The organism is Sphingobium sp. B2 (assembly GCF_007693735.1).
Lineage (GTDB): Bacteria > Pseudomonadota > Alphaproteobacteria > Sphingomonadales > Sphingomonadaceae > Sphingobium > Sphingobium xenophagum.
Genome location: NZ_VDBZ01000001.1, coordinates 2162194 through 2273690, shown reverse-complemented (window position 1 = coordinate 2273690; position 111497 = coordinate 2162194). Strand labels below are relative to the sequence as shown.

Genomic DNA, 111497 nt, shown 5'->3' with positions numbered 1-111497 from the left:
GAAATGGACATCCGCCAATCCTTCGCCAAGGCGTGCCACGATCGCCTGCGCCGTGTCCAACATGAGGCGATCGTCCAGGCAGATGCCCTTCGGCTCACCGGTCGAACCAGACGTGTAGCTGATCTTGGCCGTGCCCGCCGGGATGGCGGCGACAGGGTGGTCGAACAGCACCATGCCCGTGCCCGTAATAGACCCCGCCGCTCCCGCATCGGCAAGCGCTGCTGCACGCTGCGCCGGCATGAAAAAGGGCGGCAACGGAATATTCGGCCGTCCAAGTGACAGCAATGCGAGATCGGCGATCACCCAATCGATGCCATTGTCGCGTTCGATCGCGACTGGACCGGGTCCAGGGATCGCGTCGCCGATCATCACGGCCATCGCCGCGACGGCGCAGGGCAAATCCCTATAGAGAAGCCTGCGCGATCCATCATCGAGCGCGACCCGATCAGCATCCTGATCGGCTCTGGCGAAGATCGCCTCGAGCAGGGCGCTCATGGGCGTTCTCCCGTCACAAAGGCTTTCAGGGCGGCGGACCCCGCCGCGATGTCGCCGGCGCAGACGAAAGGCTGGGTCTCGTAATAGCGGCCCCAATCATGCCGTGCGGCACCTCGCAGAAGGGCAGGATCAGCTTTGGCCAGTTCGACGAACGGCAAGCCCACGCGCGCGAACATCCTTCGCAGCGGCAGGGTGAGTGTGGCCACCGCGACGCGATGCTGATCGGACAGGCTGACCGCGGCCTCGCCCCACAATCTCAGCATTGCCGGGGTCGGGGCCGCAGCGAGGCAGCCAATCTCTACGATGTCTCCCCGCACGACCTGGCGGCCAAATGCCATGGAGACCGCTGCTTCTATTGGCAACTCCAGATAGGTCTCCAGAAACAGCGTTTCGTCCGCGGCGCGACGCACCGCCAGCGCCGCCATCGGCTGTTCGGACCGGGCGTGGACGACATGCCATTGCCCATAATCCATACAGGGCTTGGCCCCATGCTGCGCCGCATATCGATCCGCTACAAAGGTCCGGACAGCTTCACTCATCGCCACACTCACCTGGTTTCGTCGGAGCGACGGCGCTGCGTGGCGAGCACCACAGTAGGCTCAGAAAATATTTTACTCGCTGGAGGGTCGCCTCACGGCGGACAGGATATCGAAGACGGGGATGGCGGTACTGGTGCGCTCAAGCCCAAGCATCGCAAGATCGATTTTGTGATGCGCGGTCCGCTGATTTCTCGCAGATTTCCAGCGCCGCCAAAGTCGGCCTGTTTGCCGTGACGCAGGCCTTCACGCCGACAAACTTGGATTAGGTCGATCTCAACGCCCCTCTCTTTCGCTAATCCGAACGTGAGGCCAGATTTTGGCCGGAACGGCGCTTAGTCAGGGCCAGCATGAGGCAATAATGCTCCAATTTTCCGAAAGGTTGGCTCCTCGCCTGAAGACGAGGAGCTTATACCTTCAGATTTCGGTGTTCTCCGCTAACGCAAGCGCGTCTTCCACGTCGATCCCGAGATAGCGTACCATATTCTCGATCTTGCTATGGCCAAGAAGAATCTGGACGGCGCGCAGGTTGCCGGTTGCCCTATAGGTGATTGACGCCTTGGTTCGCCGAAGCGAGTGGGTGCCATACTCGCTTTGCATCAAGCCGACCCCGGTGACCCATTCATCAACCAGCCGGGCGTACTGACGGGTGCCAAGATGCCCGTTATGGTCAACCCGACTGGGAAAGACGTAGCCGTCCACCGAGCCGCCACGCCGCTCAAGCCAGGCCAGCAGACTGGCGCGCGCATCTGGGAGCAGTTCGAATTGAACAGGTCGACCTGTTTTTTGTTGCACTACGATTGCGCGCGTTCGGATCTGCCCGCCGCTGACGATGTCGCCGATCTTCATCTGCACCAGGTCACAGCCCCGAACTTTGCTGTCGATCGCCAGGTCAAATAGCGCCCGATCTCGCAAGCGGCGGCGCTGGTTCAGATAGAATCGGATTTCCCATATTTGCTTCGGTTTCAAAGCACGCTTCGCGCCGACGGTCCTTCCGGCATTCCAGACCTGGCGTTTAGTGGCGGTGATTTCATTTGCAGGCACGTCCATGATCATTCTCCGATGGACAGATTGGCCGTTTGAAGAACGTCTTGAGTCTGAAGAGAACGTATACCGAAGCCAGTCAACGGATCTAGCCCATTGGGAGCTACCGTCTGGCCGAATGTCCGCTCCTGCCGCAAGCCGTCGTGCCAGTCACTTTCAGTAACGGCGGTTATGTCCCAGCCCTCCCCTTTCCTGCTGCTGACCAGATCACGACGTTCGTATGTGCGGCGCGACCGTCCATGTCGGACAAAAGCGACCAGTCGTATTCGACCAAACTGACTGACGGCACGCGCTAACAAAGCCGACATTCGCAGCTTAGGATTCTCTTGCCAAAAGCTGCGCTTGGTCCAGGGGAGAGGCGGCGACGGGAATCGGGCCAGAAGCGGCCTGTCACCTTTGAGTAGCGGCGCTGTAGACGCGGAGGTTCCGGCTGATCCGTTGAAACAACGAAACAATGCGGTGATTGGTTACGGATGGCACAGTGAAACAGCGAGCCAAGGAGAATCTTCGCTTTCGCCCAAATGTACGCACGGCCCTATCCGCGCCTGTGAAGATTGAACTATTTAAGTCCTGGCTGCGTGGCTTGCATCTCTTGCCTGCTCAACGGCGCGCAGTATGCGGCAATAGTTCTGGCCGATGACCTTGCGGATCGTCGCAGGCGGACACTTCTGCTTGCGAAGTTCGCCGACAACGGCATGAAGGAATCCATTATGCTGTCCGGGCCAGCGGTGATTGGCGTTATATATCGCGCCCGCGATCCCGGTGTCGCTTCCGATCCCTACATGGTCCTCGCCCACAGTGTTCACGAGATCGAGGATTGCCGCCGCATAGGCGCTGACGGTCGGGAAGATGTGCCAGACCCCGATGACGCCGCCCGCAGCGGCAATGGCCTGCGCCTCATCCGGGCGTAGCAGACGCATCGGGAGTCGGCTGTCCGCCCAGATGGGAACCGCGCCGAGGCCTACGGGCGAAAGCAGGGCCGTGTGCGAAAAGATGATCGGAACCGAAGACACCTCAAGCGCATCTTTCAGCGTCTTGCCGCTCGAATGCGCAAGGTCGGTCACGATGCCGAGCCGATTGCATTCCGCAATGACGGACCGACCGAACGATGTCAGTCCATCGAACTGCGGGGTCAATGTCTGGAGGTCGCCCGTTGGTGAAATGGGATCCTGCACGGAATGGGCAAGCTGGAGGTGGCGAAGCCCGCCAGCATACGCCGGGGCCAATCGTTCCAGGCGGCCCTCCAGAAAATGCGCGCCTTCCGTTGCTTGCAGGACGCCTGGAATGCGATCTCGATGGCAGGATTTAAGGTCGGCGAGGCTCTTGATTTCCCGGATGCCTGAGTCTTTTGCCAGCTTCTTCAGTTGCTGCACCCAGTCGAGATACACTTTGTACCAATCCCCTTCCGCCTGGCGCGGAACGACATCGACGGGGAAGCTGGCGCAAATCGCATCCAGCCCTGCCTGTTTCATTCCAGCCTTGATCGGGAAGGCGGCCACAGTTGCGTCGGGTGGAATGTGGCTGTGCATGTCGATCGTGATAGTGGAGGTGATCAACTCGTGCGTGGTGTCGCTCGCTGCAATCTTGCCAAGGGCCGGGCTAGCGACGAATGATGCTCCGGCTGCGAGGCAGGCCTGCAATGCGCTCCGCCGGTTCATTTCGCTTCTCCCGGCATGGACTTGTGCATGACCGTCCAGCCGGTGGCCCTGCACAATCCACACGCTTTTCCCGTGAAGAGCCTGCCTGCGCGCCGGGAACGCTGGAGTTGCCAATCGAGCCAGGCGACCGCAATGCGCGCACCTTCCCCGCCGTTCGGTTGCCGGAAGGAACCGCCATGGCCGACGTCCTGGCTCGCCAAAAAGACCGGCTGTGATTCGATAGCCGCAAAATCATCCAGGGCGTTTTGATAAGCGATGTCCGTCTTTCCGCCCATTATGTAAATCACCGGTGTGTGCAGGTCATTCAGCAAGGTGCGACTGCCTTCGACACCGCCGACCATAAGCTTGTTGTCGACAGGAAAGGTGCCGCTGTTATGCACCACCACGGCGCGCACACGAGGGTCGGCAGCCGCGCGTAGGGCCAGCAGGCCCCCGCAGCTTCGCCCCGAAGCTGCTATCCGTTGCGGATCGATATGCTGGAAATACGGGCTGTCGCGGCGGCCGTTCTGGGCCAGCGCCCAGTCAATGCCAGCCACAAGATCGGGCGCGGTTACGGCCGCATCGGGGAGCGTGCCATCGGCGGCGGGTTGGGCCACGGCTTCGCGCATATTTGGCGCGCCGGGCCCGCTCAATATCCGGCCAGCCGCGATGACGAGGTATCCGTGAGAGGCAATCTCAAGCAGGTGCAGGCGGGATCCCGCCGCGTCGGCGCTGCATCCGCCATTGCCCCAAACGACAATCGGCAGCTTGCGTTCACGAAGCCGGGAAAGATCCGCAGGCCGGTAAATGACATGCCCCGGCAACGACGGATCGACTTCCATGATCGCGGGATAGTCGCCTGTGCCGGGCCCGTTTGGCATGGCAGCGTAAGCATCCAGCTCGGCGTCGGCAGCGCGCTGCGGCGCGGTGGCCGGCGCGTGGCCAAGCGAACTGCAAGCCGTGAGAAGCGCACTGGCAACAAGCGGCAGTCCAATCGGCGCACAGACGCGCCTGACCGCCAGCGGCATCATTAACACCCGCATTATAACTTCTCCGTCAACAAGCTGCCAACCAGTTGGGAAAGGCGGCGGTTGGTTTCCTATGGCTGCATCCCGCAGCGATAACCGTTCGCGCCGTTCGCCAGGGCAATTTGCGGATAGGGACAAAGAGGCATTTCACGTCCCGGCCAGGGCGCTTCCTTGCCTGGGAAGGCCGGAATCGACGCTGGCGCCTTCCCATCGATGACCCATCGTTCAAGTGCGGACAGCGAATCAAAATGGTCGGTCGCGGGGCCGCCACCGCAATGCGTCATGCCTGGAACAGGAAACACCCTGACAAAATTGTCCGCCACCCCTGCATTGGCCGCATTCACGCCGTTCCACCAATTGATCGTATCGAGCACTGAAAAGACGGGGTCGCTACCGCCATGTGGCACGATCAGCTTTCCGCCGTGATCGCGAAAGGCTGACAGATCGGTCGAACGCATGCCTACGTCCTGCCACGCACTGGTGGCGAAAGGCGGCTCTGCCGCGTAAATTTTACCAGCCCCTGCCTTGAAATCGAAGGCCAGTTGCCACGCAAGCAAGCGTTCGGGGTCAGGCTGAACCGGTGTTGGCGGTGTGGTGAAGATGGAAGCAAGGGCGTTGCCCCCCAGCACGACGTTCAGCGATGGCGGGCCGCCCACCAGGCCGGTTTTCCAGACCTGCCAGCCCGGTGACCCAACACCGCTGTCCCACGCCCAATTGGCGTACAGCGCCTTGCCTGCAGCGTCATGAGGACCGTCCATGATTTTGACCAGCGCATCTATCTGCGCCTTATCAAGGCAGTCATTTTTACGTTGAGCGGAACATTGACGCGCGCGCAGTTCCGGTTCGACGACTGCGGTGGTGCATTGCCCGATGGCCGCCACGACTCCATCCTGCGTCCCATCGAGGCGATCGCAGGCTGCCAGTGTGGCCTTGTTCACCAGATCGAATTGCTGGCGCGAGAACAGGGTTCGAAAGCCTTCGACCGTCGGTTTTTCCCCTCGCGCCTTGAAAATTTCTGCCAGCGCCTGCGTGTCCCACGCCTGGGCAAGCGCGGCGCGTGGCAACGACATGCCTGGTGCCATGGCCACGATCCCGTCAAAGGCTTTCGGGTAACGCTGTGCGAACGCCATTCCTTCCTGCCCGCCCTTGGAACAGCCCCAGAAGATGTTGGTGCTGCTCTCGCGCCCGTAGAATGAGGTCACAATATACTGGCCAAGATCGTAGGTCGGCTTCAGGGTCGCGTCCGTCAATGTGGTGTAAATTCGGGTGTGGCCCTGTCTCTTATACACATCGATGTGTATAAGAGACAGGCCCACGAGGGCCTCAAGGCGGCGATCACCCGCGTGCTCAGCGCCACCTGGCAGCGCTGCCGCTGTCTCTTATACACATCGATGTGTATAAGAGACAGGCCCACGAGGGCCTCAAGGCGGCGATCACCCGCGTGCTCAGCGCCACCTGGCAGCGCTGCCGCTGTCTCTTATACACATCGATGTGTATAAGAGACAGGCCCACGAGGGCCTCAAGGCGGCGATCACCCGCGTGCTCAGCGCCACCTGGCAGCGCTGCCGCTGTCTCTTATACACATCGATGTGTATAAGAGACAGGCCCACGAGGGCCTCAAGGCGGCGATCACCCGCGTGCTCAGCGCCACCTGGCAGCGCTGCCGCTGTCTCTTATACACATCGATGTGTATAAGAGACAGGCCCACGAGGGCCTCAAGGCGGCGATCACCCGCGTGCTCAGCGCCACCTGGCAGCGCTGCCGCTGTCTCTTATACACATCGATGTGTATAAGAGACAGGCCCACGAGGGCCTCAAGGCGGCGATCACCCGCGTGCTCAGCGCCACCTGGCAGCGCTGCCGCTGTCTCTTATACACATCGATGTGTATAAGAGACAGGCCCACGAGGGCCTCAAGGCGGCGATCACCCGCGTGCTCAGCGCCACCTGGCAGCGCTGCCGCTGTCTCTTATACACATCGATGTGTATAAGAGACAGGCCCACGAGGGCCTCAAGGCGGCGATCACCCGCGTGCTCAGCGCCACCTGGCAGCGCTGCCGCTGTCTCTTATACACATCGATGTGTATAAGAGACAGGCCCACGAGGGCCTCAAGGCGGCGATCACCCGCGTGCTCAGCGCCACCTGGCAGCGCTGCCGCTGTCTCTTATACACATCGATGTGTATAAGAGACAGGGCATGCCCCACCCCATGCGCCAACCTCAATCTACACCGGAAATTACACCACGAGCGCGGACGCTAACGGCTTCAGGCTGGCGTGGCCATAATCGGCCCGGGCCTGGGGATCATGACCGAAAACCATCTGCCCGCCATAGGCCGGCACATTGTTGCTATCATTATCATGCCCACTGTCCTGGGCGATCACGGCATATCCCCGTTCCAGTGCCGAAGGGTTTCCAGCGCCATTGAGCCCGGTCGCGTCGCGGATCATGCCATTGGACCCGCCGCCGCCCTCGAAAAAGAAGCGCCCGTTCCAGTCGAGCGGCAGCCGCATACGAAATCCGGTCCGGTAGGGACCACCAACACGGCCCTGATGTTCGCCGTAATAGCCTTCAACGAGGCAGTGGGAGGGAAGCGGTGCTTGCGCATCCGCGCCCGCCTGCTTCGCCGCGCCTCCTTCTTTCCATTCGCTGGTCGAGACGACGAGCGTGTTGACGGGCGCGCCTGTCATCAGTTTCGCACTGAGCGCGGTACACCGATCGGAAAGGGAGAGGGGGCTTTCACCGGCACTTGGAGAGGCCGGGCCAATTGCGGCGCAGGCGCCGAGCAAGGCTAGCAGGCCTGTCGGCGCAATGGCTTTCGAATGGAACATCATTATTCCTTTTGCGACCCCGCGGCGCATCGACTGGTTACGGTAGCGATGATCTCGTCACGACGGGCCTTCATCTGATCGGGCGAATGGGCGTCAAGTTCGAAAACATGGCCAAAAGTGTGGGCATTGGCGATGTAGTGGAAACACAGGGCGCTTACACTGAGATGTATCTGCAGCGGGTCCAGTCCACTTCGAAGCGTGCGGTCCGCAGCTCCACGATCCAGTATCCGCCGCATCGTATCCAGAGCGAGTTCACGCTGTTCGAAGCTGTCGATCGAGCGGATCTGTTGGCCGAAATTGATGTTCTCAGCCATGATGATGCGGACGATCTGCGGATTGCAGGCATGCACGTCGAACGTCGCGCCCACCAGCGCAGAAAGTGCGTCGAGCGCCGGCAGATCGTCATAGTCGATCGATCCTTCGGCGACGCGGAATTCCTCATAGGCTTGTTCCAGCACAGCGCGATAAAGACCATCCTTGCTGCCGAAATGGTAATAGATCATGTGCTTGCTGGTCGCGGTGCGCGAGGCGATCTCTTCAACTCTCGCGCCAGCCAAGCCCTTCTCGGCAAATTCTTCAGTCGCGACTGATATGAGTTCGGCGCGCGTCGCTGAAGAATTGCGTTTGCGCCGCTCCTGTATCGCCAATTCCGCCACTACCCATCCTCACCCTGTTCGACCTTTCAACGACCAATAGCCAATAATCCCGCCGCGAAGCAATAACATTCCAACCAGTATGTTTGTTGTTGACCGGACCAAACGGTCCGTTTATTGAGGCTGCACCCGACCTCCTGCGAGGATAAGGGGTCAGAGAGGACGTCATGATCGCATCCCGCACCTTCTGCGCGGCTTTTGCCGAACTCCGGATCGCCGGATGAGCGCGACGGGCACTTTTCCCGATGCCGTTGAAACTGGCGGGTGGCAGCCGCTACAGGTCGTTGCTGTCGGCCTCTGTTTCCTGCTCAACATGCTTGACGGGGCGGACCTGTTGGTCATGTCCTTTGTTGCGCCTGTCCTTTCTCACGAATGGGCGATTGCTCCGGCAAATCTTGGCGTGATTTTCAGTGCCAGCCTTGCCGGCATGGCAGGTGGATGCCTCCTGATCGCTCCGCTGGCCGATCGCTTTGGTCGCCGCCCGCTCATCATCGGCGCGCTTGCCGTTGTCGCGGTGGCAATGGTGCTTTCCTCCCGGGTGCATTCGGTCGAAGCGATGGTTCTTGTGCGCTTTGTGGTGGGCCTTGGGGTAGGCACCATCGGCGTCACCATGACAGCCATGGCATCGGAGTTTGCGCCTTCGCGTTACCAGGATTTTGCGGTCGGCTTCGTCCAGGCGGGCTGGCCCTTCGGATCGATCATAACCGCATTCCTGACGGTGACGCTGCTGCCCGAATATGGTTGGCGCACGGTGCTTTTGGCGATCGGCATTCTCAGCCTGGGGCTATTGCTCGTCGCGCTGGTGCTGATGCCTGAATCGATCAATTTCCTGTTGCGCAGCCAGCCAGCCAACGCGCTGGAGCGAGCGAACAAGCTTGGCGCCCGACTGGGGCGCAAGCATCTTGTCGCATTGCCGACCAAGCCGGAGGCCGCGACCAGGATCGGCTTGCTGCACCTGTTCGACGATGGCCGTCTGCGTTCGGGGCTGATACTCTGGGCTGCCGTCGCGCTTGGCTACTTCGTCCTCTATTTCGCGATCAACTGGATCCCGGAGTTGACCACGCGGGCGGGCCTTCCGGTTGACCAGGCAATTTATGCCGGGGCGACCTATAATCTTGGTGCTTTTCTCGGCACGAGTGTGATGGGCTGGTTGGCGGTGCGCTTTGCCCTGCCGCGCGTCATCGCGCTGTTTTTCTTCGGCTCCGCAGCGGCAATGCTGGTTTTTGGCAACGTGCCGATGCCTCTGGCGCTGACGCTGTTTTCGGCCTTGGTCGTCGGCGTAACCGTGCAGGGCGGCTTTAACGGCTTCTGGGCCCTTTCCGCACGCTTCTATCCCACCGACATCCGCAGCACAGGTATCGGCTGGTCGATGGGGGTCGGCCGGATCGGCGCCGTGCTCGGCCCGCTTTTTGGCGGCTATCTGGTCGAGGCCGACCTTCGCGTCGGAACAATATTCGCCATCTATGCGGTGCCGGCCGTAATCGCCGGATTGCTGGTGCTGTTTGTCGTCGTTCCGGAGCAGCGCGCATGATGCCTTCCACCTCCCCGATAAAGGTCGGTTTGCTGGGGCGCGGAATTACCGCATCGGCTTCCCCGGCGATCCACGAAACCGAAGCTGGCTGTCTTGGCCTTACGCTCACCTATGAGTTGTTCGATTTCGACGTGCTTGGATTGGCCGACGATGCTCTGGCTGACATGGTTTCGCAACTGATCGGGCGCGGCTTTAGCGGAGTCAATATCACGCATCCATTCAAACAGGCGGTGATCCCGCTGCTGGATGCGGTGGACCCCACCGCAGCATCGCTCGGCGCGGTCAACTGCGTGACGTTCCATGAAGGGCGCACAAGCGGCAGCAACACCGACTGGATAGGCTTTCAGTTCATGCTCGACGTGGCATTGCCGCAGGAAAAGCGTGAGATAGTCGCCCAGATAGGATCGGGCGGTGCCGGTTCGGCCACAGCATTTGCGCTGCTCCATTCAGGTACGCGCGAACTGCGCATTCATGACACTTCTTCCGTCCGGATCGAAGCACTGTCCAATCGCCTTCAATCAGCCTTTCCGGACGCGCGCCTGATCGCATGCGCCACGCCAGCCGCTGCAATTGATGGGGCTTGCGGCGTTGTCCAATCCACTCCCGTCGGCATGGCGCGGCACCCGGGCATGCCATTCGATCCGGCGTTGCTCACGGCCGACCAATGGCTTGCAGACGTCATCTATTTTCCACGCGAGACCGAACTGCTGAAGGCGGCGCGTCGGCGCGGATTGGCAACCGCCGACGGCGCGCCGATGGTCGTGGGCCAGGCTGCCGAGGCGTTTCTTCGCTTTACCGGCGTGGAACCTGACCGCGACCGCATGCTGACCGCGCTCAACGCCGGCCATGGGCAGGATCAGCGAGGTGCAGTGTGAAGACATCGATCGCCTCCGTCTGCCTGAGCGGCCCACTTGTCGATAAACTGCAAGCCGCAGCGAACGCTGGCTTTGGCGGTATGGAAATATTCGAGAATGACCTGATCGGGGCGCCACAGGATGCGCGCACGATCGGGAAGATGATGCGCGACTTGGACTTGAACTGCACGATTTTCCAGCCGTTTCGCGACCTTGAAGGCATGCCCGAACCGCAGCGCAGCGCCGCCTTTGCGCGTATGGAGCGCAAGTTCGACATCATGGACGCGCTCGACACTGATCTGGTTTTGCTATGTTCGAATTGCTCGCCTGCTGCCCTGCCGGAACGGCAGCGGATGCTCGATGATCTGCACGAACTTGGCGAGCTGGCGGCCCGGCATGGCAAGCGGATCGGCTATGAAGCGCTGGCCTGGGGACGCCAGGTAAAAGACCATCGCGATGCGTGGTCGCTCGTTCGCGACGTCGACCACCCTTCGATTGGCCTCGTGCTGGATTCCTTCCACTCGCTCTCGCGCGACGTTCCCAGCAGCAGCATAGGCGACATTCGCGCGGAAAAACTGTTCTTCGTGCAATTGGCCGATGCACCACGCCTGTCGATGGATACGCTCAGCTGGAGCCGCCACTTCCGTGTGTTGCCGGGGCAGGGCGACTGGCCGATGGCTGATTATGTCGCCGCCATTCAGCGCATAGGCTATGATGGGTGGTTCAGTCTCGAGATTTTTAACGATCAGTTCCGCGCGGGTGCCGCGGCGCAACTGGCGGTGGACGGCCATCGTTCGCTGCGCTTCCTTGAAGATGAAGCAGCGCGTGCGCTTGGCCGTACTCCGGCGCTGCCAGACCGCGTCACCGCGATCCGCACCGAATTTATCGAATTTGCGGCGAGCCACGAGGAAGCGGAGGAGTTTGCCCGCTATTTCCGCGCACTTGGTTTCACGCCGGTGGCCAGACATCGCAATAAGGATGTCACGCGGTGGAAGCAGGGCGAAATCAACCTCGTCCTCAATTGCGAACCTGATGGCCATGCTCACAGTTACGAGGTCGTGCACGGCGGATCGGTTTGCGCGATCGGACTCAGCGTCACCGATAAGGATGCTGCGCTCGCCCGCGCAGAGGCACTTGGCATCGAGCGGTTCGAGCAGGCCGTGGCGCCGGACGAATGGAACATAGCCAGCCTGCGCGGCCTGGGTGGCAGCCTGCTCTACCTTGTCGATGCGACACGAAGCGAGGCTATGTGGGCGGATGAATTTCCTCACCGGCAGGAGCAGGAAGGCGCGCCGTCCATTTTGACGCGCATAGATCATGTCGCGCAGACGATGCAGCAGGGAGAGTTTCTGAGCTGCGTGCTCTTCTATGTTTCGCTGTTCGACATGGATAGGACGGCGCAGCTGGAGATCGCCGATCCCATGGGCCTGATCTACAGCCAGGCCGTGCAGAACGCCGATCGCAGCGTGCGCTTTACCCTCAACGGATCACTGGCGCACCAGTCGTTGAGTTCACGCTTTATCCGCAACTATTTCGGTGCGGGGGTACAGCATATCGCCCTGGCCACCGATGATATTTTCCAGGCGGCAGAAGCAGCAAGCGCGGCCGGTCTGCCGCTCCTGGAGATCGGGCCCAACTATTACGACGATATCGAAGCGCGCTTCGGACTTGAACCGGACATGCTGAAGGGACTGCGGGCAGCGAATATTCTCTACGATCGCGATGAACAGGGGGAATATTTCCAGTTCTACAGCCGAGCGGTCGCCAAGCGGGTGTTCTTCGAAGTCGTCGAGCGCCGTGATTATGACGCTTTTGGCGCAGCCAACGCCGCTATCCGCCTGAGCGCCCAGGCAAGCCACCGGGGGCCGGAGTGGATGTAGGCCACATGGCCCATTTCAACAGACAAAATTTTTGGAGGGGAGATGATTATCATGGAGAGGTTCAAGTCTGCCGCCGACGTCTCGTCCGGCGCGATGAACGCCGTAAGCTTTTCGAATTTCATGAAAAAATATGCCGGCGAAGTGCTGGTTGGTGAGGGGATGAATGACATGCGCAAAACTCTATGGTCAAACCTTGGTGCCATGCTGGCGGGAGGCTCTCTGATCGCTCTGTGCCTGCCGGTCGCGGCGCTGGCGCAGGATGCCGGCAGCCAGGCCGAAGACAAGGAGCAGGTCGAAGCGATCATCGTAACCGGTAGCCGCATCCGCGGTATCGAACCGACAGGATCGCCGGTGATCGGTCTGGGCCGGACTGATATTGAGCAGAGCGTTGCGACGACGACGACGGAGTTGCTCTCACAACTGCCGCAAGTATTCAATTTCGGCGCGACCGACGCATCTTTTACCTCCGCCAATAACCAGAATGCCAACCGCACGTTCGGCACGGGTATCAACCTGCGCGGACTGGGGACAGAATCGACCCTGACCTTGCTCGACGGCAGGCGCCTGCCTGCAGCAGGGACGCAGAGCCAGTTTTTCGATCCGTCGGTCATTCCGACCATGGCGATTGAACGACTGGAAGTACTGGCCGACGGCAGTTCCGGTATCTACGGCTCCGACGCCGTGGGCGGGGTCGTGAATCTTCTGCTTCGCAAAAACTTCAACGGCGCCGAAGTGATGGGCCGCACCAAGTTCGCCGACGGTTTTGACGAGTATCAGGCTGGCGCGGCGCTAGGCAAGACCTGGAGCGGCGGCTCCATCATGGTGGCGGGCGAGTATAATAAGCGCGGCGCTTTGCTCGCGTCGAAGCGCTACTTCTATACCGATGATTTCACGCGCTTTGGCGGACCGGACCTTCGCTCTCCGAATTCTGCGCCCGGCAATGTGACGGTTCGCGGCGTGACCTACGCTATTCCGGCCGGTGATGGCACAAACCTGACGGCGGGCAATTTCACCGCTGGCACGCGCAATCTTCAGAGCGCCTTTCTGGGCGCGGGGGTCCTTCCCGAGCAGGAACGCTACAGCGTCGCGGCGACGTTCGAGCAGGAGATCACGGACGCCATCAAATTCTACGCCCAGGGCTTTTATGCAAAACGTGACGGCACGTTGGATGGGACCGCGCTCACCGCGCAATTCAACGTGCCGACGACAAATCCCTTCTATGTCAATCCGGGCACACCGGGGAGTCCTGTGACGGTAGCCTATTCCTTCAAGAACGAATTGGGTTTTGAGCGGAGCCCGTCCTCTCAGGAAGCCTATCACATCACGGGCGGACTGAATGTGAAACTGGGGTCGGACTGGTCGGGGAACGTCTTTTACGCTTACGGCCACGACGGCGAGCGCTCCCTGACCCGGCAGATCAACGCTGCCGCGCTGAATGCGGCGCTGGCCGATCCCAATCGGGCCACGGCTTTCAATCCGTTCAGTTCCACCGGAAACAACAATCCTGCCACCATGGCAAAGCTGGTCGGCGGCTTCCGCGTCGATACCGATTACGGAATCCAGGAATATGGTCTGTCGGCGGACGGACCGGTGTTCGAACTGCCCGCCGGCGACGTGCGGGTCGCTCTCGGCGCGGCGCGCCAGCAGATCAACTGGCAGGATCTTGCGCCTTTCCAGACCAATAGCGACCGCACCATCAACTCTGTTTTTGGCGAAGTGTTTGTGCCGATCATCGGTGGTGGCGGGCCGGAGCTTAACCTGTCGGCCGCTGCGCGATATGACGACTATAATGACGTTGGCGATACGGTGAATCCGAAATTCGGCGTGACCTTCCGCCCGGTGGAGTCGCTGACCCTGCGCGGCAGCTATGGCACCTCTTTCCGCGCGCCGACGCTGTCTGACAAGGGTTCGCCCTTCAACCAGTATCGACAACTGGTTGACGGAAACGGCGCTCTGCGCAACGTCCTGTTCCTGCGCGGGGGCAATCCCGGTCTGCAGCCGGAAAAAGCCACTACATGGTCCATGGGCGCTGACTGGAAGCCGGTCTCGCTTCCGGGCCTCAGCTTGTCCGTCACCTATTATAATGTTGATTATACCAACCGGATCGCCACGCCGGGCAATGACCTGCTGGCGTTGCAGAAGGCAGAGCTGGCATCGATCGTAACCTACAATCCGCCGCTTGCGCTGGTGAACCAGATCCTGGCTGGCGGCCTGTTCAGTGCTCCCCCGGCATCGCCGGGAGACGTCCAAGCCATCGTCGATGGCCGCAAGGTGAACCTGGGTGCGAACAAGACGGACGGGCTGGAGTTTATCGGCAGCTACGAAGCTACTGCGGGCTGGGGATCCTGGCGCGCAGGTGTGAACGCGACCAAAATCTTGTCCTTCGATCGTTCAATCATATCGGGCACTCCGCTGCGCGATGTGTTGAACACCATCAATAATCCGGCATCGTTTATCGCCCGCGCCTATGTCGGAGCGGAAGTCGGCGGCCTGTCGGGCACTGTATTCGTCAATCACTATGGCAGCTACAAAAACGACGCAGTCACCCCGGTTCAGGACGTGCCTTCGCAAACGGAGTTCGACCTGTCCTTGCGGTATAAGCTGAACCAGCCATTCTCCTTTGCCAAAGACGTGACCTTCACACTGGATGTGCAGGACATCTTCGACAACGATCCGCCTTATGTGCCCAACGGCAACCTGGCCTTCGACCCCAATGCGCATAATCCGATCGGACGCACGATCGCCATTGGCGTGCGCGCCGGGTTCTGAACGATGCGGCCGGCAAGCGTGGCATGCCGGCCGCTTTTTGTTTGCCTATGGAGAGAAACGTGACAATTGCCCACCTGCTGCGCCCCGCTGTTCTTGCCATGTCGGCTGTACTAATGGGCTGCATGCCTGCGGGGCAGGCAGCGATGCAGACGGGGCAGGCGGCAGCGCATCGGCCCGCAGACGGTGCCTTGGCTTTGGTGCCGGATTCGCCGGGAAGCGGTCCATATCCTGCCATGCGCGATGTCATGACGGACCTTCCCGATCATATACTCTATCGTCCGCGTGATCTGGGCAAGGTGGCGGATCGGCAGCTTGGCGTTGTGCTGTGGGGAAATGGCGGATGCTCCGCCGATGCAGCTTCGGCCCGTTTTCACCTGCTGGAAATTGCGTCATATGGCTATGTCGTGATCGCGCCCGGCAAGGCTTATAGTGGCCCCGGCGCGCTGCCCGCGCCGCCGCGCGCCGCGCCGCCAAGAGAAGGTGCCTTCCCGCCGGTTGCGACAAAGCCTGCCGACCTTCTGGCTGGATTGGACTGGATCCTGGCCGAAAACAAACGCGCCGCAAGCCCCTTCTATGGGCTGGTTGATCCGAAAAAGGTTGCCGTTGCCGGGCACAGCTGCGGCGGCTTGCAGGCCATCAGCGTCTCCGCCGATCCGCGCATCGCCACCACCATCGTGCATAACAGTGGCGTGCTGGATCCTAGCGCGTTCAATCCCATTACCGGCTTCTCCGTCGCCAAGGAAGAACTGGGTCGGATCCATTCGCCGCTTCTCTACATTCTCGGCGGTAAGAGCGACATCGCCTATCCCAACGGCATGGATGATTTCCAGCGTATCGACCAAGTGCCGGTCGCCGTGGCCAGTCTGGACGTCGGACATGGCGGCACCTTTCGCGAACCGAATGGTGGAAGGGTTGCCAGAATCGCGGTGCAGTGGCTGGAATGGCAATTGCGCGGCGACCAGGCGGCATCACGCTGGTTCATCGGTAAGAATTGCGGCCTGTGCCAGGATGCGGACTGGACCTACCAGTCGAAAGGGCTCTGACATGATGTACCGCAAAGCCATTTTGTCTGGTCTGGCCGCAGTCTGTCTGGGTTTCTCATGTGCTGGCCCGGCACTGGCTCAGCAGTATAGACTCAACCTCTATGAAGGCCCAGCCGTCGGTTCGAAGGACTGGCGTGAGCCCTTGGTCGTACACCCCAAGGATGGCGGGGAGGACCGTTACAACACTACCCAGCCGCGCTTGCAGGTCTTTTTGCCAGAACCCGGCAAGGCCGATGGCGCGGCCATCGTCCTTTTGCCGGGTGGCGGGCTTCGCGTCCTGAGCATGGGTGCGGACATGCACAAGACCATCGCGTTGCTGAACGCGAAAGGCGTAGCGGTGATCGTGCTGGAATACCGTACGCTGCAACGTACGCCGGCGCAGATTGCACAATCAACGGTGCCGCGCCCGCCCGTAGCCAGACCTGCCGAATTCCCCAAGATGGAAATCCGCAACGCCAATGCGAATCCTGCACCGGACGACCCGGCGCTGAACAAGGTTTTGCATCTGGCAGTAACAGATGGACAGGCGGCGCTTCGCCTGGTGCGGAGCAAGGCTGCACAGTGGCATATAGACCCCGATCGTGTCGGCATGTTCGGCACGTCTGCAGGTGGCGGCGTTGCGTTTGGCACGATGATGGCGGGCGAAGAGGGCGCGATGCCTGATTTCATCATCTCCAATTTTGGCCCCGCCCTTCAGGATATCACGGTGCCCCAGCATGCCCCGCCGCTATTTTTGATGACGGAGGCCTGGCATGGGCCAGTAACGGACGGGCTTGTGGACCTGTTCCAGATGTGGATCGAGCAGCGCAAGCCTGCCGAACTGCATGTTTTCGACGTTCCCAATTTCTCGATGACGCCGGATTTGTGGGGCCAGCGCCTGATCAACTGGATGGTTGAGCGCGGGCTCCTGCGACGCACGCCGGAATGAGAAATGGACCATCTGCAAGGGGGTTGCCGAACTGCCTGCAGCGCTCGCCTGTGGCGCTTGTCGCGTCGCTGGCCCCGCTCTTGGCGGCAGGCGTCTGGAAGGCGGGCAGAACGCAGAAAAGGATGAGGCAGGACGTGCGAGCCTCGCTCCTCAAATTCCCGAAGAGAGACGGACTGTGAGCAGCTTTTCATTTCGCCCCATGTCGGGCGTCCTGCTGGTCAGCGCATCCTTGGTGTTCAGCGCTGCCGCAATGAGCCGGAGCGCTGCTTATGATGTCAGTCAGTGGTGGGGACCGGGCGAGGAGCATGTCATTGGCGAGGCGATCGAGTTCGTCAATGCGGACGGACGCCTTCGCCTCATTAACGCTGGCGATCCAATCAATACGGCGGACCACCCCTTCTTCAAACCCCTCGGCAAAAACGGCCGCGCCTGCGTCACATGCCACCAGCCATCCGACGCGATGAGCCTGTCGGTGAAAACCATCCGCGCGCGTTGGGATGCGACCGGCGGCCAGGATCCGCTGTTTGCCGCGATTGACGGGGCCAACTGCCCCAGCCTGCCGCAAAGGGAGGAAGCGTCCCATTCCTTGCTGCTGAACAAGGGGCTTTTCCGTATCGCACGCCCATGGCCTCCCAGGGCGGCGGACGGCAGCGTGATAGAGCCCGAATTCGATCTTCAGGTGATCAGCGACCCGACGGGTTGCAATCTCGATCCCAAATACGGCTTGTCTGGCAAGGATGCTGCGGTTTCCGTCTATCGCCGACCACGGCCGGTGGCGAACATGAAATATATGCTCAGCCTTCCCCACGGTGTGACACCACACGAATATTTCATGTACAACGATAAAAGCCTGCTCCCGACCGATCCCGACACTGGCGAGTTCGTCTCTGTTCAGTTGATGTCGGACGGCAGGCTGCCGACCTTACGTGGCCAGGCGACCGATGCCGGGTCAACGCATCTGGAGATGATTGCCAAACTGACCAAGGAAGAACTCCGGGTCGCGTCCGTCAATGTGGTGTAAATTCGGGTGTGGCCAGCGGGCTGCATTTTCAGGCGGCCTTGGGTGTAATCTGTAGCGGCTGAACCTCCTCGATTGTTGGTGTGGTAAGGGCGGCCATGCCCTCGATTTGCATGTAGCGGTGCTGGAGCTGGTATTCGTCGTTCTGCTCAAGGAGGACGGCGCCGACGAGGCGGATGATGCTGTCCTCGTTGGGGAAGATGCCGACGACGTCGGCGCGGCGCTTCACTTCCTTGTTCAGCCTTTCCAGCGGATTGGTGCTGTGGAGTTTGACCCGGTGCTGCTCGGGGAAGGTCATGTATGCGAGGACGTCATGCTCGGCATCGTCCATGCACGCGCCCAGCTTTGGCCAGCGGGCGCGCAACTGATCAGCGACCTGACGCCAGACTTGCGTTGCGGCGGCATGGTCGGGCTGGAGGAAGACCTGACGGATGGCGGCCGCGACGACAGTGTTCTGGCCCTTGGGTACATAGGCCAGGGCGTTGCGCATGAAGTGGACACGGCAGCGCTGCCAGGTGGCGCTGAGCACGCGGGTGATCGCCGCCTTGAGGCCCTCGTGGGCATCGGAGATGACCAGCTTCACGCCGGTCAGCCCGCGCCGGGCTAGATCCTTGAGGAAGCTCGACCAGAACGGCTCGGCTTCGGAAGGGCCAATGTGCAAGCCGATGATCTCTCGCTTGCCCTCGGTGTTGACGGCGACAGCGATTATCGCCGCGACGCTGACGATCCGCCCGCCCTCGCGCACCTTGAGGTAGGTGGCATCGAGCCAGAGGTAGGGCCATTCGCCGGCGAGCGGCCGCTTGAGGAAGGCATGGACGCGCTCGTCAATGTCCTTGCACAGCTTCGACACCGAGGACTTGGAGATGCCGGTCATGCCCATCGCTTGGACCAGCTCGTCGACGCGCCGGGTGCTGACGCCGGCGATCCATGCCTCCTGGATGACCGCGACCAACGCCTTCTCGACGGTCTTCCTGGGCTCCAGAAAGCCGGGAAAGTAGGCGCCGGTCCTCAACTTGGGGATCTTCAGGTTAAGCGTGCCGAGCCGGGTATCAAGGCTGCGGTCACGGTAGCCATTGCGCCAGGTCGTGCGCTCGCCGGAGCGTTCGTGCCGGCCAGCGCCAACGAGACCGTCGACATCGGCCTCCATAATGATCTGCAGCACGCTCTCGGCGATCGTGCGCAGGAAATCTCCATCTCCGGTCTTCGCCATCAGTTCAGCAAGCGGTAGTCTGTCGTCGGTCATCGGGATCAACTCCTCGGTGGGCGTGTGAAGTGTGGTAACTCCACCTTACCGATGAGCCCGGTGGCCACCGAGATCGAAATCGCATGGGGTGGGGCATGCCCCACCCCATGCGACAACCTCAATCTACACCGGAAATTACACCACGAGCGCGGACGCTAACGAACTCCGCCAGATCGAAGCATTTGAGGGCGCGATCTATGTCGCACAGAGCTTCAGCAATCAGGCAGGAGAACTGCACGGCCCCAGCACGCCGCCAGGACTTGGCCCAGAAGCGCTGCGTGATGGGCCCCCTGGCGAACTGGGTAACAATCCGGTCAACCGGGTATTTGGCATATTCGAAATGTGGCTCAATCCACGCAACAATGGCGCGGCATTGCATTCTCCCCAGGAGGCATTCCGAGCATCCATCGCACGAGGCGCAAACGTCTTTTTCGACAAGCGCTTTTTCATTAAGGACGTAGGCGTTTACAATGACAAGGGGCTTGGCAATCCGTTCAAGCGCAGCTGTGCGTCGGGTTGTCACAACACCGTCCTGACAGGCATGGATCTGGCACCCGGCTTCATGGATTTGGGGCTGAACAATTGGCCCTGGAACCGGCGGGAGGATCTTCCTCTGTTCAAGGCAACCTGCCACGCGGATGCGGTGCCGCAATCCTATCTCGGCAGGGTGATCTACACGCACGATCCGGGTCGCGCGCTGGTAACCGGCAAATGCCGGGATATCGGTGCGAGCATGACGCAGCAGATGCGCGGGCTGGCCGCGCGCGCCCCCTATTTCATGGGAGGGGCGGCCGACACGTTGCGAGAGATGGTGGACTTCTACGATCGTCGTTTCAACATCGGATATACCGAGCAGGAAAAGCAGGATTTAGTCAATTTCATGAGCGTGCTGTGAAAATGCGTTTCGGCTCTCTCGGTTCATCGCTGGCGCTTGCTTCGCTGGCAGTCGCGGCACCGGTATCGGCGCAGCAACATCTGAACTTCGTCGCCTGTCCGGTGGCGCAGGACACAGGAGAACGTAGCGACCTGTGCTTCTTCGTGATGCATGGCGGTGTGCGTTACGGTGTGTCGCTTCCGATCGATTGGGGCAACCCGCAGCTTGGGCACAAGCTGCTGGTAGAGGGCGTGGTGAGCAAAGGGTCGCAGGAATGCGGTGGTCTGCGCATCGAAGGTCGCGCGTCGGTTCTGCCTGAACTCTCGCTGGAATGTAACGAAATCGCGCCCGCCAGGCCGGAGATTCTCGCACTCAAATTGGGGCGCAGGCCAGGGATCAGCGACGAACAGCGCGCAATGATCCTTGCGAACCCATCCAGTTCGTTGCAAATCATGCGCTTGCCAGCGCTGCCGGTGCCCAAAGTAGCGCTGGGCAGTACAGAGACTATCTATTTTCCGTTCGAGCGTGACCGCGCCTCCGGCCCGGATGCAATGGTGATGCTGGAACTTGCGCGGCTCGCGAACGCGACGCCTGGTGCGAAAGTTTCGGTTAGCGCATTTCGCGGCGCGACCTTGCTGGACAATGGAGAAATTGTCACGGAGCGCAAAGACATGGCGCGCCTGAGAGGTGAAAAGATCGCCGCCATCCTCACCGGATTGGGTGTGCTGGAAGATTCGATCGACCTTAAAGTCGTTGGCACCGTCGCAAAACCAAGCGGCAACGCCGACTGGCAAAGCCGCCGGGCCGAACTGCGCGTGTCGGTTCCTCGCTGAAGCTCGCCGCGCAAGAACGCTTTCGGGCCAGGGGCGGGTGGAGCTATCGCAATCGCCGTGAGGCAAATGGAGCGTCCAGGTTTTTTACTGCGAGTTGGAGAATGACGGCGTTTGGGCGCGAAGTTGCCATGCTGGTTCAGCGTCTGGAACTTCCGCTATCTCGTTTGCCCGCCTCAAAGGAGACTTTCCGGAACGTCGAACTTTTCCGACGCCGAGTGCTCCGCGCGCAGCTGAAAATCATGTCCGTTTTCGGGCAGTCGGACAACGGCTTTGAGCGGCAGGGATTGGTCGACATCGGAAGGCAAAGGCCTGGGACATTTGTGCCATACAGCGCCACTACTGCGAACGTCTTGCTATGCCGGTATTTGCCATTCGACGGATCACTCGCCTGCGCGGTCCTATGACGCACAGGCGAGTGCCCTTTGCCGTTTCGGTACGCTGATTTAGATCGCCGGGAAGTCGACCTCCGTGGCGGCCACGTTGTTGACGAGGTTGGTGAAGAAGTTCTCCGCCACGACCGCCACGATCTCGACGATCTGGGCCTCGCTGAACCCGGAGGCGCGGACCGCCTCGACATCTTCTTGCGAGACCTTGCCGCGGGCTTCCGCAACCCGGCGGGCAAAGGCGGCTGCGGCAGCGGCACGCGGTTCTGCCGACTTGCCCTGCCGGGCGAGGTCGATCTCTTCGCGGCTGAGCTTTGCAAGGTTGAAGCCGGTATAGGTGTGAGCGGCATCACAGTATTCGCAGCCGTTCACCGCCGCGACCGCCAGGGCGATCCGTTCGCGGGTCTTGACGTCGAGCGCCTTGCCGAGCGTCTGGCTGAGCGCGCCATGGGCACCCAGCGCGGCCGGGCTGTTGGACAGGACACGGAAGAAGTTGGGGACGCTGCCAAGCTTTGCGGCGATGGCGGACAGGGTGGCCTGCGAAGCTTCGGGGACAGCTTTAGGGGCGGGCGTGGCGATGCGGGACATGATGGGTTCCTTTCGGGATCTTGAGGGGTCTGGAAGGTTGGGGGCCGGCTCAGGCACCGACCGGGATGGGGTTTTCGACCAGACTCTGGTTGAAGGCTTCGAACAGGGCGTGTTCGTTCGCGCCGGGGTTGTCGCGCATCGGGCGGATCGCTTCGACGATCACTTCGGGCGCGTCCGTGGCAAGGGCAACCAGCGTCTGTTCGATGAAGTCGGCCAACGGCATCGCGCGCGGGTCGCCGCTCTTGTAGATGAGGTCGGTGTCCACCCACGGCGGGGCGATTTCCTGCACCCGGACGCTGGTGTCGCGCAGCTGGAACCGCTGCGACAGGGCAAAGGAGTGGAGTGCCGCCTTGGTCGCGGAATAGATCGCGTTGGTGGCGATCGGCACATAGGCGAGGACGCTGCTGGTATAGAGCACGGTTGCGTCGGGTTGCTGCTTAAGGTGTTCGATCAGGGCAGACGTCACGCGGATCGGGCCAAGCAGATTGGTGGCGATCAGCTCTTGCGCCAGGGCATCGTCGACCACGCCGGACACGTCATCGAACGGCATGAAGCCCGCATTGTTGAAGACCACGTTGAGATCGGGATAGCTGGCGATCAGCTCGCGGGCGGCGGCCTGGATGCTGTCCACGCTATTCACGTCAAGTTCGATCGCGGCCATTCCGGGGTTGGCCTCGGTGACTTCCTTGAGCAGCGCCGTGCGGCGGCCCGAGATGATCACCTTGTTGCCAAGACGGTGGAGCGCTTCGGCGAGGCCACGGCCGATGCCGCTGGTGCCGCCGGTGATGAAGATCGTGTTGCCGGTTAGTTTCATGGGGAAATATCCTTTTGCTTGGAGAAGGTTGAGAGAGACAGGCAGGCGAAGGGTTCAGGCCGCGACGTGAAAGCGCGGGGCCGAGCGGGTGGCGGACAGCTGCGGGCCAAGGGCGGCTCGAGCGGCTTCGAACTCCGTCCAGAGGTGCGCGTCACGCAGGGCCGGGATCGTGCTGGTTTCGCCCTGGTCCAGCCCGGCCAGCGCGGCATCGACCATGTCGGCGGCGTCCATGACGATTTCTTCCGGCAGGTGTTCGACCGGCAGGCCGCCATTGGCCCAGAAGTCGGTGCGGGTGGCGCCGGGCAGCACGGCCTGGGCCCGCACGCCCTTGTCCGCCAGTTCGTGGTTGAGCGAGGTGGTGAAGGCCTGCACGAAGGCCTTGGTGCCGCCATAGACGCCGTTGAGCAGTTCGGGCGCCACGGCGACGATGGAGGCAATGTTGATCACCGTGCCGCCGCCGCGGGCGACAAAGCCGGGCACCGCCGCATAGGTGAGCCGCATCAGGGCGGTAACGTTGAGCTGGACCATCGCATCCATCCGCTCGACATCGCTTTCAAGCAGCGTGGTGTGCGTGCCGACCCCGGCATTGTTGACCAGCGCGGTGATCGAGGCATCTTCACGCAGTACCTGTTCCACTCGGGCTACATCGGCGGCGTCGGCGAGGTCGGCGGCAAGCACTTCGACCGAGCGGCCGGTCTTGTCGGAAATCTGCGCGGCAAGGGTCTGGAGCTTGTCCTTGTTGCGGGCCACGAGGATCAGATCGTAGCCGCGGGCGGCGAGGCGGTCGGCGTAGATTGCGCCGATCCCGGTCGATGCGCCGGTGATGAGAGCGGTGCCGAGGTTGGATGCGGTGGTGGTCATGGGTCAGGTCCTTTCGTTGCGGTGAGAGCGCCTTCGCTCTCGACAAGGACCTTATGGACGGAACGGTGTTTGGCTGATATGACGTAGAAACTACGTTTTTCTGACAAATGCTTTCGGGAGTCCGAAATGCCGCACGTTGCAATGGTCCTGACCCCCGGATTCCAGTTTCTTGCACTGGGGGTGCAGGCCGCTTTCGAACTGGCCAACGCCGTTAAGGGGGAGCCATTCTACACCCTGTCCATCGCCTCGGTTGAGGGCGGACCGGTCATGTCATCAAGCGGCTTCGCCGTGCCGACCACGCCGCTGGCCGATGTCGGGCCGGTGGATACGTTGCTGCTGCTGGCCGGCCTTGTCCCGCCGCCGCAGCAGGATGAAGAGACTCTGGACAGGCTGCGCGCCATGGCCCGAGAGTCGCGAAGGGTGGCGGGTTTGTGCACCGGGGCCTTCCTGCTGGGGCAAATGGGCTTGCTGGAGGGACGGCGGGCCACCACGCACTGGGCCTATGCCCGGCAGATGCGCGAGACCTTTCCCGATGTGCGGGTGGAGGACGACCGGATCTTCATCAACGAGGGGCCGGTCTGGACCTCGGCCGGGCTGACCGCCGGGCTGGACCTTGCCGTCGCGCTTATCGAGAAGGACATGGGCCGTGACATGGCGGGAGCGATTGCCCGGAGGCTGGTCATGCATCATCGCCGCGCTGGCGGGCAGTCGCAACATTCCGAGTTGCTGGAACTCGCGCCGAGCAGCGACCGCATCCAGAAGGCGCTTATCTTTGCCAAGGCCAACCTTGCCAACGCGCTGACGGTGGACGAACTGGCCGAGGTTGCCGCGCTATCCCCGCGCCAGTTCGCCCGCGCCTTTCGCGCGGAGACCGGGCAGACCCCGGCCAAGGCCGTGGAGCAGATGCGGCTGGAGGCTGCGCGACTGATGCTGGAAGAAACGCGCCACCCGTTGGACCAGATCGCGCGGGAAAGCGGCTTCGTCGACATGCGCCGCATGCGCGAGGCTTTCATGCGCCAATACGGCCAGCCCCCTCAGGCACTCCGCAGGCTGGCAAGGGCCGCGTGATTTTGGACGAACTGGAATCCCTTTTGTGCCTTGGGACGGTCAAGCCAAAGCACCACAGGCATGTTCACCGCAGCCCTTGGATCTTGGCCGAATTGGACAGTCTCCCATGCCCATTCCACCGACCAACTTTGATGTCCTGCAGTGGGATGCGGAACGCCGAATCGTAGAACGCTTGGGTCTGGACGGTCAGATATTTGCCAATGTCAGATTACGGCGTGTCCGGACATTGAAGCGCCTACTGCTGAACGGCATGGTCTGGTCGCGTGCTGTCGAAAGGGGAAGCAAGGGCATGCTCCCCCTCTTACGATCCTAGGGCTTCGCGGCGACCGGCAGGCGAAATGGCGCGCCGAGGCGATTGAACGCGTTCATTGCCGCGATCACTAGCGTGAGATCGACCAAGTCCTTTTCAGCAAAAACGGCCGCGGTAGCGGCATAGGCTTCGTCCGAAGCATGGGTCGTGCTAACATTGGTCACTTCCTCCGCCCATGCCAACGCTGCTCGATACTGGTCGGAGAACAGATGCGGCACCTCCGCCCAGACGGGGACCAGCGAGACCTTGTCGATCGCCATGGTCTTGAGCAGATCACGGGTGTGCATATCGATGCAATGGGCGCAGCCGTTGATTTGCGACACTCTTAGAAAGATCAGATGGATCAGTTCTTCAGGAAGCTCCGTCTTCCTTGTCACATAATGATGGATCCCGAACAGAGCCTTGGCGCCCTCGGGTGCGATTTCCGACCAGTTCAAACGCTTCATCTCGGTCATACTGCTTTCCTCGTCATTGGCGCCGAGCATCGGCGCTCGCGGACTTGACGAGGTGCGCCGGTGTAACGTGACATCATGGCTCAGATATTTTTCGTTCGAGCGGTCGTCCCATGTCACACCGGAGGCGGCCATCTCGTCATGCAGGCAGACGCTTGCATCGGAGACATGGACATGAAGATCGTTATTATCGGCGGCACCGGACTGATAGGTCGACCCCTGGTCGGATTGCTGCGCGCCAAGGGTCATGAGGTTGTCGCCGCTTCACCAAGCACCGGCATCAACGCGCTGACCGGCGCCGGCCTGGCACAAGCGCTGAATGATGCCGCCGTCGTGGTCGATGTCAGCAATGCCCCGTCCTTCGAGGACGACGCTGCTCTCGCCTTCTTTCGTGGCACGACAACCAACTTGCTGAAAGCAGCGCGCGATACGGGAGTGCGTCACGTCATCGCACTTTCGGTCGTGGGGACTGATCGCCTTCAGGCATCGGGTTATTTTCGCGCCAAGCTGGCACAGGAGCATCTGATTGCCGGCAGCGGCATGCCGTACACGATCGTGCGCGCCACGCAGTTCTTCGAGTTCCTATCCACCATCGCGGATGGCTACACACGGGACAATATAGTGTACCTGCCGGGCATCGCGCTCCAGCCGGTCGCCGCAGCGGATGTCTCGGCCCTTCTTGCCGAGATCGCCACAGCCGCCCCGGTCGGTGGCATCATCGAAGTGGCAGGACCGGAGCGCGCGCCGCTGGCCGAGTTTACCGCCAGCTGGCTCGGGGCACGCGACGATCCGCGCCGGATCAGCGTCACCGCCGATCATGACTATTTCGGCGTGGCCGCCGACGACCGCTCGCTGGTTCCGGACGAAAATCCAAGGATCGCGCCCACGCGCTTCGATGAGTGGCTTGCCGCCGAAACGCAGGAGAGCGCAGTATGAGTCGGCACCTTCCGCTGACACTTGCCGCAGTCCTTGGTCTCGCATCCGCTGTAAACGGCGCGTTTATGCTGATCTCACCAGCAAACTGGTATTTCGCCGTGCCCGGGGTCACCACCACCGGTCCGTTCAACCAGCATTTCGTGCGCGACATAGGCCTGATCTTCTTGCTCGTCGCAATCGCGATGCTCACAGGTGTCTTCCGGCCCGTGGCACGCGTTTCTCTGTGGTCCGCCGCCGCGCTCTGGCTTGCGGGACATGCGCTGTTCCATTTCTGGGAAGTGGCGGTCGGCATCTGCGGTCCTAATGCATTGGCCCAGGATTTTCCTGCGGTGACATTACCGGCTATATTGACGACCGTCCTTGCCCTCTGGGCGTGGCGCGACGCCAAGCGCAGTCACCGAACACATTCGGCGGGGAACAGTCTTGCTGCACAGTGATGAACGTCTCGCCGATTTTGAAGCTGAGCGGCCAAGGCTGTTGCGTCTTGGCTATCGGATGCTTGGTTCACTCAGCGAGGCGGAAGATATCTTGCAGGACGCGTGGCTGCGTTGGGCGGCGACGACGCAGAGCGTTGACACGCCGGCAGCCTATCTGACCCGCATCGTCACTCGGCTTTGCCTCGATCAGCTCAAGTCCGCCCGCGTGCGTCGGGAGACATATGTAGGTGCGTGGCTACCGGAACCGTTGATGGGCACAACTGAGGATGAGGAGACTATCGCCGATGACGTGACGCTCACACTGATGCTCGCGATGGAGCGTCTGTCCCCTCTGGAGCGTGCTGCGTTCCTGCTCCACGACGTGTTCGATATGGCGCTCACCGATGTCGCGACCACATTGGACCGCGAGCCAGCCGCCGTCCGGCAGCTTGCCTCGCGCGCACGCAAGCACGTTCAGCATGCGCGACCGCGTTTCGCGGTTAAGGCAACTGAGGCCGATCGGATCGCGCGCGCCTTCTTCGCTGCTGCCCGCGACGGTGACACAGTCGCATTGTCTGCGATGCTGGCGCGCGAAGTTGAAATTCATTCCGATGGCGGCGGTAAGGTGATTGCCTTCCGCAATGTGGTGCGTGGCATCGAGCGAGCGCTTCGCCTCTTCGCCGGGCTGCGTCGGAAGTACACGTCAGCGCCTACGCTCCTGCGGACAGCGACGATCAACGGCTTGCCCGGCTACATCAGTATCGATCGTGGCGACGTGCTGCAGACCACCGCGCTCGACGTGCGCGATGGCCGGATCGCAGCGATCTATATAGTTCGTAATCCCGACAAGCTCCGTCATCTGATGGCAGCTTTCGGCACAGACGGTCCTCCACAGCACAGCAACTGAAGGTCGTGAACTGGACGTTCCGTACCATCAAGCGGATCCTGGCAGGGCCGCATAACGGCATTGCGAAATTCGTGATCATGCACTCATTCGCGCAAACTGGCCCGGTGGACATCCCAAGCGCTTGCGAAAAGCGGTGCTGAATGCGCTGGCCGACTCGTAGCCAATATCAGCAGCAATGCGATCGAGCGTTTTGACCCCGCTTACCAACGCTTCTTTGGCGATCGCCATTCTCCAGCGCGCCAGATATTCGATCGGCGCGCATCCGATCGTTTCGCCAAACCTGGCTGAGAATGCCGACCGCGACATGCCGGCGATGCTGGCGAGGCCGGCAACCGTCCAACTGGCACGGACATCAGAATGCATCGCCTGGATCGCCCGCACGAGGGAGGGATCCTTCATGCCATTGAGCAATCCTGCAGTGACTCCTTGGCCTTCAATGCTTTGCCAGCGGAGCGCCTCTACGAGGAGTACCTCCAGCATGCGCTGGATGATCAGTTCCTTCCCCGGATAGTCTGTCGCGCACTCCTCCGCCAGCAGTTCAATCAAGCGACCAAATCGGGTCGCACGTCCCGCCGACGCGGGAATGTAGATTTGCCTGGGCAGCAAACTGAGCAACAGCGGCGCGTTGACGCGCTCAAACGTGAAACTGCCCCCCATAGCAACAAAGTCTGGCTCGCCCTCTTGTTCGCCATGCCGCACCGCTTCATTGCGCGGTGCAACCGGAGCGCAAGACATCCGCTTCTCACTGCTAAGAGAGAAGGGCGGCGTCGTCGGAAGTAGCAGAAAATCACCCCGACCCAACTGCAGTGGCTCATGGCCATGCAAGGTCAACCACGCTTCGCCAGCGAGGATGATCGAGAAGCCAGGGGCGTCATGCGCCGCGTACTCTACGCCCCACCGCCCCTTACCTGAGATGGGCTTGGATAGGGCTGCACTTGGGCGAAGCAGGGCGATGACGTCACTCAAAGGGTCCATTTGGACGATCCATAATTAAAACTGGATATCTGATTATATATCGTCGTTTCGCTCTAGTCTATCAATTCGTCATCGACCACGCGGAGACAGGCTATGACCAGAACAATTCTCATCACCGGCACCTCTTCCGGGTACGGCAAGGCCATCGCAGAGCATTTCCTGTCCAATGGCTGGAATGTTATCGCCACGATGCGGCGCCCCGACACCGCGTCTTTCAATGGCGATCCCGCTCGACTCCGGGTGTTGCCGCTGGACGTCACCAGCGACACAAGTATCGCAGCATTGATCGAAGTGGCTGGCTCGATCGACGTGCTCGTCAACAATGCCGGCGTCGGCGCCGTGGGTGCGTTTGAGGTGACGCCAATGTCGCTGGTGCGGCAGCTTATCGAGACCAACACGATCGGCGTAATGGCCATGTGCCAGGCGGTCATACCACAGATGCGCGAGCGCCGTTCGGGCACGATTGTCAACGTCACGTCGAGCGTCACGCTTGGGGCGTTCCCCTTGGCGGCTGCCTACACGGCCAGCAAGCAGGCGATCGAAGGCTTCACGGGCTCGCTTGCACATGAGCTCGCACATTTTGGTATCCGCACGAAGCTGGTCGAACCCGGTTACGCGCCGACCACGAATTTCGGCGCCAATGCGATCATTCCTTTCGATCAGCTCATCCCCGCCGACTACGCCGACTTCGCCGGCCCCATCATCGAGGCGTTCGGAAAACCCGCGCTGACAACCAAAGAAAGTGACGTAGCTGAGGGCGTCTGGAACGCCGTCCACGATACTGGAAGCCAACTCCACTTCCCCGCTGGTTCGGACGCCGTCACTCTCTCCCAGGCGTGTTGATGGTTGTCCCGTGCCGGCGATCCAAGACCGGCGCGGGACAACGTCAGCATGACTTGCGCGCCTTCGCTCCGGGGGTGCAGAAGCGTCCATTCCTGATTTCGGCTGCAGTTATATTTAGGGATGGTTCCCATGTCGGTTCACGAGAAATCCCAAGGCTACCATTCGGGTGCCCAAGACTATGTCGCCGGCCGGCCGGGATATCCGCCGGAAGCGATCGAATGGTTGCGCGACGTCCTGGGGGCCGCTCCGGGCAAGAAGATCGTAGAGATCGGCGCTGGAACCGGCAAGTTCATCCCTACGCTGCAAGAAGCGGGCGGGACCATCATTGCGGTCGAACCGATCACCGAGATGCGGGAGCTGCTGGTCCGGTCCTTTCCAGATGTGACTGCTGTGGCCGGTTCGGCTGACGCCATCCCTCTGCCGGACGCCTCGGTAGATGTAGTCGTCTGTGCGCAAGCATTTCACTGGTTTGCGACCGTCGAAGCGGTCGCGGAAATGCGTCGCGTGCTGGTGCCAGGCGGGACGCTAGGCCTCATCTGGAATGGGCGCGACGAGAGTGTCCCATGGGTCGCTGCGCTCTCCCTGATCACCGATCGCCGCGAAGGCGACACGCCGCGATACCGAACCGGCGCTTGGCGGAAGGCGTTCCCCGCTCCGGGTTTCGAGTTCATCGGTGATCGGCACGTGCGCAACTACCATATTGGTTCGCCTGAACAGGTCGTTCTCAAACGCACAATGTCGGTGAGCTTCATCGCCGGTCTGCCCGCGATCGAACGGCATGCGGTCGAGCGGGAAGTGCAGGACTTGATTGACGGAACTGCGGAACTGGCCGGAGGCCGGGAGGTCGCCTTCCCGTATGAGACCAGCATGTTCGCTTACCGAGCAATCTGACCGCCGAGCGGCGGCTTTCGTCCAATCTGGACGTCTGCTGCAACGCCGTTGAACGAAGTGCTTTGGACGTCTGCCACCGCACGTGTTTGCCGGATCATTGGGAATTTCGGTTTTTCACGTCGCCGCCCCGAACACGCCTTGGTTAAGGGGCGTTCATGATGAGTAAAATCCAACGCCCAGCTTTCAGCTCCGATTGGATCGAGCCACGCGCCGCATGCGCAGCTGCTCCAGATAGTCACGGAGTAACGGCACCCGACGCGGACGAAAGCTCGTGCCGTTCGGACGGATTTCGATCATGCGATCGGTCCGGAACATTCGGAAGTCCTCGCGCAGGCAGCACCAACTGAGAGCGGTCACGCACGTCTCGGTGTAGAACAGCGCAAGCGGGAGGATCGCCCTGTCGCTCGTGGCGCCATCGCCATCTGTGCAACGACAAATTCGGTAGCCGGGTGACGACAAACGAGATGGCCGGATTTCATGGTTCGAAACGAAAGCGATAGCTGCCTTTTGAATGCCTGATGGCTTTGGCGATGGCCTTATTGTTGACGTCGAGGTTGAAGCGTTCGGGGTTGAAGGTCCTTCCAGCCCATCGACGCATATCTTTATGGTCTTGGTGGCGGGTGTCGTGCCAAGCTTCGAGAAAATCGAAGTAGCCAGAGGGGCCTCCGACGTCCTCGGGCGGCGCGCGGCGCGATCCGGCGACACAGCGCGGATATTTGACGCCTGGTTCTTTTGCTTTGCGGGTGAGTTCGATGACATGCATCCAGCTGTCGCCGAAATCATATTCGTAGAAGATGATGAGCGGCGCTGGACCATAGGTTGCAAAGTCACACAGGCGGACGTCGCTTGCTTCGAAGGTGCGACGATCAGACCAGTCTCCTTCGTCGAACTCGGGAGCACCATAAGTCAGGCCGCCGATATCGAACTGATGAAGGTGGCTGTCGGTCCATTCGAACGAGGCCTGTATCACCTCATGGAGCTGAGCCAGGTTGAGGTTGCCGGGAAGCTCGAACCGGCGGCTGATGACAGGCTGGATATCGACAATATGGATATCGGCCTGGATGATGATGTCGTCGGGTGCGAACATGGCAATAGCATGACGCGATGCTGGCGCGACGACAACTGTCGACGACAATTACCCTGCGACACAGTCCGCGACACTTACGGTGTGAGCTGGGCATTTTTGGCGGCCGTCCGGCGGCGATAGCTCTCGGCGTTGAACTCGAGGATGGTGGCATGATGGACGAGGCGGTCGACGGCAGCGATCGTCATGGCGGCGTTTGGAAAAATCTGCCCCCATTCTGAGAAAGGCTGGTTGCAGGTGACGATGAGCGATCGGCGTTCATAGCGTTCGGCGATGAGCTCGAACAGGACACTGGTCTCGGCCTGATCCTTGCTGGCATAGCCAAGATCATCGAGGATCAAGCAGTCGAACCGATCGAACTTGGCGATCATGGCCGGCAGCGACAGGTCGCGCCGCGCAGCCTGGAGCTTCTGGACCATGTCGGTGGTACGAATGAACAGAACCCGGCGGCCACCCTCGACGAGCGCATGCCCGATTGCGGCTGCCGCGTGGCTCTTGCCGGTGCCCGAGGGACCAAAACACAGGATATTGGCGCCTTGGTCGAGCCAGGCGTCGCCATCGGCGAGCGCCATGACATGGGCTTTGCGAATGGTAGGGACAGCGGCAAAATCAAAGGTCGAGAAAGTCTTGCCTCGTGGCAAGCCCGCCTCTGCCAGGTGTCGGGCGATACGACGGGCATCACGATCGGCGATCTCATGTTCGCATAATGCTGCCAGATACCGGGCAGCGCCCCAGTCTTCGCGGTCTGCGCGTGCGGCAAAGCCCTGCCAGTGCTGACCAAAGCTTGGCAGCCGTAGGCTCGACAACATCACTGGAAGGCGGGCGGCGTCGATCATAATGTCATTAGAAGGCTTGGACATCGGGGGTCTCCTGATGCTGGAAGAGAGAATCATAGATGGTCAGGTCAGTCTGCTTGATGCTGACATCAGGCGATGCGCTTGGCGGTGGCGCCACAGCGGCTCGCGCGACCTCGACATCGGGCAAGTCACCTGCCGCCAGTACGGCCTCGAGATGATCGGCAAGCAGCGCTTCGCAGGCATGCGTCGCTGCCAGATGCAACAGGCCGACATAGACGCGACAGGCGCGCCGAGGCTCCAGCGTTGCATCAAGGATATCCCAGGTGCGGCGAAAGACCTCGCGCGGGAACATGCCATCGCGCAGCACCGAGCGGCGAAATGCCTGCGGCTTTTTGACGAGTGACCCAATGATGTGGCGATAATCGACCACATGGGTTGGCCCCTGCGCGTTACGCCGGCGTCGCGGCAGTGTCAGCACTTGTGTGTTGCCCAGATAGCAAACGAGCCGACCGTCATAGATATGAACCCGCAGCCGGGAGCCAATCAAGCGAGAGGGCACCGTATAGAGGACATCGCGTACAGCGATCGTCGACGTTCGCGTCACGGTCACGGTTGCCAGGCTGAAGTCTGTCGTCTTGAAGCTGGGCAGCGGCTTCATCTGCGCCAACTCGAGCGCAACCTCTCCACGACGGCGCGCATTGCGCCGAGCCACATGCTCGCTGATGAAGGCCTGATAGGCAGCGACATCGGCAAAATCACGCGATCCGCGCAAGGCCAGCCCTTCGCGCAGTGACCGCTTGAGATGGCCATGCGCGGCCTCGACCGAACCGTTCTCATGGCTGACGCCGGCATTGTTGCGGGTCGGCTCGATGCCGTAATGGTCACAAAATGCCTGGTACCCGGCTGCAGCGTCATCGTGCGGGGAAAGGTTGCGGTACGCTGCCGACAAGCGATCGGTGCGGTTGGTCGCTGGCGTGCCGCCCAACTGCCAAAGCGCCTCCTGCATCCCTTCGGTAAGCGCGGTAAAGCTCTCGCCGCCTTCGATCACCTTGACATACTGCCAGCCTGAAAAGGCCAGCCAGAAATGGAAAAGCAGATGATCAAACGGCAAGCCGTCGATAGTTACGTCGAAATCTGCCGGCTCGGTAAAATCACATAGCGACTGATAACCAGGCGGATGCTCCTGCCGGAAGATGACTTCGCGTTCAGGACCTTCGCTCGCGCGCCAGGTCGCAATCCGTCGCTGCAAGGTGCGTAGATGACGCTCATGCAGCCGACCAGGATGTTCACGATCCAGCTCCTCCATCACGCTCGTTGCACGAAGCATTGGCACCTGGCGCAGCATCGGCACGACAATCTCGTCCCACACATCCGCAAGCGGGTCTAGCCGCGTCCGTCCACGCGCTTTGCGACACTGGCTTGGTAATGATGCTGCCGCGCTGATCCGGCGCGCGCTGCGTTCACTAATCCCTGCCCGGCTCGCCGCCAGGACCTGCGTGTCACCCTGCTGTTTACGTTCCATATACCGCCTGTACTGGCGGTCCGTGATCCACTCACCTGGCATCAGCTTTGCCCCCTGCGATCGCAGGGGGCAAAGCTGACACAAATGTATCACGATCCGGCCATCTCGTTTGTCGTCAGGCGGCCAACATAACTGTCGTCACACAGCCATCGACATAGCGGATATCGACCCCGTGCTCCTTCCAGCACGCAGCCCGCAAGGGGGCAAGATCGAGGGTTGGGACGTAATGCGGCTCTGGGCGAAATACCTGCGTAATCGCATGGAGCAACTGCCGTTCCCGTTCGTCGGGCAGGGTCGCGCCGATTTTGGCGAGGACGGAATCCGCAGCATGCGCCAGCGCCGGATCGCCCCAGGCACGGACCTCGGCCAGACCGAGTGCAAGCACCTCGATTTCATCCTGATCGAGCATCTGCGGCGGCAACGCCGGATCTTCCAGAAGGCGATAGCCATAACCGCGCTCGCCCTCGATCCGCGCACCGGCGCTGCGAAGCGCATCGATATCGCGGTAGAGCGATCGCGGCGAGACGCCCATCTCTTCCGCCAGACGCGCCGCAGTGATCGGTGCTGCCAAGATACGCATCGCGTGAAGCAGCCGAAGGAGACGAGCAGAGCGCGACATAGGCCTACTGACGGAAATTGGCAGTTGGGGGCCGCTATGCGGGATTCGGACGGCAAAATCGAGCGCCGCCGAACAACCAGGAGTTGAAACATGCCCTTTGCTGTCACGACGCATCTTAATTTTCGTGGTCAGGCCCGCGCGGCCTTGGATTTCTACAAACAGGTATTCGGTGGCGAACAGATGCTGATGACCTACGGCGCAATGGGGCAGCCACAGCTTGCTGATTCTCCGGACCACGTCATCTGGGGCCAGGTCATCAGCGATGACGGTTTCCAGATCATGGCGTTCGACGTGCGGGCGGGGCAAGACTATGACGCAGGCGCGAACGCCTTCTACGTTTCGCTACGGGGATCATCGATCGACGAGATCCACCAGCGCTGGAACGCACTGGCCATGGGGGCGACGATCCTGCAGCCGATTGGACCGTCTGCCTGGTCGCCGCTCTACGGTATGCTGACCGACCGCTTCGGTGTCACATGGATCGTCGAGGTCGATCCACGCGCCTGAGTGGGATGCGCCGGCGTTGCCGTCCTGCCGTCCCGCCAACCATGTGCTGCGTCGCCAGCGTCGATCGCCCCACGGGCTTACGGCCCCGCGACTGACAAAGCGTAACAGGCAACGGCGCGAACGGCAGCTCCTGTCCGGATCGGTCGTTCCTCAGCCGGCTCTGGTCGGCCACAGCCGGAATAGCCGACGGTCTGCACCTAGGAAGTCAAAATCGACCGCTGCGCGTTCAGGAAGGGTCTGTTCCCGCCAAAACGGCGGCACGGGGAACGACTGATTTCAGGATCGCAAAGAAGATACCGAAAGGTTCGCAACTAGGTGGGAAGCAAACGCCTCGCGCCGGTGAAGCGGCGCGACCGCGCTCTACGGCTCGAAGCCAGGCTTCTCGCCGCCGAGCCCCGTCGCCGGGTCTCGGCCTCGCGGTAACGATCGGCTGGCGCGGGTCAGCGTCCGCTGACCTGATGGAGTGGGGCTGAGGACGCACACTGCCGGACGGCTGCGCCGCCGGACAGGGTGCGGCGCCCGGTGGCGGCCCCGCAGGCACTCCGTCCTCTCGGTCGGGCGGTGCGCCCGGTTTCGCAAGGCTGGCGACAAGTGCCGCCTTGGCCTGCGGATCCCGACCCTGCACCGCTGACCCGACCGCGCCGGCCGGGGGCCATTCTTTCGTTGGCAGCGGCTCCGCCGTCGGGAAGCGCTGCAGTCGCCGCTTGCGCGGCGGCGCTGTTGGAGGCCTCTCCCGGTGGCGCGGGAGTGGGCGGCGCTCCCCGCTATGCCCACTCGCGTCCCCGGCAAGCCGTGCTGCGCCCGGCTCCTCCACTGACGTTCCGGCCCTCTGGGTGCCGGCGCCGCTCAAGCGGTCCTCTTCGGTTCGCATCTTGCCGCCCACCCCCGCTTCCGGGGGAGGCCATGGTGGTTTTGGGGCGGTGCAGGAGGTGAATGATGCGTGCTCCCACGACTGCCCGCGCGCGGCAAGGGCCGGAGACTCAAGGCGTCGAGCGATGGAACTGCCACCCCGGTAGAAGGCCGGATGGACGCCGACCCTTCGCGCGTCAACCTCTATGACGAGGTGACCGCCAAGATCATTGCCGAGCTTGAGGCGGGCCGCGTTCCGTGGGTTCAGCCTTGGGGGCATCCCGATGGTGATGGCAGCGCGATCAGTCCCGGCCTGCCGCGCAACGCCCTTACCGCGCGCCGTTACTCTGGCGTGAACGTCCTTATCCTGTGGGGCGCAGTCATTGAGTAGGGCTATCCCTCGCAGGGTTGGCTTACCTTCAAACAGGCGCTTGAGGCAGGCGGCTGCGCCCGCAAGGGCGAGCGCGGCACCGCCGCCGTCTATGCCGACCGCTTCACTCCCGAGGCCGAAAAGGTCCGCGCCGTCGAAACCGGCGGCGACGCCAAGTCCATTCCCTTCCTGAAACGCTTCACCGTGTTCAACGTCGCGCAGTGCGAGGGACTGCGCCCCGGCCTCGCGTCCGATCCGGCCCCCTTGCCCGAACGCCAGATCGTGCCGGTCGCCGAGGAGGTGACCGCGGCCAGCGGCATCGACTTCCGTGTCGGCGGCAATCGCGCCTTCTATGCGCCCGCACAGGACTATGTGCTTGTGCCGCCGCATCCCTGGCGGCGCGCGCCTAGGCCAGCGTAATCTCGGGATACGCCCCTATCGACAGTTTCCGCTCCACGCCGTCGAAACGGTATTTGATTCGCCACAGCTTGCTGCCGCTTGGATTGACGAGCGAATACAAGTCTGGGGAGTCAGTAACCTTGTAAGGCTTACCTGCAGGCTTGGCATTACGGATAGCGGTATCGGTTAGCGCCATTGGGGGCCTCGATTGCAGGCAAGCAAGGGCATCCACTGACAATCAGCGAATGCTTATAAGCTACCGGAAATCAGGGATTTTTCAACTGTTGGCAGACGTCGCCAGATAGGATTTTGGAGGCCCGAGCCGGAATCGAACCGGCGTGCAAGGATTTGCAGTCCTCTGCGTAACCACTCCGCCATCGGGCCATCCGTCGCGGTGGACGCCGCAAATGTGCGGCTTTGGTTGCAAAGTCAAGCGGCGGATCGGGCAGTGGGCGCAAGATTCTGGTCCTTTGCCGTGCAAAGCCGCTTGGCGTGGCCTGCGCGCTGATTTAGAGGTCCGTTGATCCCCTTGCTGTATTGCATTACCAATACAGTTGTGCCAAGTCCAATCGACCAAGCGAGAATGATCGTGACCGAGCAGAATTTTTCTTCGATGCGGACCGCCATGGTCGAAAGCCAGTTGCGTACCAGCGACGTGGACGATCCGCGCGTGATCGCCGCGATGGCGAGCGTGCCGCGTGAGGATTATGTCCCGGCCGAACGCCGCGCCATGACCTATGTCGATCGCCCGATCCCGCTGAGCGGCGGCCGTGCGCTGAACCCGCCGCTGGTGACGGGGCGCCTGCTGACCGAGGCGAAGGTTGCGCCCGGCGACAAGGTGCTGCTGATCGGCGCGGCGACCGGCTACAGCGCCGCCTTGCTGGCCGCATTGGGCGCGCAGGTGACGGCGATCGAGGAAGAGGGCGGGCCGGACATTGCCGGCGTGAGCGTGGTGCGTGGTCCGCTCAATGCCGGATCGCCCGCTGGTGCGCCTTATGATCTGCTGTTTATCGACGGCGCGGTGGCGGAAGTGCCCGCCGCGCTCGTTGGGCAGCTTGGCGATGGGGCGCGGGTCGTCACGGGCCTGATCGAACGCGGCGTCACCCGGCTGGCGAGTGGCCGGGTCGTCGCGGGCGTGCTGGGCCTGGCCAGCGTCGCGGATATTGAGATGGTGGTGCTGCCGGGCTTTGCCGCACCGGAGCGATTCGTTTTTTGAGACGGGGATCATGACAGCAAAGCGACCTAATTTCCGGCGGACCACCGCTACAGCCTTGCTGTTGCTATCCTCTTGCCTGGCCGGTCCGGCCATGGCCGAAACGCTGCAGGGGGCGCTGGCGAAGGCTTATGCGTCCAACCCGACGCTGACTGGCGCGCGCGCGGGGCAGCGTGCAACGGACGAGAATGTGCCGCTCCAGAAGGCGAACGGGCGTCCCGCGGCCGACGTGAGCGGCAGCTATAGCGAAAGCATCCTGAAGCCCACGATCAGCTTCACCGCGCCGCAGCGCACCGTGAATGCGCAGGCGCAATTGAATGTGCCGATCTATTCCGGCGGGACCGTTCGCAATGGCGTGAAGGCCGCCAAGACCCGCGTCGCCGCCGGTCAGGCTAACCTGCGCGGCACCGAAGCAAGCGTGTTTTCGCAGACGGTCGCGGCCTATATGGACGTGATCCGCGACAGCGCCATCGTGGCGCTCAACCAGGCCAATGTGAAGGTGCTGGACGTCAACCTGCAGGCGACGAACGACCGGTTCGAGGTGGGCGACCTGACCCGCACCGACGTTGCCCAGTCCGAATCGCGGCTGGCGCTGGCCCGGTCCGACCTCCAGATCGCCCAGTCCAACCTGATCACCAGCCGGGAAAATTACATTGCGCTGGTCGGCGAGGCGCCCGACAATCTGGAACCGCCGCCGCAATTGCCGGGTCTGCCCGCCAACCCGGAGACCGCCGTGCAGGTGGCCCTGCGCGACAATGCGGACATATTGGCGGCGCAGAAGCAGCGCGAGGCGCGCCATTATGACGCGAAGGCGGCGAAGGGCGGCGTGCTGCCGCGCGTGTCGGCCTTCACCCAGGCGGGCTACACCAATTATCTCCATTCGCTCGACAGCACCGCGCTCGACGCCAATGGCAATGCGGTCGAAGGGCCGCAGATCAACAAGCAGGCCGTCGCGGGCGTGCAGCTGACCATCCCGCTATATCAAGGCGGTCGTCCGGCCGCGCAGGTGCGCCAGACCCAGGCACTCGAATCGCAGGCGATCGAACAGGAGATCGAGATCGAGCGCGGTGTGATCGCACAGACGCGCGCCGCCTATGCCAGCTGGCAGGCGTCGCTCCAGACGATCGATTCGAACCAGAAGGCGGTCGAGGCGGCATCGCTGTCGCTGGAAGGCGTGCGGGCCGAAAATTCGGTCGGCAGCCGCACCATTCTCGACATTCTCAATGCCGAGCAGGAAGCGCTCAACGCCCGCGTCCAGCTGGTGTCGGCGCGGCGCAACGCCTATGTCGCCGGCTTCAGCCTGCTCGCCGCGATGGGCCATGCCGAAGCGGACGATTTGGGGCTGGCCAGCGGCACGCTCTACGATCCGATGGTCAATTATGACCGGGTGAAGGGCAAATGGTTCGACTGGGACTATGGTGCAGCGCCCATGCCGGTCGCCACGCGCACCGTTGACACGCTGCCACAAAACGCCAATGTGAGTCCCGAAACGGCACAACAGCCATAAGGGGCTGTGATTGCGGGGCCGATAGTCAGGGGACGGCATGGGCGACATGACAAAGGAACCGTCGATGGAAGAGATACTCTCGTCCATCAAGCGGATCATCGCCGAGGAAGGCGAGGAGGCAGTACAGGCGGCGCCGCGTCGCGGGCGGGCTGACGCCGCGCCCAAGCCCGTGATCGAAACTGGCACGCCTGACGAACCGGCCCCCGTATCCTTCGCGCCGCTGGTCGACGAGGTGCTGGAACTGACCGATGAGGTCGTGGTGGAGGATGTGATGCCCGCTCCCAAAGCTGCCGCGAAGGCGACGCCCGCGGCCAAGCCCGCAGCCCCGGCGGATGAGTCGATCCTGTCGGTCGAAAGCGAAGTCGCCGCGCGCCACTCGCTGTCCGCCTTGTCCTCCATGCTGATCGCCGCGCCCGAGGGTGCCGACAATACGCTCGACGGGCTGGTCCGGTCGATGCTGAAGCCGATGCTGAAGGAATGGCTGGACGCCCGCCTGCCGGCCTTGGTCGAGGATATGGTGGCCAAGGAAATCGCCCGCATCACCGCGCGCTGATTTTTCCTTTGTTCGACGACTGACGCGATTGTTCCAATCATGATATGCTGCCCCTGGCTTGGCATGGCTGGGGGCATGGCGATATGATGCTGTTGATCGCGGCGACGGCGTTTGTCGGAACGCATTTCCTGATGTCGCATCCGCTGCGCGCGCCGCTGGTGTCGCGTCTGGGGGAAAAAGGCTTTCTGGGCCTCTATTCGCTGGTAGCGGCGGCGACGCTGATCTGGATGATCCTGGCCTATCGTGCCGCGCCGGTCACGCCCATGCTGTGGCCGGTGGGGGACGGCCTGTGGGCGCTGGTGACGGTCATCATGCTGATCGCGTCGATCCTGCTGCTGGGGTCGCTGGTCGGCAACCCCGCCTTGCCCGCGCCTGATGGCAGCGCCATGGTGCCCGCCGAAGCCAGGGGCGTGTTTGCCATCACCCGCCACCCCATGATGTGGGCCATCGCGCTGTGGGGCGTGGCGCATATTCTGGTCTATCCCGTCATCGCCAACATCATCCTGTCCGTGGCGATCATCATCCTGTCGCTGGTGGGCGCTGCTCTGCAGGACAGCAAGAAAGCGGCATTGACCCCTGATTCGTGGCCGCTGTGGGAATCGCGGACCAGCTATTGGCCGTTCGCCGCCATCCTGGCTGGACGGGCGCGTTTCGGGCATTTCGGTCTGCATGCGCTGGCAGGGGGAACGGTCCTTTGGTTGGTTGCGACCTGGGCGCATATACCGCTGACTGGCTGGCCTGCGGGCATTTGGCGCTGGCTGGGCTGATCTTTCGGCTGGAATGGAACGGGAAGGGCCATTAAGGGCGCTTCCATGACCGATCTGCCCAAGACATTCGACCCCGCCGATATCGAAGCCCGCTGGTACAAGCATTGGGAGACGAACGGCCTGTTCCGCCCCGAACGGCCGGACGCGCAGCCCTATACGATCGTCAATCCGCCGCCAAACGTGACCGGCAGCCTGCATATCGGCCATGCGCTCGACAATACGTTGCAGGACATCATGATCCGTTACGAGCGGCTGCGCGGCAAGGATGCGCTGTGGGTGGTCGGCACCGACCATGCGGGCATCGCGACCCAGATGGTGGTCGAGCGGCAGATGAATGCGCGCGGCGAGAAGCGCACCGATTACACGCGGGACGAATTCATCGCCAAAGTGTGGGAATGGAAGCAGGAAAGCGGCGGCACGATCACCGGCCAGCTGCGGCGGCTGGGCTGTTCGATGGACTGGAGCCGTGAACAATTCACCATGGACCCGCATTTCAGCAAGGCCGTGGTCAAGGTGTTCGTGGAACTGCACCAGCGCGGCCTGCTCTATCGCGACAAAAGGCTGGTCAACTGGGACCCGCATTTCCGTTCGGCCATTTCCGATCTTGAGGTGGAGACGAAGGAGACGCAGGGCGGCTTCTGGCGCTTCAAATATCCGCTGGCCGATGGCGTGACACTGGCGGACGGGAGCGATCATATCGTGGTCGCGACGACGCGGCCCGAAACGATGCTGGCGGATATGGCGGTCGCGGTCCATCCCGACGATGCGCGCTATCGCAGCGTGATCGGCAAGGAGATATTGCAGCCGATCACCGGACGGCGCTTGCGGATCGTTGGCGACGATTATGCCGACCCCGAACTGGGATCGGGCGCGGTCAAGATCACGCCGGGGCATGATTTCAACGATTTCGAGGTCGGCAAGCGCGCCGGGATCGCCGCTGGCGCGATGCTCAACATGTTCGATGCGGATGCCAATGTCGTGCAGACGGTGGACGGTCTGGTGCCCGACGCCTATCTGGGCCTGCACCGCTTCAAGCGCGATGGCGTGGACGGCGCGCGTGAGGCGGTAGTGGCCGAGATGAAGGCGCTGGGCTTCCTGGTGCCGCATGTCACGAAGAACAAGGAAGGCGAGGATGTCGCCGCGGACTTTGAGCCGCGCGTCATCCAGACGCCGTTTGGCGACCGCTCCGGCGTGGTGATCGAACCCTGGCTGACCGACCAATGGTATGTCGACGCCGCCAAGCTGGCCGTCGCGCCGATGCAGGCGGTGCGCGACGGGCGGATCGAGATCGTCCCCAAGACGTGGGAAAAGACCTTCTTCAACTGGATGGAGAATATCCAGCCCTGGTGTGTGTCCCGGCAGTTGTGGTGGGGCCATCAGATTCCAGCGTGGTTCGACGAGGATGGCGCATCCTATGTGGCAGAGACCGAAGCCGAAGCGCAGGCTATGGCTGGCAACAGGAAGCTGACCCGCGATTCCGACGTCCTCGACACCTGGTTCTCCTCGGCGCTGTGGCCATTTGGGACGCTGGGCTGGCCGGATGGTGCACAGGAAAAGGGGAGTCAATCGCTCGTCTCCCGCCATTACCCCAATGATCTGCTGATTTCCGGCTTCGACATCCTGTTCTTCTGGGACGCGCGGATGGCGATGCAGGGGATGGAGTTCATGGGGGACGTGCCATGGCGCAAACTCTATCTCCACGGCCTTGTTCGTGCGGCGGACGGGCAGAAAATGTCCAAGTCCAAGGGCAATGTCGTCGATCCACTGGGCCTGATCGACACATATGGCGCGGACGCCCTGCGCTTCTTCATGAGCGCGATGGAGAGCCAGGGCCGCGACGTGAAGATGGACGAGAAGCGGGTCGAGGGGTATCGCAACTTCGCGACCAAGCTGTGGAACGCCGCGCGCTTCCTTCAGTCGAACGGTGTCACGGCGTCGACCAGCATCGATGCGCCCGCCGCCACCCTGCCGGTCAATCGCTGGATCATCGCGGAGACGGTGGCCACCGTGCAGGCGATCGACACGGCGCTCGCCGACCTGCGTTTCGATGCGGCGGCCAACGCCATCTATCATTTCGTCTGGGACCAGTTTTGCGACTGGTATATCGAACTGACCAAGGGCGCGATGGATGACGAAACGCGCGCCGTCGCCGGATGGGCGTTCGACCAGATTTTGGTGATGCTGCACCCGTTCATGCCATTCATCACCGAAGAGTTATGGCACCTGACCGGCGACCGCGCGAGCGCGCTGATCGTCGCGCAATGGCCTAGGGCGCTGGCGGCGGTGGATACGGAGGCTCAGGCGGAGATTGACTGGCTGATCCGGCTGGTCAGCGCGATCCGCACCGGGCGCACCGAACTGAATGTGCCGCCCGGCGCGAAGCTGCCCATGGTGGTGCGCGACGGATCGGAAGAGACGCATCGTCGCCTCGACCGGCAGGGCGCGGCGCTGGCGCGGCTGGGGCGGATCGAAAGCCTGACCTTTGGCGAGCCACCCGCAGGCGGCGCGGCGCAGATCGTGGTGGATGAGGCGACCTTCATCCTGCCGCTGGAAGGCGTGATCGACATCGCGGCGGAAAAAGCGCGGCTCGCCAAGGCGCTGGCCGCCGCGGAGAAGGAGCGCGACGCGCTGGGCGGCCGGCTGTCCAACCCCAGCTTCGTTGAGAAGGCCAAGCCCGAAGCGGTGGCCAAGGCCCGCGAGGACCATGCCGAAAAGAGCGCCGAGGCCGAACGGCTGAAAGCAGCGCTGGACCGGCTGGGGTAAGTGAGTAGTCTGGCGTAGCAGAATATAGACCCGTTCGGGCTGAGCCTGTCGAAGCCTTGTCCTTTCCTTCAAGAAGGACGGCCCTTCGACAGGCTCAGGGCGAACGGGGGTGGAGGGTTCCATCCTCCGTTCGATTGGGTGGGCTGAGGAACGAACATGGCAGCGAGCACAGCGGGCGGAAAAGACCTGACGCAGGGGCCGATCGCGTCCACGCTGTTGCTGTTTGCCATTCCCACGCTGGCGTCGAACATCCTCCAGTCCCTCAACGGTTCGATCAATGCGATCTGGGTCGGGCGCTTTCTGGGGCCGCAGGCGCTGGCGGCGACGGCCAACGCCAATATCATCATGTTCCTGATGTTCTCCGTCGTGTTCGGATTTGGCATGGCGGCCACCGTCATGATCGGCCAGTCGATGGGGCAGCGGGATGTCGATGCGGCGCGGCGCGCGTTTGGATCGGCGGTCGGTTTCTGCATGGGGCTGGCGGTCGTCGTTTCGACCGCAGGCTGGCTGGGCGCGCCCGCTTTGCTGCGGGTGCTGGCGACCCCGGCGGAAGCCTATGACATGGCGCTGGTCTATCTGCGCGTCATCTTCATCGCCATGCCCGCCACCCTGTTGTCGGTGATGATGATGATGGGCCTGCGCGGGGTGGGGGACGCCCGCACGCCGCTCATTTTCATGATCGTCAGCGTGGGCGTCGACCTGATTCTCAATCCTGTGCTGATCCTGGGGCTGGGGCCGTTTCCCGCCATGGGCATCGCCGGGTCCGCGACCGCGACGGCGCTGGCGGGCTTTATCAGCCTGATCGGCATCATCGCCTATAGCTATGCCAGGGATCTGCCGCTGCGGTTGCGCGGCCCGGAGCTTGCCTATCTCCGTCCCGCCGCCGACCAGATGCGGGTGCTGCTGGGCAAGGGGTTGCCTATGGGGCTGCAAATGATCGTCATGTCGGCGTCGGGGCTGGTGATGATCGGCCTCGTCAATCGCGAAGGGCTGGCGGTGACGGCGGCCTATGGCGCGTCGCAACAGCTATGGACCTATCTCCAGATGCCGGCAATGGCGATGGGCGCGGCGGTCAGCGCCATGGCGGCGCAGAATGTGGGGGCGGGCCGGTGGGACCGGATCAGCCGGATCACAGGGGTCGGCATCGGCTATCAATTGCTGATCACCGGCACGATGGTCGCGGTAATGCTGGCGTTCCACGAGCCGCTGCTGAGCCTGTTCCTGGGCAATAACAGCGCGGTGATGGCCGAAGCCTGGCACATGCAGTTGCGGGTGAGCTGGAGCTTCCTGGCCTTTGGCTGCACCATGATCCTGTTTGGCGTGATGCGCGCCAATGGCGTGGTGGTAAAGCCGCTCATCATCCTGATCTTCACCCTGTTCGTGGTGCGGATCGGCTTTTATTATGTCGGTTATCCGCTGATCGGGCCGGACGCGCTGTGGTTCAGCTTCCCGGCGGGGTCGTTCGTGTCGCTGCTGCTGGCGTTCCTCGTCTATGCCCATGGCGGCTGGCGCAAGGCCAAGCTGCTGGTGCCGGTGCATGAGGAAGAGTGCCGCGAGGCCGTGAACAGCGAGGCGGAGCCGGCCGGGCGGATCGCGCCCACCGGGTAAGGGGTCTTTTGAAAAATGCGCCGAAGGGCGCATTTTTGCAGCCGCACCGGCCCTCTCCCCCACCCGGCCACCCATAGGCTACTATCGTGGGGTGGCCGGGTGGGGGAGAGGGCCGGTGCGGCACGAATGTGCTAAGGCACATTCAACAAAAAGCCGCTTTAGCGCCCTTGATTGCGCCAGCGGGTGATGGTGCGGTCGAGAATGGCGTCTTCGCCGCCCGACTGGCGCCAGAGTTCGGTGAAGCTGGGGTCGCCCGACGCGGGGCGGCGATGTTCTTCCAGATTGTCGAGCGCGACGCGGATGGGCACTGCGACGCCTTCGCCGCAGATGATCGCTTCCCGATTGCGCAGCGCCGGGATGGAATCGAGGAAGCCGCGCGCGCCTTCGGGCATGGCGGCTTTCACGAAGGCCTGGTCGCGATCATTGTTCAGGCGCATCGAAATGATGGTGCCGCACTGGGATAGCACGCCTTCGGCCAGATCGGACGGGCGCTGGGTGATGAGGCCCAGTGAGACGCCATATTTGCGGCCTTCCTTGGCGATCCGCTCCAATATCTTGCGCACCGCCTGACCCGCGCCGGTGGTGCTGTTGGGAATGTAGCGATGCGCCTCTTCGCAGACGAGCAGGATGGGGCGCTGCGGTTCGTCGCGCGCCCAGATGGCATAATCGAACACTAACCTGGACAATACCGACACGACGGTGGAGGTGATGTCGGACGGCATGGCCGACACGTCGATGATGGAGATAGGCTTGCCGTCCGATGGCAGGCGGAAAATCTTGGCGATGAAGGCCTGCATCGTGTCGGCGACCAGCATGCCGGAAAACATGAAGCTGTAGCGCGGGTCGGCCTTGATCTCGTCAATCTTGGTCTTGAGCCGCATATAGGGCAGCGAGTTGGTACCCTTGTCGAGCTTGCCCATCTCATTCTGGAGAATGTTGGTCAGGTCCGACAGCAGATAGGGAATGGGCGAATCGACGGTCAGGCGGCCAATCTGTTCGGCCAGGCGGTTCTTCGATCGCGCCGCGAGCAGGCATTTGGCGAGAATGTCGCAATCGACGGTGCGTTCGGAACCGGACGAGGTGACGAACACCTCGCAATGTTCCTCGAAATTCATCAGCCAATAGGGCAGGGCCAGATTATTGATGTCGAACACGGCCCCGTTGCTGGCGAAGGCCGCGCCATATTCGCCATGCGGGTCGATCATGACGATATGCCCCTGCGGCGACAGGTCGCAGATGCGGTGCAGGATCAGCGCTGCGCTGGTCGATTTGCCGGTGCCGGTGGAGCCGAGCAGCGCGAAATGCTTGCCCAGCATCGAATCGACATACAGGGCGGCGCGGGTGTCGTTGGTCGGATAGACGGTGCCGATTTCGACATTGGCCCGGTCGTCCGCAGCGTAAATCTGCTGCATGTCGCTGCCCGACACGGGGAAAATGTCCGTGCCCGGCGTGGGATAGCGGGTAACGCCGCGACGAAAGCGATGGATGCGGCCGGTCAGCTTTTCCTCTTCGCCCTCGCCCAGAAAATCGATGTCGGCGATGATGCTCTGGCTCGCCTGATCCAGCGTCATCGCGCGGACGCTGGCGACCAGCCAGCATTCGCCCACCCGCATCTTCACCTGGCTGCCGACCTGCCCGGCCATGGCGGTGCAGGGATCGAAATCCTGACCCAGGACGGCGAGCCGCACAGGGTCTATCATCACCTTGGAACTCGACCCGGCGATCTGGAACACCATACCCATGGCCTGCCCCAAGGCGGGGTGCGCGGACGGTACAGCATTACAAAATTCATGTACGCCCGGCATCTGGGTCATGAGCCTTTGTCATCCCTTTGACCGGAGCGGATTCCGGCAAACAGAGACTTGTCTAGGCGATGAAGGTAAAGATTGGCTTATACGCGCGGACGGTTAACAGGGCGTAGGCACGGGTCCGAAACGGATCGACCTTGCCATGCGGGGAACAGCGGGCCAATTGGCGCATTGTTGCCGCGTAACTGTCAGGATCTTTGTTTGTCCGAAACGATATTGGCCGATGGAGCGCGTCGCTCCGACGCGATCGCCATTGCCCGTGTCATCTGCATCCTTGGCGTGGTCTATGTCCATGCCTGGACCGGGCAGAATGGGGAAGCGCTCGCGGCGCTGCGCGGCAGTGCGCAGGATAATCTGCGCTGGGCATTGATGGAGACATTCGGGCGCAGCGCGGTGCCGCTGCTGGGGCTGATTTCCGGCTGGCTGGTGGCGGGATCGGACACTGCGCGCCATTGGGCGCCGCATGTCCGGCGCAAGGCGCGCACGATATTGCTGCCGATGATTCTGTGGAACGGGCTGGCGATCCTGCTCGTGTCGGGCACGGCCTACCTCTGGTCGCTGAGCGCGCCGGTGCCGACATCGCTTTGGTGGGTGGTGCAGGAAGTGCTGATCATCAGCCGCAACCCCGACATCAATGTCCAGATGCCGTTCCTGCGAGACCTGTTCCTGTGCATGGTCGCCGCGCCCATGCTGGTGCGTTCGCCGGGATGGGGGCTGTGGCTGGTGGTCATGGCGACCGCTGCGGCGCATGTGGCGGGGCTGGGGCCGCCATTGCTGATGCGGGCGTCGATCCTGTGCTTCTTCACGCTCGGCATCCTTGCCCGGCGCGGCGCGTGGGCGCAGAGGGCGATCGCCCTGCCGCTGGCGGGGGCGTTGCTGCCCTTTGCGCTGATGATCGGCGTGCAGTTTTGCTTGATGGTCGGGCTGGTCGACATGCCCTACGCGCCGGTGCGCAATGCGATCGACCTGATGGTGCGGATCGCGGCCACGCTCGCTTTCTGGCGGTTGGCATGGACGCTGGCGGGGAGCAGGGCGCGCGCTGTGCTGCTGCGGATCGAGCCTTTTGCCTTCTTCCTCTTCTGCGCGCACCTGATCCTGATCTGGCTGTTCGGGCCACTGCTGGGCAAGCTGTTCGGCAAGCTCGGATCGCCGCTCTATCCCGTCTACCTGCTGATCCAGCCATTGCTGGTGCTGGGCGCGGTCATGCTGATCGCTACCGGGCTGCGCCGGATCGCGCCCGGCGCGGCGAGCGTGCTGAGCGGTGGCCGGTTGAAACCTCGCTCGCGTTAAGCCGGTTCGCGGGCGGTAAGCGCCTGTGCCGCGGCCATGGCTATGGCGAAACTGTGCTTGCGCGCCTGCACATCATGGATCTGGCCCGTGAGGATCAACTCGTCCGCCTGGGTACGGCGCAGGAAGGCGGCAATGTCGCGCTCGACATCGGCTTGGGTGCCGATGCTGGAAACGCTCAACACGTCGGACAGCATCGCCTGCGCCTGGGGCGGCAGGCTGTCATAATAGCCCTCCACCGGCGGCTGGAGCTTGCCCGGCTGCCCGGTGCGCAGGCGCACGAACGCCTGCTGCATCGAACTGGCCAGCAATTGCGCTTCTTCCATGCTGTCGGCGGCAAAGACGTTATAGCCCGCCATGACATAAGGATATTTCAGCTGCGCCGACGGACGGAAATCGCGGCGGTAGATGGCGATTGCCTCATCCAGCGCGCCCGGTGCGAAATGGGAGGCGAAGGCGTAGGGCAGGCCGAGCGCGGCGGCGAGCTGCGCGCCATAGAGGCTGGACCCCAATATCCACAGCGGCACATCCTCGCCCGCGCCCGGCGTCGCTTCTATGCCCAGCCGCTCGTCACCCGCGAAATAGGCCTGCAATTCCATGACGTCGCGCGGGAACTGATCCGCGCCGCCGGCCAGATTGCGGCGGATCGCCTGCGCCACCCGCTGGTCGGAGCCGGGCGCACGGCCCAACCCCAGGTCGATCCGGTTGGGGAAAAGCGCCGCAAGCGTGCCAAATTGCTCGGCAATGAGCAGCGGGGCGTGGTTGGGCAGCATGATGCCGCCTGCGCCGATACGGATGGTGGAGGTCGCATGGCCGATATGGGCCAGCACGACCGATGTGGCGGCCGACGCGATGCCGGGCATGCCATGATGTTCGGCGACCCAGTAGCGATGATAGCCCAGCGCCTCGGCATGGGCCGCAAGATCGGCAGCATTGGCGAGCGCGGTGGATACGCTGTCGCCTTCGCGGACGGGGACGAGGTCGAGCAGGGAAAAACGTGTCATGCCCGCTATATGGGGGCATGATGAGTTTTATTTCAATACGGGAAATCAGACGGCGCGACCAAATCCCTGTGGCGGGGTGTCTGCGCGGCGGCCAAAGGTCACGGGGCGGCGGGCAACCAGCGGATTTGCGTCCCGGTCGAGCAGCGCCATCGTTTCGGTAAAGCAGGGACGCAGCGCAACGACGGTTTCGATCAGTTCGTCCGGGCCTTCGCGGGTTTCCACGCATCGGCGGGCGACCATCTCGATTTCTTCGGCCATGGCGCTCAGCCGATAAGCACCGAACTGGGCCGATTCGCCCTTGAGCGTATGGGCCGGCGTCACCAGCGCAGCGGCATTGCGGGCACGAAAGGCATCCTCGACCGCGCTGATGGATTTGGCGCCATCTTCACGGAAATAGCCAAGGATGCGCAGAAATGCCGCACCCAGCTCACCGCGGGTTCGTGCAAAATCGCTCCAATTGACGAGGTCGGCGTCTTGATGAGGCACCCGTGCCACTCCTTGTTCTACGAACGGGAAAATAAGTGGCGCGCGTAAATAGAGCGTTAAAGCGTGGCGAGCAGCAACCGATTGTTTGCGTCAATCCGGAGCCATGCGCGACAACGCATATTGGTGCGTGTCGAGGACCGCGAAAAGCCAGCCATTTTGCCGGGCAAGCGCTTCCAGTTCGCGCCCGGCGATCGGGTCATCCGCTGCGATCCTGATGGCGGGCGTATCGCGCATGGCCCGTGCCGCGCGCAGGGCGGGCCAGGGGCATTTCATGCCGCGTGCATTGACGATGACCGGGTCGGCCATTGCGCCTATTTGCCGAAGGGATTTTTGGCGCTGCGCAGCGTCAGCCGCACCGGCACCGCGCCAAAGCCCAGTTCCTTGCGGATGCCGTTGACCAGATAGCGACGATAGCTTTCGGGCAGATCATCGAGCCGGGTGCCGAACAGGATGAAGCCGGGCGGGCGCGTCTTGGCCTGGGTGATGTAGCGCAGCTTGATCCGCTTGCCGCCGGGCGCTGGCGGGGGATTGGCCTCCAGCGCGCTTTCGAACCAGCGGTTGAGGACGCCGGTGGACACGCGCTTCGACCAGGTGGAGCGGGTTTCGAAGGCGACGCGGATCAGATCGTCCAGTCCCTTGCCGGTCGCGGCCGACACGGTCATGATCGGCACGCCGCGCACCTGCGCCAACCCGTCGAACAGCGCCTGCTTGATGCCCTGATACAGGGCCGATCCATGTTCGACCGTATCCCATTTGTTGAGCGCGACGACGAGCGCGCGCCCTTCCTCCAGCACCTTGTCGGCGATGCGCAGATCCTGCGCCTCCAGCCCGCGCGTCGAATCCAGCAGCAGCACGACGACTTCGGCAAAGTTCACAGCGTTCAGCCCGTCGGTGACGGCGAGCTTTTCCAGCTTGTCCTGCACCTTGGCATGTTTGCGCATGCCGGCGGTGTCGATCAGGCGGACGGGACGCTCCAGCCCCTCGTCATCGACCCACATCCAGTCGACGGCGATGCTGTCGCGGGTGATGCCCGCTTCCGGGCCGGTCAGCAGCCGGTTTTCGCCCAGCAGCCGGTTGATCAGCGTGGATTTGCCCGCATTGGGACGGCCGACGATGGCGAGCTTGAGCGGGGCGCTTTCCTCATCCTCGTAAAAAGTCTTGTCTTCGGATTCAAATTCTTCCCGCTCCAGATGCGGGAGCAGCGCCTGGAACAGATCGGCCAGGCCCTGACCATGTTCGGCGGAAAAGGGGATGGGTTCGCCAAGGCCCAGGCTGAAGGATTCCATCACACCGTCGTCGGCGGCCTTGCCCTCCGCCTTGTTGGCAACCAGCACGACCGGCACGTCATTGGCGCGCAGCCAGCGGGCTATTTCCTCGTCCAGCGGGGTGATGCCCGCGCGCGCGTCGATCATGAACAGGGCAAGGTCGCAATTGTCGACCGCCGCTTCGGTCTGCATCCGCATGCGACCGGGCAGGCTGTTGGCGTCCTCATCCTCATAGCCTGCGGTATCGACGATGATGAAATCCAGGCCAAGCAAATGGGCCTCGCCCTCCCGCCGGTCGCGGGTGACGCCGGGCTGGTCGTCGACCAGCGCCAGCTTCTTGCCGACCAGGCGGTTGAAGAGGGTGGACTTGCCCACATTGGGACGCCCGACAATGGCTACTGTGGGCAGCATGGAGGCCCGTATCCTTCCGAAAAATTCAAAATCGACAAACGCCGCGCTCCCGCGAAGGCGGGAGCCCAGTCCGTATCGGGGAACTGGACTCCCGCCTTCGCGGGAGCGGGCTTAGCATGTTTGTTGCTCTTAGCGGAGTGCCGTCAACTTTCCATCATCGGCAAGCACATAAAGCATATTGTTGGCGACGATGGGCGGGAGCGACATGGAGCGATTCATGTCCACATCGGCCTGCACGCTGCCATTGGTGGGATCGACATAGACCATCTGGCCGCGCGTCGACACGACGATCAGCCGATTGCCCGCCAGAACGGGGCCGGTCCAGCGGATCGCCTTGTCCTTCTTCTTTTCCTTCTGCCAGCGGCGCAGCTGGCTGACCCAGCGAATCTTGCCGGTGGCGCGCGCGACGCAGAGCAGGCGGGCGTCGCTGGTGACGACGAACACCCATTCGCCGACGACCGACGGGGTGGAGATGCCCGCAATGTTGATTTCCCACAGGCGCTGGCCGCTGGTCAGTTCATAGGAGGCCATGCGGCCGCCCTGACCGATCGCGAACACCCGGCCCCGGTCGATCACGGGATCAGCGTCGATGTCGGTCAGCGTCGCGACGGCGGTGGAAATGCTGGTGCGCGACAGCGCGTCGCCCCACAGCGTCCGGCCATTTTCATATCGATAGGCGGTCAGTTCGCCCGAACTATAGCCCGCGATCACCGTGCCCTGCGCCGCGGCGGGCGCGGCAACGCCGAACACGCCGGTCACCTGCAACGTGCCGCTGTCGGTCCACTGGGTTTCGCCGTCGGACTGGTTGAGCGCGAAAATCTGGTTGTCCTGACCCATCACATAGACATGGCCATTTTCCAGCGTCGGCGCGCCGCGCAGCGGCCCGGACAGATGCTTTTTCCAGATGATCGCGCCATCGGCGACGTTGAGCGCGAATACGTCGCCAAGGCCGGTGCTGGCGAACACCCGGTCGCCCAGGACGCTGACGCCGCCGCCGAAGAGCGAACGGCCATTGCCCTTGCCCTCGGCAGGCAGGCTGGTCTGCCACAATTTGCTGCCATTGGCCGCATCGAACGCGATGACATGGGCGCCAGCGTCAGTGACGAACAGCTTGCCGCCCGACACGACCGGCGATGCGGCGAGGCGCGCCTGTGGCGAACTGCCCTCGATCGAAGCGCTCCACACCTGCGTCGGCGATGCGCCGAGCGCGACATTGCCCATCGCCTTGGACGGATCGCCGCCCGGCTGCGCCCATTGATCGTTGACATAAGGGGCGGGCAGGGCGACGGGCACGTCGGCCAGAGCCGGTTCGACCTCGATACCCTGTTCATTGTTCAGGATGGACACGCGGTTGCCCAGCACCGGGGTCTTGGGGCCGCCCTTCTTGCCGCCGACAATGCCGCAGCCGGCCAGCAGCGCGATCATGAGGGTGAGCGTCACAGCGCGGCCGATGGGCGCCTTTGTCTTCATGCTGTCCATTCCCATGCGCTCATTCATCCCTGTGCCGGATCAGCGGGCGATTCCACCGCGTCGATCCCCAATAGTCCCGCCATCTGTCGCGCGCGTGAACGGATCGACTGGGGGACGTTGGCGTCCTTGGCGATTCCGGCGAACAGCGGCCCGGCGAGGTCATTCTTGCCCATCTTCATATAGGCGATGGCGACCAGTTCCCCCGCGCTGCCGAACCAGGGCGCGCCCTCGACCGCCAGCGGTTTCAGCCGATCGACGATCTGCTCCGGCTTCAGGCTGTCAAATTCCAGGGCGGTCTGGCGGATCAGCGCCACATCGCGATAGGGCTGGTCCAGCCCCGTGTCGGCGACCATCGCGCCATAGAGCGCGATCGCGCCCTTGGTATCGCCCTTGCGCGACGCTGTCCCCGCCTGCACCAGCAGTGCCGACGCGCGATAGCCCGGCTGGCTGGCCTTCGTCAGCGCGTCCAGTTGCTTGGCGTCAGGAGTGCCGCCGCCGGTTGCGGTCGCCAGCACGGCGTCCATCTGTTCCGACACAGCTTCCGCCTCGGTCTTGCTGTGATGCTGCCAGTAGAGCCAGCCGCCAAAAGCCGCCAGCCCGGCCACGACCGCGACCAATATCCAGCGCCCGTAGCGCTGCCACACGGTCAAAAGCTGGTCCTGACGGACGGCTTCATCGACCTCGCGCATGAAGGCTTCGCTATTTTGCGGCGTCAGGGCCACTTTATTCTCCGGGACATGGATCAGAAACAGATGGGCAGAAGGCGCGATCAATAGCGGCGCTTATGCCACAGGCAAATCACTTTTTAGGGCGATAGACCTGTTCTTCGGTAGGAAAGCTGCGCGCCCGCACGTCATGGGCGTAACGCTCCGCCGCGCTGGCGATCGTTTCGGCGATATTGTCGAAGCGTTTGACGAAGCGCGGCACCCGTTCGAACATGCCCAGCATATCTTCGGTCACCAGCACCTGCCCATCGCAATGGGCCGATGCGCCGATGCCGATGACGGGCACATCGACGCTGTCGGTAATGGCGACGGCCAGTTCCTCCATCACGCCTTCCAGCACCAGCGCGAAGGCGCCCGCCTGCGCGACGGCGCGGGCGTCGGCCATGATCTTGGCATGTTCTTCCTGGCTCTTGCCGCGCGCGCCATAGCCGCCCAGCGCATTGACCGCCTGCGGGGTCAGGCCGACATGGGCCATGACCGGGATACCGCGCTGGCTGAGGAAAGAGATGGTTTCGGCCATCACCTGACCGCCTTCCAGCTTCACCGCCGCCGCGCCGGTTTCCGCCATGATGCGGCTGGCGCTGGCAAAGGCCTGTTGCGGTGAGGCTTCATAGCTGCCGAACGGCATGTCGACGATGACGACGCTATGATAGCTGCCGCGCACCACCGCCGCGCCATGCGCGCACATCATGTCGAGCGTGACGGCAAGGGTGGAGGGCAGGCCGTAAATCACCTGTCCCAGCGAATCGCCGACCAGCAGCATATCGCAATGCGGATCGAGCAATTGCGCCTGCCGCGCGGTGTAGGCGGTCAGCATCACCAGCGGCTCGGTCGTTTTCCCCTCAAACTTGCGCCGCTGGATGGCGGGCACGGTCAGGCGCTTCATCGGCGCGGGCGTGGGATTGGCGCGGCTGGTCGAGGTGTCGAGCGTGAAGGTCGTGGACATGGGCAGGCTCTAGCCCAGCCAGTCGCGCGGCGCAAATGGCCAGCAATGGGCGGAGTGGCATGGTCGTGCCGCTCCGCCCACCGGGGGTGAGAGGGATCAGAAGCTGAATTTGATCGTGCCGCCCCAGGTTTGCGGATCGCCAGGCTGGCCGGCGATCAGGCCGGTGTTGCCGGGTGCGACCTGGAGCGTTTCGATATAGTCGACGTCGAGCGCATTGCGGACCCAGCCGAACATGTCGAACCCTTCGCCCCGGAAACCGGCGCGGAAGTTGGTCAGCGCATAGCCCTTCACATTGGTGTAGATCGATGGCGAGGCGTTGCTGTTCCAGTGCGAACGGTAGTTACCGTCCACGCCCAAATAGACCTGGCCTTCCTTCGCCAGCAGCGTCACCGGCTGGTTGATCTCCGCACCATAGGAGAAGGCCCATTTGGATACGCCGGGCAGATCGGCGCCGGAAATGTCGCACTGGCGCGGGCTGAGTGCGCCCGGCACGCCGGGCTGCGAATAGTCGGGCGTGGCATTGGCCGCCTGGAACGTGCCGCCCGACAGTTCGGGCGGGCAAGGCGCGTCCACGAACTTCTTATATTTGGCGTCGGTATAGGCGCCATTGGCATAGGCGGTGAAGCGGTCGCTGGCGACGATCTTGAAGTCCGCCTCGATCCCCTGCGACCGGACCTTGCCCGCATTGGCCAGATAGCCGCGCACCGTACCGAACTGGCCGCCATTCACCGTTGCCTGGAAATTCCTGATGTCGGTGCGGAAGGCGGTGAGGTTGAAGGTCGCCCGCCGGTCAAGGAACTGGGTTTTGAGGCCGATTTCATAATGGTTGACCGATTCCGGCTTCACCGTGCTGGCGTCATAATTGACCGTGTTGTCGGCGTTGAGCGGCAGGCCGTTCTGGTTGATCCCCAGCGTCTTGAAGCTCTTGGCATAGGTCGCATAGGCCAGCACGTCGCGGGCGATCTTATAATTGATGTTGAAGTCGTAGGTGAAATTCCAGGCGCTGTCGGACGGCGCGCTGACCTGCGGCTGATAGACGCCGCATTGCTGTGAGGTTCCCTTGATCGTCCCCGGTTCAGCGACGGCGGTGCAGCTGATGGCCTGACCCTGAGCGTTGGTGACGACGCGCTGATAGAAGCCTGATTTCTTGTCATAGTTCAGGCGCAGGCCCGGCTGGATCGTCAGCGCGTCGGTTACCTTCCAGCTCAGTTGCCCGAACAGCGCCGCGCTGTCCGCCTTGAGCCACTGGGTGTTGCTGGCGGTCAGGCCAGCGAGTGTCGCGGGGTTATTGGCGGGGTTGGCCGGATCGGTCGATGGTGCCAGGCTCCATTTCGCGGCGGCGCTGCCCTGTTGCTCCGTCCCCTGGGTGTCGACGCGCTGCTTGAAGCCGAAAAGGCCGACAACGAAATCGACATGCTGGCTTTCGTAATTGTAGCGGAATTCCTGGCTATACTGGTTCTGCTGAGAGGGGTTTTGCGATCGGGATACGATCGACAGGCCGGTAAAGTCGCGGTCATTTTCCGGCTTCCAGTCCCAGAAGCGCCAGGCGGTAACCGACGTCAGCGTGCCGGGGCCGACATCCCATTTGATCTTGGCCGACACGCCGCCAATCTTGTTGCCAGCGTTCAGGTTGGAATCGAGGTCGGTCAGCCGGTCATAGGGATTGCGACTGGGGACGACATAATTTTGCGCCGCCGCCAGCGCGTCATATTGGCGGTTAAGCGGGCGCTGCGTTTTGCCGACGCGCACGAAGGTGGTGCCACAGCATTCGGGGTTCTGGCGGCTGTAGTCGCCCGACAGGGTGATGCTGAAATCCTCGCTCGGCTTGAACAGCAATTGCCCGCGAAGGCCCAGATTGTCCTGTTCGTTGATCCAGCGCTGGCTTGTCACATTGTAGAGCGTGCCGCGTCGGCTGGTCGACGCCATGGCGATGCGCACGGCGACCGTGTCTGACAACGGGCCGGAAACAGCCGCCTTTGCCTGTTTGAGGTTGAGATTGCCCACGGTCAGTTCGGCGCGGCCTTCGAAATCGAAGGTCGGCTGGTTGGTCGTGATGTTGATCGCGCCTGCCGTGGTGTTCTTGCCGTAGAGCGTGCCCTGCGGCCCGCGCAGCACTTCGACCTGCGCGACGTCGAGAAAGTCGAAGGTCGCGGCGGCAACGCGGCTGTTATAGACATCGTCGACATAGATGCCGACGCCCTGTTCAAAGCCGTCGCTGGTCAGGCCGAATGGCACGCCCAGGCCACGAATGTTGACCGAGGTGTTGCGCGGGTTGGTGGTATAGACCTGCAAGGTCGGCGCGAGTTGTTGCAGCTTCACGATGTTGAAGTTGCCGGTGGCTTCGATGCTGTCGCCACGGACCACGGAAACGGCCAGCGGCACTTGCTGCGCCGTTTCCTGACGGCGGCGGGCGGTCACGACGATGACGTCGCCGCGCGGGTTTTGCGTTTCGGCGGCCGGATCGACCGGCTGCGGCGTCGTGTCCTGCGCATGGGCGGCAGGCGTGATGAAGGAAGCGCTTGCCACGCTGGCAAGCAACAGAAAACGCGCAATCATATTGGTCCCCTTTTCCGGCGGTCCGGTGGTTGTCGATCGCGGCGTTTCCGGTGGTCCGGTCAAAGCCTGTAATGTCGGGGTGATGCTGGATGATGCGGCTCACCCCCTTGCCGCACGGGCCGTGATGACCCGGTCGCTCTTGCGCGCCCTATATGGTCAGTTGGTCAGGCGCGTCTTTTCCGTAACGTCGATCTGGACCACGCGGGCGTCATGGACGGTCAGCGTGATCGATCCGAACTTCAGGCCCGTCAGCACGGCGCGCACCTTGTTGATGCTGACCATGATGTCGGAGCGCTGGGTTTCGGTACGGCCGTTGCGCAAGTCAGTTGGTAAGGTGTCTTTCATATGGCCTCCGTTCCGCGCTATATATCAACTAAAATGATAGACAAAAAAGCAAATATAGATGGCGCGCAACTTTCTCTTTGTCGCTCCCTGCCGGAGCCAAGGATCATCGGTGGGCGCGCGCACTGGCAGCGATCAGCGGCTGCCGCGCAAGTGGCATGGCCGGGCGGGACTGACGCATGGCGGACGCCTGTTCCCGCGCATGGTCGATCAACCTTTCGAGCAGTCCTTGCCCGAAGCGCCAATCGCCAAGGCCGGAAGCCGCGTTGATATGGCCGGCATGGCCAGCATCCACAAATTCGCTGCCCCAATATTTGCCGATGCTATGGGCGCGCTCGAAGAAAATATAAGGATCGTCCCGACTGGCCACCAATATGGAGGGGAAGGGCAAGGGCGCGCGTGGCGTGGGGCCAAAGCCGCCGATCATTTCGGGCGTTTCCATCCGGTCGCAATCGGGCGGGGCAACCAGCAGCGCGCCGGTCACCGGCCAGCCATAGGCCTGGCTCTGCAAGGCGCCCCACCATGCGACCGCCATGCAGCCCAGGCTGTGCGCCGCCAATATGACGGGGCCGTTGGCGGCGCGGATCGCCGCGTCCAGCCGGGTGACCCAGGCATTGCGATTGGGGCTGGCCCAACTGCCAAGATCCACCCGCTCACAATCGCCGCGCGTTTCTTCCCACAGGCTTTGCCAGTGGTCCGGCCCGCTATTGTTCAGGCCGGGAATGGTCAGCACGAGCGGTTGGCGCGTGTCTCCCGAAAATCCGAATCGCTCCATGATCTGGTCCTCAATCCTGTCTATCCAGGCCATGACCGTAATTCTACTATTTCGATAGACAATTGGTCAACGACGGAATGTGGCAGAATCCGGGCAATTGGAATGGGTAGGTGGGAAGGGAGGCGAAGAAGCGGAAAACGTGGCGGCGGACAGGAGCGGCCTTGCGGCGGCGCCCGTCCGCCAGCACCATTTTACCAGGGGTAGATCAGGCCATAATATTGATAGACGTTGCGGCCATAGCCTTCGTCATAGTCGGGCCGTTGATCGGCCATGTAATGCGGGGCCTGCTCCAGCACCTTGCTGTCCAGGTCGACGACATAGCCGCCCTGTTCGGTGTCATAGTTCAGCATCGACCAGGGCAGGGGATAATGGTCATTCCCGATCCCCAGAAAGCCGCCGAAGGACAGCACCGCATAACGGACCTGCCCCGACATCTTGTCGACCATGAAGTTGGAGATTTTGCCGAGCTTTTCGCCCTGCCGGTTATAGACGGCGGTACCCTCCACCCGGTCGGACGCAATCAGTTCGCCATGATTGGCCGCATGATTGATCATTGTCGTTTCAGACATTGTCATTCTCCTGCATCAGTGGGGTTATATCTATGCAACCACGAGCGACGCTGGGGGTTCCTTGTCGATTAGCAGGAGATAGAAGCATGAAGATCAATCGCAGCGGTTCGGCGGTGTGGAGCGGCGGGCTGAAGGACGGCAAGGGCGCGATATCGACCCAGAGCGGCGCGCTGGACGCCTATCCCTATGGCTTTGCGACGCGTTTTGAAGGGGTGCCGGGCAGCAACCCGGAAGAATTGATCGCCGCCGCCCATGCCTCCTGCTTCACCATGGCCCTGTCGCTGATCCTGGGGGAAGAGGGATTTACCGCCAGCAAGATGGAAACCAATGCCGTCGTCACGCTGGAAAAGCAGGAAGATGGCTTTGCCGTCACCGCCAGCCATCTGACGCTGAAGGCCAGCATCCCCGACGTCGACGAGTCGACATTTCAGGATCTGGCGGCAAAGGCCAAGGCCAATTGCCCGATTTCCAAATTGCTGAAGGCCGATATCAGTCTGGAGGCAGAGCTGCTGTCCTGACCCGTGCCGCCTTGCCGCGGACATGTTCGCGCCAGGCGATATAGAGGCCGCTGGCGATGATCAGGCTTGCCCCGATCCAGGTCGTCGCCAGCGGCCATGGCGCGCCGATCGCCAGACCCAGCAGCGTCGTCCAGATGATTGCGCTGTAATCCATCGGCAGCACGACCGACACCGGACCCCAGCGCAGCGCGGCGGTCAGGCAAATCTGCGCGATGCCGCCAAACAGGCCGATCAGCAGCAACAGGCCCCATGTGACCGGATCATGCATCTGCGCGAAAAAGGGCATGGCGATGCCCAGCGGGATCATCGACAGCGTGGTGAACCAGAATACCACCACGCCAGCGCTTTCGGTACGGCCCAGTTCGCGCAGCACCAGGCTGACGCTGGCGGTCACGAAAGCGGCGGCGATGGCGACCGCGACGCCCTGTAGCGGGAAATGGGCGGCGTCGGGCCGCACCATCACCAGCACGCCGACAAAGCCGATCAGCACCGCAGCCCAGCGATGGATGCCCGTCGCTTCCCGCAGGATCAGCGCCGACAGGATCGTGCCGAAAATCGGCATGGTGAACCCGATTGTCGCGGCTTCGGCGGGCAGCAGCAGGATGTAGGACAGGAAGTTGAGCAGCATGCCGGTCAGGCCCAGCAGCATGCGGCTGGCATGGACGCCGATGCGCCGGGTTTGGACGCTGCGCAACCCGTCGGCCATCGCCACCCAGCCCAGCACGAAGGGAAGGGCCAGCGCCTGGCGATAGAAGAGCGATTCGACGACATGGACGCCCCGTCCATCGACTACCCGCACCGTCACGAACATGATGGACAGGCAGATGACAGCAGACAGCCGAAGTCCGATGGCGAATAGCGGTCGATGCGGTCGGGAATGGGGCGGGGCAGGCGTCACCGCTCCGCCTTAGCCCGGTTGCGCCATCGCGCAACCGGGAAGGGACGGCAAAATCCTATTGCATCGGCTTGACGAATTTCAGCGTCATGCGATCGCTTTCGCCAATGGCCAGATATTTGTCGCGGTCGACATCCTTCTGGCTCAACGTCGGGGGCAGGGTCCATACGCCCTTGGCCCAATCCGCCGTATCCTTGGGATTGGCGTTCACCTCCGTTGCGCCGGCATAGGTGAAGCCGGCGGCTTCCGCGATGCGGCGGATGGTGGAGAGTTTGAGATAACCGCTCGTCTTTTCCAGCGCGCTGTCGCGTCCTTCGGGCATGCGATGATCGACCACACCCAGCGTACCGCCCGGCTTGAGCATCGCGAAGAACGCCGCGAAGGTCGCCGCCTCCGTGCCGCCCATCACCATGTTATGGACGTTGCGGAAGGTGAGGACGGTGTCCACGCTGTTGGCGGGGATCGCGGCGCTTTCGTCGGGGAAGGGGACGACCGTTACCTTGTCATAGACGGTCGGCTTGGCGGCCAGGAAGGTCTTGTAACCGTCCAGATACCGCCCGGTCGGTTGCAGGGCATAGAATTTGCCCTGATCGTGCAGCAGCGGCGCCAATATTTCGGTGTACCAGCCACCGCTGGGCGCATATTCGACCACTGTCTGGGCTGTCTCTTATACACATCTAGATGTGTATAAGAGACAGGCTCAAGCCGGGCGGTACGCTGGGTGTGGTCGCTGTCTCTTATACACATCTAGATGTGTATAAGAGACAGGCTCAAGCCGGGCGGTACGCTGGGTGTGGTCGCTGTCTCTTATACACATCTAGATGTGTATAAGAGACAGGGTCGGTGTCACGCCGAAAGAGGCCAGCGTTTCGGCCGGGTGGCGATATTTGTCGCGCGCGACATTGGCTGGCGTGCGGCTGGGCGCCGCGATGGCGGCGGCGATCGGGTCAGCCGCCTTGGGCGCGGCATGATCGCCATGCCCGGCATGCTGGGCGAGCAGGGGCAGGGCAGGCAGGGCAAGGCCGGTCAGCAGCAGTCCGGCACGGGCGAGACGGTTCATCGGCAGTCCTCTCTTGAAAAGTCAGGAGGAGGGTGTGCCGGTCGCGGCGAAGCGATGCAAGGGGGCTGGAGGGGAAATCCCCGCCAGCCACGCTTCGTCATGAAACAGCTTCGCCGTTTGTCTCAGCCAACGCTTACAGGCAGGCTTCCAGGAAAGGCTGATCGAAACCGAACATCCGCGCCTTGTCCAGCGTGTAGGGACGCAGGCCCATCGACCGATATTCGCCGACGATCTTCCCGCTGTCATCCTCATCATGATATTCGAACTTGAACAGTTCCTGCGTCACGATGACTTCGCCTTCCATGCCGATCACTTCGGTCACGTTGGTGATGCGGCGCGAACCGTCACGCAGGCGCTTGACCTGGATGATCAGATCCACCGAGTCGGCGATCTGCTTGGAAATGGCTTCCTTGGGGATTTTGATGTCCCCCATCAGGATCATATTTTCCATACGGCCCAGACATTCGCGGGGCGAGTTGGCGTGGAGCGTACACATGGAGCCGTCATGGCCCGTGTTCATCGCGGCGAGCAGGTCGAAACATTCCGCGCCACGAATTTCGCCCAGGATGATGCGGTCCGGGCGCATACGCAGGGCGTTCTTGACCAGATCGCCGATGGTGATCGCGCCATTGCCTTCCAGATTGGCCGGGCGGGTTTCCAGCGGCAGCCAGTGCGGCTGTTGCAGCCGCAATTCGGCCGCGTCCTCGATCGTGAGCACACGCTCGCCCGGATCGATCATTTTCGAAAGGGCATTGAGCATCGTCGTCTTGCCCGAACCGGTACCGCCCGAAATGACGATGTTGAAGCGGCAGGCGCCTGCAATCTTGAGCGCGGTCGCCATCTTGGGGCTCATGGCGCCCCACTGGGCGAGCATGTCGATGGTGATCGGCTTGGCAGAGAATTTACGAATCGAGATGGCGGTGCCACGCAGCGACAGCGGCGGCACGATGACGTTGACGCGGCTGCCATCTGGCAGGCGGGCGTCGGCCAGCGGCGTGGTCTGGTCGACGCGGCGGCCGACCTTGCTGACGATCCGCTGCGCGATCTGGAACAGATGTTCCTCGTCCCGGAACTTGATCGGCGCGATCTGGAGCTTGCCCTTCTTTTCGATATAGGTCTGGTCCGGACCATTGACCATGATGTCGGTCACGTCCGGGTCGGACAGCAATTCTTCAAGCGGGCCAAGGCCCAGCAGTTCATCGACCAGCACCTTTTCCAGCGCGAACTGTTCGCGCCGGTTGAGGGTCAGCTTCAGTTCCGCCAGCACTTCCATGATGATCGGGCGGAATTCCTCGGCCAGTTCATCCTTGGTCAGGGTTGCGGCGGCTTCCGGATCGACACGCTCCAGCAGGCGGGGCAGCACCTGCTCCTTGATCTTGTGGACGCTGGCTTCAAAACCCTGCGGTCCGGCGTCGGCCACATGTTCGTGATTGGCGCGGTCGGACAGGCGCTGGATGGCGTCGGCATTGCGCTGCATCTGGCTGGTCGGTGCCGCCAGTGGATCGACGCTCGTTTCGCCTGGCAGGGCCGCTATGTCGAGCGGGGGGAACTGATCGCCGCCGCGCGCTTCTTCCTTGGGCGCGCCGCCTCCCTGCATCGGCCGGGCAACGCCAAAGCCGGGCTTGATGCCAGCAGGTCCATTTTTCCGTCCAAAGGCGCTCATAAGTCTCCGCCAGTAATTCGCGATCGAAGCTGCCCGGTTGAGGGCCGATCAGATAGGGCTTGGGAAGGTGAATAAGATGGAAACTTTGACAAATGGCTAATGGACCGGCGGCCCGCCAGCAGCGCCAGTATCAGTAGCGCGATCAGGCTGACCGCAGCGCCGGCCGTTTCCTGCCACAACCGCACCCGTTCGATGCGGTAGGTGCCCGGCGTCGCGTCGAAGCTGATCAGCGGACCATGGCTCGCAATGGCCTGCCCGTCGCGCGTCACGCGCCAGATGGGAAAGGCTGCATGGCCCATCGTCACCGGGCCGGAGCGGGTCACGGTGATGCTGTCGCCGCGCGGAAGAGTGGCAAAGCGGCCAAGGTCGGTCCAGCGATCGACCCGATCGACGAGCGAAGCATCGAATCCGGCGGGCAGATATTCCGGTGCGTCCGGCTGGTGCCGTTCGATTCTGTTATAGTCGACAGGCATGCGCAGCAGGGCATGGGCTATCAGGCCAGTGAGCAGGAAGGGGAAGGCCAGCACCAAAGCCGCGCCAAACGCAATGATGCGGCGAGGCGGGCAGGCGGCGATCGCAGTGACGGCGGCAAATTCGGTGATGGCCAATATCCGCCAGGGAAATTGCACCTTGTCGAGCAGGTCTATGCTCCACAGCAGCGGGATCAGGTTGATCGCCGCCAGCGCCGTGCCGATCGTGATGGCGGTCCATAGCGATCGCGCGCGCCAGGCAAGCAGAACAAGGCCCAGCGCGATGGAGGGGAAGAGTTCAAAGTCCTCGCGCCAGATCGACCAGACGCTTGCCTGATATTTGCCAGTCCATAAGAGCGCGGTCGACATGTGTGCCTGAAGCGTCGCGGCGGGGAGCAGATAGAAAGCGGCGAGCGCAAAGGCGAGCAGGCCGGCAACAAGGCCCGGTAGCAACGTCGCGCGGTCCTGCACGATCCGCTGAAGCATCAATGGCGCGATCAGGAACAGGCCGGTCAGCGTTGCCAGTGGCAAATGGGTCAGGATCAGCGCGGCATAGGCGCTGGCGAGGAGCGCCACGCCACGCCGCGACGGCAGCCAGCCAATGCCCAGCGCGATCAACGGCAGCCAGACAAATCCGGCAAATTCCGCCAGTGCGCCGCGCACATACAGGTCGAACAGATGATAGGGCGCAACCATATAGAGGGCTGCGCCGATCAATGGTCGCGTTCCTCTCGCGGCCAGCCACGCATACATGGCCAGCCCCGATGCGATCAGCAACAGCAGGCCAGCGCAGCTTATCGCCTGTGTTACGCTCAGCCCGATCGCGTTCAGCCCGCCCGACAGCCAATAGGCGAGCGGCGGATAGAAATAGAAGGTCGGGCTGCCCAGCCCTTCGAAACTGTGCGGGAGCCAGCGTTCGTAAAAATGTCCTGCCGCGATCTGATCGCCAAAATGGCGGGTCCACATAAGATTGTAGAGATGGCTGTGGGTCGCGCCCGGTCCCCATAGCAAGGCAGGCAGCATCAGGCCGCAGCCCAGCAGGGTCAGCGTCCAGACCGGGTGCCGGCTGGCAAGGGAGGCGATGGCGCGCATGGGCCGGTGATGGCGCAATATGGTAAATGAAGCGTAAGGATGATGGCGCACACTTACGATCCATTAACCATTCTAGCCGATAGCGGAGTCAGTTTTTCGCGAGGATCATTGCGCCCATGCGCACGCTGTCGATCGTCATCCCGGTCTATAACGAGCAGGACAGCCTGTCGCTGTTCCTGGAGACGGCGCGCCCTGCGGTGGGGCGGGCGCTGGCGCTGATCGGGCCTGATGCGCGGGCGGAATATCTGTTCGTCAATGATGGCAGCAGCGACCGGACCGGCGACATATTGACCATATTGGCGCGGCTGAACCCCGACATAAGCGTCGTCACCCTGTCGCGCAATTTTGGCAAGGAAGCGGCGCTGGCGGCCGGGATCGACCATGCGAGCGGTGACGCCGTGATCCCGATCGACGTCGATCTGCAGGATCCGCCGGAGGTGATCGTGGATATGGTCCGCCACTGGCTGGCGGGCGCGCAGGTGGTCAATGCGCGCCGGTCCGACCGCTCCACGGACGGCTGGTTCAAACGGACGAGCGCGCGCGGATTCTATCGCCTGCTCAATCGCCTGTCCGATTATCCGATCCCCGAAAATGTCGGCGACTTCCGTTTGCTCGATCGGCAGGCGGTGGACGTCATCAAGCAACTGGGCGAGCAGGCGCGCTTCAACAAGGGGCTGTTCAGCTGGATCGGCTTTCGCGTCGCCACGGTCGATTATGTCCGCGCCGCGCGCGGGACGGGGACGACCAAATGGCGGCTCGGCAAGCTCTGGTCGCTGGCGATCGACGGCATCACTGCGTCGACCACCATGCCGCTGCGGATATGGTCCTATATCGGCGGTGGCATTGCGTGCCTTGCCTTTGCCTATGCGGCCTTTCTGGTCGCCCATACGATCATCACCGGGGTCGATACGCCGGGCTACGCCTCCATCATGGTCGCGGTGCTGGGGCTGGGTGGGCTTAACCTGCTCAGCCTGGGCATTATCGGCGAATATCTGGGCCGGGTCGCGCGCGAAGTGCGGCAACGGCCGCTCTATGTGGTCGCGGATCAATCGACTGTGCCGGTGGCTCCGGTTGCCGAACCAATCAGGGACGAGGATGAATGGACCGATCAGCCTATGCGAGCCTGAGCGCGCAGGAGGGGAGCCATTGGTGGTTCGTCGCCCGCCGCGCCATAGTGGACGCGCTGATCCGCACCCGGATCGCGCCGCGCGCCGACGCGCGCATATTGGAGGCGGGTTGCGGCACCGGCGGCAATCTGGCGATGCTGGCGCGCCATGGCACGGTCGATGCGCTGGAATATGACGATGATGCGCGTCGACATGCCAATGAACGCGGCATTGCGCGCATCGAACCGGGGATGCTTCCTGGCCGGATCGGCTTTGATGCCGCTCGCTATGATCTGATCGCGCTGCTCGACGTGCTGGAGCATGTGGAGGAGGATCGCGCGTCGCTCGCGGCATTGCGGGCGCGGCTGGCGGACGGGGGGCGGATATTGCTCACTGTCCCGGCGGTGCCATGGCTATGGTCCGACCATGACGTGCTGCACCATCACAAGCGCCGCTATACGCTGGCAGGGTTGCGTGCCGTTGCACAGGACGCCGGGCTGAAGGTCGAAGGCATCGGCTATTTCAACAGCCTCCTTTTTCCGCTGGCGGTCGCAACCCGTACTGCGCACCGGCTGCTGGGGCGCAAGGGCGGACTGGACGCGCAGCCGTCGCCGCCGGTCAATGGCGTGCTGCGGCGGATATTCGGTTGGGAACGCCATCTGCTTGGCCGCGTGCGCTTCCCGATCGGCCTGTCGCTCTACGCGATATTGTCAGCCTGACGGATCGTCGGGATGATGCCATGGCCCCTGCCAGCAGCGGGCGGGATCGGCGGCGTTGACGGGTGCCGGATCGGTGGGCCGCACCAGCGACGGCATCCGGTCCAGCGGCGCGACATAGGAATCGATCGGAAAATCGCCAAAGCTCTGGTTCCATGCCTTGAACAGGCTGCACCGGACCTGCGGCGCGGCGGGATGGAGCAGCGCACGGCGGATCTCCATCGCCCCGGTGACTGACCCGATCACCAGCAATATGACCAGCGGCAGGCGGGTGCGCGGCGTAGTTAGCAGCGCATCGGCGACCATGACCGCCAGGATCGTCAGGGCGCTGATCGATGCGCGCATCATGAAATCGGTCGATGCGCCGATCTGGACGTAGGGGATGGCGATCAGCCACAAGGTCAGTACGACCAGCGAATTGCGGCCAAAACGCGGGCGATGGACCAGCAGCGCCAGCGGCGCGACATAGACCAGCACTTCCAGCAGTTCAAACAGGCCCCATTGCAGCGGGGACAGCGCCATCAACCGCGCGCCCACGCCGTCGCCAGCGGCGGCCAGATAGAAGAGGCCGGGGACGCACAGCAGGGTGGTGAGGGCGGGCAGGGCGATGTCGGCGGGTCGGATCGTCTGCGCGCGCAGGCTGCTGATGCCCGCCAGTGCTGCAAATGGCATGGCGCCCATCAACCCCAGCGGCGACCAGAGCGCCGTCAAGGGCAGCAGCGCCAGATAAGCGCCCAGCGGCAATTTCTCCGCACGCCAAAGGACGAAACCCAGCGCGCCGATCCAGCCTGAAATCGCATGTTGCGGCACCCAGAAGGCCAGGGTGACGGTCGATGAATATTGAAGATAGGCCCAGTTTTCGAGATGATCCGACAATCCGCCCCGAAACGCGATGCGCCCCAGCGCGTCGAGGCCGCTGAAGCCCACGACGACCGCCAGCGCGATCATTTTCGCGCGGCGCGTGACAAATAGCGTCGATCCCAACGCCAGCAGCGTGCCGGTCAGCAGGCTGTTCTGGACCAGCAGCGCGATGTCGCCAGCGCTTCCACCCAGCGCCTTGGCCACCAGCGCGGGGATCAGGAACATGCCGACCGGCGCGCGCAACAGTTCGGCCTCGCCCCTTGCGGTGTAGACGAACGGCCAGGGGTTGATGCTCATGTCGCGCAGCACGGCGAAGCGCACCTGCCAGTCGATATTGGCATAGAAAAAGCGTCCCTCCCCACCCAGGAGAAGGAGTATCGTCGCCACGCCGATGCAGATCAGCCATGTCGCGGCTGTCGGTCCGGCAAAGTCGCGCGCCGTCCGGACGATGGCGACGCAGAGCAAGCCGGTCAGCAGCGCGCCCAGCCCATAGGCCCAGAGGGGCATGACGTTCAGGAACCGCCACAGCAGCAACTGGTCGAGGGCCAGCCAGCCGGCCAGCAAGGCGATTAGCCAGCTGCCGGGCAGGGGCCGCTGGAGCGCGGGGGAAGGGGGCGGGGCGATCATCGGGCTTGTTCATGACAAGGCGGGGCGAGTGCGGCAATCGGCGTTGCCCGCCTCATGCATAAAAAAGTTGCGGTAAGGATGCAGATTGCCAACATTGCCCCATAGGACAGCAGGGCTATCGCATATGGCACCATGCCTATCTTATTCGTCACCCTGAACTTGGTTCAGGGTCCATTTCGCCAGCCCATGCCGTTGTCTGCGACGATAAATGGATGCAGAAATAAATTCAGCATGACGTTTGGGGGTAACGCTAAGTCATACGCGATAGCGCTGCATTGAGCAGGGAGACAGGCGATGCGGGTGATGGTGCTGGTGAAGGCGACGCCGGATAGCGAGACCGGCCTGTTTCCCGAACCCTGGACAAGTCAAATGATGGCGGCGATGGGCCGCTATAATGACGCATTGCGCGACGCTGGCATATTGATTGCCGCCGATGGGCTGACCCCCACATCGCAGGGCAAGCGTATCGCCTTTGATGGCGCGGATCGGGCCGTGATCGATGGTCCGTTCACGCCCAGCCGCGATCAGGTGGCAGGCTTCTGGCTATGGGATGTCAGGGATATGGACGAGGCGGTCGCCTGGGCGAAGCGTTGCCCAAACCCTATGCCCGGACCCAGCGAAATCGAAATCCGGCCCCTTCATGAATGACCGTCCAACAAAAAGGGGCGCTGTCGAGCGCCCCTTCTGCTGACCGCGCCACGCCGGGCCGGTCCTTTCATATGCGGTGATCAGCCGGCCTTTTCGGCCAGGACCGTCAGACCCTTTTCATTGACCTCGGCAAAGCCGCCTTCGACCGGGATGATTTCGGGCGCGGCCCCTGCGGTCGCATAGATCTGGATGCTACCGTCGCGCACGGTCGACATGAAGGGCGCATGACCCTCCAGCACGCCGAAGTCGCCATCGGTGCCGGGCACCACGACCTGATAGACCTCTTCCGACCGGAAGAGCTTTTCGGGGGTCACGAGTTCAAAATGCAGTGCCATGTTCGTTTCCTTAGCCCCTCCCTTTCAAGGGAGGGGATGCAACAGGTCGCTTAAGCCGCTTCGGCGGCCAGCTTCTTGGCCTTCTCAATGGCTTCGTCGATGCCGCCGACCATGTAGAAGGCGTTTTCGGGCAGATGGTCATATTCGCCATCGACCACGGCCTTGAACGACTTAACCGTGTCCTCGATCTGGACGAACTTGCCGCTGATGCCGGTAAAGACTTCGGCGACGTGGAAGGGCTGCGACAGGAATTTCTGGATCTTGCGCGCGCGGGCGACGGTCAGCTTATCTTCTTCCGACAGTTCGTCCATGCCCAGAATGGCGATGATGTCCTGCAGCGACTTGTACTTCTGCAGGATCGACTGGACGGCGCGGGCGGTGTCATAATGTTCCTGACCCACGGTGCGCGGTTCCAGAACGCGGCTGGTGGAGTCGAGCGGATCGACCGCCGGATAGATGCCCAGTTCCGAAATGGCGCGGTTGAGAACGGTCGTCGCGTCCAAGTGCGCGAACGACGTCGCAGGCGCGGGATCGGTCAAGTCGTCCGCGGGGACGTACACGGCCTGCACCGAGGTGATGGACCCCTTGTTGGTGGAGGTGATGCGTTCCTGCAGCGCGCCCATATCGGTCGACAGGGTCGGCTGATAGCCCACGGCCGAAGGAATACGGCCGAGCAGAGCGGACACTTCCGCGCCTGCCTGGGTGAAGCGGAAGATGTTGTCGACGAAGAACAGCACGTCCTGATTTTCGACGTCGCGGAAATATTCAGCGATGGTCAGGCCCGACAGCGCAACGCGGGCACGGGCGCCCGGCGGTTCGTTCATCTGGCCATAGACCAGCGCAACCTTGGACCCTTCGGTGATGGCGTTGCCATCGGCATCCTTGGCGATGACGCCCGCGTCCAGGAATTCGTGGTACAGGTCGTTACCTTCGCGGGTACGTTCACCAACGCCCGCGAAAACCGACGTACCGCCATGGCCCTTGGCGATGTTGTTGATCAGTTCCTGAATAAGAACCGTCTTGCCCACGCCCGCGCCGCCGAACAGGCCGATCTTGCCGCCCTTGGCATAGGGAGCGAGAAGGTCGATGACCTTGATGCCGGTGACCAGGATCGCGCTTTCGGTCGACTGGTCGACAAATTCGGGAGCCTTGGCATGGATGGGCGAACGCAGTTCGGTCGCGACCGGGCCGCGCTCGTCAATGGGCTCGCCAACGACGTTCAGGATGCGGCCGAGCGTGGCCGGACCAACGGGAACGCTGATCTGCGCGCCGGTGTCGGTCACTTCCTGGCCGCGGGTCAGGCCCTCGGTCGAGTCCATCGCGATGGTGCGGACGGTGTTTTCGCCCAGATGCTGGGCGACTTCCAGAACAAGGCGCTGGCCGTTGTTGCTGGTTTCCAGTGCCGACAGGATCGACGGGAGCGCATCAGGGAAGGTCACGTCGACGACGGCGCCGATGACCTGCGAAATGCGGCCTACATTGTTGGTGGTTGCCATGACTGCTTCCTTGCGTGCGTGTGCTTAGAGGGCTTCAGCGCCCGAAATGATTTCAACGAGTTCGGTGGTGATCGCGGCCTGACGGCTGCGGTTATACTGGATCGTCAGCTTGTTGATCAGGTCGCCTGCGTTGCGCGTGGCATTGTCCATCGCGGTCATCGACGCGCCCTGTTCGGATGCGTTGTTTTCCAGCAGCGCCTTGAACAGCTGGATCGCGACGTTGCGCGGCAGCAGGTCGTCCAGGATCGCTTCCTCGCTCGGTTCATATTCGACCGTCGCGGCGATGGCGTTGCGGTCGGCGTCGGCGGGGATCTTGACGGGAATGATCTGCTGTTCGGTCGGGATCTGCGCCAGCGCCGACTTGAAGCGCGAATAGAAGAGATGCGCGATGTCGAACTTGCCGTTCAGATACATGTCGGTCAGCTCGCCAGCGATGGCGTGCGCCTGATCATAGCCGGGCTGCTTGGCGCCGGTCGTGTCATATTGGGCGACGATCTGGCCGGGATACATGCGGTTGATCACCGGACGGCCCTTGCGACCGATCAGGTAGAATTTCACCGTCTTGCCCTGCTGGATCAGCTCGTCCGCCTTGGCGCGGGCGGCCTTGACGATGTTGGCGTTGAACGCACCGGCCAGGCCACGGTCGGAGTTGGCGACGACCAGCAGATGCACGTCATCCTTGCCCGTGCCCGCCAGCAGCGGCGATGCGCCTTCGCCCGAACCGCCCGCGATTTTCGAGGCGAGGGAGGCGACGACGGCTTCCAGGCGGCTGCTATAGGGGCGCGCGGCTTCCGCTGCGGCCTGCGCCTTGCGCAGCTTCGCGGCGGCGACCATCTGCTTCGCCTTGGTGATCTTCTGGGTCGATTTGACCGACCCGATGCGGATCTTCAGTTCCTTGAGGCTTGCCATCTCAATCCCGAATTCAGTGTAGGGAGGCCGCCGGTCGCCCGGCGGCCTTCATCAAATCACTTAGGCACCAGACTTAAGCAAAAGTCTTGCCGAAGCTGTCGAGCGCGGCCTTGAGCTTGCCCTTGGCTTCGTCGCCCAGATCCTTGGTGTCGCGGATCATGGTCAGCACGTCGGCATGATCGTGGCGCAGATAGGCCAGCATCAATTCTTCGTAGCGGGTCACGTCCTTGACAGCGACGCTGTCCAGATAGCCGTTGGTGCCAGCGAAGATCGACGCGGTCTGTTCCTCGAACGGCAGCGGCGAGAATTGCGCCTGCTTGAGCAGTTCGGTCAGGCGCGCGCCGCGGTTCAACAGCTTCTGGGTCGATGCGTCGAGGTCCGAACCGAACTGGGCGAAGGCCGCCATTTCGCGATACTGGGCCAGTTCCAGCTTGATCGAGCCGGACACCTTCTTCATCGCCTTGGTCTGCGCGGCGGACCCGACGCGCGACACCGACAGGCCGACGTTGATGGCCGGACGGATGCCCTGGTAGAAGAGGTTGGTTTCCAGGAAGATCTGGCCGTCGGTGATCGAGATCACGTTGGTCGGGATGTAGGCCGACACGTCGCCTGCCTGCGTTTCGATGATCGGCAGCGCGGTCAGCGAGCCAGACCCGTTGTCGCTGTTCATCTTGGCCGCGCGCTCCAGCAGGCGGCTGTGCAGATAGAACACGTCGCCCGGATAGGCTTCACGGCCCGGAGGACGACGCAGCAGCAGCGACATCTGGCGATAGGCGACGGCCTGCTTCGACAGATCGTCATAGACGATGACGGCGTGCATGCCGTTGTCGCGGAAATATTCGCCCATGGTCACACCGGTATAGGGGGCGAGATACTGGAGCGGAGCGGGTTCCGAAGCGGTCGCGGCGACGACGATCGAATATTCCATCGCGCCATTTTCTTCGAGCTGCTTGACGATCTGGGCAACGGTCGAGCGCTTCTGGCCGACTGCGACATAGATGCAGTAGAGCTTCTTGCTCTCGTCATCGCCCGCATTGGCGGCCTTCTGGTTGATGAAGGTGTCGATCGCCACGGCGGTCTTGCCGGTCTGGCGGTCGCCGATGATCAGTTCGCGCTGGCCACGGCCAACGGGGACGAGCGTGTCGATGGCCTTGAGGCCGGTCTGCACGGGTTCGTGAACCGAGGTGCGCGGGATGATGCCGGGCGCCTTGCGCTCAACGCGCATGCGCTGATCGGACACGATCGGCCCCTTGCCGTCGATCGGGTTGCCAAGGCCGTCCACGACGCGGCCCAGCAGGCCCTTGCCGACGGGGACGTCGACGATGGTGCCGGTGCGCTTGACGGTGTCGCCTTCCTTGATCTCGCTGTCGGACCCGAAGATCACGACACCGACATTGTCGGCTTCCAGGTTCAGCGCCATGCCCTGAATACCGTTGGCAAACTCGACCATTTCGCCCGCCTGGACATTGTCGAGGCCATGGACGCGGGCGATGCCGTCACCCACGGTCAGCACGGAACCGACTTCGCTAACCTGCGCTTCGGTGCCGAAATTGGCGATCTGGTCCTTGATGACCTTCGAAATTTCTGCGGCGTTGATATCCATGTTCAGCCTTTCATCGCCATGGCGAGACTATTCAAACGGGTACGAATGGAGCTGTCGATCATCTGGCTGCCGATCTTGACGACCAGCCCGCCCAGGATCGCGGGGTCGACCTTCGCATCGATGGCGACGTCGCGGCCGACGCGGGCGCGCAGGCTTTTGCCGAGCGCGGTGATCTGCGTCTTGGTCAGCGGGTGCGCGCTCGTCACTTCGGCGCGGGCCTCGCCCTTGTGATTCGACAGCAGGGTTTCATAGGCGCGGATGACGGCGGGAAGCTGGCCAAGCCGGCGGTTCCCGGCAAGCACGCCCAGAAATTTCGTGGTCAGGGGATCGATCCCCATGGAGGATGCGACGGCGGCGATCGTCTTTCCAGACGCATCGCGGCTCAGCACCGGGCTGTTGATAAGCGCTTTGAAATCAGGCGATTGGGCAATCGCACCCTTCAACGCGGCAAGGCTGTCCGCCACGGTCTCGAGCGATTGGCCATCGCGCGCCAGATCGAACAGCGCAACCGCGTAGCGGCCGCTGAGGCTGGCCTGTATACCGCCGGTAGTCTCCACGCGCTTACCGTCCTCCATTTGATGTGCCGGTCATGCAATGAGGGGGGAGCAGTTACGCCCGTCCCCCTTGTTGTGGGGCCGGTTAGCAGCGCGATTATGACTATGCAAGTCATGCTGCGCGATTCCGGCAATAGTGCGAAACCGCTGGCATTTGACTGAGTTTTTTCGCGGCACCGAATCGGTTATTGCGCCGGATCGACCGGGGCAAGCCGACCTTTCTGGCAATGATAGACAATCCGTTCGTTGGGCTGGGCCGGGACGATTGCCGCAATATGCGATTGCAGCGCGGCAATCCGGGCCAGAGCTTCAGGATTGCTGCCACAGGCGGGAATCGGCTTGGCCCCCACCAGCGCGCGCGCCTTGGCCATGGTGTCGGCATCGGGCAGCCAGCGGTCGACGCGCAGCACGCCATTGACGGGATCGAAGCGGCTGGAGGCGAGATAATGGCCCTCCGCCGGGATCGTCACCCGCTGCCATCCAGTGCCGCTGGCGACATATTGGGTGTCGCCATTGAGGCAGCCGCCCTCCGCCCAGTTGAAGGCGATGTCATCGGGTTGCGACAGGGTCAGGCGGCTGCGCGCCATGTCCACCTTGCAGATATTGTCGCCCGCCCAGGCAAAGGCGGTATTGCTGACCACGCCCCCATCCTGCGCCACCGCGACCTTTTCGTCGATGCTGGCGAAGCTGGGTCGGAAGAAGAACAGCCCCGCCGCCCCGAACAGCAGCAGCCCGCCGATCGCCAGTGACCATGTCGCATGCTTTTCCCGCTTCTGGCTGTAGAACAGCCCGCCAGCGCCCAGCGCCAGCACGGCCACGGCCAACAGTACGGCTGCCCCGGCCATCGCGTTTTCGCGCGCGGAAATCACCTCCCTCTCGGCAGCGTCGCGGGCGCGGTCCATTGCCTGCTGACGCGCGCTGTCGCTGGCGCGCAGCTTCTGCTCGCTCATCGCCGATTCGCGCTGGAGGATCGCGGCCTCGGCCGAATCGGCGTCGGCAAAGGAACGGCACGGCACGACAGTATGGCGCGACGATACGCCCGCCTGCCGCAGGAAGGAGGCGATTTCCCGCCAGGATACGGCAAAGCCGAATTCGGCGTCGCTGCCGTCCGATACCGATCCGAAGCTGTTGACCCCCAGCACCCGGCCACAATCATCGACCAGCGGCCCGCCGCTGTTTCCAGCCGCCAAGGGCGCTGTGTGCAGCAGCGTGTCGAAGCTGCGGCTCGCGCGGCCGGCGGACACATTGCCACTGGTTTTGACGGTTGCCACTGGTTCGACCATCTGCTTGAGGCCCAGCCCCTGCGCCCGGTCGACCGTGCCGGGATAGCCAATGGCGGTGACATGCTGGCCGTCGGTCACGGCCCCGGCGTAGAAAGTGCTGACCGGCAGGCTGCCCTGTTCCAGCTGGATCAGGGCCAGGTCGTTGCCGGGCGAAAAGGCGATGATGCGCCCGCCATAGCTGTTGGTGCCTTCGGACGGGATGACGCCGATGACGAGATTTTTCTCTTCCCGCGCCAGTTCCACGACATGGGCGTTGGTCAATATCTTGTCGGGCGCGACCGCCAGGCCGCTGCCATGGCCGACAAAATAGGCTTCGCTGCCATCGGTCGCGACCAGCACGACACGCACCACCCCGCGCGCGGCAGCGGCGATGTCCTGCTGTTCGGCGCGGGAGACCGTCGGCGCGGCAAGGGCGAGCGCCAGGAGGATGAAGCGGAAAAGAGCGACCATAGGCGCGCATACATATGCAAAGGCGGGCGTTGCGCAATCGGGAAAAGTGCGTGGTTTTTTTGAGCGCAAGCTGCGGGAAGCATGGCCAGCGCTTTCGCTATATCCCATAATGTATGAACCAGATGACCCGCCTGTCCACGCCCGCGCCCTCCATGCCCGATCCCGACCAGTGCTGGGCGGCGGTCTTGCGGCGCGACCGGACGATGGACGGGCACTTCGTCAGTTGCGTCGCTACCACCGGCATTTATTGCAAGCCCAGTTGTCCCGCGCGGCACCCCAGGCGGGAGAATATGACCTTCCTGCCCGATCCCGCTGCGGCGCGCGCAGCGGGCTTCCGCGCCTGTCTGCGCTGCCGCCCGGACGAAACGGGGCGGGACAGGCAGGCGGTGGCCGCCGCGATCGCGCTGATCGAAGCGGCGGAGGAGTCCCCCCGGCTGGAGGCGATCGCGGCCCATGTCGGCTATGCCCCGCATCATTTCCATCGCCTGTTCAAGCGCGAGACCGGGCAGACACCCGCCGCCTATGCCCGTACACTGCGGGCCGACCGGCTGAAGACCGCGCTGGATGCGGGCGGCAGCGTGACGGCGGCCATTTACGAGGCGGGCTATGGTGCGCCCAGCCGCGCCTATGCCGACGCGGCAACCCATCTGGGCATGACGCCCAGCGCCTGGCGCGCGGGCGGGCGCGGCGTCACGATTCGCTGGCGCACCATCGACAGCAGCCTTGGCCCGATGCTGATCGCAGCGACCGAAAAGGGGCTGTGCCGGATCAGCTTTGATGAGGGCGAGGCGGCGCTGCGCGACCGCTTCCCGCAGGCGGACCTGCGCCCCGCCGACGCTGCTCTGGATCGGCTCGCCGCTGCCGTCGTGGCGCTGGTGGATGATCCGACCGGCGCGCCGGACCTGCCGGTCGATGTTGGCGGCACCGCCTTCCAGCAGGCGGTGTGGTCCGCCCTGCGCGCGATACCTGCCGGGCAGACTCGCAGCTATGGCCAGATTGCCGCCGCCATCGGCCGCCCCGGCGCCGTCCGAGCGGCTGGCACCGCCTGCGGCGACAATGCGCTCGCCGTCCTCATCCCCTGCCACCGCGTCCTGCGCAGCGACGGCACGGCGGGCGGCTACGCCTGGGGCGTGGAGCGGAAGCAGGCGCTGCTCGCGCGGGAAAAGCGCAAATAGCGGATCAGATTGCACTTTCCAATCGGTCCGGCCTCCGCCACTCTGGGGGCCGGTCTTTGGGTGAAATATAACGATGCGGATGTGGGCGGCCCTGTTGCTGGGCATCGGATGGATGATGGCGCTGCCCGGCACGGCGCAGGCAGCGTGGTGGCAGGCGAAAAGCCGTCACTTTACCGTTTACAGCGAAGGCAATGACGAAAAACTGCGCGGCCTGGCCGAACGGTTGGAGAAGTTCGATTTTCTGCTGCGGCGGCTCCATGATGTGACCGATCCCGAACAGGGTAGCTCGGTGCAGGTCTATCTGCTTTCCAACGACAGGAAGGTGCAGAAACTCGCGGGCAATCCCAACATTGGCGGCTTTTACACGACATCGGATCGCAGCGCCTTTGCGGTGCTGGCGCGCGGCGAAAAGACCGGAAAATTTGATTTCGGCGCGGAAGAAATCCTTTTCCACGAATATACGCATCATTTCATGCTGCATCACTTTCCGGCTGCCTATCCAGCCTGGTATGTCGAGGGATTTGCCGAGTTTTTCTCTGTCGTGAAATTTCCCAAGAGCGGCGCGATCGAGTTTGGCCATGTGCCCATGGCGCGGTTGCCCGGACTGGTGCTGGGCCAACCCTATCCGCTCGAATATCTGTTCGCCCGCGACACGGGCGATCTCAGCCGACGTGACGGGGACCGTTATTATGGTACCGCCTGGCTGCTCACCCACTTCTATCAATATAACAAGACGCAGCGTGGCAAGGAGATCGCCAGCTATTTGGCGGATTTGGTCAGGGGCGTTCCAGACCGTTCGCCCGACAGCTATTTTGAAGGTGGGCTTGCAGGTCTGGAAAAGGATCTCAGGGCCTATATGCGCCACCGTCTGTCAGCCTCATCGCTCAAATCCAATGAAATGAAGATTGGCGAGATTGTCGTCAGCCCTGTCGATCCGGCGCAGGGCGCGTTGGTCGAGGATGAACTGCGGCTCATCAATCACCCGAAGGCCGACGAACTGCCCGCCATCGTCACCGCCATTCGCGCGACCGCCGCCCAATTCCAGGATTCTGCCTATGCGGCAGCCCTGTTGGCGGAAGCGGAATGGGCCGCTGAGGAAAAGGACGCCGCGTTGGCGGACGCGGACCGGGCGATCGCGATGGATGCCCGGTCATCGCGTGCCCATGCGGTTCGCGCGCAGGTTTTGCTGGAGCGCGCGCATGACAGCGACAAGGCGGACGACTGGAAGGCGGCGCTGACCGCCATCGTTCGCGCCAACCGCGCCGACACGGAGGACCCCGTGCCGCTGGCGCTATTCTACCGCTATCACGCGATGCGAGGCGGCAAGATGCCAGATCTTGGCTATGATGGGCTCTACAAGGCCTTCACCCTGTTGCCGCAAAGTCCTGACTATCGCTTCAATGTCGTCCGCGCGATGGCGGCGCGGGGCGACTATGCCACAGCTTCCCTGCTGCTCGATCCCATCGCCTATTCGCCCCATGCTTCTAACCCGTATAATTCATCGGGGGTTGGCGGATGTCTGTCTCTTATACACATCTAGAGGTGTATAAGAGACAGGGTTGGAAGCCATATTCGTCATGATGGGCATCTGGCTCTTATACACATCTAGAGGTGTATAAGAGACAGGGTTGGAAGCCATATTCGTCATGATGGGCATCTGGCTCTTATACACATCTAGAGGTGTATAAGAGACAGGGTTGGAAGCCATATTCGTCATGATGGGCATCTGGCTCTTATACACATCTAGAGGTGTATAAGAGACAGGGTTGGAAGCCATATTCGTCATGATGGGCATCTGGCTCTTATACACATCTAGAGGTGTATAAGAGACAGGGTTGGAAGCCATATTCGTCATGATGGGCATCTGGCTCTTATACACATCTAGAGGTGTATAAGAGACAGGGTTGGAAGCCATATTCGTCATGATGGGCATCTGGCTCTTATACACATCTAGAGGTGTATAAGAGACAGGGTTGGAAGCCATATTCGTCATGATGGGCATCTGGCTCTTATACACATCTAGAGGTGTATAAGAGACAGGGTTGGAAGCCATATTCGTCATGATGGGCATCTGGCTCTTATACACATCTAGAGGTGTATAAGAGACAGGGTTGGAAGCCATATTCGTCATGATGGGCATCTGGCTCTTATACACATCTAGAGGTGTATAAGAGACAGGGTTGGAAGCCATATTCGTCATGATGGGCATCTGGCTCTTATACACATCTAGAGGTGTATAAGAGACAGGGTTGGAAGCCATATTCGTCATGATGGGCATCTGGCTCTTATACACATCTAGAGGTGTATAAGAGACAGGGTTGGAAGCCATATTCGTCATGATGGGCATCTGGCTCTTATACACATCTAGAGGTGTATAAGAGACAGGGTTGGAAGCCATATTCGTCATGATGGGCATCTGGCTCTTATACACATCTAGAGGTGTATAAGAGACAGGGTTGGAAGCCATATTCGTCATGATGGGCATCTGGCTCTTATACACATCTAGAGGTGTATAAGAGACAGGGTTGGAAGCCATATTCGTCATGATGGGCATCTGGCTCTTATACACATCTAGAGGTGTATAAGAGACAGGGTTGGAAGCCATATTCGTCATGATGGGCATCTGGCTCTTATACACATCTAGAGGTGTATAAGAGACAGGGTTGGAAGCCATATTCGTCATGATGGGCATCTGGCTCTTATACACATCTAGAGGTGTATAAGAGACAGCCTGACGCCCGATCAACAACGCGATGAATTATACGGGCTAACATGCGCGAAGCGGCGATCAGGTTGAAGGCGGAACTGGATGGCCAGGCGGCCCAGACGTCGGCAGAGAAGGCGAAGAAAACGGGAAATCCCGCACCCGCGCCATGACGGCGGCACGGGCTTCGTCGCTCATGCTGCGCCAATGGACGATTTCGTCGATCGTCCGTCCGCAACCAGTGCAGATCCGCGCTGCGTCCAGTGCGCAGAGGTTGCGGCATGGGCTGGCAATAGGCGTGTCCATCACATGAAACTGTAGGGATCGACATCCACGGCGACGCGGGTGCTGGATTTCCACACGATATTGCCCAGCCATTCGCGAATCGCTGCCTGTATGTCGACCTGCCGCGTCGCGTGGATCAGCAGCCGGTGGCGATGCCGTCCGCGCAGGACGGAGAGCGGCGCAGGGGCGGGGCCATAGACGCGCATCCCCTCTATCAGCGGCGCAGACTTGCCGATCAGGCGCGCGACCTGTGCTGCTTCGTCGGCATCCTCGCTCGAAATGATGATCGCGGCGAAGCGGCCGAAGGGCGGGGCGTTGGCGCGCCGTCGATTTTCGGTCTCGACCGCGTAGAAACGCTCGGTATCGCCCTCGATCAGCGTCTTGATGACCTCGCCTTCGGGCATCCGGGTCTGGATGAACACGCGGCCCGGCTTCTGCCCGCGTCCGGCGCGCCCGGCCACCTGCATGATCTGCTGAAAGGTGCGCTCCGACGCGCGCAGGTCGCCGCCCTCCAGCCCCAGATCGGCGTCGATCACCCCCACCAATGTCAGATTGGGGAAATGATAGCCTTTGGTCACCAACTGGGTGCCGACGATGATGTCGATGTCGCCCGCCTCCACCGATTTGACGAAATCGGCGACTCTGGCGGGCGAAAATAACGTGTCGGACGTGACGATGGCCGTGCGCGCCTGCGGCCATAGCGCCTTCACCTCGTCAGCGATCCGCTCCACCCCCGGACCGCAGGCGACCAGCGAATCCTCCTCCTTGCATTCCGGGCAGAATCGGGGCGCGGGAACGACATGGCCGCAATGATGGCAGGCCAGCCGATGTGTCAGCCGATGTTCGACCATCCAGGCGGTGCAATTGGGGCATTGGAAGCGATAGCCGCAATGGCGGCAAAGGGTCAGCGGGGCATAGCCGCGCCGGTTGAGGAACAACAGGCTCTGTTCGCCCTTGGCCATCACCTCGTCGATGGCCTTGACCAGAGGCGGCGCGATCCAGCGACCGCGTTCGGGCGGATCGGTCAGCAGGTTGATCCCCTCGATCTGCGGCATTTCCGCCCCGCCATAGCGGGATGGCAATTTGATTTCGCGATAGCGGCCCAGTTCGACCTGATGCCGCGTCTCGATCGCGGGCGTGGCGGACGCCAGGATGACCGGGAATTTCTCGATCAGGCCGCGCATCACCGCCACGTCGCGGGCGTGATAATGGACGCCATCCTCCTGCTTGAAACTCGCCTCATGCGCTTCATCGACGACGATCAGGCCGAGCTTCGGATAGGGCAGGAACAGCGCCGAGCGTGCGCCGACGACGACCTGCGCCTGCCCGCTGGAAATCGCCCGCCACGCCCGCCGCCGCTCGGTCTGGCGCAGGCCGCTATGCCAGTTGACCGGGATCGTGCCGAACCGGGCCTCGAACCGTTCCAGAAACGGCTCGGTCAGCGCGATTTCGGGCAGCAGGACCAGCACCTGGGCATCGGCCCGGATGGCGGCGGCGATCGCCTCGAAATAGACTTCGGTCTTGCCCGATCCGGTCACGCCGTCGAGCAGGAAAGGCGCAAATTCATGGTCGCGCACGGCGTTCGCCATCGTCATCGCCGCGTCCGCCTGTGCCGCTGACAGGGTGGGTGGGGCATGGTCCGGGTCGGGCGCGGGGAAGGGCGTGTCGACGCTGACTTCGATGGCGTCGAAAATATCCTGCTTGATGAGGCCGCGAATCACCGCGTCGCTCACCCCGCCGATCAGCGCCAGTTCGCGCACCAGCCCCTGCCGCTCGCCGATCCGCTCCAGCGCCTGCGCGCGCTGATCGGTCATGCGGTCGGGCTGACGGCCATTGGCCTTATATTCGATGACGGTGCGCGTGCCTTCCAGCGCCGCCATCGACGCCAGCGCCATGCGCAGCACGGCGGCAGGGGGCGACAGATAATAGTCCGCCGTCCATTCGATCAGCCGCCGCAGCGTTTCTGGCAAAGGCGGGGCGTCAACCACCTCGACCAGGTTGCGCAGCCGGTTGTCGCCCACGCTCTCGACATCGGGGAAACTATCTTCCTCCCACACCACGCCGACCAGCTGGCGGGGGCCAAGCGGCGCGACGACGATGCTGCCGGGCTTCACGTTCATGCCGTGCGGCACGCGATAGTCGAGCGGCCCCAAGGCAGCGTTGAGCAGGAGGACACGGGCGCGGGACATGCCCCGTCCTTAGCGCCTGACGCCCGGCAGGCAAATGCCGCCTGCTATATCCGCCAGCTCAATGTCAGCCAGGGTATATGGGCGACGACATCTGGCCGGGCCTCTCGAAAAGTCTGCTGCCGCATGTAGAGCAGTTGCGCATCGAGGTTCTTGCCGATCGGGTGGCGCAGGCCGATCTGTTGCCGCATCACGGCAAGGCCGGTCCTGTCGCTGGGCCGGGCGCGATTGAGGTGAAAGAAGAATTCCGTCACCGCGATCATGGTCCACTGTTTCGCCCGGTCCAGCGGTACGCTGGCCTGGAGTCGCTGGCGCAGGCGCCAGCTGGCGGTATCGACATTGTCGAAAAAGCGCTCCTCCATCCGGGTGCGGGCTTGCCAGATGCCCTTGCTGAGCGTCACCTGCTGATGAAAGCGCAGTTCCTGGTCAACCTCGCTCTTGAGATAGGCGATCGCGCCGCCCACCTGCACCGCCGGGCTGACGCGATGGTCCAACGCGATCCGCGCCAGAAACTGCTCGCCGCCGCTGCCAGTGTCGGACCGCGCACGTTGGCTCGCATCAATGGTGACAAGATCGTCCTTGCTGGCGTGGATCGTCGCCATTTCCGTGATCCACAATTGCGATTCCTGGGTGGCGGCGACCGCAGGCGACAGCATCGCCATGACCGGCAGGGCGCCTGCCAGCAGGCTGAGGGGCAAATGGCGGCGCATCTCTGGTCCTTTGGCAAGGTGCGCGCCCTATAATCGCAGTGGCGGGACGACACAATCACCCGATCCGACATGGCCAATCCCGCCGTCAGCCGCTAAAGGGACCGGATTCGCCCATCCCCGGAGCCGCATTCCATGAAATTCTTTGTCGATACCGCCGACACCGCCGAAATCCGCGATCTCGCCGTCACCGGCCTGCTCGACGGCGTGACCACCAACCCGTCGCTGATCCACAAATCGGGCCGCAAGTTCCTGGAAGTGGTCGAGGAAATTTGCGGGCTGGTCGAAGGCCCCGTCTCCGCCGAAGTCGTCGCGCTCGATCATGAGACGATGATGAAGGAAGCCGCCGTCCTGCGGAAGATCGCGCCCAATGTCTGCATCAAGGTGCCGTTGACCATCGACGGCCTGAAAACCTGCAAGGCGCTGACCGACGATGGCGTGCTGGTCAACGTCACGCTGTGCTTTTCCGCCAATCAGGCGCTGCTCGCGGCCAAGGCGGGCGCCAGCTTCATCTCGCCCTTTGTCGGTCGGCATGACGATAACGGCTTTGACGGCATGGCCCTCATTCAGGACATCCGCCTGATCTACGACAATTATGGGTTCGACACCGAAATCCTGGTCGCTTCGGTCCGCCACCCCATCCATGTACTGGAAAGCGCCCGCATCGGCGCCGACGTGATGACCGCGCCGCCCGCGGTCATCAAGGCGCTGTTCAACCATGTCCTGACCGACAAGGGCATTGCAGGCTTCCTGGCCGACTGGGAAAAGACCGGCCAGACCATCCTCTGATCCAGGATCGCCGGGCGCGTTAGACGGCGCGCCCGGTGCTGATCGTCCCTCTATGATGGATGGTGACCCCGGCAGGACTTGAACCTGCGACCATCCGCTTAGAAGGCGGATGCTCTATCCAGCTGAGCTACGGGGCCATGCTTCGCCCCGATAGCGGCGCGCGCGGCAGCTTGCAATCACCGGCCTGTGCGATATGCACGGCTGCATGATCGACGGGGCCGTTCAGAAAATCGATGCCGATGCGCTGGGCGGTCGCCCGTTGCGCTATTTCGACTTTGTGATGGCGGCCTTCGTCGTCATCCTGCTTCTGTCCAACCTGATCGGCGCGGCCAAGCTGTCGACGCTGGGCGGCGTCACCTTTGGTGCTGGCATCCTGTTTTTCCCGCTGGGCTATGTCATCGGCGACGTGCTGACCGAAGTCTATGGCTATGCCCGCGCGCGCCGCTGCGTCTGGGCGGGCTTTGTCGCGATGCTGTTCATGGCGCTGATGAGCTGGGTGGTGGTCGCGCTGCCGCCAGCGCCCGGCTGGCCGGGGCAGGACGCCTATGAATCGGTGTTCGGGAATACCTGGCGCATCGTGTTCGCTTCCCTCATCGCCTTCTGGGCCGGGGAATTTGCCAACAGCTTCGTCCTGGCCCGCATGAAGGTGCTGACGCAAGGGCGGCATCTGTGGATGCGAACGATCGGGTCGACAGTCGTGGGGCAGGGCGTGGACAGCCTGCTCTTCTATCCGCTCGCCTTTTACGGGCAGTGGAGCAATGCGCAGGTGCTGACCGTCATGGTCACGAACTGGGCGATGAAGGTCGGCTGGGAAGCATTGTTGACGCCCATTACCTATGGCGTGGTCAATATGCTCAAGCGGCGCGAAGGGCTGGACGTCTATGACCAGGGCACCAATTTCACGCCGTTCCGCGCCCGGCTTTAAGCCGGATAATCGGCCCGCACGAAATAGAGGCCATCTGGCGGCGCATTGAGCCCCAGCGCGGCACGGTTACGGGCCTCCAGCGCATCGCGCAGGTCATCGGCCGACCATCGCCCCATTCCCACCATCGCCAGGCAACCGACCATGGACCGCACCTGATGATGCAGGAAGGATCGTGCCCCGGCATGGATCGCAATCCGGTCCCCCTCCCGTTCGACGCTTAGCCGGTCGAGCGTCTTGACCGGGCTGGCCGACTGGCAATGGGCCGACCGGAAGGTGGTGAAATCATGCAGCCCGACCAGCACTTGCGCCGCGTCATGCATCGCCGCGGCATCAAGCTGCGGCTTCACCTGCCAGGCCAGCCCCGCTTCGAAGGTCAGCGCCGCGCGGCGGTTGACGATGCGATAGACATAGGATCGGCCCATGCAGGAAAAGCGCGCGTGCCAGTCGTCCGATACTTCTTCGCAACCCAATATCGCCACCGGCTGCCGTCCCAGCCGCGCGTTGATCGCCTCCATCAGGCGGAATGGCGTCATCGGCTTGGCCACATCGGCATGGGCGCGCATCGCCAATCCGTGCACACCGGCGTCGGTGCGCCCGGCGGCATGAACCACGACCCGCTCGCCCGTCACGGCATGGATCGCATCCTCGATCGCCTGCTGCACGCTCGGCCCATGCGCCTGCCGCTGCCATCCCATGAACGGCCGTCCGTCAAATTCGACGGTGAAGGCAAAACGGGTCATGGCTCAGGGGCGTTCGTGTCGAACATGGTCGAGAAACGGGGGACGCGCCATCTCACCCATCCACCCGGCTCCCGGCCGGCATGTCGAACCCGCGCAGCATCTCATCCGGCGTCATCGCTGCCTTGCCCGCGCGCTGGATCAATGTCGGGCGGATCGCGCCATGGCCGCATGCGATCAGCAGCGCGTCGTCCAGCAACGCGCCGGGCGCGCCATCCTCATGCTCGACCTGCGCTGTCAGGATGCGAAACCGCTCCCCGCCATATTCGAAAAAGGCGCCGGGAAAAGGATTGAATGCACGAACCTGCCGCTCGATCTGAAGCGCGGGCCGGGTGAAGTCGATCCGCGCCTCGACCTTGGCGATCTTGGCGGCGTAGGTGACGCCCTCCTCGGGTTGGGCCATTGGCGGATGCTGCGCAACATCGTCCAGCACCTCGACCATCAGGTCCGCGCCCGCCTGCGCCAGTTCGGCGGTCAGCGCACCCGCCGTCTTGCCCTCTATCTTGGTCACATATTTGGCCCGCATCGGCCCGGTATCCAGGCCAGCCGCCATGTCCATGATCGTGACCCCGGTGACATTGTCGCCCGACAGGATCGCCCGCTGGATCGGCGCCGCCCCGCGCCAGCGCGGCAGCAATGATGCGTGGATGTTCATGCAGCCATGGCGCGGCGCATCCAATATGGCGCGCGGCAGGATAAGCCCATAGGCCGCGACCACCGCTACATCGGCATCGAGCGCCGCGAAGGCGGCCTGTACCGCCGCGTCCTTCAGCGATTCCGGCGTCCGAACCTCAATCCCCATCGCCTCGGCCCGCTGATGGACGGGGGCGGGGGTCAGGTTCTTGCCACGCCCGGCGGGACGAGGCGGCTGGCTATAGACCGCGACGATGTCGTGCCCCGCCTTTGCCAGTGCGTCGAGCGCGGGAACCGCGAAATCGGGAGTGCCCATGTAGATGATACGCATAGCGTCATCTCAAAGCCCTTGTCGGGACGGGTTGCAAGCCCTTATCTCACGGCATGGCCTCTCCCGAAATCGAAGCGCTGACGCAAGCCCTGTCCCGCCTGCCCGGTTTGGGGCCGCGTTCCGCGCGGCGGGCGGTGCTGCACCTCATCAAGAAGCGCGAGGCCGCCATGGCCCCGCTGCTGCGCGCGCTGGAGGCGGTGAACGACCGGCTCGTTACCTGCCAAGTCTGCGGCAATGTCGACACGGTCGACCCCTGCGGCATCTGCGCCGATCCGCGCCGCGACCCGCGTGCGCTGTGCGTCGTGGAGGATGTTGCCGACCTGTGGGCGCTCGACAAGTCCCGCCTTTTTCCCGGCCGCTTCCATGTTCTGGGCGGTCGCCTGTCCGCGCTGGAAGGGGTGCGGCCGGAGGATCTGACGATCGATGCGCTGGTCGGCCGGCTGGAACAGGGCGGCATCGATGAAGTGGTGCTGGCGATGAACGCCACGCTGGAGGGGCAGACGACCGCCCATTATCTGGCCGAGCGGCTCGAACATTTCCCGATCCGCCTGACCCAGTTGGCCCATGGCGTGCCGGTGGGCGGCGAACTGGACTATCTGGACGAAGGAACGCTGGCGCAGGCGCTGCGGGCGCGAAGGCCGGTGGGGTAGGGGAGCGAAACCTTTTGCCCGCACCGTGGATCGCTTGAAATCCTGCGTCTTTCCGCTATTTTATGAAGATGGCCATTCTTCCCATCCTAGAGGCGCCGGACCCGCGCCTGCGCACCATTTCGACCCCCGTGGAGTCGATCGACGACGATCTGCAACGTCTGATCGACGACATGTTCGACACTATGTATGACGCGCCGGGCATCGGCCTGGCCGCGATTCAGGTCGGCGTGCCCAAGCGGGTGCTGGTGATGGACTTGCAGGAACCGGAATCCGACGCGGAGGACGCTCCCCCGGTCAAGAAGCCGATGGTGTTCATCAACCCCGAAATCCTCAAGGAATCGGAGGATTTGTCCGTCTATAACGAGGGCTGCCTGTCCGTTCCCGACCAATATGCGGAGGTGGAGCGTCCCGCGACGATCCGCGCCAGCTGGATGGACCGTGACGGCCGCATTCATGAGGAACAGCTCGACGGGCTGCTCGCCACCTGCCTCCAGCATGAAATGGACCATCTGGAGGGCGTCCTCTTCATCGACCATCTGTCGCGCATGAAGCGCGACATGCTGATGAAGAAGCTGACCAAGGCCCGCCGCGCCGCCTGATTTATGTCCGTCATCCCGGCGAAAGCCGGGATCTCGCTTCCTTTGGCGCGGCGCTGCAAGAACAAGGAAGATGCCAGCCTTCGCTGGCATGACGGGGGGCTGTGTCAGCTCACCCCGTCAGTATCGAGCGCATAGCCCGCCGACCGCACGGTGCGGATGATGTCCTGAAACTGGCCATCGCCGTTGATCGCCTTGCGCAGGCGGCGGATATGGACGTCGACGGTGCGCAGTTCGATGTCGCTGTCCTGCCCCCACACGCTGTCGAGCAGACGTTCGCGTGAGAATACCCAGCCGGGATGCTCCAGAAAATGGCGCAGCAGGCGGAATTCGGTGGGGCCGAGCGGGATCACCTGCCCGCCGCGCCGTACCTTGTGCCCCACCGTGTCCATCTCGACATCGGCAAAGGTCAGCGTTTCGCCGGCCAGCGCCGGGCGTACCCGCCGCAGCACCGCGCCGACCCGCGCCACCAGCTCGCGCGGCGAAAACGGCTTGGTCACATAATCGTCCGCGCCCGTTTCCAGCCCGCGCACCCGATCCTCTTCCTCACCGCGCGCGGTCAGCATGATGATCGGCACATTGGCGGTGCCGTTGGCGCGGCGCAGGCGGCGGCACACCTCGATCCCCGACAGGCTTTCCACCATCCAGTCGAGCAGCACGATGTCGGGCACATTTTCCTGCGCCATCAACAGGGCTTCCTCGCCATCGACCGTATGGGCGACGTCGAAATCCTCACGCTTGAAATGCCAGATCAGCAATTCGGCCAGCGCTGCGTCATCCTCGACCAGCAGCATTTTTGCACGGGCCATGGTCCTTATTCCTCCGCCGCCGCGCCGCCGCGATCGCGGTCGGGCAGGGTCTGGCCCGTGGCCGCATAATAGACCATTTCAGCGACATTGGTCGCATGGTCGCCGATCCGCTCGATATTCTTGGCGATGAACAGCAGATGCGCGCATTCGCTGATCGTCTTGGGATTTTCGACCATATAGGTGACCAGCGTGCGGAACACGCTGTTGTAGAAATCGTCGACCACCGTGTCGCGCTCGACTACGGCGACCGCCAGATCGGGATCGCGCGCGGCAAAGGCGTTGAGCGCGTCATGCACCATCTCGCTCGCCACCTGTCCCATGGACGGCAACAGCGACACCGGCTCCAGCGTGCGCTGGTTGACCATGATCAGCGGCACCCGCTTGGCGATATTCTTGGCATAATCGCCAATCCGCTCGACCACGCCGACAATCTTGAGCGCGGCGATGACGTCGCGCAGGTCGTTGGCCATCGGCGCGCGGAGCGCGATCACCTGGATGACCAGCTTTTCGACTTCCGCCTCGATCGCGTCGATACGCTTGTCGTCGGCCACCACCTGCGCCGCCAGCGCCAGATCCTGCCGTTGCAGCGCGGTCATTGCGCTTTCGATGGCAGCTTCGGCCCGTCCGCCCATTTCCGCGATCAGGCCGCGCAGCCTGTCGATTTCCTCGTCGAACGCCTTGATCGTATGTTCAGCCATATTCGTTTCTCCCGCGATCAGCCGTAGCGACCGGTGATATAATCCTTGGTCCGCTCCTGCGTCGGGTTCGTAAAGATGTCGCTCGTCACGCCATATTCGACCAGATCGCCGAGGTGGAAGAAGGCGGTGCGTTGCGACACGCGCGCAGCCTGCTGCATGTTGTGGGTCACGATGACGATCGCATAGCGGCCGCGCAGTTCGTGGATCAGCTCCTCGATCTTCGCCGTTGCGATCGGGTCCAGCGCGGAACAGGGTTCGTCCATCAGGATGACCTCCGGCTCCACCGCAATAGCGCGGCCAATGCATAGCCGCTGCTGCTGCCCGCCGGAAAGGGCAGTGCCGCTGTCGTGCAGCCGGTCCTTCACTTCTTCCCAAAGGCCCGCGCGGCGCAGCGACTTTTCGACGATCACGTCCATGTCCGCCTTGGCATGGGCCAGGCCATGGATGCGCGGCCCATAGGCGATATTTTCGTAGATCGACTTGGGGAAGGGATTGGGCTTCTGGAACACCATCCCGACCCGCGCGCGCAGTTGCACCACGTCCATCGACGGGGAATAAATATCGTCCCCATCCAGCGTGATCGTGCCTTCCACCCGCGCGCTGGCGACCGTGTCGTTCATGCGGTTCAACGTCCGCAGGAAGGTCGACTTGCCGCAGCCCGACGGGCCGATGAAGGCGGTGACATGGTCCATGTCGACGTCGATCGACACGCCCTTTATCGCCTGCTTCGCGCCGTAAAAGACCTTGACGTCGCGGGCCGACATTTTGGGGTTGGCAATGGCCAGAGGGTTTGTTGCTTCGGTCATGGGCGCGTTTACCACCGTGTTTCAAACTTGTTGCGCAGATAGATGGCCAGGCCATTCATCGCGAGAAGGAAGGCCAGCAGCACGATGATCGCGGCCGACGTCTTTTCGACAAAGCCCCTGGAGACTTCATCGGACCACAGGAAGATCTGCACCGGCAACACCGTCGCGGGATCGTTGATCCCGCCCGGCGGCGTTGCGATGAAGGCGCGCATGCCGATCATCAGCAGCGGCGCGGTTTCGCCCAGCGCGCGCGCCATGCCGATGATCGTGCCGGTCAGGATGCCGGGCAGCGCCAGCGGCAGGACATGGTGGAACACGACCTGCACCGGCGAGGCGCCGATGCCGAGCGCCGCGTCGCGGATGCTGGGCGGGACGGACTTGATCGCGTTGCGCCCGGCAATGACGATGACCGGCATCGTCATCAGCGCCAGCGTCATGCCCCCGATCAGCGGCGCCGATCGTGGCAGGTGCATGAAGTTGAGGAAGATGGACAGGCCAAGCAGGCCGAAGATGATGGAGGGGACCGCCGCCAGATTGTTGATCGACACTTCGATAATGTCGGTCCACCACGTCTTGGGCGCATATTCCTCCAGATAGAGGGCGGTGGCCACGCCAACCGGGAAGCTGAGCGCCAGCGTCACCAGCATCGTCAGCAACGAACCCTTGAACGCGCCCCAGATGCCGACCTGGGTCGGATCGGTGCCGTCGCTGGACGTCAGGAAGCCCCAGTTGAAGCCGGTCGTCAGCAACCCTGCCTTGCGCAGGCGCTCCACTGCCGCTTCGGCTTCCGGCGCGCCTTCATGCTTGGCGGCGAGGTCTATGGTGGTCGAGGCTGGAACACGGATCGTCACCGTCTGTCCCAATATCGCGGGATCGGCCTTGATCGCATCGCGGATGCTGATCCAGGCGGTCGGCGACAGCAGGGCGTCGGCGTCCGGGCCGAGCGCTGCCTTGGCGACCTGCCCGGTCACCATCGGCAGATTGGCATTGGCCAAGGCTGCGTCGGTGATGTTGGCCGGATCAAGCAGCAGCGGGGATGCCGGGAAGTTGACCTGAAGCGCGATTTCCGTGCGGGTGAACCCGCGCAGCCCGTTGCCGATCATCGTGAACAGCAGGAAGGCGAGGAAGGCGGCAGAGAGCGCCACGGCGAACAGGCCAGCGAATTTGAACCGTCGCTCGGCCGCATAGCGCCGCGCAATCCGCTTGCGCATCGCGTCCGACTTCCAGTCGGTGGGGTTGCGAGTGGTCATTCTGTCTCTCCCCGTTCGGGCTGAGCCTGTCGAAGCCTTCCACTGAGCGCAGCGAAGTGACCTCCCTCCGGTCGGTCGAACCCTTCGACTTCGCTCAGGGCGAACGGATGTTGGGTGTTCCGGCTCATTCGTAAGCCTCGCGATATTTCTTCACGACCCGCAGGGCCACGATGTTGAGCAGCAGTGTGACGATGAACAGCACCAGGCCGAGCGCGAAGGCGGCCAGCGTCTTGGCGCTGTCAAATTCCTGGTCGCCGGTCAGCAACTGGACGATCTGGGTCGTCACCGTGGTCACGCTGGCAAAGGGGTTGAGGGTCAGGTTCGCGGCCAGACCGGCGGCCATGACCACGATCATCGTTTCGCCGATCGCGCGGCTGACCGCCAGCAATACGCCGCCAACCACGCCGGGCAGGGCGGCCGGGATCAACACCTTGCGGATCGTTTCGCTGGTGGTCGCGCCCATCGCCAGGCTGCCGTCGCGCATCGACTGCGGCACGGCGGCGATGCTGTCGTCGGCCATGGAGGAGACGAAGGGAATGATCATCACGCCCATCACCAGACCAGCCGCCAGCGCGCTTTCCGACGAAGCGCCATGAATGCCGATCGTCACCGCAAAGTCGCGCAGTGCAGGCGCAATGGTGAGCGCCGCGAAATAGCCATAGACAACCGTTGGAACGCCCGCGAGCATCTCCAGCGTCGGTTTCATCCATTTGCGCACGACGGGCTGGGCATATTGGGTCAGATAGATGGCGCTCATCAGGCCCAGCGGAATGGCGACGACCATGGCGATGATCGCGCCGATGAAGATGGTGCCCCAGAAGAGCGGCACCGCGCCGAACGCATCCTTGTTGCCATAGCCCATCGCCGCCGATTGCGGCGACCATTTGGTGCCGAACAGGAAGTCCAGCGGATTGACCATGGAGAAGAAGCGGAAGCTTTCCCACAGCAGAGACGCGACGATCCCCACCGTCGTCACGATCGCGATCAGCGATGCGATCAGCAGCGTCGCCATCACCAGCCGTTCGACCCGCGTGCGCGCCCGGAAATCGGGGCGAACGCGCGTGAAGGCATAGGCACCGCCGGCAAAGGCCAGCACGATCGCCAGCACAGCGCCCGCCAGGCCATATTTGCTGATGGCGGCGCGATAGGGTTCGACCAGTCCCTGCGACAGCGGATTGAACGCGCCCGCCTGCGCCCCCGTCGCGATCGCCCGTGCCTCACCCAATATGGCGGAGCGCGAGAAATCGTCGGCGGGCAAGCTTTGCGCCGCCGGATCGGCCAGCACCGCCTGCGTCACCAGACCGGGCGCGATATTGGACCAGACCGCCAGAAACAGGACCGCCGGGACGATCGCCCACAAGGCGACATACCAGCCATGATAGCCCGGCAGCGAATGGACGGCATCGCGCCGCCCGGTCGCCCGTGCCACGGTCTGCAAACGCATGGCGCGGGCGCGGGCGCTGACCCAGGCGATAGCGCCCAGGCCAGCGAGCAGCAGGAAAAGTGCGGGACCGGTCATTATGGCCCTTACTTCAGCTTGGAGCCGTCAAGCACGGTCAGCGCCTTGATCGTTTCGGCGCTGGCCTTGCGGACATCTTCGGGGGCCGCGACCATGCCGCGCTTGGTGAGGGCGCCATCGGGCGCCCAGTTGGCGGCGAAGGTGTTGAGATAGTTTTGCAGCCCCGGAATGGCCGCAATATGCGCCTTCTTCACATAGATGTAGAGCGGACGCGCACCCGGATACTGGCCGGTCGAGACCGTTTCATAAGTCGCCTGGATGCCGTTGATCGGCACGTCCTTGAGCGTGTCCTTATTCTCTTCCAGGAAGCTGTAGCCGAATATGCCGACCGCATTGGGGTTCGCGCCCAGTTTCTGGACGATCAGATTGTCATTCTCGCCCGAATCGACATATTTGCCATCCTCGCGGACGCGGGTGCAGGTCGCCTTATAATCGTCCTCGTTCTTCTCTTTCAGTTCCTTCATCGCCGGGTCGGACTGGCAACCTTTTTCCAGGATCAGTTCCGCCAGCGAATCGCGCGTGCCGCTGGTGGAAGGAGGACCGAATACCGAAATCGCGATGGCGGGCAGGCTGGGATCGACATCCTTCCAGGTCTGCGCCTTGTTCGGGCCCTTGCCATAGGGATTGGCCGCCAGCGCCTCATAGACGATTTTCGGCGTCAGCTTGTAGTCGGGGCCATTTTTGGATTCGGCAAAGGCAAGGCCGTCGACGCCGACCTGTATTTCGACGATGTCCTTGACCCCATTGGTCGCACACATGTCGAATTCGGATTTCTTCATCCGGCGCGATGCATCGGCAATGTCGGGATGCTGGGCGCCGACGCCCGCGCAAAACAGCTTCATGCCGCCGCCAGTGCCGGTCGATTCGATGATAGGCGACTTCATGCCGGGATTGCCCTGAACGAACAGTTCGGCAACCGCCGTCGCGAAGGGATAGACTGTCGACGATCCGACCGCGCGAATCTGGTCGCGAGTCTGGCCCGCGCCGCCGCTGCCGCTCTGGTCGCCACAGGCGGACAGGGAAATGACGCTCAATGCCGTTGCGGCGAACAGGGTGAATTTATGCACGGAAACCTCCATTATGAAAGGCCGCGATTCGCTGTTCGCTGCCTCCTTTGACCGGCGCTATAGGGCCGCTCCATCGCGGCATTGTGACATTCAGGTTGCAGTTTGATGACATCGCAAAAGGCGATGATGACAGGATCGCTATTTTGGTCAAACCTGCCCGGCTTCCGCCTCGTTCATCAGCGGCAGCAGCACGGTTACGGTCGTTCCCTTGCCCAAAACGCTCGCTACGTCCAGCCGCCCGCGATGCCGTTCGACAATATGCTTGACGATCGCCAGCCCCAGCCCGGTGCCGCCCATCGCCCGGCTGCGCCCTGAATCGACGCGGTAGAAGCGCTCGGTCAGGCGCGGCAGATGGTCCGGGCCTATGCCTTCCCCTTCGTCGGCGACGGACAGCCGGCACATGCGGCTGCCGCCTTCGCTCAGCGTCACCCGGATCGGCGTGCCGGGGCGGCCATATTTGACCGAATTGCCGATCAGATTGTGCAGCAGTTGCGACAGCTGCGCCCGATCGCCCTGCACCGCCTGCCGCCCCGGCGCGACATCCATCTCCACCTCGCGGCCACGCTCGCCGTGGCTGGATCGGAACACGTTGACCGCTTCGGCGACCAGTTCGCCCAGATCGACAGCGTCCGCGGGCGCGCGATATTTCTCCGCCTCGATCCGCGACAGCGAGATCAGGTCATCGACCAGTCGCTGCATCCGCCGCGCTTCGCCATCCATGATTTTCAGGAAGCGCTGCCGGGTTTCGTCATCCTTGCCCAGTTCGGGATCGGCCAGCGTTTCGATAAAGCCCAATATCCCGGCCAGCGGCGTGCGCAGTTCATGGCTGGCATTGGCGACAAAATCGACCCGCATCCGCTCGGCGGCATGGGTGCCGCTATGGTCGACCAGATGTACCAGGCGGCGCATGTCCGCCACCGCGCCCACCGGCGCGACCCGCATCTGCCAGCGCTGCTCGCGCGTGCCCAGCCCGACCAGTTCGATCATGAACGGTTCGGCCAGCGGGGCAAGGCTCGCCAGTCGTTCGGCGGCGGCAGGATGGCGGATGGCGATGCGGGCATCCTCCCCCTCGATATGCGCGCCCAGCAGGCGTTGCGCCGCCCGGTTGACCCGCGCGATCCGCCCGCGCTCCACCAGCATCAGCGGATCGGAAATCCCCTCCAGCAGGCTCGCAAAATCGGGATGGTCGATCAGGTCCGGCTCGTCCAGCGTCACTTTCGGTACGTCGCGCCGTGGCGTACCGGCTTCGGCGGTAATGGCCAGGACGATCACGCCCGCCAGCACCGGCAGCATGACGGCAAAGGGGGATGCGCCCATCATCAGGGCAGCGCCCGTGCTCAGCAGCAGGACGGCGAAGGAGGCGATGATCTGGGAAGGACTGAGTCGATTCATGGTTACCGCACTGGATTTGTCGCGCATTTGCTGCGATGTCTGGCCCAATAGCGTGCAATCATGACGCTTTGGCAAGCCCGATAGCGGACCAGGATCAGATGAGCGAGCCGATGACCGGACAGGATGATGACCAGCAGCCCGATATGGCTGCGCAGGCCGACACGCCCGATCTGGCCCTGCCTTCGCGTCGCCAGTTGTTGATGGGTGGCGCAGCGGCGGCGTCCGCGATCGTGTCGATCCGCCCGGCGCTGGCCAATACCGCCGCCTCGGTCCTCAACTGCACGATACCCGTGCCGGATGCCGGCCGGGCGGGCAATCTGATCGCCCCCAATGGCCAGCTCGTCCCCGCCGGGACGCCCGGCGCCTTTCCCGGCGCGGGGCGCCCCTTCACCGGCGAACAGGTCAAGCAAGCCTTGCGGGGACGCCCGCTGCCGGGCACCAGCTATCAGCAGAATCAGGCCTATCTCAACTATATCCGCCGCCTTCAGTCCGGCACCAGCGGCTTCACCTGCTACGCCTCGCTCCAGATGCCGCGTTAGGCACTTGGCTACCCCTCTGCGTTAGGGCAGGGCGGATGTATGTGAGGCCAACATCTCCTTCATCGTCACCCTGAACTTGTTTCAGGGCCCATTTCACCAGATCAAGCAGTTGTTTGGGACGAGAAATGGATGCTGAAACAAGTTCAGCATGACGGGCATGTGGTGGCACCATATGCAATAGCGCCGGAGCAGGGCGCTGCTTATGGGGTAGCAGAGAGTGACAGCGACGAAACTCTATCGGCGGGACGAAGCGGATTCGGTGACCGCCTGCGCGCTCGACGACATCGTCCTGCTCTATCATCCCCGGTCGGGCCAGACCCATATGGTGATCAGCCCGGTCCCCGAAATTCTTGATCAACTGGCCGATGGCGGCCCGGCCAGCGTGGCGCAGATCCATGACCGGCTGGCCCGCAGCTTCGACCTTGGCCCGGCAGACGAGGCGATGGACGAAATCGCCGCCCATCTCGACGCGCTGGTGGCGCTCGGCCTGGTGCGTCCGGCATGAGGCACCATCTGACGTTGCGCATTGGCCCGGCGACCTTCCGCATCGGCTCCGCCTGGCCAGCGCCGATCGCCCGGCTTGCCAGCCTCTACGCTGCCTATCCGCAACCCGTCGACGCCATCGCCGATTTCACCGTCCGGCTCCAGCCGACCAGTCTTGTGCGCCGCTTCATCCGTCCGTCCATTTTCATCACCGGCGACCATGGCCTGGCCGATGCCGCGCCGATGAGCCTGTCCCATGGCCTGCTCGCGGCGGAGATGGGGATGAACCTGCAAATGGCGCTGGGCTGGCGGCGGCACCTGCTGCTTCATGCCTCCAGCGTCGAAAAAGATGGTCGCGTGCTGGTGATGACCGGCGAGTCTGGCTCGGGCAAATCGACCCTCGCGGCCCTGCTTGGCGAACGTGGCTGGCGCTTCATGGGCGATGAATTTGCCTTGCTGGACCTTGATAGCGGCGCGATCCTGCCTTTTCCCCGCCTCGTCAGCCTCAAGAATCGCGCGATCGACGTGGTGGCGGGCCAAGTCGGGGAGGGGCGCATGGGGCCGCTGCTCGCCGCCACGGCCAAGGGCGACATTCGCCATATGGTCCCCCGCCATGATGCGGTCGCGCGCATGGGGCAGGGGGCGTTGCCCGCACTGCTGCTTTTCCCCCGCTTCGGCCACGCCGCCGATGTGCGTGCCGTTGGCCAGGCGGAAATCTTCATGCGCCTGACGCAAGCCTCGACCAATTATGTCGCGTTGGGCGAACCCGCTTTCACGGCGCTGACCCGGTTCGTGCGCGATGTTCCCGCCCGCGCGATCGACTTCCCGACGGGTGAGGACGCCATCGCCATGGTCGAACGGCTGTGGGAGGAGAGGGCATGAGCGCCGCGCTGCTGGTGCGCGCGCTGCGTGACCCTGCGTCCGTCGCCGGGCTGGACGCATCCGGCTGGAACGGCCTGATCGCCGCCGCGCGTGCCGAACGGCTGATCGGGACGCTGGCGTTTCGCCTTGATGGGGTGACGGTGCCCTCAGCGCTCACGCCGATCCTGTCCGATGCGCGGCTGGATGCCGCCCGCGAAGCGCGGCAGGCGCTATGGGAGGCTGACCGCGCGGCGCAGGCGCTTGGGGCTTTGGGCGTGCGTGTCGTCCTGCTCAAGGGCACGGCCTATGCCGCCGCCGGACTGAAGGCCGGGCAGGGCCGCTTCATCGGCGATCTCGACATCCTCGTGCCGGTCGAGGCGATGGCGGCGGTCGAACAGGCGCTGATCGCAGCGGGCTGGGAATGGGTGAAGGATGATCCCTATGACGATGCCTATTATCGCCAGTGGATGCATGAACTCCCACCGATGATCCACGCGACGCGCGACCGGATGATCGACGTGCATCACACGATATTGCCGCTGACCGCGCGGCAGACCCCCGATGCCGCCGCGATGATCGCCGACGCCGTGCCAGTGGAGGATGGCCTTTTCGTCCTGTCCCCCGAAGATCGGGTCGTCCATGCCGTCGCCCATATGCTGGCCGATGGCGATTTGCAGGGCGGGCTGCGCAACCTGTGGGACATCCATCATCTGCTGGCCGACACTGACCCGGACATATTGGCGACCCGCGCCGCCCGCCATGGCCTGACGCCCCATGTCCGGCAAGCGCAGCGACTCGCCGCCGCGCTCTACGGCCCCGGCGCGCGCCTGACCCTGTGGGATCGCCTGATCCGCGCCCGGCTGCTGGCCCGCGACGGCTGGGGCCGCGAGACCCGCAAGGCGCTGGTGTTCGCCTTCTTCCTGCGCTCCCACTGGCTAAGAATGCCGCCCTTGATGCTGGCCCGGCACCTGTGGACCAAATGGCGCAAGGGGCATCGGCCGCAATAGGCAGCCTACTCCTTCTTCAATATATCCAGCGCCAGCACCGTCATCGCTTCGCTCGCCGTTGCTATCACCGCGTCGGCTTGCGGCGCCCAGAAAGGGCTGTGGAGCGACGGGAGCGATCCCTGGCCCGCCTGTGCCGCCGCCATCTTGTCCGCGGGCACGCCGCCGACCCAGAAGATGAAGCTGTGGATGCTCTTGTCCGCGCGATAGAAGCGGCCGAAATCCTCGCCGCCCATCACCGCCTGGGTCTTGACCACCCGGCCTTCGGGGAAATGCCCTTTCAGCACGCCTGCCATCTGTTCGGCAAATTCGGGCGGGTTGTAGGTGGAGGGGGTGAATTCGTCCTTCACCGTCACCACCGGCATCCGGTCGTCCGGCACCCCGGCCGCGATCGCTTCGCCGCGCGAAATGCGCTTGATCCCGTCGATCAGCTTGGCCCGCGTCTCGTCCGAATAGCTGCGGATCGTCAGCAGCAATTTCGCTTCGTCAGGGATGATATTATGCTTGGCCCCGCCTTGGAAACTGCCCACTGTCACGACCGCCGGGTCGGATGGCTCCTGCTCCCGGCTCACCAGCGTCTGCAGCGTCCCTACGATCCGCGATCCCAGCACGATCGGGTCTTTGGTCGTTTGTGGATAGGCGCCATGGCCGCCCACGCCCCGCACCAATATGTCCACGCTGTCGACATTGGCCAGCGCATAGCCGGGCGTATAGCCGATCTTGCCCGCCTCCAGATTGGCCGCGTCGTGAAAGGCGATGGCGTGGGTCGGCTTGGGGAAGCGGGTATAGAGCCCGTCCTCCAGCATCAGCCGCGCGCCGCGCCCGACTTCCTCGGCAGGCTGGAGGATCATCACCAGCGTGCCTTTCCACTCATCCTTGGCCGCCGCCAGCAGCTTGGCCGTTTCGATAAAGGCGGTCATATGCGTGTCATGGCCGCAGGCATGCATGACGCCCGTCTCGACGCCTTCGGGCGTCTTGGTACGCACTTTCGACGCGAAGGGCAGCCCGGTCTGTTCGACGACCGGCAACCCGTCCATATCCGCCCGGATCAGCAGCACCGGGCCGGACCCGTTCTTCATTACCGCAACCACGCCCGTGCCGCCGACCTTGTCGGTTACGTCGAACTTCAACGCTTTCAGCCGTTTGGCGAGCTTCGCGGCGGTATTGACTTCCTGTTCCGACAATTCGGGATTGGCATGGAGGTCGCGATAGAGCGCCATCAGCCCTTCCATATCCTTCGCTATGGTCGCGCCGATCGCGCTTTGCGGCGTTTCCGCCGGGGCTGTCGGCGCCGTTGCCGGATCGGTCTGGGCGATCGCGATGGAGGTGAAGCTGGCGACGGCCAATATGGCTGCGAGCGCATGGCGCATGATGAAAGTCTCCCTTGGCTGCCCGCAGCATAAGGCGATTTCAGGGCGGTGAAAGGGGGGCTGCGTGCCAAATGCCGAAAAAGCGGCGGCCCTTGTAAACCCGTCCCGTCGATACTATTTCACAAGTGAAAGGAACGATCCGCCGCATTGCGTGGCGCGATGATCGTCCATCCTCCTGCGACATGCTAGATCCGCGCGCGTCCGACGAAGCGCATCCTGTTGCCCTGCTATCCCGATCCCTCGCGCAAAGGAGCCTGCTCCATGGCCCAGACATCCGCCTTCTGCCTTGCCCAGCAGTCGATCCATCACGCCCGTTCCCTGTCCGAAACCCTGCCCAACGCCCGTGGCGTGGCGCTGGCCGCTGCCAATGCCTGGGGCCGGGAAGCCAAGCTGGCCGCGAGCGCCGAACGCCGCCGCGCGACGCGCACGATCACGACGGAGGATGAGGCAATCGCCGCCGAATTTCGCGCTGAAGATGACGCCGAAGCCGCGTTGAACGCGGCGCGCTGACCTCCCTCTCACATAGCGGAAAGATCCAGATCATGGCCAAGGGTCAGAAGAAATCGAACCGGGAAATCCGCAAGCCCAAGGCGGGAAAACCGCCCAAGGCCAATGCGTCCAACCCGTCTACCAAGCCCGGCCCGGTCGGCATCGTGACGTTGAAAAGCTGAACGATGGCGACCGACACACCCGATCAGTCCGCGCCAGCGCCCGCTTCCAACCGCACATCGCCGGGTCGGCGCTTCACGCCGCACAATGCCGTGCGCCTGTCCCCGGCGGAAGCCGAGCGACAGGGCCGCGTCACCCGGATCGCGATCGAGAGGCTGGGCGCGCCTGCCGCGATCCTGTTCCTCAACAGCCAGCATGACGGCATGGCCGACCGCCCGCTGCCGCTGGCGACGGCGAGCGAGGAGGGTCTGCAAGCGGTGCTGCGCCGGCTGGAGGCTAGCCCGGCCTGACGTCAGGCCGGGCGGCGCGTCATCATTGCGCCGTCCATCCCCCGTCAATGCTCATATTCGCGCCCGTGATATTGGCGGCGGCGTCGCTGCACAGGAACAGCGCCATTGCGGCGACCTGTTCGACCGTCACGAACTGCTTGGTCGGCTGGCCCGCCAGCAGCACGTCGTTCATGACCTGCTCGCGCGTCATGCCGCGCGCCTTCATCGTGTCGGGGATCTGGTTTTCAACCAGCGGCGTCCAGACATAGCCGGGCGAAATGCAGTTGGCGGTAATGCCGCAGGTCGCGACTTCCAGCGCCACGGTCTTGGTAAAGCCTGCCAGGCCATGCTTGGCGGTCACATAGGCGCTTTTGAACGGGGACGCGGTCAGCGAATGCGCGCTGGCGGTCTGGATGATCCGGCCCCATTTCTTGCTCTTCATATAGGGGACGGCCAGCCGCGTCGTGTGGAATGCGCTGGTCAGATTGAGCGCGATGATCAGGTTCCACTTGTCGACCGGGAAATCCTCGACCGGGGCGACATGCTGGGTTCCGGCATTATTGATGAGAATATCGACCCCGCCAAAGGTAGCGGCGGCCTCCGCCATCATGGCCTCGATCTCTTCCTGCTTGGTCAGATCATGGCCGCTGTAGAGCGCCTTGGCCCCGCTCAGTTCCTCCAGGCCCAACCGCTCCTTTTCGATCGCGTCCTTGTCGCCAAAGCCGTTGATGACGACATTCGCGCCTTCGCCAGCCAGCGCCTTGGCATAAGCGAGGCCGATGCCGGATGTTGATCCGGTGATCAAAGCGGTCTTGCCAGCGAGGGACTTGCTCATGCCTTTTTCTCCTTGAGATGATCGGGACGGTCGAGGTCAAACGTGGCGCTCTTGCCATCCAATATGTTGCGGGCGATCAGGTCGCCCTTGTGCATCACTTCTTCCACCGCGTCGCGGCCCTGGCTCCAATGGTCCAGCATCGTGGCGCGGGAAAATTCGAAATCCTTCGCGCCGCTTTCCCAGTTGCGGCTGCGGTAGATGAGGTGGACGATGTTGATCGATCCGGTTTCGACATATTGACGCAACTGCTGCGCATCCGCATCGTTCCGCAGCTCTTCGGGCAGTTTGTCGAGCAAAGCGCGGATCGTGCCATGTTCGCGCCGCAGCCGCAGATACTGGTCCGTCACCTGCCGGGTACGGCTGCTATATTGAATGTCCTTGGTCCGCGAATAGACGTCGGTCATCTGGCGCGGCATCGGCCCTTCGGCGGGGAACAGATCGACCTGAAACACCAGCATGTCTTCTGTCTGATGGTCCAGCACATGGGCCAGCGGCGTATTGGATACGATACCGCCGTCCCAATACCAGCGCCCGTCAATCTCGACCGGCGGCAGGCCAGGCGGCAGCGCGCCCGACGCCATGATGTGGCGCGCGTCGATCCGGGTGTTGCCGCCCGGCCCGCGCGTGTCCCAATAGGCGAAATTGCCCGTTTCCACATCGACCGCGCCAACCGAAAGCCGCACTGGCCCGTCATTCAGCAAGTCCCAGTCGATACAGGCGTCCAGCGTGTCTTTCAGCGGCGCGCTGTCGTAAAAGCTGATCGCGCCGGCCGATCCTTCGGGCATCATCGTCGCGGGCCACAGGCGCGGGCGGAACATGCCCGGCACGCCGAAGGTCGCGACCGTCCCTGCGGCGGCCAGATGCGCGATCTCGCGGATATGGTCGATGTCGGGCAGCAGGATATTGGGCATCCCGCCCGATACGGTATACCAGAATTTCTTGAGGCGGCTGATCCGCCGGTGGGGCGGGTTGCCCGCGATGATCGCGGCGTTGACCGCGCCGATCGATATGCCCGCAACCCAGCTGACATCGACCCCCAGTTCGTCCAGCCGTTCATAGACGCCAGACTGGAAGGAACCCAGCGCGCCGCCCCCCTGAAGCAGGAGCGCGACTTCGCGGGGGAGGGGCAAAGGCGTGCGGGCGCGGCGGAGGGGCTTTGGCTGAATATCCATGATGCAGTGCAATATAGGCTTTGCGAACGGCAATCCAACTTTATGTCGCCAGATAAAATTTGCTTTGTCCGCAACCCTCTGGCCATTCCGGCGGTTTGCAGCATCCGGTGAATCGGCTAGGCACAGGCCTGAACAGGGAGGGCGTCATGCGTCTCGACGACGAACAGGAAAGCAGCCATTTCGAGGTGCAGGACGGCCGGGGCGGCGGAGGCGGCTTTGGTGGCGGCCTCGGCATGCTCCTGCCGCTGATCGGCAGCAGATTTGGGTGCGGCGGCATTGTCGTGGCGCTGATCATCATGATGGTCATGGGTATGAACCCGTTGAGCCTGATCGGCGGCGGCGGGGGCGGCCAGCCTGTGCAGACGCAGCGCCCTGCGACGACCGAACTGACCGATATTCAGCGTACATCCCTCAAAGTGCTGGGATCGACCGAGCGCCGCTGGGACGAGATTTTCAGGGCGGAAGGACAGACTTATCCCCCGCCGACATTGGTATTCTACAGCCAGAATGGCCAGTCAGGCTGCGGCGCGGCACAGGCGGCGATGGGGCCGTTCTACTGCCCCGCCGACCAGCGCATCTATATCGACACCGATTTCTTCAAGGAAATGGAGACGCGGTTCAACGCGCCGGGCGATTTCCCGATCGGCTATATCATCGCCCATGAGGTCGGCCATCACATCCAGACCATCACGGGCGAGGCGGACCGGATTCGCAGGGCGCAGCAGCGCGCATCGGAGGCGGAGGGCAATGCGCTGCAGGTGAAGATGGAATTGCAGGCGGATTGCTATGCCGGGGTGTGGGCGGCGCGCGACACCAATCTGATGGAAGCGGGCGACCTGGAAGAAGGGATGCGCGCGGCAGAGGCGATTGGCGATGACACGCTGCAAAAGGCAGCGGGACGTCGTCCAGTGCCCGAAAGCTTTACCCATGGCAGCAGCGTCCAGCGCATGGCCTGGCTGCGCAAGGGCTTGTCGACCGGCGATCCGGCCCAGTGCGACACGTTCAACGGATCGCTCTGAGCCTATTGTCCTTGATCGTCGGTTGATGCGGCCTGATCTGCCTCCGGGTCGAACATCTGGCCGTTGGCGTCCGTTGGCGCGGCGCTTGTTTCCGGCAGGCCAGCGCCGGGGGCGAGCATCGGTTGCCCGGCTCCGGCCATCGGCTGGCCAAAGGCTGGCGCATCCGCAGGCGGGGGTGGCAGGACGGCCGGTTGCGCTGCGGGCGCGGTGACGGACGGCGGTGGCGACGTGCCGATGATGGCGGGCTGCAATGGGGAAGATTCGGGACGCCTGGGCAACACATCCTGTACCGCCAGCACGACCAGGGGTGCTGCGATCACCGTGCAGATGGCAAAATTGCGGTATATCATCGCCTGGACTTCTTGCTGATCGACCGGGCGACAATATCCAAAATCGGTAAATAAATGCCTGTGCCGACCAGCGCTTTACCGGCTGAACACATCGAGCCGGGCCAGCAGGGCGGTCATATCGTCGGGCAGCCCATCGCGCGGCGGTGCGTAGGTAGCGCGCAGCGCATTGCCAACGCCTTCATAAGGCAGGGGAAGCGCGACAGTCACAACCCGTCCCTTGTCGCCTTGGCGACCCGGTGCCGATCGGCCGGACGATTTGCGCTGCATTTCCATGTCAGTAGAACGGACGTCGCAGGCAAAAGTTTCTGGCATTCGTCGCAAGCCCAAGCGATAGCGCGCGACAGCAGGCCCGGCGCAAGGGGAGAGACGATGGTGACGGACTGGTCCGAAACATTGGCGCGGATACGCGGCCATTCGCCCTTTCTGACGCGCGCGCTGGATCGCTACCCTGAAGTGGCGGCGGCGCTGGCGACCGGAGACATGGACGCGGCTCTGGCTGTGGCGCAGGCGCTTGGCCAGCCGGAGGATGGCGTCGCCCGGTCCTTGCGGCGGCGGCGCACGGGGATCGCGCTGGTGACGGCGGCTGCCGATCTGTCCGGGGCATGGGGGCTGGACCGGGTGACGCGCACCCTGTCCGATTTCGCCGATACCGCCGTGGAGGAAGCGCTGGCCGCCGCCATGGCCGAACGCTATCCCGATGCCGAGCATAAAGGGTTCGTCGTGCTGGCGCTGGGCAAGCATGGCAGTCGCGAGCTGAATTATTCGTCGGATATCGACCCCATACTGCTCTACGATCCCGCCACCCTGCCGCACGGCCCGCGCGAAGATCCCGCCGATGCGGCGGTCCGGATCGGGCGGCGGATGAGCGAATTGCTGACCGCGCGCGATGGCGACGGCTATGTATTCCGGGTCGACCTGCGCCTGCGTCCCTCGCCCGAAGCGACGCCGATCGCCCTGCCGGTGGAAGCGGCGATCGGCTATTATGAATCGACCGCCCTGGGGTGGGAACAGGCGGCCTTCATCCGGTCGCGCGCGGCGGCGGGGGACATGGCGCTGGGCGACTATTTCCTGCGCCAGATCCGTCCCTTCGTCTGGCGGCGGCATCTGGATTTCAGCGCGATCGACGCGATCGTCGACATCAGCCGCCGAATTCGCGACCATTATGCGCAGGGGCAGGCGTTCGGGCCGGGATTTGACCTGAAACGGGGGCGGGGCGGCATCCGCGAGGTCGAATTTTTCGCGCAGGTTCACCAGTTGATCCATGGCGGTCGCGACCCGGCGCTGCGATCGGGCAATACGCGGCTGGCATTGGCGGCGCTGGCGCAGGCGGGGTTGATCGAGCCTGACGTCGCGGCGCGGCTGGACGAGGCTTACGTCCTGTTCCGCACCATCGAGCACCGGCTTCAGATGGTGGAGGATTTGCAGACCCACGAACTGCCCAAATCGGCGGAAGCGATGGACAATGTCTCGCGGCTCCATGGTGTGGCCGATGGCGACGCGCTGTTGGACCTGTTGCGGCCGCAGGTCGAATGGGTCGGGCAGAATTATGACCGGCTCAGCCCCGAACAGGATGACGCCTCCCTGTCGCAGGATGAGGCGCTGCTGGCCGGGCAACTGGTCGAGATGGGCTTTGCCGATCCTGAAACGGCGATGGCGCGGATCGCCCACTGGCGCGCGGGCAAGGTGCGGGCGCTGCGCAGCGGTCCCTCACGCGAAGCGCTGGAAAGCCTGCTGCCCGGCCTGATGCGCGCGCTGGCGACCGCGCCCGATCCGTCGCGCGCGCTCAACCGGCTGGACGACATGATCGGACGACTGCCCAGTGCGATCAATTTCTTCAAGCTGCTCGCCGCGCGGCCTGCGCTGGTCGCGCTGCTGGCGGAGATATTGAGCCATGCGCCGACGCTGGCCGATGCGCTGGCGCGGCGGGCGGAACTGATCGACGGCCTGATCGACGCCACGGCCTTCGACCCGCCGCCGCCGGTCGAGATATTGGCCGGGCAACTGGCCGCGCTGGAGCCGGGCGAAGATTATCAGGCCTTGCTCGACCGGGTGCGCCAGCGCGTGGGCGATCGCCGTTTCGCGCTGGGCGCGCAGATCATCCGGGGCGGCGATCCGCTGGAGGCCGGGCGCGGCTATGGCCGGGTGGCGGAGGCCGCGATCGAGGCGTTGGCGGCTGGGACGGTTGCGGAGTTCGAGGCAGCACATGGCCGGGTGCCAGGGGGCGAGATCGTCATTCTGGCGCTGGGGCGGCTGGGGGGCGGGGTGTTGACCCATGCATCGGACCTGGATGTCATCTTCCTGTTCACCGGCGATTTCCGCGCCGAATCCGATGGTCGGAGGCCTCTGGGCGCGACCCAATATTTCAACCGGCTGGCGCAGCGCATCGTCAATGCCCTGTCGGTCCATACCGCGTCCGGCCCGCTCTATGAGGTCGATACGCGGCTCCGCCCATCCGGCGCGCAGGGCCTGCTGGCGGTCAGTTTCGACAGTTTCGCCAAATATCAGCGCGAAGAGGCATGGGCCTGGGAGCATCTGGCGCTGACGCGGGCGCGGCCGATATTCGGATCGGCCATGGCCCGCACGGCGTTGGCCGCCATTCTGACCGAAACGCTAGAAAAAGATCGTAATATCAATGATCTACAGCGAGAGGCCGTCAAGATGCGCGGCGACATCGCAACCCATAAGCCGCCAGCCAGCGAACTGGACGTCAAATTGGTGCCGGGTGGTCTGGTTGATCTGGAATTTCTGATCCACATCAATCAATTCCGCTACGGCATGGCGTTCGACCCTGATCTGGGCAAGGCGCTGGCCATGCTGGTGGAGGCGGGTCATCTGCCTGCCGATCTGATCGAGGCCCATGCGCTCATCACGCGCTATTTGATTGTGTCGAGGTTAGTGTCGCCTTCTTCGACCGAACCGCCCGAAGCGACGCGCCCGCTGGTCGCCCGCGCCTGTGGTGCTGAACATTGGGACAGGTTGCTTGAAAGCTATGCCAAGGCGCGGCAAAGCATAGCCCAAGCCTGGGCCGCGCTCGCCGCGCCCTATCAGGAGGATATGTGATGCTGGTACAAGGCGACAGCGCGCCAGACGTCGCGCTCAAGGATGCCGATGGCGCGGACTTCACCCTGGCTCGCTATCGGGGCAAGCCGGTCGTGGTCTATTTCTATCCCAAGGCCGACACGCCCGGCTGCACCAATGAGGCCAAGGATTTCACCGAACTGGCCGGCGATTTTGCCGCGCTGGGTGTGCCGGTGGTCGGCGTGTCGAAGGACAAGCCCGCCAAGCTCAAGAAATTCGCCGACAAATATGGCCTGACGGTCACATTGGCGTCGGACGAGCCGGGCGATGCCTGCGAGGCGTTCGGGACATGGGTCGAAAAGTCGCTCTATGGCCGCAAATATATGGGGATCGAGCGGGCGACCTTCCTGATCGGTGCAGACGGCGTTGTCGCGCGGGTCTGGCCCAAGGTGAAGGTCAAGGGGCATGCCGCCGAGGTGCTGGAGGCGGCGAAGGCGCTTTGACCCTGCCCGATAGTGTCGGGGCGGCGTGCCGCCATGTCCTGCTGACTGCCGATCCCCATGCCAAGGTCATGGCCGCGCGCGCCATCGCGCGGGCGTGGCGGCTGGGACGGCTGGCGCACCGCTTCGATGGGACGATGCCCGATCAGCCCGCGCGCCCGGACGCGCCCGTCCTGCTGCATCCTGGCCAGATGCCCCGGCGCGGCAAGATGGGGTCTGCGCGATCGCGCGTCGCCATGCTCCACGCGCTCGCCCATATCGAATTTGTCGCGATCGACCTTGCGTTCGACCTGATCGGTCGTTTCGGGGACCAGTTCCCACCGGCCTTCGTCGACCAGTGGATGCAGGTCGGTGCTGAGGAAGCGATGCATTTCGCGCTGCTCGACCGGCGGCTGCGCCAGTGCGGCAGTCATTACGGCGCGCTCCCCGCCCATGACGGGCTGTGGCAGGCGGCGGAGGAGACGGCGCACGACGTTCTAGCCCGGCTCGCCATCGTCCCGATGGTGCTGGAAGCGCGCGCCCTAGACATCACGCCAGCGACGGTCGAGCGGTTCGAAGGGGCAGGCGACTTTGTGTCGGCAAAGTCCCTGCGCCGCATCATGGCGGATGAGATTCGCCATGTCGCTGCGGGGACGACATGGTTTCTTGCGGCGACGAACCGATTGGGCCTGTCCGCCCCAAATCATTACCAAATGCTTGTGAAAAGGCATTTTCGTGGTTCGGTTAAGCCACCGTTCAACGACTCAGCGCGTCGGCAGGCCGGTTTGACGCTAGAATTCTACGCCGCGCTTGCAACATGACCGCCGATTTGCAGTCTGCCTAACAGCGGGGGCGATCCAGGTCGCCAAAAAGTAACACGGGAAGCGCCGAGGGGCATAAGCCTCCGGTGACATAGTCGGGGTCGGCATGTTTGAACGTCATATGATCAATACTCGTGGTGCGCGTTTGTTCCATTCTGCCGTAAAGGCGACAAAGATTTTCGCAGGACTCGGTATCGCGGGCGCGCTCTGCGCCGCTGCATCGGCCAATGCGACGGAAACCGACGATCCCTATGGCGATGCGTCGGAAATCAACACCAGCGCCCTTGGGCCGCAGGATGTCGGTTTCTCCAACCTCTTCTCCAGCCTTCAACGCCTCGATGGCAATGCCAAGACCGCTGCCTATATCCCTTCGGGCCGTCCGGTCGAAAAACTGGCGCTGACCTCCAATTTCGGCGTCCGGTCCGATCCGTTCAATGGCAGCGCCCGGATGCACAAGGGCATCGATATTCCCGGTCCCGTCGGCACGCCGATCCACGCCACCGCCGACGGCATCGTCAACCGTGCTGGCTGGGCCAGCGGTTATGGCAATCTCGTCCAGATCTCTCATGGCAATGGCATGGAAACGCGCTACGGCCATATGTCCAAGCTGCTGGTGCCCGCCAACAGCTTCGTCAAGCGCGGCCAGATCATCGGCCTGATGGGATCGACCGGCCGCTCGACCGGCAGCCACCTTCATTATGAAGTCCGTGTCGACGGCGCCGCGATCAACCCGCTGCCCTTCGTCGCTGGACCTGACTATCTGGTGGCGATGAACACCAAGCCCCCGGTCGCCATGGGCGGCCCGACCAAGGCGCAGGAAAAGAGCATCGACTGATCGCGCTTTTATCGACTTTCGCAAAAGGCCCGGCACCCTGTGGGTTGCCGGGCCTTTTGCGTCATCCTATCTAGGGTAGCATGACCGATATTGATCTCACCTCATCTGCCGCTGCCCGTGTCGCCGCGATCGCCGCCAAGCAGGGCAAGCCTGCCATCCTGCGGCTGGCGGTGGAGGGGGGCGGCTGCTCCGGCTTCCAGTATCGCTTCGGTCTGGCCGATGCGGTCGAGGCGGATGACCTGGCGGTCGAGCGCGACGGGGTGACGCTGGTGGTGGATGACGTCAGCCTGGACCTGGTGCGCGGGTCGGCGGTCGATTTCGTTTCCGACCTTGGCGGCGCGGCGTTCAAGGTGACCAATCCCAACGCCACTGCTGGCTGCGGCTGCGGCACAAGCTTCTCGGTCTGATTTCATCCATGACGTGCTCCCGCGAAGGCGGGAGTCCAGTCCAGCCCTCGGAACGGGGCTCCCGCCTTCGCGGGAGCGCATTTCATGCTATGGGCGGGGCATCGACATTGGAATCGAAACGGATTGGGTCAGGTCATGCGCATCGCCACCTTCAACATCAACGGCATCAAGGCGCGCCTGCCGCGCCTGCTGGAATGGCTGGACGAAACGCGGCCTGACATTGCCTGCCTGCAGGAAATCAAGACGTCCGACGAGACCTTCCCGGCCAAGGATATAGAAGCGGCGGGCTATGGCGTCATCTGGCACGGGCAGAAGGGGTTTAACGGCGTTGCTATCCTGGCGCGCGGCGAAACCCCGGTGGAAGTGCGGCGCGGGCTGGAGGGTGAGCCGGAGGACGAGCATAGCCGCTATCTGGAAGCGGATGTGAAGGGCGTGCGCGTCGCCAGCATCTACCTGCCCAACGGCAATCCGCAGCCCGGCCCCAAATTCGATTACAAGCTGCGCTGGATGAAGCGCCTGCGCGCCCGTGCGGCGGAAATCTGGGCGGAGGAAGTGCCCGCGATTCTGGCGGGCGACTATAATGTCATCCCGCGCGACGATGATGTCTATTCGGTCAAGGCGATGGCGGACGACGCGCTGATGCAGCCCGAAAGCCGCGCAGCCTATCGCCGGTTGCTGGCCGATGGCTGGACCGACGCACTACGCAGCCGCCATCCCGCGGGCGGGGTGTGGACCTATTGGGATTATCAGATGAACGCCTGGCCCCGCGACGCGGGCTTCCGCATCGACCATCTGCTGCTCAGCCCCGCCGCCGCCGACCGATTGGTCGACGCGCAGGTCGACAAGGCATTTCGCGGCAGAGAGAAGGCCAGCGACCATGCGCCGACCTGGGTGGAATTGCGGGGGGGAGGAAGGGCGGTTTGGGTGGGTAGCCGCCGTGCCCTTCCCACACCGTCATCCCCGCGAATGCGGGGATCCATTTCCCGCCTTCGCACCGCGTTGAGAGCTTGGGAGATGGGTTCCCGCTTTCGCGGGAAGGACGAAAAAGGGTGGATTTCGGAATGTCGGCTTATGAGGCATGTCGCCCGACAATCGGACATTGCAAAATTCAAACATTCTTGCATCATGGCCGCATGGCAAATATGTTAGCTCGGATCATTGGTTGGTGGCGAAGTCTCGACCTCCCAATGAAAATTAATGCTGCAGCTTGCGCATTTCCTATTTTGATTATGCTCTTTACGCGTGGTCCGGATACAGTTGATAGATCCGGATACGAATACTCTATCCTTGAAACGATTGCTCAGTGGTTCATTGGAATACCTGCGCTATTTATCTTTGCGCCCGTGGTAGGAGCATCCCAATTTGGGCTTCTATGGCTTGCGCGCCGCTCTCCTGATGTCTGGATGCGTTGGCTATTTTCCACTGCTGCTATAATTTTATTGTATCCGTATCACGATTTCCTTCGGACCACCGATCTAACTGAAAATTCCACCGCTGCACTGGCTGCGATGTTTTATCCACTTTATTTGGCGGCAGGAGCGCTACCTGTTGCCGCTGGTATTTGGTGGATAAGAGTCTGGTTTGGGCGTGACGACGAACATTGATCAATGACCAAAAATGGCCGATGCACGAACCCGCTGCGCGGGAGTGGTGCCCATGGTGAGCTATCCATGACAACGAGAACGTCCCGCCTGGATTGAGCAGTGCCCGTAATGGGCCGACCCTTTTGGCTCCTTCAACATGAGGAGTCGAACGATGAACGAGCTTGTTCCGGTTGGCCCGATCAGCCCGCTACGCCAGCGGCTGATCGACGATATGACGATGCGCCGGTTCTCACGCGAGACGCAGCGCAACTACCTGCGCGACGTCGGGCGGTTTGCGACCTGGCTGGGGCGCTCGCCGCACACCGCGACCGCCGAGGATGTCCGGCGGTTCCAGATCGAGCAGCAGGACGCCGGCGTTCCGGCGCCGACCATGAACAGCATCGTCGCGGCGCTGCGGTTCTTCTTCACCCACACGCTCGACCGACCCGAACTCGCGCGTAAGCTGGTCCGCACCGCGCATGCTCGTAAGATCCCGGTGGTGCTGACCTTGGCCGAGGTGAAGCGGCTGCTCGATTCCACGACCTGCCTCAAGCATCAGGCGGCACTGTCGGTCGCCTATGGTGCCGGACTGCGCGTTTCCGAGGTCTCGGTGCTCAAGGTCAGCGACGTCGACAGCAAGCGCATGCTGCTACGGATCGAGCGCGGCAAAGGCGGGCGCTACCGGAACGCCATGCTGCCCGAAGGCTTGCTCGTGTTGCTACGTGAGTGGTGGCGCGCTGGTCGGCAGCAGGGGATCATGCTTCCGAACGGTTGGCTCTTCCCGGGCCAGAACGCAACAGTGCCGATCAGCACGCGGCAGCTGTATCGCATCGTCGTCGAGGCGGCCGAGGCAGCCGATATCGCCAAGCGGGTCGGCCCGCATACCCTGCGGCATAGCTTCGCCACGCACTTGCTCGAAGACGGTGTCGATATCCGCGTCATCCAGGCGCTGCTTGGTCACGCCAAGCTCAACACCACCGCCTTTTACACCCAGGTAGCGACCAAGACGATGCGCGCGGTGACCAGTCCGCTCGACCGGCTGATGATCCCGAGCGGGGGAACGCCCGACGGTTGAGGCGAGGTGCGCACCTCCATCGAGGTCGCCGATATCTTCCGAACTGCAGGGCCGACGTATCGGTTGGCCCATGCCGGGCATCTGAGCCTGCACCAGCTCAAGATCATGTCGGCGATCGAACAGTGTCGCACGGCGGCAATGGGCGGCCACGTCGAGGCCTGCGAGGACTGCGGCCATTGGCGTGTCGCCTATAACAGCTGTCGCAACCGGCACTGTCCCAAGTGCCAGGGCGCTGCCGCGCGCACGTGGCTCGCCGACCGCGAGGCCGACCTGCTGCCGGTCGGCTACTTCCACGTGGTCTTCACCCTGCCGGCCGAGGTCG

General features: G+C 63.0%; 115 protein-coding genes, 2 tRNA genes and 5 pseudogenes (2 of these 122 only partly in view). 52 read left to right on the top strand and 70 right to left on the bottom strand.

Features of this window, described 5'->3' with window-relative positions; genetic code table 11:
• From FE851_RS11000 to FE851_RS10960, 13 genes are all read right to left on the bottom strand, one after another.
• On the bottom strand, window positions 1–495 hold the start of the coding sequence (locus FE851_RS11000) for an AMP-binding protein (RefSeq protein WP_145202412.1). Its footprint begins 1545 nt before the window's first position; the window shows 495 of its 2040 coding nt (coding positions 1–495); its start codon is at window positions 493–495; the stop codon falls past the left edge of the window.
• Window positions 492–1034 (bottom strand): thermostable hemolysin, encoded by a 543-nt coding sequence (locus tag FE851_RS10995; protein WP_145202409.1) that lies wholly within the window; start codon window positions 1032–1034, stop codon window positions 492–494. The genes FE851_RS11000 and FE851_RS10995 overlap by 4 nt, the downstream gene beginning before the upstream one ends.
• Window positions 1035–1448: 414 nt before the next feature.
• Window positions 1449–2081 (bottom strand): tyrosine-type recombinase/integrase, encoded by a 633-nt coding sequence (locus FE851_RS10990; RefSeq protein ID WP_145202406.1) that lies wholly within the window; start codon window positions 2079–2081, stop codon window positions 1449–1451.
• A 557-nt stretch (window positions 2082–2638) separates the two neighbouring features.
• On the bottom strand, window positions 2639–3547 hold the full coding sequence (locus FE851_RS10985; RefSeq protein ID WP_261370985.1) for a dipeptidase: 909 nt from the start codon (window positions 3545–3547) through the stop codon (window positions 2639–2641).
• 182 nt (window positions 3548–3729) lie between these two features.
• Entirely contained in the window at window positions 3730–4743 is a 1014-nt protein-coding gene (locus FE851_RS10980; protein ID WP_261370900.1) for an alpha/beta hydrolase family protein, read from the bottom strand.
• Window positions 4744–4811: 68 nt separating this feature from the next.
• The gene (locus FE851_RS10975) at window positions 4812–5990 is read right to left on the bottom strand and encodes a tannase/feruloyl esterase family alpha/beta hydrolase (protein WP_261370899.1); all 1179 of its coding nucleotides are present in this window, start codon (window positions 5988–5990) and stop codon (window positions 4812–4814) included.
• On the bottom strand, window positions 5987–6154 hold the full coding sequence (locus FE851_RS26115; protein WP_186378804.1) for a hypothetical protein: 168 nt from the start codon (window positions 6152–6154) through the stop codon (window positions 5987–5989). Before FE851_RS26115 ends, FE851_RS10975 begins: the two co-directional genes overlap by 4 nt.
• A gap of 31 nt (window positions 6155–6185) precedes the next feature.
• Window positions 6186–6350, bottom strand: coding sequence for a hypothetical protein (locus FE851_RS26110; protein WP_186378803.1), 165 nt, complete (start codon window positions 6348–6350; stop codon window positions 6186–6188).
• A 31-nt stretch (window positions 6351–6381) separates the two neighbouring features.
• Window positions 6382–6546, bottom strand: coding sequence for a hypothetical protein (locus tag FE851_RS26105; RefSeq protein ID WP_186378803.1), 165 nt, complete (start codon window positions 6544–6546; stop codon window positions 6382–6384).
• A gap of 31 nt (window positions 6547–6577) precedes the next feature.
• A complete protein-coding gene (locus tag FE851_RS26100; RefSeq protein WP_186378803.1) occupies window positions 6578–6742 on the bottom strand; it encodes a hypothetical protein in 165 nt (54 codons plus the stop codon).
• Window positions 6743–6773: 31 nt separating this feature from the next.
• On the bottom strand, window positions 6774–6956 hold the full coding sequence (locus FE851_RS10970; protein ID WP_145202400.1) for a hypothetical protein: 183 nt from the start codon (window positions 6954–6956) through the stop codon (window positions 6774–6776).
• Between the two features lie 19 nt (window positions 6957–6975).
• Entirely contained in the window at window positions 6976–7428 is a 453-nt protein-coding gene (locus tag FE851_RS10965) for a tannase/feruloyl esterase family alpha/beta hydrolase (protein ID WP_261370898.1), read from the bottom strand.
• A gap of 143 nt (window positions 7429–7571) precedes the next feature.
• The gene (locus tag FE851_RS10960) at window positions 7572–8225 is read right to left on the bottom strand and encodes a TetR family transcriptional regulator (RefSeq protein ID WP_145202394.1); all 654 of its coding nucleotides are present in this window, start codon (window positions 8223–8225) and stop codon (window positions 7572–7574) included.
• Between the two features lie 217 nt (window positions 8226–8442).
• Here FE851_RS10960 and FE851_RS10955 point away from each other — a divergent pair, with 217 nt between their 5' ends.
• The 7 genes from FE851_RS10955 to FE851_RS10925 all read left to right on the top strand — a co-directional run bounded on the left by FE851_RS10955 (window position 8443) and on the right by FE851_RS10925 (window position 18248).
• Window positions 8443–9753 carry an MFS transporter gene (locus FE851_RS10955; RefSeq protein ID WP_145202391.1) on the top strand — a complete coding sequence of 437 codons (1311 nt, stop codon included), beginning with the start codon at window positions 8443–8445 and terminating at the stop codon, window positions 9751–9753.
• Complete coding sequence (locus FE851_RS10950; RefSeq protein WP_145202388.1) at window positions 9750–10628, top strand: shikimate dehydrogenase; 879 nt, start codon at window positions 9750–9752, stop codon at window positions 10626–10628. The genes FE851_RS10955 and FE851_RS10950 overlap by 4 nt, the downstream gene beginning before the upstream one ends.
• The gene (locus FE851_RS10945; protein WP_145202384.1) at window positions 10625–12487 is read left to right on the top strand and encodes a bifunctional sugar phosphate isomerase/epimerase/4-hydroxyphenylpyruvate dioxygenase family protein; all 1863 of its coding nucleotides are present in this window, start codon (window positions 10625–10627) and stop codon (window positions 12485–12487) included. The genes FE851_RS10950 and FE851_RS10945 overlap by 4 nt, the downstream gene beginning before the upstream one ends.
• Before the next feature lie 51 nt (window positions 12488–12538).
• Window positions 12539–15256, top strand: coding sequence for a TonB-dependent receptor plug domain-containing protein (locus FE851_RS10940; protein ID WP_186378802.1), 2718 nt, complete (start codon window positions 12539–12541; stop codon window positions 15254–15256).
• A 59-nt stretch (window positions 15257–15315) separates the two neighbouring features.
• The gene (locus FE851_RS10935; RefSeq protein ID WP_261370897.1) at window positions 15316–16299 is read left to right on the top strand and encodes a hypothetical protein; all 984 of its coding nucleotides are present in this window, start codon (window positions 15316–15318) and stop codon (window positions 16297–16299) included.
• 142 nt (window positions 16300–16441) lie between these two features.
• Complete coding sequence (locus FE851_RS10930; protein ID WP_222422941.1) at window positions 16442–17227, top strand: alpha/beta hydrolase; 786 nt, start codon at window positions 16442–16444, stop codon at window positions 17225–17227.
• Between the two features lie 175 nt (window positions 17228–17402).
• Window positions 17403–18248: a hypothetical protein gene (locus tag FE851_RS10925; RefSeq protein WP_145202375.1), complete on the top strand. Its 846-nt coding sequence runs from the start codon at window positions 17403–17405 to the stop codon at window positions 18246–18248.
• A 28-nt stretch (window positions 18249–18276) separates the two neighbouring features.
• Here FE851_RS10925 and FE851_RS10920 read toward each other — a convergent pair whose 3' ends face one another.
• Both FE851_RS10920 and FE851_RS10915 read right to left on the bottom strand, forming a co-directional pair.
• A complete protein-coding gene (locus FE851_RS10920) occupies window positions 18277–19488 on the bottom strand; it encodes an IS256 family transposase (RefSeq protein ID WP_145202372.1) in 1212 nt (403 codons plus the stop codon).
• A 118-nt stretch (window positions 19489–19606) separates the two neighbouring features.
• Window positions 19607–20011, bottom strand: coding sequence for a hypothetical protein (locus tag FE851_RS10915; RefSeq protein ID WP_145202369.1), 405 nt, complete (start codon window positions 20009–20011; stop codon window positions 19607–19609).
• A gap of 18 nt (window positions 20012–20029) precedes the next feature.
• On the opposite strand from FE851_RS10915, the gene FE851_RS10910 reads away from it, so the two are divergent.
• Window positions 20030–20383 carry a hypothetical protein gene (locus FE851_RS10910; RefSeq protein ID WP_145202366.1) on the top strand — a complete coding sequence of 118 codons (354 nt, stop codon included), beginning with the start codon at window positions 20030–20032 and terminating at the stop codon, window positions 20381–20383.
• Between the two features lie 101 nt (window positions 20384–20484).
• Entirely contained in the window at window positions 20485–21195 is a 711-nt protein-coding gene (locus FE851_RS10905; RefSeq protein ID WP_145202363.1) for a hypothetical protein, read from the top strand.
• Window positions 21196–21638: 443 nt separating this feature from the next.
• Here the strand turns inward: FE851_RS10905 and FE851_RS10900 are convergent, their stop codons facing one another.
• From FE851_RS10900 to FE851_RS10890, 3 genes are read right to left on the bottom strand one after another with little or no spacing between them, the layout of a single operon-like run.
• Window positions 21639–22166 (bottom strand): carboxymuconolactone decarboxylase family protein, encoded by a 528-nt coding sequence (locus FE851_RS10900; protein ID WP_145202360.1) that lies wholly within the window; start codon window positions 22164–22166, stop codon window positions 21639–21641.
• Window positions 22167–22215: 49 nt separating this feature from the next.
• Complete coding sequence (locus FE851_RS10895) at window positions 22216–22980, bottom strand: SDR family oxidoreductase (RefSeq protein WP_145202358.1); 765 nt, start codon at window positions 22978–22980, stop codon at window positions 22216–22218.
• A gap of 54 nt (window positions 22981–23034) precedes the next feature.
• On the bottom strand, window positions 23035–23841 hold the full coding sequence (locus FE851_RS10890) for an SDR family NAD(P)-dependent oxidoreductase (RefSeq protein ID WP_145202355.1): 807 nt from the start codon (window positions 23839–23841) through the stop codon (window positions 23035–23037).
• A gap of 126 nt (window positions 23842–23967) precedes the next feature.
• Here FE851_RS10890 and FE851_RS10885 point away from each other — a divergent pair, with 126 nt between their 5' ends.
• Complete coding sequence (locus FE851_RS10885) at window positions 23968–24909, top strand: GlxA family transcriptional regulator (protein ID WP_261370896.1); 942 nt, start codon at window positions 23968–23970, stop codon at window positions 24907–24909.
• 309 nt (window positions 24910–25218) lie between these two features.
• On the opposite strand, the gene FE851_RS10880 is transcribed toward FE851_RS10885, so the two are convergent.
• Window positions 25219–25806, bottom strand: coding sequence for a carboxymuconolactone decarboxylase family protein (locus FE851_RS10880; protein ID WP_261370895.1), 588 nt, complete (start codon window positions 25804–25806; stop codon window positions 25219–25221).
• Window positions 25807–25845: 39 nt separating this feature from the next.
• On the opposite strand from FE851_RS10880, the gene FE851_RS10875 reads away from it, so the two are divergent.
• The 3 genes from FE851_RS10875 to FE851_RS10865 are packed head-to-tail and all read left to right on the top strand — an operon-like array spanning window position 25846 to window position 27930.
• Window positions 25846–26607 (top strand): SDR family oxidoreductase, encoded by a 762-nt coding sequence (locus FE851_RS10875; RefSeq protein WP_145202352.1) that lies wholly within the window; start codon window positions 25846–25848, stop codon window positions 26605–26607.
• A complete protein-coding gene (locus FE851_RS10870; RefSeq protein WP_145202349.1) occupies window positions 26604–27044 on the top strand; it encodes a hypothetical protein in 441 nt (146 codons plus the stop codon). The genes FE851_RS10875 and FE851_RS10870 overlap by 4 nt, the downstream gene beginning before the upstream one ends.
• Window positions 27031–27930, top strand: coding sequence for a sigma-70 family RNA polymerase sigma factor (locus FE851_RS10865; protein WP_145202346.1), 900 nt, complete (start codon window positions 27031–27033; stop codon window positions 27928–27930). The genes FE851_RS10870 and FE851_RS10865 overlap by 14 nt, the downstream gene beginning before the upstream one ends.
• 75 nt (window positions 27931–28005) lie before the next feature.
• On the opposite strand, the gene FE851_RS10860 is transcribed toward FE851_RS10865, so the two are convergent.
• Entirely contained in the window at window positions 28006–28905 is a 900-nt protein-coding gene (locus FE851_RS10860; protein ID WP_145202343.1) for an AraC family transcriptional regulator, read from the bottom strand.
• 93 nt (window positions 28906–28998) lie between these two features.
• On the opposite strand from FE851_RS10860, the gene FE851_RS10855 reads away from it, so the two are divergent.
• On the top strand, window positions 28999–29748 hold the full coding sequence (locus FE851_RS10855) for an SDR family oxidoreductase (protein ID WP_145202340.1): 750 nt from the start codon (window positions 28999–29001) through the stop codon (window positions 29746–29748).
• A gap of 129 nt (window positions 29749–29877) precedes the next feature.
• Window positions 29878–30639, top strand: coding sequence for a class I SAM-dependent methyltransferase (locus tag FE851_RS10850; protein ID WP_145202337.1), 762 nt, complete (start codon window positions 29878–29880; stop codon window positions 30637–30639).
• Window positions 30640–30822: 183 nt separating this feature from the next.
• Here FE851_RS10850 and FE851_RS27275 read toward each other — a convergent pair whose 3' ends face one another.
• The 5 genes from FE851_RS27275 to FE851_RS10830 form a co-directional block, all read right to left on the bottom strand.
• Window positions 30823–31098 carry a WYL domain-containing protein gene (locus FE851_RS27275; RefSeq protein ID WP_222422939.1) on the bottom strand — a complete coding sequence of 92 codons (276 nt, stop codon included), beginning with the start codon at window positions 31096–31098 and terminating at the stop codon, window positions 30823–30825.
• A gap of 16 nt (window positions 31099–31114) precedes the next feature.
• The gene (locus FE851_RS10845; RefSeq protein WP_145202334.1) at window positions 31115–31726 is read right to left on the bottom strand and encodes a plasmid pRiA4b ORF-3 family protein; all 612 of its coding nucleotides are present in this window, start codon (window positions 31724–31726) and stop codon (window positions 31115–31117) included.
• 74 nt (window positions 31727–31800) lie between these two features.
• Window positions 31801–32583 carry an IS21-like element helper ATPase IstB gene (istB, locus tag FE851_RS10840; RefSeq protein ID WP_145202331.1) on the bottom strand — a complete coding sequence of 261 codons (783 nt, stop codon included), beginning with the start codon at window positions 32581–32583 and terminating at the stop codon, window positions 31801–31803.
• Window positions 32567–34042, bottom strand: a complete 1476-nt coding sequence (istA, locus tag FE851_RS10835) for an IS21 family transposase (RefSeq protein ID WP_145202328.1) — start codon at window positions 34040–34042, stop codon at window positions 32567–32569. Before istA ends, istB begins: the two co-directional genes overlap by 17 nt.
• Before the next feature lie 115 nt (window positions 34043–34157).
• A complete protein-coding gene (locus FE851_RS10830; protein WP_145202324.1) occupies window positions 34158–34661 on the bottom strand; it encodes a helix-turn-helix transcriptional regulator in 504 nt (167 codons plus the stop codon).
• Between the two features lie 90 nt (window positions 34662–34751).
• On the opposite strand from FE851_RS10830, the gene FE851_RS10825 reads away from it, so the two are divergent.
• Both FE851_RS10825 and FE851_RS10820 read left to right on the top strand, forming a co-directional pair.
• Window positions 34752–35168 carry a VOC family protein gene (locus tag FE851_RS10825; RefSeq protein WP_145202321.1) on the top strand — a complete coding sequence of 139 codons (417 nt, stop codon included), beginning with the start codon at window positions 34752–34754 and terminating at the stop codon, window positions 35166–35168.
• Between the two features lie 1024 nt (window positions 35169–36192).
• Window positions 36193–36780 (top strand): annotated as a pseudogene (locus tag FE851_RS10820) (ArdC family protein); the annotation flags it as partial.
• Between the two features lie 13 nt (window positions 36781–36793).
• Here the strand turns inward: FE851_RS10820 and FE851_RS10815 are convergent.
• Both FE851_RS10815 and FE851_RS10810 read right to left on the bottom strand, forming a co-directional pair.
• The gene (locus FE851_RS10815) at window positions 36794–36982 is read right to left on the bottom strand and encodes an Arm DNA-binding domain-containing protein (RefSeq protein ID WP_261370894.1); all 189 of its coding nucleotides are present in this window, start codon (window positions 36980–36982) and stop codon (window positions 36794–36796) included.
• A gap of 114 nt (window positions 36983–37096) precedes the next feature.
• Window positions 37097–37170: transfer RNA gene (locus FE851_RS10810), tRNA-Cys, on the bottom strand.
• A gap of 199 nt (window positions 37171–37369) precedes the next feature.
• On the opposite strand from FE851_RS10810, the gene FE851_RS10805 reads away from it, so the two are divergent.
• The 6 genes from FE851_RS10805 (at window position 37370) to FE851_RS10780 (ending at window position 45197) form a co-directional block, all read left to right on the top strand.
• The gene (locus tag FE851_RS10805) at window positions 37370–38002 is read left to right on the top strand and encodes a protein-L-isoaspartate O-methyltransferase family protein (RefSeq protein ID WP_145202319.1); all 633 of its coding nucleotides are present in this window, start codon (window positions 37370–37372) and stop codon (window positions 38000–38002) included.
• Window positions 38003–38012: 10 nt separating this feature from the next.
• Window positions 38013–39506 (top strand): TolC family outer membrane protein, encoded by a 1494-nt coding sequence (locus tag FE851_RS10800; protein WP_409994483.1) that lies wholly within the window; start codon window positions 38013–38015, stop codon window positions 39504–39506.
• A gap of 37 nt (window positions 39507–39543) precedes the next feature.
• The gene (locus FE851_RS10795; protein ID WP_145202317.1) at window positions 39544–40059 is read left to right on the top strand and encodes a DUF2497 domain-containing protein; all 516 of its coding nucleotides are present in this window, start codon (window positions 39544–39546) and stop codon (window positions 40057–40059) included.
• 44 nt (window positions 40060–40103) lie between these two features.
• Entirely contained in the window at window positions 40104–40826 is a 723-nt protein-coding gene (locus FE851_RS10790; RefSeq protein ID WP_145202314.1) for an NnrU family protein, read from the top strand.
• A 45-nt stretch (window positions 40827–40871) separates the two neighbouring features.
• Window positions 40872–43589, top strand: coding sequence for a valine--tRNA ligase (locus tag FE851_RS10785; protein ID WP_145202311.1), 2718 nt, complete (start codon window positions 40872–40874; stop codon window positions 43587–43589).
• Between the two features lie 156 nt (window positions 43590–43745).
• Window positions 43746–45197: an MATE family efflux transporter gene (locus FE851_RS10780; protein WP_017181600.1), complete on the top strand. Its 1452-nt coding sequence runs from the start codon at window positions 43746–43748 to the stop codon at window positions 45195–45197.
• 158 nt (window positions 45198–45355) lie between these two features.
• Here the strand turns inward: FE851_RS10780 and FE851_RS10775 are convergent, their stop codons facing one another.
• Window positions 45356–47011: an ATP-binding protein gene (locus tag FE851_RS10775; RefSeq protein ID WP_145202308.1), complete on the bottom strand. Its 1656-nt coding sequence runs from the start codon at window positions 47009–47011 to the stop codon at window positions 45356–45358.
• Between the two features lie 195 nt (window positions 47012–47206).
• Here FE851_RS10775 and FE851_RS10770 point away from each other — a divergent pair, with 195 nt between their 5' ends.
• Window positions 47207–48295, top strand: coding sequence for an acyltransferase family protein (locus FE851_RS10770; protein ID WP_145202305.1), 1089 nt, complete (start codon window positions 47207–47209; stop codon window positions 48293–48295).
• On the opposite strand, the gene FE851_RS10765 is transcribed toward FE851_RS10770, so the two are convergent.
• The 11 genes from FE851_RS10765 to FE851_RS10715 all read right to left on the bottom strand — a co-directional run bounded on the left by FE851_RS10765 (window position 48292) and on the right by FE851_RS10715 (window position 58841).
• Window positions 48292–49296 (bottom strand): LLM class flavin-dependent oxidoreductase, encoded by a 1005-nt coding sequence (locus FE851_RS10765; protein ID WP_107125430.1) that lies wholly within the window; start codon window positions 49294–49296, stop codon window positions 48292–48294. The genes FE851_RS10770 and FE851_RS10765 overlap by 4 nt on opposite strands.
• Window positions 49297–49341: 45 nt before the next feature.
• Entirely contained in the window at window positions 49342–49782 is a 441-nt protein-coding gene (locus FE851_RS10760) for an Hpt domain-containing protein (protein WP_026149755.1), read from the bottom strand.
• Between the two features lie 90 nt (window positions 49783–49872).
• Window positions 49873–50088: a sulfurtransferase TusA family protein gene (locus tag FE851_RS10755; protein WP_145202302.1), complete on the bottom strand. Its 216-nt coding sequence runs from the start codon at window positions 50086–50088 to the stop codon at window positions 49873–49875.
• Window positions 50089–50093: 5 nt separating this feature from the next.
• Entirely contained in the window at window positions 50094–51458 is a 1365-nt protein-coding gene (gene der / locus FE851_RS10750) for a ribosome biogenesis GTPase Der (RefSeq protein WP_017181594.1), read from the bottom strand.
• A gap of 129 nt (window positions 51459–51587) precedes the next feature.
• Window positions 51588–52937, bottom strand: a complete 1350-nt coding sequence (locus FE851_RS10745; RefSeq protein ID WP_017181593.1) for a PQQ-binding-like beta-propeller repeat protein — start codon at window positions 52935–52937, stop codon at window positions 51588–51590.
• Window positions 52938–52951: 14 nt separating this feature from the next.
• A complete protein-coding gene (locus FE851_RS10740; RefSeq protein ID WP_145204334.1) occupies window positions 52952–53650 on the bottom strand; it encodes a tetratricopeptide repeat protein in 699 nt (232 codons plus the stop codon).
• A gap of 76 nt (window positions 53651–53726) precedes the next feature.
• Window positions 53727–54599 (bottom strand): 3-methyl-2-oxobutanoate hydroxymethyltransferase, encoded by an 873-nt coding sequence (gene panB, locus FE851_RS10735; protein WP_019053384.1) that lies wholly within the window; start codon window positions 54597–54599, stop codon window positions 53727–53729.
• Between the two features lie 96 nt (window positions 54600–54695).
• Complete coding sequence (locus FE851_RS10730; protein WP_145202299.1) at window positions 54696–57155, bottom strand: TonB-dependent receptor; 2460 nt, start codon at window positions 57153–57155, stop codon at window positions 54696–54698.
• Window positions 57156–57311: 156 nt separating this feature from the next.
• Window positions 57312–57500 carry a YezD family protein gene (locus FE851_RS10725; protein WP_145202296.1) on the bottom strand — a complete coding sequence of 63 codons (189 nt, stop codon included), beginning with the start codon at window positions 57498–57500 and terminating at the stop codon, window positions 57312–57314.
• A gap of 103 nt (window positions 57501–57603) precedes the next feature.
• Window positions 57604–58272, bottom strand: a complete 669-nt coding sequence (locus FE851_RS10720; RefSeq protein ID WP_145202293.1) for an RBBP9/YdeN family alpha/beta hydrolase — start codon at window positions 58270–58272, stop codon at window positions 57604–57606.
• Between the two features lie 191 nt (window positions 58273–58463).
• Entirely contained in the window at window positions 58464–58841 is a 378-nt protein-coding gene (locus FE851_RS10715) for a PRC-barrel domain-containing protein (RefSeq protein WP_026149751.1), read from the bottom strand.
• A gap of 86 nt (window positions 58842–58927) precedes the next feature.
• Between FE851_RS10715 and FE851_RS10710 the strand changes: the two genes are divergently transcribed.
• Window positions 58928–59359, top strand: a complete 432-nt coding sequence (locus FE851_RS10710; protein WP_107125434.1) for an OsmC family protein — start codon at window positions 58928–58930, stop codon at window positions 59357–59359.
• Here FE851_RS10710 and FE851_RS10705 read toward each other — a convergent pair.
• Both FE851_RS10705 and FE851_RS10700 read right to left on the bottom strand, forming a co-directional pair.
• Window positions 59331–60257 (bottom strand): DMT family transporter, encoded by a 927-nt coding sequence (locus FE851_RS10705; RefSeq protein ID WP_145202290.1) that lies wholly within the window; start codon window positions 60255–60257, stop codon window positions 59331–59333. The genes FE851_RS10710 and FE851_RS10705 overlap by 29 nt on opposite strands.
• Window positions 60258–60312: 55 nt before the next feature.
• Window positions 60313–60912: pseudogene (locus tag FE851_RS10700) on the bottom strand (class I SAM-dependent methyltransferase); the annotation flags it as partial.
• Between the two features lie 23 nt (window positions 60913–60935).
• Here FE851_RS10700 and FE851_RS26090 point away from each other — a divergent pair.
• Window positions 60936–61085 carry a hypothetical protein gene (locus FE851_RS26090; protein ID WP_186378800.1) on the top strand — a complete coding sequence of 50 codons (150 nt, stop codon included), beginning with the start codon at window positions 60936–60938 and terminating at the stop codon, window positions 61083–61085.
• Between the two features lie 7 nt (window positions 61086–61092).
• Here FE851_RS26090 and FE851_RS10695 read toward each other — a convergent pair.
• The 3 genes and pseudogenes from FE851_RS10695 to FE851_RS10685 all read right to left on the bottom strand — a co-directional run.
• Window positions 61093–61314, bottom strand: a pseudogene (locus FE851_RS10695) (methyltransferase); the annotation flags it as partial.
• A 133-nt stretch (window positions 61315–61447) separates the two neighbouring features.
• On the bottom strand, window positions 61448–62977 hold the full coding sequence (locus tag FE851_RS10690) for a CpaF family protein (protein WP_017181583.1): 1530 nt from the start codon (window positions 62975–62977) through the stop codon (window positions 61448–61450).
• The gene (locus tag FE851_RS10685; protein ID WP_145202287.1) at window positions 62974–64539 is read right to left on the bottom strand and encodes an integral membrane-like protein; all 1566 of its coding nucleotides are present in this window, start codon (window positions 64537–64539) and stop codon (window positions 62974–62976) included. Before FE851_RS10685 ends, FE851_RS10690 begins: the two co-directional genes overlap by 4 nt.
• 116 nt (window positions 64540–64655) lie before the next feature.
• Between FE851_RS10685 and FE851_RS10680 the strand changes: the two genes are divergently transcribed.
• Both FE851_RS10680 and FE851_RS10675 read left to right on the top strand, forming a co-directional pair.
• Entirely contained in the window at window positions 64656–65666 is a 1011-nt protein-coding gene (locus FE851_RS10680; protein WP_145202285.1) for a glycosyltransferase family 2 protein, read from the top strand.
• Window positions 65639–66364, top strand: coding sequence for a class I SAM-dependent methyltransferase (locus FE851_RS10675; RefSeq protein WP_145202282.1), 726 nt, complete (start codon window positions 65639–65641; stop codon window positions 66362–66364). Before FE851_RS10680 ends, FE851_RS10675 begins: the two co-directional genes overlap by 28 nt.
• Here FE851_RS10675 and FE851_RS10670 read toward each other — a convergent pair.
• Window positions 66356–67849 carry a hypothetical protein gene (locus FE851_RS10670; RefSeq protein WP_145202279.1) on the bottom strand — a complete coding sequence of 498 codons (1494 nt, stop codon included), beginning with the start codon at window positions 67847–67849 and terminating at the stop codon, window positions 66356–66358. The genes FE851_RS10675 and FE851_RS10670 overlap by 9 nt on opposite strands.
• A 294-nt stretch (window positions 67850–68143) precedes the next feature.
• On the opposite strand from FE851_RS10670, the gene FE851_RS10665 reads away from it, so the two are divergent.
• The gene (locus FE851_RS10665) at window positions 68144–68497 is read left to right on the top strand and encodes a YciI family protein (RefSeq protein WP_017181578.1); all 354 of its coding nucleotides are present in this window, start codon (window positions 68144–68146) and stop codon (window positions 68495–68497) included.
• An 80-nt stretch (window positions 68498–68577) separates the two neighbouring features.
• On the opposite strand, the gene FE851_RS10660 is transcribed toward FE851_RS10665, so the two are convergent.
• The 6 genes from FE851_RS10660 to FE851_RS10635 form a co-directional block, all read right to left on the bottom strand.
• Window positions 68578–68832, bottom strand: a complete 255-nt coding sequence (locus FE851_RS10660) for an ATP synthase F1 subunit epsilon (RefSeq protein WP_017181577.1) — start codon at window positions 68830–68832, stop codon at window positions 68578–68580.
• Window positions 68833–68882: 50 nt separating this feature from the next.
• On the bottom strand, window positions 68883–70328 hold the full coding sequence (gene atpD / locus FE851_RS10655; RefSeq protein ID WP_017181576.1) for a F0F1 ATP synthase subunit beta: 1446 nt from the start codon (window positions 70326–70328) through the stop codon (window positions 68883–68885).
• 24 nt (window positions 70329–70352) lie between these two features.
• Window positions 70353–71237, bottom strand: coding sequence for a F0F1 ATP synthase subunit gamma (locus FE851_RS10650; protein WP_145202276.1), 885 nt, complete (start codon window positions 71235–71237; stop codon window positions 70353–70355).
• A gap of 73 nt (window positions 71238–71310) precedes the next feature.
• Window positions 71311–72840 carry a F0F1 ATP synthase subunit alpha gene (gene atpA, locus FE851_RS10645; protein WP_017181574.1) on the bottom strand — a complete coding sequence of 510 codons (1530 nt, stop codon included), beginning with the start codon at window positions 72838–72840 and terminating at the stop codon, window positions 71311–71313.
• 2 nt (window positions 72841–72842) lie between these two features.
• Window positions 72843–73397: a F0F1 ATP synthase subunit delta gene (locus FE851_RS10640; protein ID WP_186378799.1), complete on the bottom strand. Its 555-nt coding sequence runs from the start codon at window positions 73395–73397 to the stop codon at window positions 72843–72845.
• Between the two features lie 182 nt (window positions 73398–73579).
• Window positions 73580–75127 carry a S1C family serine protease gene (locus FE851_RS10635; protein WP_145202270.1) on the bottom strand — a complete coding sequence of 516 codons (1548 nt, stop codon included), beginning with the start codon at window positions 75125–75127 and terminating at the stop codon, window positions 73580–73582.
• A 113-nt stretch (window positions 75128–75240) separates the two neighbouring features.
• Here FE851_RS10635 and ada point away from each other — a divergent pair, with 113 nt between their 5' ends.
• Window positions 75241–76302 carry a bifunctional DNA-binding transcriptional regulator/O6-methylguanine-DNA methyltransferase Ada gene (gene ada / locus FE851_RS10630; protein WP_145202267.1) on the top strand — a complete coding sequence of 354 codons (1062 nt, stop codon included), beginning with the start codon at window positions 75241–75243 and terminating at the stop codon, window positions 76300–76302.
• A 73-nt stretch (window positions 76303–76375) separates the two neighbouring features.
• Window positions 76376–77842 (top strand): hypothetical protein, encoded by a 1467-nt coding sequence (locus tag FE851_RS10625; protein ID WP_145202264.1) that lies wholly within the window; start codon window positions 76376–76378, stop codon window positions 77840–77842.
• Here the strand turns inward: FE851_RS10625 and FE851_RS10620 are convergent.
• Genes FE851_RS10620 through FE851_RS10605 form a run of 4 tightly spaced genes read right to left on the bottom strand, consistent with a single transcriptional unit; the run spans window position 77801 to window position 82187 of the window.
• Window positions 77801–79051: a hypothetical protein gene (locus FE851_RS10620; protein ID WP_186378798.1), complete on the bottom strand. Its 1251-nt coding sequence runs from the start codon at window positions 79049–79051 to the stop codon at window positions 77801–77803. The genes FE851_RS10625 and FE851_RS10620 overlap by 42 nt on opposite strands.
• Before the next feature lie 39 nt (window positions 79052–79090).
• Window positions 79091–79312 (bottom strand): DUF1289 domain-containing protein, encoded by a 222-nt coding sequence (locus FE851_RS10615; RefSeq protein ID WP_145204331.1) that lies wholly within the window; start codon window positions 79310–79312, stop codon window positions 79091–79093.
• Window positions 79312–81480 carry a primosomal protein N' gene (locus FE851_RS10610; protein WP_145202258.1) on the bottom strand — a complete coding sequence of 723 codons (2169 nt, stop codon included), beginning with the start codon at window positions 81478–81480 and terminating at the stop codon, window positions 79312–79314. The genes FE851_RS10615 and FE851_RS10610 overlap by 1 nt, the downstream gene beginning before the upstream one ends.
• 44 nt (window positions 81481–81524) lie before the next feature.
• The gene (locus FE851_RS10605) at window positions 81525–82187 is read right to left on the bottom strand and encodes a DUF2490 domain-containing protein (protein WP_145202255.1); all 663 of its coding nucleotides are present in this window, start codon (window positions 82185–82187) and stop codon (window positions 81525–81527) included.
• Between the two features lie 132 nt (window positions 82188–82319).
• Here FE851_RS10605 and fsa point away from each other — a divergent pair, with 132 nt between their 5' ends.
• A complete protein-coding gene (gene fsa, locus FE851_RS10600) occupies window positions 82320–82973 on the top strand; it encodes a fructose-6-phosphate aldolase (protein ID WP_130752061.1) in 654 nt (217 codons plus the stop codon).
• Between the two features lie 60 nt (window positions 82974–83033).
• Here fsa and FE851_RS10595 read toward each other — a convergent pair.
• Window positions 83034–83110, bottom strand: a tRNA-Arg gene (locus FE851_RS10595).
• 68 nt (window positions 83111–83178) lie between these two features.
• Here FE851_RS10595 and FE851_RS10590 point away from each other — a divergent pair.
• Window positions 83179–83898, top strand: coding sequence for a queuosine precursor transporter (locus tag FE851_RS10590; protein WP_019053363.1), 720 nt, complete (start codon window positions 83179–83181; stop codon window positions 83896–83898).
• Here the strand turns inward: FE851_RS10590 and truA are convergent.
• Window positions 83895–84638, bottom strand: a complete 744-nt coding sequence (gene truA / locus FE851_RS10585; protein ID WP_145202252.1) for a tRNA pseudouridine(38-40) synthase TruA — start codon at window positions 84636–84638, stop codon at window positions 83895–83897. The genes FE851_RS10590 and truA overlap by 4 nt on opposite strands.
• Window positions 84639–84690: 52 nt before the next feature.
• Window positions 84691–85599: a methionyl-tRNA formyltransferase gene (gene fmt / locus FE851_RS10580; RefSeq protein ID WP_145202249.1), complete on the bottom strand. Its 909-nt coding sequence runs from the start codon at window positions 85597–85599 to the stop codon at window positions 84691–84693.
• Between the two features lie 53 nt (window positions 85600–85652).
• Here fmt and recR point away from each other — a divergent pair, with 53 nt between their 5' ends.
• Window positions 85653–86249 (top strand): recombination mediator RecR, encoded by a 597-nt coding sequence (gene recR, locus FE851_RS10575; RefSeq protein WP_107125450.1) that lies wholly within the window; start codon window positions 85653–85655, stop codon window positions 86247–86249.
• Between the two features lie 68 nt (window positions 86250–86317).
• Window positions 86318–86848 carry a peptide deformylase gene (gene def, locus FE851_RS10570; protein WP_026002120.1) on the top strand — a complete coding sequence of 177 codons (531 nt, stop codon included), beginning with the start codon at window positions 86318–86320 and terminating at the stop codon, window positions 86846–86848.
• 104 nt (window positions 86849–86952) lie between these two features.
• Here def and phoB read toward each other — a convergent pair whose 3' ends face one another.
• The 7 genes from phoB to FE851_RS10535 all read right to left on the bottom strand — a co-directional run bounded on the left by phoB (window position 86953) and on the right by FE851_RS10535 (window position 94386).
• A complete protein-coding gene (gene phoB / locus FE851_RS10565) occupies window positions 86953–87654 on the bottom strand; it encodes a phosphate regulon transcriptional regulator PhoB (protein WP_026149749.1) in 702 nt (233 codons plus the stop codon).
• 5 nt (window positions 87655–87659) lie between these two features.
• A complete protein-coding gene (phoU, locus tag FE851_RS10560; protein WP_017181559.1) occupies window positions 87660–88352 on the bottom strand; it encodes a phosphate signaling complex protein PhoU in 693 nt (230 codons plus the stop codon).
• A 17-nt stretch (window positions 88353–88369) separates the two neighbouring features.
• Window positions 88370–89158, bottom strand: a complete 789-nt coding sequence (gene pstB / locus FE851_RS10555; RefSeq protein ID WP_145202246.1) for a phosphate ABC transporter ATP-binding protein PstB — start codon at window positions 89156–89158, stop codon at window positions 88370–88372.
• An 8-nt stretch (window positions 89159–89166) separates the two neighbouring features.
• Window positions 89167–90408, bottom strand: coding sequence for a phosphate ABC transporter permease PstA (gene pstA / locus FE851_RS10550; RefSeq protein WP_095687012.1), 1242 nt, complete (start codon window positions 90406–90408; stop codon window positions 89167–89169).
• Window positions 90409–90532: 124 nt separating this feature from the next.
• Window positions 90533–91927, bottom strand: a complete 1395-nt coding sequence (pstC, locus tag FE851_RS10545; RefSeq protein WP_107125453.1) for a phosphate ABC transporter permease subunit PstC — start codon at window positions 91925–91927, stop codon at window positions 90533–90535.
• 8 nt (window positions 91928–91935) lie between these two features.
• On the bottom strand, window positions 91936–93006 hold the full coding sequence (locus FE851_RS10540; protein WP_145202243.1) for a substrate-binding domain-containing protein: 1071 nt from the start codon (window positions 93004–93006) through the stop codon (window positions 91936–91938).
• A 135-nt stretch (window positions 93007–93141) separates the two neighbouring features.
• Window positions 93142–94386 (bottom strand): sensor histidine kinase, encoded by a 1245-nt coding sequence (locus tag FE851_RS10535; RefSeq protein ID WP_026002117.1) that lies wholly within the window; start codon window positions 94384–94386, stop codon window positions 93142–93144.
• Between the two features lie 98 nt (window positions 94387–94484).
• Between FE851_RS10535 and FE851_RS10530 the strand changes: the two genes are divergently transcribed.
• From FE851_RS10530 to FE851_RS10515, 4 genes are all read left to right on the top strand, one after another.
• Window positions 94485–94925 carry a hypothetical protein gene (locus FE851_RS10530; RefSeq protein ID WP_145202240.1) on the top strand — a complete coding sequence of 147 codons (441 nt, stop codon included), beginning with the start codon at window positions 94485–94487 and terminating at the stop codon, window positions 94923–94925.
• Between the two features lie 217 nt (window positions 94926–95142).
• A complete protein-coding gene (locus tag FE851_RS10525; protein WP_145202237.1) occupies window positions 95143–95430 on the top strand; it encodes an HPr-rel-A system PqqD family peptide chaperone in 288 nt (95 codons plus the stop codon).
• Window positions 95427–96290: an HprK-related kinase A gene (locus tag FE851_RS10520; protein WP_145202234.1), complete on the top strand. Its 864-nt coding sequence runs from the start codon at window positions 95427–95429 to the stop codon at window positions 96288–96290. Before FE851_RS10525 ends, FE851_RS10520 begins: the two co-directional genes overlap by 4 nt.
• Entirely contained in the window at window positions 96287–97276 is a 990-nt protein-coding gene (locus tag FE851_RS10515; RefSeq protein ID WP_145202231.1) for a nucleotidyltransferase family protein, read from the top strand. Before FE851_RS10520 ends, FE851_RS10515 begins: the two co-directional genes overlap by 4 nt.
• Before the next feature lie 5 nt (window positions 97277–97281).
• Here FE851_RS10515 and FE851_RS10510 read toward each other — a convergent pair whose 3' ends face one another.
• The gene (locus FE851_RS10510; RefSeq protein ID WP_145202228.1) at window positions 97282–98643 is read right to left on the bottom strand and encodes an amidohydrolase; all 1362 of its coding nucleotides are present in this window, start codon (window positions 98641–98643) and stop codon (window positions 97282–97284) included.
• 261 nt (window positions 98644–98904) lie between these two features.
• Here FE851_RS10510 and FE851_RS10505 point away from each other — a divergent pair, with 261 nt between their 5' ends.
• From FE851_RS10505 to FE851_RS10500, 3 genes are read left to right on the top strand one after another with little or no spacing between them, the layout of a single operon-like run.
• Window positions 98905–99153, top strand: a complete 249-nt coding sequence (locus FE851_RS10505) for a hypothetical protein (RefSeq protein WP_255209758.1) — start codon at window positions 98905–98907, stop codon at window positions 99151–99153.
• Between the two features lie 32 nt (window positions 99154–99185).
• Window positions 99186–99314, top strand: coding sequence for a hypothetical protein (locus FE851_RS26715; RefSeq protein WP_017181547.1), 129 nt, complete (start codon window positions 99186–99188; stop codon window positions 99312–99314).
• 3 nt (window positions 99315–99317) lie between these two features.
• Window positions 99318–99602 carry a hypothetical protein gene (locus FE851_RS10500; RefSeq protein ID WP_145202225.1) on the top strand — a complete coding sequence of 95 codons (285 nt, stop codon included), beginning with the start codon at window positions 99318–99320 and terminating at the stop codon, window positions 99600–99602.
• A 22-nt stretch (window positions 99603–99624) separates the two neighbouring features.
• Here FE851_RS10500 and FE851_RS10495 read toward each other — a convergent pair whose 3' ends face one another.
• Together FE851_RS10495 and FE851_RS10490 are read right to left on the bottom strand one after the other, a co-directional pair.
• Window positions 99625–100416: a 3-hydroxybutyrate dehydrogenase gene (locus tag FE851_RS10495; RefSeq protein WP_017181545.1), complete on the bottom strand. Its 792-nt coding sequence runs from the start codon at window positions 100414–100416 to the stop codon at window positions 99625–99627.
• Window positions 100413–101588, bottom strand: a complete 1176-nt coding sequence (locus tag FE851_RS10490; RefSeq protein ID WP_017181544.1) for a patatin-like phospholipase family protein — start codon at window positions 101586–101588, stop codon at window positions 100413–100415. Before FE851_RS10490 ends, FE851_RS10495 begins: the two co-directional genes overlap by 4 nt.
• 146 nt (window positions 101589–101734) lie before the next feature.
• Here FE851_RS10490 and FE851_RS10485 point away from each other — a divergent pair, with 146 nt between their 5' ends.
• Window positions 101735–102607, top strand: a complete 873-nt coding sequence (locus tag FE851_RS10485) for a neutral zinc metallopeptidase (RefSeq protein ID WP_145202222.1) — start codon at window positions 101735–101737, stop codon at window positions 102605–102607.
• Between the two features lie 2 nt (window positions 102608–102609).
• On the opposite strand, the gene FE851_RS10480 is transcribed toward FE851_RS10485, so the two are convergent.
• Both FE851_RS10480 and FE851_RS10475 read right to left on the bottom strand, forming a co-directional pair.
• Window positions 102610–102957: a hypothetical protein gene (locus FE851_RS10480; protein WP_145202219.1), complete on the bottom strand. Its 348-nt coding sequence runs from the start codon at window positions 102955–102957 to the stop codon at window positions 102610–102612.
• 75 nt (window positions 102958–103032) lie between these two features.
• Window positions 103033–103164 (bottom strand): hypothetical protein, encoded by a 132-nt coding sequence (locus FE851_RS10475; RefSeq protein WP_261370893.1) that lies wholly within the window; start codon window positions 103162–103164, stop codon window positions 103033–103035.
• 162 nt (window positions 103165–103326) lie between these two features.
• On the opposite strand from FE851_RS10475, the gene FE851_RS10470 reads away from it, so the two are divergent.
• The 9 genes and pseudogenes from FE851_RS10470 to FE851_RS10430 all read left to right on the top strand — a co-directional run.
• On the top strand, window positions 103327–106017 hold the full coding sequence (locus FE851_RS10470; RefSeq protein WP_145202216.1) for a bifunctional [glutamine synthetase] adenylyltransferase/[glutamine synthetase]-adenylyl-L-tyrosine phosphorylase: 2691 nt from the start codon (window positions 103327–103329) through the stop codon (window positions 106015–106017).
• Window positions 106017–106478 (top strand): thioredoxin-dependent thiol peroxidase, encoded by a 462-nt coding sequence (gene bcp, locus FE851_RS10465; protein WP_145204328.1) that lies wholly within the window; start codon window positions 106017–106019, stop codon window positions 106476–106478. Before FE851_RS10470 ends, bcp begins: the two co-directional genes overlap by 1 nt.
• The gene (locus FE851_RS10460) at window positions 106475–107275 is read left to right on the top strand and encodes a ferritin-like domain-containing protein (protein WP_145202213.1); all 801 of its coding nucleotides are present in this window, start codon (window positions 106475–106477) and stop codon (window positions 107273–107275) included. Before bcp ends, FE851_RS10460 begins: the two co-directional genes overlap by 4 nt.
• 121 nt (window positions 107276–107396) lie before the next feature.
• Window positions 107397–108110: a M23 family metallopeptidase gene (locus FE851_RS10455; RefSeq protein WP_229380694.1), complete on the top strand. Its 714-nt coding sequence runs from the start codon at window positions 107397–107399 to the stop codon at window positions 108108–108110.
• A gap of 80 nt (window positions 108111–108190) precedes the next feature.
• Complete coding sequence (gene erpA / locus FE851_RS10450) at window positions 108191–108517, top strand: iron-sulfur cluster insertion protein ErpA (RefSeq protein ID WP_017181536.1); 327 nt, start codon at window positions 108191–108193, stop codon at window positions 108515–108517.
• A gap of 135 nt (window positions 108518–108652) precedes the next feature.
• Window positions 108653–109420 (top strand): annotated as a pseudogene (gene xth, locus FE851_RS10445) (exodeoxyribonuclease III); the annotation flags it as partial.
• Between the two features lie 230 nt (window positions 109421–109650).
• On the top strand, window positions 109651–110121 hold the full coding sequence (locus FE851_RS10440) for a hypothetical protein (RefSeq protein WP_145202210.1): 471 nt from the start codon (window positions 109651–109653) through the stop codon (window positions 110119–110121).
• Window positions 110122–110272: 151 nt separating this feature from the next.
• Window positions 110273–111175, top strand: a complete 903-nt coding sequence (locus FE851_RS10435; RefSeq protein WP_145199898.1) for a tyrosine-type recombinase/integrase — start codon at window positions 110273–110275, stop codon at window positions 111173–111175.
• A gap of 6 nt (window positions 111176–111181) precedes the next feature.
• Window positions 111182–111497 (top strand): annotated as a pseudogene (locus FE851_RS10430) (transposase zinc-binding domain-containing protein); its annotated part runs 134 nt beyond the window's last position; the annotation flags it as partial.

Bases quoted from the DNA above. Each gene is read 5' to 3' on its own strand.
- FE851_RS10995 (WP_145202409.1), bottom strand. From the start codon at position 1,034: ATGAGTGAAGCTGTCCGGACCTTTGTAGCGGATCGATATGCGGCGCAG.
- FE851_RS10990 (WP_145202406.1), bottom strand. From the start codon at position 2,081: ATGGACGTGCCTGCAAATGAAATCACCGCCACTAAACGCCAGGTCTGG.
- FE851_RS10985 (WP_261370985.1), bottom strand. From the start codon at position 3,547: ATGAAACAGGCAGGGCTGGATGCGATTTGCGCCAGCTTCCCCGTCGAT.
- FE851_RS10980 (WP_261370900.1), bottom strand. From the start codon at position 4,743: ATGATGCCGCTGGCGGTCAGGCGCGTCTGTGCGCCGATTGGACTGCCG.
- FE851_RS10965 (WP_261370898.1), bottom strand. From the start codon at position 7,428: ATGACAGGCGCGCCCGTCAACACGCTCGTCGTCTCGACCAGCGAATGG.
- FE851_RS10955 (WP_145202391.1), top strand. From the start codon at position 8,443: ATGAGCGCGACGGGCACTTTTCCCGATGCCGTTGAAACTGGCGGGTGG.
- FE851_RS10950 (WP_145202388.1), top strand. From the start codon at position 9,750: ATGATGCCTTCCACCTCCCCGATAAAGGTCGGTTTGCTGGGGCGCGGA.
- FE851_RS10940 (WP_186378802.1), top strand. From the start codon at position 12,539: ATGGAGAGGTTCAAGTCTGCCGCCGACGTCTCGTCCGGCGCGATGAAC.
- FE851_RS10920 (WP_145202372.1), bottom strand. From the start codon at position 19,488: ATGACCGACGACAGACTACCGCTTGCTGAACTGATGGCGAAGACCGGA.
- FE851_RS10910 (WP_145202366.1), top strand. From the start codon at position 20,030: ATGGATCTGGCACCCGGCTTCATGGATTTGGGGCTGAACAATTGGCCC.
- FE851_RS10900 (WP_145202360.1), bottom strand. From the start codon at position 22,166: ATGTCCCGCATCGCCACGCCCGCCCCTAAAGCTGTCCCCGAAGCTTCG.
- FE851_RS10895 (WP_145202358.1), bottom strand. From the start codon at position 22,980: ATGAAACTAACCGGCAACACGATCTTCATCACCGGCGGCACCAGCGGC.
- FE851_RS10890 (WP_145202355.1), bottom strand. From the start codon at position 23,841: ATGACCACCACCGCATCCAACCTCGGCACCGCTCTCATCACCGGCGCA.
- FE851_RS10885 (WP_261370896.1), top strand. From the start codon at position 23,968: ATGCCGCACGTTGCAATGGTCCTGACCCCCGGATTCCAGTTTCTTGCA.
- FE851_RS10880 (WP_261370895.1), bottom strand. From the start codon at position 25,806: ATGGCCGCCTCCGGTGTGACATGGGACGACCGCTCGAACGAAAAATAT.
- FE851_RS10875 (WP_145202352.1), top strand. From the start codon at position 25,846: ATGAAGATCGTTATTATCGGCGGCACCGGACTGATAGGTCGACCCCTG.
- FE851_RS10870 (WP_145202349.1), top strand. From the start codon at position 26,604: ATGAGTCGGCACCTTCCGCTGACACTTGCCGCAGTCCTTGGTCTCGCA.
- FE851_RS10860 (WP_145202343.1), bottom strand. From the start codon at position 28,905: ATGGACCCTTTGAGTGACGTCATCGCCCTGCTTCGCCCAAGTGCAGCC.
- FE851_RS10855 (WP_145202340.1), top strand. From the start codon at position 28,999: ATGACCAGAACAATTCTCATCACCGGCACCTCTTCCGGGTACGGCAAG.
- FE851_RS10850 (WP_145202337.1), top strand. From the start codon at position 29,878: ATGTCGGTTCACGAGAAATCCCAAGGCTACCATTCGGGTGCCCAAGAC.
- FE851_RS10845 (WP_145202334.1), bottom strand. From the start codon at position 31,726: ATGTTCGCACCCGACGACATCATCATCCAGGCCGATATCCATATTGTC.
- istB (WP_145202331.1), bottom strand. From the start codon at position 32,583: ATGTCCAAGCCTTCTAATGACATTATGATCGACGCCGCCCGCCTTCCA.
- istA (WP_145202328.1), bottom strand. From the start codon at position 34,042: ATGGAACGTAAACAGCAGGGTGACACGCAGGTCCTGGCGGCGAGCCGG.
- FE851_RS10830 (WP_145202324.1), bottom strand. From the start codon at position 34,661: ATGTCGCGCTCTGCTCGTCTCCTTCGGCTGCTTCACGCGATGCGTATC.
- FE851_RS10825 (WP_145202321.1), top strand. From the start codon at position 34,752: ATGCCCTTTGCTGTCACGACGCATCTTAATTTTCGTGGTCAGGCCCGC.
- FE851_RS10815 (WP_261370894.1), bottom strand. From the start codon at position 36,982: ATGGCGCTAACCGATACCGCTATCCGTAATGCCAAGCCTGCAGGTAAG.
- FE851_RS10805 (WP_145202319.1), top strand. From the start codon at position 37,370: ATGATCGTGACCGAGCAGAATTTTTCTTCGATGCGGACCGCCATGGTC.
- FE851_RS10800 (WP_409994483.1), top strand. From the start codon at position 38,013: ATGACAGCAAAGCGACCTAATTTCCGGCGGACCACCGCTACAGCCTTG.
- FE851_RS10795 (WP_145202317.1), top strand. From the start codon at position 39,544: ATGGGCGACATGACAAAGGAACCGTCGATGGAAGAGATACTCTCGTCC.
- FE851_RS10790 (WP_145202314.1), top strand. From the start codon at position 40,104: ATGCTGCCCCTGGCTTGGCATGGCTGGGGGCATGGCGATATGATGCTG.
- FE851_RS10785 (WP_145202311.1), top strand. From the start codon at position 40,872: ATGACCGATCTGCCCAAGACATTCGACCCCGCCGATATCGAAGCCCGC.
- FE851_RS10780 (WP_017181600.1), top strand. From the start codon at position 43,746: ATGGCAGCGAGCACAGCGGGCGGAAAAGACCTGACGCAGGGGCCGATC.
- FE851_RS10775 (WP_145202308.1), bottom strand. From the start codon at position 47,011: ATGACCCAGATGCCGGGCGTACATGAATTTTGTAATGCTGTACCGTCC.
- FE851_RS10765 (WP_107125430.1), bottom strand. From the start codon at position 49,296: ATGACACGTTTTTCCCTGCTCGACCTCGTCCCCGTCCGCGAAGGCGAC.
- FE851_RS10755 (WP_145202302.1), bottom strand. From the start codon at position 50,088: ATGGCCGACCCGGTCATCGTCAATGCACGCGGCATGAAATGCCCCTGG.
- der (WP_017181594.1), bottom strand. From the start codon at position 51,458: ATGCTGCCCACAGTAGCCATTGTCGGGCGTCCCAATGTGGGCAAGTCC.
- FE851_RS10745 (WP_017181593.1), bottom strand. From the start codon at position 52,937: ATGGACAGCATGAAGACAAAGGCGCCCATCGGCCGCGCTGTGACGCTC.
- panB (WP_019053384.1), bottom strand. From the start codon at position 54,599: ATGTCCACGACCTTCACGCTCGACACCTCGACCAGCCGCGCCAATCCC.
- FE851_RS10730 (WP_145202299.1), bottom strand. From the start codon at position 57,155: ATGATTGCGCGTTTTCTGTTGCTTGCCAGCGTGGCAAGCGCTTCCTTC.
- FE851_RS10725 (WP_145202296.1), bottom strand. From the start codon at position 57,500: ATGAAAGACACCTTACCAACTGACTTGCGCAACGGCCGTACCGAAACC.
- FE851_RS10720 (WP_145202293.1), bottom strand. From the start codon at position 58,272: ATGGAGCGATTCGGATTTTCGGGAGACACGCGCCAACCGCTCGTGCTG.
- FE851_RS10715 (WP_026149751.1), bottom strand. From the start codon at position 58,841: ATGTCTGAAACGACAATGATCAATCATGCGGCCAATCATGGCGAACTG.
- FE851_RS10710 (WP_107125434.1), top strand. From the start codon at position 58,928: ATGAAGATCAATCGCAGCGGTTCGGCGGTGTGGAGCGGCGGGCTGAAG.
- FE851_RS26090 (WP_186378800.1), top strand. From the start codon at position 60,936: ATGTGTATAAGAGACAGGCTCAAGCCGGGCGGTACGCTGGGTGTGGTC.
- FE851_RS10690 (WP_017181583.1), bottom strand. From the start codon at position 62,977: ATGAGCGCCTTTGGACGGAAAAATGGACCTGCTGGCATCAAGCCCGGC.
- FE851_RS10685 (WP_145202287.1), bottom strand. From the start codon at position 64,539: ATGCGCGCCATCGCCTCCCTTGCCAGCCGGCACCCGGTCTGGACGCTG.
- FE851_RS10680 (WP_145202285.1), top strand. From the start codon at position 64,656: ATGCGCACGCTGTCGATCGTCATCCCGGTCTATAACGAGCAGGACAGC.
- FE851_RS10675 (WP_145202282.1), top strand. From the start codon at position 65,639: ATGGACCGATCAGCCTATGCGAGCCTGAGCGCGCAGGAGGGGAGCCAT.
- FE851_RS10670 (WP_145202279.1), bottom strand. From the start codon at position 67,849: ATGATCGCCCCGCCCCCTTCCCCCGCGCTCCAGCGGCCCCTGCCCGGC.
- FE851_RS10665 (WP_017181578.1), top strand. From the start codon at position 68,144: ATGCGGGTGATGGTGCTGGTGAAGGCGACGCCGGATAGCGAGACCGGC.
- FE851_RS10660 (WP_017181577.1), bottom strand. From the start codon at position 68,832: ATGGCACTGCATTTTGAACTCGTGACCCCCGAAAAGCTCTTCCGGTCG.
- atpD (WP_017181576.1), bottom strand. From the start codon at position 70,328: ATGGCAACCACCAACAATGTAGGCCGCATTTCGCAGGTCATCGGCGCC.
- FE851_RS10650 (WP_145202276.1), bottom strand. From the start codon at position 71,237: ATGGCAAGCCTCAAGGAACTGAAGATCCGCATCGGGTCGGTCAAATCG.
- atpA (WP_017181574.1), bottom strand. From the start codon at position 72,840: ATGGATATCAACGCCGCAGAAATTTCGAAGGTCATCAAGGACCAGATC.
- FE851_RS10635 (WP_145202270.1), bottom strand. From the start codon at position 75,127: ATGGTCGCTCTTTTCCGCTTCATCCTCCTGGCGCTCGCCCTTGCCGCG.
- ada (WP_145202267.1), top strand. From the start codon at position 75,241: ATGAACCAGATGACCCGCCTGTCCACGCCCGCGCCCTCCATGCCCGAT.
- FE851_RS10625 (WP_145202264.1), top strand. From the start codon at position 76,376: ATGCGGATGTGGGCGGCCCTGTTGCTGGGCATCGGATGGATGATGGCG.
- FE851_RS10615 (WP_145204331.1), bottom strand. From the start codon at position 79,312: ATGGACACGCCTATTGCCAGCCCATGCCGCAACCTCTGCGCACTGGAC.
- FE851_RS10610 (WP_145202258.1), bottom strand. From the start codon at position 81,480: ATGTCCCGCGCCCGTGTCCTCCTGCTCAACGCTGCCTTGGGGCCGCTC.
- FE851_RS10605 (WP_145202255.1), bottom strand. From the start codon at position 82,187: ATGCGCCGCCATTTGCCCCTCAGCCTGCTGGCAGGCGCCCTGCCGGTC.
- fsa (WP_130752061.1), top strand. From the start codon at position 82,320: ATGAAATTCTTTGTCGATACCGCCGACACCGCCGAAATCCGCGATCTC.
- FE851_RS10590 (WP_019053363.1), top strand. From the start codon at position 83,179: ATGATCGACGGGGCCGTTCAGAAAATCGATGCCGATGCGCTGGGCGGT.
- truA (WP_145202252.1), bottom strand. From the start codon at position 84,638: ATGACCCGTTTTGCCTTCACCGTCGAATTTGACGGACGGCCGTTCATG.
- fmt (WP_145202249.1), bottom strand. From the start codon at position 85,599: ATGCGTATCATCTACATGGGCACTCCCGATTTCGCGGTTCCCGCGCTC.
- recR (WP_107125450.1), top strand. From the start codon at position 85,653: ATGGCCTCTCCCGAAATCGAAGCGCTGACGCAAGCCCTGTCCCGCCTG.
- def (WP_026002120.1), top strand. From the start codon at position 86,318: ATGGCCATTCTTCCCATCCTAGAGGCGCCGGACCCGCGCCTGCGCACC.
- phoB (WP_026149749.1), bottom strand. From the start codon at position 87,654: ATGGCCCGTGCAAAAATGCTGCTGGTCGAGGATGACGCAGCGCTGGCC.
- phoU (WP_017181559.1), bottom strand. From the start codon at position 88,352: ATGGCTGAACATACGATCAAGGCGTTCGACGAGGAAATCGACAGGCTG.
- pstB (WP_145202246.1), bottom strand. From the start codon at position 89,158: ATGACCGAAGCAACAAACCCTCTGGCCATTGCCAACCCCAAAATGTCG.
- pstA (WP_095687012.1), bottom strand. From the start codon at position 90,408: ATGACCACTCGCAACCCCACCGACTGGAAGTCGGACGCGATGCGCAAG.
- pstC (WP_107125453.1), bottom strand. From the start codon at position 91,927: ATGACCGGTCCCGCACTTTTCCTGCTGCTCGCTGGCCTGGGCGCTATC.
- FE851_RS10540 (WP_145202243.1), bottom strand. From the start codon at position 93,006: ATGGAGGTTTCCGTGCATAAATTCACCCTGTTCGCCGCAACGGCATTG.
- FE851_RS10535 (WP_026002117.1), bottom strand. From the start codon at position 94,386: ATGAATCGACTCAGTCCTTCCCAGATCATCGCCTCCTTCGCCGTCCTG.
- FE851_RS10530 (WP_145202240.1), top strand. From the start codon at position 94,485: ATGAGCGAGCCGATGACCGGACAGGATGATGACCAGCAGCCCGATATG.
- FE851_RS10520 (WP_145202234.1), top strand. From the start codon at position 95,427: ATGAGGCACCATCTGACGTTGCGCATTGGCCCGGCGACCTTCCGCATC.
- FE851_RS10515 (WP_145202231.1), top strand. From the start codon at position 96,287: ATGAGCGCCGCGCTGCTGGTGCGCGCGCTGCGTGACCCTGCGTCCGTC.
- FE851_RS10510 (WP_145202228.1), bottom strand. From the start codon at position 98,643: ATGCGCCATGCGCTCGCAGCCATATTGGCCGTCGCCAGCTTCACCTCC.
- FE851_RS10505 (WP_255209758.1), top strand. From the start codon at position 98,905: ATGGCCCAGACATCCGCCTTCTGCCTTGCCCAGCAGTCGATCCATCAC.
- FE851_RS26715 (WP_017181547.1), top strand. From the start codon at position 99,186: ATGGCCAAGGGTCAGAAGAAATCGAACCGGGAAATCCGCAAGCCCAAG.
- FE851_RS10500 (WP_145202225.1), top strand. From the start codon at position 99,318: ATGGCGACCGACACACCCGATCAGTCCGCGCCAGCGCCCGCTTCCAAC.
- FE851_RS10495 (WP_017181545.1), bottom strand. From the start codon at position 100,416: ATGAGCAAGTCCCTCGCTGGCAAGACCGCTTTGATCACCGGATCAACA.
- FE851_RS10490 (WP_017181544.1), bottom strand. From the start codon at position 101,588: ATGGATATTCAGCCAAAGCCCCTCCGCCGCGCCCGCACGCCTTTGCCC.
- FE851_RS10485 (WP_145202222.1), top strand. From the start codon at position 101,735: ATGCGTCTCGACGACGAACAGGAAAGCAGCCATTTCGAGGTGCAGGAC.
- FE851_RS10480 (WP_145202219.1), bottom strand. From the start codon at position 102,957: ATGATATACCGCAATTTTGCCATCTGCACGGTGATCGCAGCACCCCTG.
- FE851_RS10470 (WP_145202216.1), top strand. From the start codon at position 103,327: ATGGTGACGGACTGGTCCGAAACATTGGCGCGGATACGCGGCCATTCG.
- bcp (WP_145204328.1), top strand. From the start codon at position 106,017: ATGCTGGTACAAGGCGACAGCGCGCCAGACGTCGCGCTCAAGGATGCC.
- FE851_RS10455 (WP_229380694.1), top strand. From the start codon at position 107,397: ATGATCAATACTCGTGGTGCGCGTTTGTTCCATTCTGCCGTAAAGGCG.
- erpA (WP_017181536.1), top strand. From the start codon at position 108,191: ATGACCGATATTGATCTCACCTCATCTGCCGCTGCCCGTGTCGCCGCG.
- FE851_RS10440 (WP_145202210.1), top strand. From the start codon at position 109,651: ATGGCAAATATGTTAGCTCGGATCATTGGTTGGTGGCGAAGTCTCGAC.
- FE851_RS10435 (WP_145199898.1), top strand. From the start codon at position 110,273: ATGAACGAGCTTGTTCCGGTTGGCCCGATCAGCCCGCTACGCCAGCGG.